Annotated in this window: 102 protein-coding genes and 1 tRNA gene (2 of these 103 cut by a window edge); 51 read left to right on the forward strand and 52 right to left on the reverse strand. The window is 70.8% G+C overall.

Annotated features, from left to right (window positions below; genetic code table 11):
- Together J8N05_RS02935 and J8N05_RS02940 are read right to left on the reverse strand one after the other, a co-directional pair.
- A protein-coding gene (locus tag J8N05_RS02935) for a DeoR/GlpR family DNA-binding transcription regulator (protein WP_210880914.1) crosses the window boundary here: on the reverse strand, positions 1-430 show its 5' portion. Its footprint begins 332 nt before the window's first position; the window shows 430 of its 762 coding nt (coding positions 1-430); its start codon is at positions 428-430; its stop codon lies beyond the left edge, outside the window.
- Between the two features lie 158 nt (positions 431-588).
- The gene (locus J8N05_RS02940; protein ID WP_210880915.1) at positions 589-2151 is read right to left on the reverse strand and encodes an MFS transporter; all 1563 of its coding nucleotides are present in this window, start codon (positions 2149-2151) and stop codon (positions 589-591) included.
- Between the two features lie 218 nt (positions 2152-2369).
- On the opposite strand from J8N05_RS02940, the gene J8N05_RS02945 reads away from it, so the two are divergent.
- Entirely contained in the window at positions 2370-3335 is a 966-nt protein-coding gene (locus tag J8N05_RS02945) for a helix-turn-helix transcriptional regulator (RefSeq protein WP_210880916.1), read from the forward strand.
- Positions 3336-3995: 660 nt separating this feature from the next.
- Here the strand turns inward: J8N05_RS02945 and J8N05_RS02950 are convergent.
- The gene (locus tag J8N05_RS02950; protein WP_210880917.1) at positions 3996-4994 is read right to left on the reverse strand and encodes a sigma-70 family RNA polymerase sigma factor; all 999 of its coding nucleotides are present in this window, start codon (positions 4992-4994) and stop codon (positions 3996-3998) included.
- Positions 4995-5163: 169 nt separating this feature from the next.
- On the opposite strand from J8N05_RS02950, the gene J8N05_RS02955 reads away from it, so the two are divergent.
- Positions 5164-5682, forward strand: coding sequence for a GNAT family N-acetyltransferase (locus J8N05_RS02955; RefSeq protein ID WP_210880918.1), 519 nt, complete (start codon positions 5164-5166; stop codon positions 5680-5682).
- A gap of 20 nt (positions 5683-5702) precedes the next feature.
- Here the strand turns inward: J8N05_RS02955 and J8N05_RS02960 are convergent, their stop codons facing one another.
- Positions 5703-6503 carry a dioxygenase family protein gene (locus tag J8N05_RS02960; protein WP_210880919.1) on the reverse strand — a complete coding sequence of 267 codons (801 nt, stop codon included), beginning with the start codon at positions 6501-6503 and terminating at the stop codon, positions 5703-5705.
- A 153-nt stretch (positions 6504-6656) separates the two neighbouring features.
- Between J8N05_RS02960 and J8N05_RS02965 the strand changes: the two genes are divergently transcribed.
- Positions 6657-7160, forward strand: coding sequence for a MarR family winged helix-turn-helix transcriptional regulator (locus J8N05_RS02965; protein WP_210880920.1), 504 nt, complete (start codon positions 6657-6659; stop codon positions 7158-7160).
- Between the two features lie 804 nt (positions 7161-7964).
- Here the strand turns inward: J8N05_RS02965 and J8N05_RS02970 are convergent.
- Positions 7965-9503 carry an MFS transporter gene (locus tag J8N05_RS02970; RefSeq protein WP_210880921.1) on the reverse strand — a complete coding sequence of 513 codons (1539 nt, stop codon included), beginning with the start codon at positions 9501-9503 and terminating at the stop codon, positions 7965-7967.
- 320 nt (positions 9504-9823) lie between these two features.
- Positions 9824-10468, reverse strand: a complete 645-nt coding sequence (locus J8N05_RS02975; RefSeq protein ID WP_210880922.1) for a TetR/AcrR family transcriptional regulator — start codon at positions 10466-10468, stop codon at positions 9824-9826.
- Positions 10469-10763: 295 nt separating this feature from the next.
- Here J8N05_RS02975 and J8N05_RS02980 point away from each other — a divergent pair, with 295 nt between their 5' ends.
- The 4 genes from J8N05_RS02980 (at position 10764) to J8N05_RS02995 (ending at position 16034) form a co-directional block, all read left to right on the forward strand.
- On the forward strand, positions 10764-12056 hold the full coding sequence (locus tag J8N05_RS02980; protein WP_210880923.1) for a M6 family metalloprotease domain-containing protein: 1293 nt from the start codon (positions 10764-10766) through the stop codon (positions 12054-12056).
- 221 nt (positions 12057-12277) lie between these two features.
- The gene (locus J8N05_RS02985; protein WP_247706123.1) at positions 12278-13945 is read left to right on the forward strand and encodes an IclR family transcriptional regulator domain-containing protein; all 1668 of its coding nucleotides are present in this window, start codon (positions 12278-12280) and stop codon (positions 13943-13945) included.
- Between the two features lie 125 nt (positions 13946-14070).
- Positions 14071-14739, forward strand: coding sequence for a Type 1 glutamine amidotransferase-like domain-containing protein (locus tag J8N05_RS02990; RefSeq protein ID WP_210880924.1), 669 nt, complete (start codon positions 14071-14073; stop codon positions 14737-14739).
- The gene (locus J8N05_RS02995) at positions 14736-16034 is read left to right on the forward strand and encodes a lanthionine synthetase LanC family protein (RefSeq protein WP_308286785.1); all 1299 of its coding nucleotides are present in this window, start codon (positions 14736-14738) and stop codon (positions 16032-16034) included. Before J8N05_RS02990 ends, J8N05_RS02995 begins: the two co-directional genes overlap by 4 nt.
- A 357-nt stretch (positions 16035-16391) precedes the next feature.
- Here J8N05_RS02995 and J8N05_RS03000 read toward each other — a convergent pair whose 3' ends face one another.
- The 3 genes from J8N05_RS03000 to J8N05_RS03010 form a co-directional block, all read right to left on the reverse strand.
- Entirely contained in the window at positions 16392-17093 is a 702-nt protein-coding gene (locus tag J8N05_RS03000; protein ID WP_210880925.1) for a ScbR family autoregulator-binding transcription factor, read from the reverse strand.
- Between the two features lie 79 nt (positions 17094-17172).
- Positions 17173-18459 (reverse strand): cytochrome P450 family protein, encoded by a 1287-nt coding sequence (locus J8N05_RS03005; RefSeq protein WP_210880926.1) that lies wholly within the window; start codon positions 18457-18459, stop codon positions 17173-17175.
- Positions 18460-18549: 90 nt separating this feature from the next.
- A complete protein-coding gene (locus tag J8N05_RS03010; RefSeq protein WP_210880927.1) occupies positions 18550-19356 on the reverse strand; it encodes a ScbR family autoregulator-binding transcription factor in 807 nt (268 codons plus the stop codon).
- Positions 19357-19659: 303 nt separating this feature from the next.
- On the opposite strand from J8N05_RS03010, the gene J8N05_RS03015 reads away from it, so the two are divergent.
- Positions 19660-21516: an acyl-CoA dehydrogenase family protein gene (locus J8N05_RS03015; RefSeq protein WP_210880928.1), complete on the forward strand. Its 1857-nt coding sequence runs from the start codon at positions 19660-19662 to the stop codon at positions 21514-21516.
- Between the two features lie 374 nt (positions 21517-21890).
- On the opposite strand, the gene J8N05_RS03020 is transcribed toward J8N05_RS03015, so the two are convergent.
- The 3 genes from J8N05_RS03020 to J8N05_RS03030 form a co-directional block, all read right to left on the reverse strand.
- Entirely contained in the window at positions 21891-23219 is a 1329-nt protein-coding gene (locus tag J8N05_RS03020; RefSeq protein ID WP_210880929.1) for an enolase C-terminal domain-like protein, read from the reverse strand.
- A gap of 68 nt (positions 23220-23287) precedes the next feature.
- Complete coding sequence (locus J8N05_RS03025) at positions 23288-24625, reverse strand: gluconate:H+ symporter (protein WP_210880930.1); 1338 nt, start codon at positions 24623-24625, stop codon at positions 23288-23290.
- A 60-nt stretch (positions 24626-24685) separates the two neighbouring features.
- Positions 24686-25714, reverse strand: coding sequence for a 5-dehydro-4-deoxyglucarate dehydratase (locus J8N05_RS03030; protein ID WP_210880931.1), 1029 nt, complete (start codon positions 25712-25714; stop codon positions 24686-24688).
- A gap of 111 nt (positions 25715-25825) precedes the next feature.
- Between J8N05_RS03030 and J8N05_RS03035 the strand changes: the two genes are divergently transcribed.
- The gene (locus tag J8N05_RS03035) at positions 25826-26677 is read left to right on the forward strand and encodes an IclR family transcriptional regulator (protein ID WP_210880932.1); all 852 of its coding nucleotides are present in this window, start codon (positions 25826-25828) and stop codon (positions 26675-26677) included.
- Between the two features lie 36 nt (positions 26678-26713).
- Here the strand turns inward: J8N05_RS03035 and J8N05_RS03040 are convergent, their stop codons facing one another.
- Positions 26714-29287 carry an FtsX-like permease family protein gene (locus tag J8N05_RS03040; RefSeq protein ID WP_210889988.1) on the reverse strand — a complete coding sequence of 858 codons (2574 nt, stop codon included), beginning with the start codon at positions 29285-29287 and terminating at the stop codon, positions 26714-26716.
- 38 nt (positions 29288-29325) lie between these two features.
- Positions 29326-30111 (reverse strand): ABC transporter ATP-binding protein, encoded by a 786-nt coding sequence (locus J8N05_RS03045; protein ID WP_210880933.1) that lies wholly within the window; start codon positions 30109-30111, stop codon positions 29326-29328.
- 325 nt (positions 30112-30436) lie between these two features.
- Here J8N05_RS03045 and J8N05_RS03050 point away from each other — a divergent pair, with 325 nt between their 5' ends.
- From J8N05_RS03050 to J8N05_RS03065, 4 genes are all read left to right on the forward strand, one after another.
- Positions 30437-31714, forward strand: a complete 1278-nt coding sequence (locus J8N05_RS03050; RefSeq protein WP_210889989.1) for a sensor histidine kinase — start codon at positions 30437-30439, stop codon at positions 31712-31714.
- The gene (locus J8N05_RS03055; RefSeq protein ID WP_210889990.1) at positions 31714-32346 is read left to right on the forward strand and encodes a response regulator transcription factor; all 633 of its coding nucleotides are present in this window, start codon (positions 31714-31716) and stop codon (positions 32344-32346) included. The genes J8N05_RS03050 and J8N05_RS03055 overlap by 1 nt, the downstream gene beginning before the upstream one ends.
- A gap of 37 nt (positions 32347-32383) precedes the next feature.
- Complete coding sequence (locus tag J8N05_RS03060) at positions 32384-32611, forward strand: hypothetical protein (RefSeq protein WP_210880934.1); 228 nt, start codon at positions 32384-32386, stop codon at positions 32609-32611.
- A gap of 168 nt (positions 32612-32779) precedes the next feature.
- Positions 32780-32855, forward strand: a tRNA-Arg gene (locus tag J8N05_RS03065).
- 55 nt (positions 32856-32910) lie between these two features.
- Here J8N05_RS03065 and J8N05_RS03070 read toward each other — a convergent pair.
- The 11 genes from J8N05_RS03070 to J8N05_RS03120 all read right to left on the reverse strand — a co-directional run bounded on the left by J8N05_RS03070 (position 32911) and on the right by J8N05_RS03120 (position 40175).
- Positions 32911-34074: a tyrosine-type recombinase/integrase gene (locus J8N05_RS03070; protein WP_210880935.1), complete on the reverse strand. Its 1164-nt coding sequence runs from the start codon at positions 34072-34074 to the stop codon at positions 32911-32913.
- Entirely contained in the window at positions 34074-34256 is a 183-nt protein-coding gene (locus J8N05_RS03075; protein WP_055514908.1) for a helix-turn-helix domain-containing protein, read from the reverse strand. The genes J8N05_RS03070 and J8N05_RS03075 overlap by 1 nt, the downstream gene beginning before the upstream one ends.
- The gene (locus J8N05_RS03080; protein WP_210880936.1) at positions 34249-35559 is read right to left on the reverse strand and encodes a replication initiator; all 1311 of its coding nucleotides are present in this window, start codon (positions 35557-35559) and stop codon (positions 34249-34251) included. Before J8N05_RS03080 ends, J8N05_RS03075 begins: the two co-directional genes overlap by 8 nt.
- A gap of 179 nt (positions 35560-35738) precedes the next feature.
- Positions 35739-35984, reverse strand: a complete 246-nt coding sequence (locus J8N05_RS03085; RefSeq protein ID WP_210889991.1) for a SpdD protein — start codon at positions 35982-35984, stop codon at positions 35739-35741.
- Between the two features lie 25 nt (positions 35985-36009).
- Positions 36010-36204, reverse strand: a complete 195-nt coding sequence (locus J8N05_RS03090; protein ID WP_210880937.1) for a hypothetical protein — start codon at positions 36202-36204, stop codon at positions 36010-36012.
- Positions 36205-36219: 15 nt separating this feature from the next.
- Positions 36220-36411, reverse strand: coding sequence for a mobile element transfer protein (locus J8N05_RS03095; RefSeq protein ID WP_210880938.1), 192 nt, complete (start codon positions 36409-36411; stop codon positions 36220-36222).
- A gap of 22 nt (positions 36412-36433) precedes the next feature.
- Positions 36434-37096, reverse strand: coding sequence for a DUF2637 domain-containing protein (locus J8N05_RS03100; RefSeq protein WP_210880939.1), 663 nt, complete (start codon positions 37094-37096; stop codon positions 36434-36436).
- A gap of 89 nt (positions 37097-37185) precedes the next feature.
- Positions 37186-38571 (reverse strand): FtsK/SpoIIIE domain-containing protein, encoded by a 1386-nt coding sequence (locus J8N05_RS03105; RefSeq protein WP_210880940.1) that lies wholly within the window; start codon positions 38569-38571, stop codon positions 37186-37188.
- Entirely contained in the window at positions 38571-38927 is a 357-nt protein-coding gene (locus tag J8N05_RS03110; RefSeq protein ID WP_210880941.1) for an SCO3933 family regulatory protein, read from the reverse strand. The genes J8N05_RS03105 and J8N05_RS03110 overlap by 1 nt, the downstream gene beginning before the upstream one ends.
- A gap of 166 nt (positions 38928-39093) precedes the next feature.
- Positions 39094-39393: a DUF3027 domain-containing protein gene (locus J8N05_RS03115; RefSeq protein WP_210880942.1), complete on the reverse strand. Its 300-nt coding sequence runs from the start codon at positions 39391-39393 to the stop codon at positions 39094-39096.
- Positions 39390-40175, reverse strand: a complete 786-nt coding sequence (locus J8N05_RS03120; protein ID WP_210880943.1) for a GntR family transcriptional regulator — start codon at positions 40173-40175, stop codon at positions 39390-39392. The genes J8N05_RS03115 and J8N05_RS03120 overlap by 4 nt, the downstream gene beginning before the upstream one ends.
- A 107-nt stretch (positions 40176-40282) precedes the next feature.
- Between J8N05_RS03120 and J8N05_RS03125 the strand changes: the two genes are divergently transcribed.
- From J8N05_RS03125 to J8N05_RS03145, 5 genes are all read left to right on the forward strand, one after another.
- Positions 40283-40690 carry an NUDIX hydrolase gene (locus J8N05_RS03125; RefSeq protein WP_210889992.1) on the forward strand — a complete coding sequence of 136 codons (408 nt, stop codon included), beginning with the start codon at positions 40283-40285 and terminating at the stop codon, positions 40688-40690.
- Between the two features lie 46 nt (positions 40691-40736).
- Positions 40737-41165, forward strand: a complete 429-nt coding sequence (locus J8N05_RS03130) for an ATP-binding protein (protein WP_210880944.1) — start codon at positions 40737-40739, stop codon at positions 41163-41165.
- Positions 41159-41542 (forward strand): hypothetical protein, encoded by a 384-nt coding sequence (locus J8N05_RS03135; RefSeq protein WP_210880945.1) that lies wholly within the window; start codon positions 41159-41161, stop codon positions 41540-41542. Before J8N05_RS03130 ends, J8N05_RS03135 begins: the two co-directional genes overlap by 7 nt.
- 91 nt (positions 41543-41633) lie before the next feature.
- Entirely contained in the window at positions 41634-42101 is a 468-nt protein-coding gene (locus J8N05_RS03140) for a hypothetical protein (RefSeq protein WP_210880946.1), read from the forward strand.
- 652 nt (positions 42102-42753) lie between these two features.
- Positions 42754-43347 carry a DUF4145 domain-containing protein gene (locus tag J8N05_RS03145; RefSeq protein WP_210880947.1) on the forward strand — a complete coding sequence of 198 codons (594 nt, stop codon included), beginning with the start codon at positions 42754-42756 and terminating at the stop codon, positions 43345-43347.
- A gap of 536 nt (positions 43348-43883) precedes the next feature.
- Here J8N05_RS03145 and J8N05_RS03150 read toward each other — a convergent pair.
- Positions 43884-44183 (reverse strand): hypothetical protein, encoded by a 300-nt coding sequence (locus J8N05_RS03150; RefSeq protein ID WP_210880948.1) that lies wholly within the window; start codon positions 44181-44183, stop codon positions 43884-43886.
- Positions 44184-44659: 476 nt separating this feature from the next.
- On the opposite strand from J8N05_RS03150, the gene J8N05_RS03155 reads away from it, so the two are divergent.
- Positions 44660-45787, forward strand: coding sequence for a toll/interleukin-1 receptor domain-containing protein (locus tag J8N05_RS03155; protein ID WP_210880949.1), 1128 nt, complete (start codon positions 44660-44662; stop codon positions 45785-45787).
- 169 nt (positions 45788-45956) lie between these two features.
- Here the strand turns inward: J8N05_RS03155 and J8N05_RS03160 are convergent, their stop codons facing one another.
- The gene (locus J8N05_RS03160) at positions 45957-46655 is read right to left on the reverse strand and encodes a hypothetical protein (protein ID WP_210880950.1); all 699 of its coding nucleotides are present in this window, start codon (positions 46653-46655) and stop codon (positions 45957-45959) included.
- Positions 46656-47522: 867 nt separating this feature from the next.
- On the opposite strand from J8N05_RS03160, the gene J8N05_RS03165 reads away from it, so the two are divergent.
- Positions 47523-47864, forward strand: a complete 342-nt coding sequence (locus J8N05_RS03165; protein WP_210880951.1) for a hypothetical protein — start codon at positions 47523-47525, stop codon at positions 47862-47864.
- Between the two features lie 204 nt (positions 47865-48068).
- Positions 48069-48305, forward strand: a complete 237-nt coding sequence (locus J8N05_RS03170; RefSeq protein ID WP_210880952.1) for a hypothetical protein — start codon at positions 48069-48071, stop codon at positions 48303-48305.
- Between the two features lie 200 nt (positions 48306-48505).
- Here J8N05_RS03170 and J8N05_RS03175 read toward each other — a convergent pair whose 3' ends face one another.
- Positions 48506-49168, reverse strand: coding sequence for a formylglycine-generating enzyme family protein (locus tag J8N05_RS03175; protein WP_210880953.1), 663 nt, complete (start codon positions 49166-49168; stop codon positions 48506-48508).
- 395 nt (positions 49169-49563) lie between these two features.
- Here J8N05_RS03175 and J8N05_RS03180 point away from each other — a divergent pair, with 395 nt between their 5' ends.
- From J8N05_RS03180 to J8N05_RS03195, 4 genes are all read left to right on the forward strand, one after another.
- A complete protein-coding gene (locus J8N05_RS03180) occupies positions 49564-50022 on the forward strand; it encodes a hypothetical protein (RefSeq protein ID WP_210880954.1) in 459 nt (152 codons plus the stop codon).
- Between the two features lie 889 nt (positions 50023-50911).
- The gene (locus J8N05_RS03185; protein ID WP_247706124.1) at positions 50912-51289 is read left to right on the forward strand and encodes a hypothetical protein; all 378 of its coding nucleotides are present in this window, start codon (positions 50912-50914) and stop codon (positions 51287-51289) included.
- An 879-nt stretch (positions 51290-52168) separates the two neighbouring features.
- Positions 52169-52753, forward strand: coding sequence for a hypothetical protein (locus J8N05_RS03190; RefSeq protein WP_247706125.1), 585 nt, complete (start codon positions 52169-52171; stop codon positions 52751-52753).
- A gap of 234 nt (positions 52754-52987) precedes the next feature.
- Positions 52988-54415, forward strand: a complete 1428-nt coding sequence (locus tag J8N05_RS03195) for an FG-GAP-like repeat-containing protein (protein ID WP_210880955.1) — start codon at positions 52988-52990, stop codon at positions 54413-54415.
- A 127-nt stretch (positions 54416-54542) separates the two neighbouring features.
- On the opposite strand, the gene J8N05_RS03200 is transcribed toward J8N05_RS03195, so the two are convergent.
- Both J8N05_RS03200 and J8N05_RS03205 read right to left on the reverse strand, forming a co-directional pair.
- Positions 54543-54983, reverse strand: coding sequence for a VOC family protein (locus tag J8N05_RS03200; RefSeq protein WP_210880956.1), 441 nt, complete (start codon positions 54981-54983; stop codon positions 54543-54545).
- A gap of 106 nt (positions 54984-55089) precedes the next feature.
- Positions 55090-55452 (reverse strand): hypothetical protein, encoded by a 363-nt coding sequence (locus J8N05_RS03205; protein WP_210880957.1) that lies wholly within the window; start codon positions 55450-55452, stop codon positions 55090-55092.
- 259 nt (positions 55453-55711) lie between these two features.
- Here J8N05_RS03205 and J8N05_RS03210 point away from each other — a divergent pair, with 259 nt between their 5' ends.
- On the forward strand, positions 55712-56077 hold the full coding sequence (locus tag J8N05_RS03210; RefSeq protein ID WP_189774847.1) for a PH domain-containing protein: 366 nt from the start codon (positions 55712-55714) through the stop codon (positions 56075-56077).
- On the opposite strand, the gene J8N05_RS03215 is transcribed toward J8N05_RS03210, so the two are convergent.
- Complete coding sequence (locus J8N05_RS03215) at positions 56055-57272, reverse strand: MFS transporter (RefSeq protein ID WP_210880958.1); 1218 nt, start codon at positions 57270-57272, stop codon at positions 56055-56057. The two genes, J8N05_RS03210 and J8N05_RS03215, sit on opposite strands and share 23 nt — an antisense overlap.
- A gap of 81 nt (positions 57273-57353) precedes the next feature.
- Here J8N05_RS03215 and J8N05_RS03220 point away from each other — a divergent pair, with 81 nt between their 5' ends.
- Positions 57354-58424, forward strand: a complete 1071-nt coding sequence (locus J8N05_RS03220; RefSeq protein WP_210880959.1) for an ArsR/SmtB family transcription factor — start codon at positions 57354-57356, stop codon at positions 58422-58424.
- Between the two features lie 9 nt (positions 58425-58433).
- Positions 58434-58961 (forward strand): glutathione peroxidase, encoded by a 528-nt coding sequence (locus tag J8N05_RS03225; RefSeq protein ID WP_210880960.1) that lies wholly within the window; start codon positions 58434-58436, stop codon positions 58959-58961.
- Positions 58962-58995: 34 nt separating this feature from the next.
- Here J8N05_RS03225 and J8N05_RS03230 read toward each other — a convergent pair whose 3' ends face one another.
- Together J8N05_RS03230 and J8N05_RS03235 are read right to left on the reverse strand one after the other, a co-directional pair.
- Positions 58996-61179, reverse strand: coding sequence for an MFS transporter (locus tag J8N05_RS03230; RefSeq protein ID WP_210880961.1), 2184 nt, complete (start codon positions 61177-61179; stop codon positions 58996-58998).
- A gap of 202 nt (positions 61180-61381) precedes the next feature.
- The gene (locus J8N05_RS03235; RefSeq protein WP_210880962.1) at positions 61382-64393 is read right to left on the reverse strand and encodes a D-alanyl-D-alanine carboxypeptidase; all 3012 of its coding nucleotides are present in this window, start codon (positions 64391-64393) and stop codon (positions 61382-61384) included.
- Positions 64394-64633: 240 nt separating this feature from the next.
- Here J8N05_RS03235 and J8N05_RS03240 point away from each other — a divergent pair, with 240 nt between their 5' ends.
- The 4 genes from J8N05_RS03240 to J8N05_RS03255 all read left to right on the forward strand — a co-directional run bounded on the left by J8N05_RS03240 (position 64634) and on the right by J8N05_RS03255 (position 68844).
- Positions 64634-65389, forward strand: coding sequence for a GOLPH3/VPS74 family protein (locus J8N05_RS03240; protein ID WP_107015497.1), 756 nt, complete (start codon positions 64634-64636; stop codon positions 65387-65389).
- Positions 65390-65893: 504 nt separating this feature from the next.
- Entirely contained in the window at positions 65894-66751 is an 858-nt protein-coding gene (locus tag J8N05_RS03245) for a helix-turn-helix domain-containing protein (protein ID WP_107015496.1), read from the forward strand.
- A 225-nt stretch (positions 66752-66976) separates the two neighbouring features.
- Complete coding sequence (locus tag J8N05_RS03250; protein ID WP_210880963.1) at positions 66977-67177, forward strand: DUF397 domain-containing protein; 201 nt, start codon at positions 66977-66979, stop codon at positions 67175-67177.
- 491 nt (positions 67178-67668) lie between these two features.
- Positions 67669-68844 carry an ADP-ribosylglycohydrolase family protein gene (locus tag J8N05_RS03255; protein WP_210880964.1) on the forward strand — a complete coding sequence of 392 codons (1176 nt, stop codon included), beginning with the start codon at positions 67669-67671 and terminating at the stop codon, positions 68842-68844.
- Between the two features lie 120 nt (positions 68845-68964).
- On the opposite strand, the gene J8N05_RS03260 is transcribed toward J8N05_RS03255, so the two are convergent.
- Both J8N05_RS03260 and J8N05_RS03265 read right to left on the reverse strand, forming a co-directional pair.
- The gene (locus tag J8N05_RS03260) at positions 68965-70530 is read right to left on the reverse strand and encodes a sodium:solute symporter family protein (RefSeq protein WP_210880965.1); all 1566 of its coding nucleotides are present in this window, start codon (positions 70528-70530) and stop codon (positions 68965-68967) included.
- Between the two features lie 173 nt (positions 70531-70703).
- Positions 70704-71489, reverse strand: coding sequence for an SDR family oxidoreductase (locus tag J8N05_RS03265; protein ID WP_210880966.1), 786 nt, complete (start codon positions 71487-71489; stop codon positions 70704-70706).
- 100 nt (positions 71490-71589) lie between these two features.
- Between J8N05_RS03265 and J8N05_RS03270 the strand changes: the two genes are divergently transcribed.
- Positions 71590-72429, forward strand: coding sequence for a hypothetical protein (locus J8N05_RS03270; RefSeq protein WP_210880967.1), 840 nt, complete (start codon positions 71590-71592; stop codon positions 72427-72429).
- 98 nt (positions 72430-72527) lie between these two features.
- A complete protein-coding gene (locus J8N05_RS03275; protein WP_210880968.1) occupies positions 72528-73028 on the forward strand; it encodes a DUF2165 domain-containing protein in 501 nt (166 codons plus the stop codon).
- Positions 73029-73202: 174 nt separating this feature from the next.
- On the opposite strand, the gene J8N05_RS03280 is transcribed toward J8N05_RS03275, so the two are convergent.
- Positions 73203-76568 carry a tetratricopeptide repeat protein gene (locus J8N05_RS03280; protein WP_210880969.1) on the reverse strand — a complete coding sequence of 1122 codons (3366 nt, stop codon included), beginning with the start codon at positions 76566-76568 and terminating at the stop codon, positions 73203-73205.
- A 241-nt stretch (positions 76569-76809) separates the two neighbouring features.
- Here J8N05_RS03280 and J8N05_RS03285 point away from each other — a divergent pair, with 241 nt between their 5' ends.
- The 4 genes from J8N05_RS03285 to sigJ are packed head-to-tail and all read left to right on the forward strand — an operon-like array spanning position 76810 to position 79484.
- Complete coding sequence (locus J8N05_RS03285; RefSeq protein WP_210880970.1) at positions 76810-77217, forward strand: ATP-binding protein; 408 nt, start codon at positions 76810-76812, stop codon at positions 77215-77217.
- Positions 77218-77275: 58 nt separating this feature from the next.
- A complete protein-coding gene (locus J8N05_RS03290; protein WP_210880971.1) occupies positions 77276-77743 on the forward strand; it encodes a hypothetical protein in 468 nt (155 codons plus the stop codon).
- Positions 77728-78510, forward strand: a complete 783-nt coding sequence (locus J8N05_RS03295) for an SDR family oxidoreductase (protein ID WP_210880972.1) — start codon at positions 77728-77730, stop codon at positions 78508-78510. The genes J8N05_RS03290 and J8N05_RS03295 overlap by 16 nt, the downstream gene beginning before the upstream one ends.
- Complete coding sequence (gene sigJ / locus J8N05_RS03300) at positions 78507-79484, forward strand: RNA polymerase sigma factor SigJ (protein WP_308286786.1); 978 nt, start codon at positions 78507-78509, stop codon at positions 79482-79484. The genes J8N05_RS03295 and sigJ overlap by 4 nt, the downstream gene beginning before the upstream one ends.
- Before the next feature lie 38 nt (positions 79485-79522).
- On the opposite strand, the gene J8N05_RS03305 is transcribed toward sigJ, so the two are convergent.
- The 3 genes from J8N05_RS03305 to J8N05_RS03315 all read right to left on the reverse strand — a co-directional run bounded on the left by J8N05_RS03305 (position 79523) and on the right by J8N05_RS03315 (position 83733).
- Positions 79523-80098 carry a hypothetical protein gene (locus tag J8N05_RS03305; RefSeq protein ID WP_210880973.1) on the reverse strand — a complete coding sequence of 192 codons (576 nt, stop codon included), beginning with the start codon at positions 80096-80098 and terminating at the stop codon, positions 79523-79525.
- Positions 80099-80217: 119 nt separating this feature from the next.
- The gene (locus J8N05_RS03310; protein ID WP_210880974.1) at positions 80218-82803 is read right to left on the reverse strand and encodes a bifunctional FO biosynthesis protein CofGH; all 2586 of its coding nucleotides are present in this window, start codon (positions 82801-82803) and stop codon (positions 80218-80220) included.
- 84 nt (positions 82804-82887) lie between these two features.
- A complete protein-coding gene (locus J8N05_RS03315) occupies positions 82888-83733 on the reverse strand; it encodes an LLM class F420-dependent oxidoreductase (protein ID WP_210880975.1) in 846 nt (281 codons plus the stop codon).
- A 200-nt stretch (positions 83734-83933) separates the two neighbouring features.
- On the opposite strand from J8N05_RS03315, the gene J8N05_RS03320 reads away from it, so the two are divergent.
- The gene (locus J8N05_RS03320; protein WP_210880976.1) at positions 83934-85487 is read left to right on the forward strand and encodes a CehA/McbA family metallohydrolase; all 1554 of its coding nucleotides are present in this window, start codon (positions 83934-83936) and stop codon (positions 85485-85487) included.
- Between the two features lie 120 nt (positions 85488-85607).
- Here J8N05_RS03320 and J8N05_RS03325 read toward each other — a convergent pair whose 3' ends face one another.
- The 3 genes from J8N05_RS03325 to J8N05_RS03335 all read right to left on the reverse strand — a co-directional run bounded on the left by J8N05_RS03325 (position 85608) and on the right by J8N05_RS03335 (position 89584).
- Positions 85608-87392, reverse strand: a complete 1785-nt coding sequence (locus tag J8N05_RS03325; RefSeq protein ID WP_210880977.1) for a protein kinase domain-containing protein — start codon at positions 87390-87392, stop codon at positions 85608-85610.
- A gap of 109 nt (positions 87393-87501) precedes the next feature.
- A complete protein-coding gene (locus tag J8N05_RS03330; RefSeq protein WP_210880978.1) occupies positions 87502-89031 on the reverse strand; it encodes an alpha/beta hydrolase in 1530 nt (509 codons plus the stop codon).
- Positions 89032-89146: 115 nt separating this feature from the next.
- Positions 89147-89584: an ATP-binding protein gene (locus J8N05_RS03335; RefSeq protein WP_210880979.1), complete on the reverse strand. Its 438-nt coding sequence runs from the start codon at positions 89582-89584 to the stop codon at positions 89147-89149.
- A gap of 203 nt (positions 89585-89787) precedes the next feature.
- Between J8N05_RS03335 and J8N05_RS03340 the strand changes: the two genes are divergently transcribed.
- The 6 genes from J8N05_RS03340 to J8N05_RS03365 all read left to right on the forward strand — a co-directional run bounded on the left by J8N05_RS03340 (position 89788) and on the right by J8N05_RS03365 (position 96559).
- Positions 89788-90639: a helix-turn-helix domain-containing protein gene (locus J8N05_RS03340; RefSeq protein ID WP_210880980.1), complete on the forward strand. Its 852-nt coding sequence runs from the start codon at positions 89788-89790 to the stop codon at positions 90637-90639.
- Between the two features lie 10 nt (positions 90640-90649).
- Entirely contained in the window at positions 90650-90850 is a 201-nt protein-coding gene (locus tag J8N05_RS03345; RefSeq protein WP_210880981.1) for a DUF397 domain-containing protein, read from the forward strand.
- Entirely contained in the window at positions 90840-91241 is a 402-nt protein-coding gene (locus tag J8N05_RS03350) for a nitroreductase/quinone reductase family protein (RefSeq protein ID WP_210880982.1), read from the forward strand. The genes J8N05_RS03345 and J8N05_RS03350 overlap by 11 nt, the downstream gene beginning before the upstream one ends.
- Positions 91242-91468: 227 nt before the next feature.
- Positions 91469-95158, forward strand: a complete 3690-nt coding sequence (locus tag J8N05_RS03355) for a CHAT domain-containing protein (RefSeq protein WP_210880983.1) — start codon at positions 91469-91471, stop codon at positions 95156-95158.
- Positions 95145-95861, forward strand: a complete 717-nt coding sequence (locus J8N05_RS03360; RefSeq protein WP_210880984.1) for a hypothetical protein — start codon at positions 95145-95147, stop codon at positions 95859-95861. Before J8N05_RS03355 ends, J8N05_RS03360 begins: the two co-directional genes overlap by 14 nt.
- Positions 95858-96559, forward strand: coding sequence for an RES family NAD+ phosphorylase (locus J8N05_RS03365; protein ID WP_210880985.1), 702 nt, complete (start codon positions 95858-95860; stop codon positions 96557-96559). Before J8N05_RS03360 ends, J8N05_RS03365 begins: the two co-directional genes overlap by 4 nt.
- A 24-nt stretch (positions 96560-96583) precedes the next feature.
- On the opposite strand, the gene J8N05_RS03370 is transcribed toward J8N05_RS03365, so the two are convergent.
- The 4 genes from J8N05_RS03370 to J8N05_RS03385 all read right to left on the reverse strand — a co-directional run bounded on the left by J8N05_RS03370 (position 96584) and on the right by J8N05_RS03385 (position 103486).
- Positions 96584-97168 carry an FHA domain-containing protein gene (locus J8N05_RS03370; protein WP_210880986.1) on the reverse strand — a complete coding sequence of 195 codons (585 nt, stop codon included), beginning with the start codon at positions 97166-97168 and terminating at the stop codon, positions 96584-96586.
- A complete protein-coding gene (locus J8N05_RS03375; RefSeq protein ID WP_282108141.1) occupies positions 97165-99216 on the reverse strand; it encodes an AAA family ATPase in 2052 nt (683 codons plus the stop codon). Before J8N05_RS03375 ends, J8N05_RS03370 begins: the two co-directional genes overlap by 4 nt.
- Before the next feature lie 86 nt (positions 99217-99302).
- Positions 99303-100973: a hypothetical protein gene (locus J8N05_RS03380; protein WP_210880987.1), complete on the reverse strand. Its 1671-nt coding sequence runs from the start codon at positions 100971-100973 to the stop codon at positions 99303-99305.
- On the reverse strand, positions 100970-103486 hold the full coding sequence (locus J8N05_RS03385) for a serine/threonine protein kinase (protein WP_210880988.1): 2517 nt from the start codon (positions 103484-103486) through the stop codon (positions 100970-100972). Before J8N05_RS03385 ends, J8N05_RS03380 begins: the two co-directional genes overlap by 4 nt.
- A gap of 293 nt (positions 103487-103779) precedes the next feature.
- On the opposite strand from J8N05_RS03385, the gene J8N05_RS03390 reads away from it, so the two are divergent.
- On the forward strand, positions 103780-104904 hold the full coding sequence (locus J8N05_RS03390) for a macro domain-containing protein (protein WP_247706127.1): 1125 nt from the start codon (positions 103780-103782) through the stop codon (positions 104902-104904).
- Positions 104905-104978: 74 nt separating this feature from the next.
- Here J8N05_RS03390 and J8N05_RS03395 read toward each other — a convergent pair whose 3' ends face one another.
- Complete coding sequence (locus J8N05_RS03395) at positions 104979-105812, reverse strand: 4Fe-4S cluster-binding domain-containing protein (RefSeq protein ID WP_407699883.1); 834 nt, start codon at positions 105810-105812, stop codon at positions 104979-104981.
- A gap of 372 nt (positions 105813-106184) precedes the next feature.
- Here J8N05_RS03395 and J8N05_RS03400 point away from each other — a divergent pair, with 372 nt between their 5' ends.
- From J8N05_RS03400 to J8N05_RS03410, 3 genes are read left to right on the forward strand one after another with little or no spacing between them, the layout of a single operon-like run.
- Positions 106185-106772, forward strand: a complete 588-nt coding sequence (locus J8N05_RS03400) for a hypothetical protein (protein ID WP_210880989.1) — start codon at positions 106185-106187, stop codon at positions 106770-106772.
- A complete protein-coding gene (locus J8N05_RS03405) occupies positions 106769-107542 on the forward strand; it encodes a hypothetical protein (RefSeq protein ID WP_210880990.1) in 774 nt (257 codons plus the stop codon). The genes J8N05_RS03400 and J8N05_RS03405 overlap by 4 nt, the downstream gene beginning before the upstream one ends.
- Complete coding sequence (locus J8N05_RS03410) at positions 107517-108977, forward strand: hypothetical protein (protein ID WP_210880991.1); 1461 nt, start codon at positions 107517-107519, stop codon at positions 108975-108977. The genes J8N05_RS03405 and J8N05_RS03410 overlap by 26 nt, the downstream gene beginning before the upstream one ends.
- A gap of 24 nt (positions 108978-109001) precedes the next feature.
- Here the strand turns inward: J8N05_RS03410 and J8N05_RS03415 are convergent, their stop codons facing one another.
- Genes J8N05_RS03415 through J8N05_RS03425 form a run of 3 tightly spaced genes read right to left on the reverse strand, consistent with a single transcriptional unit; the run spans position 109002 to position 111504 of the window.
- Positions 109002-109781 (reverse strand): TetR/AcrR family transcriptional regulator, encoded by a 780-nt coding sequence (locus tag J8N05_RS03415; RefSeq protein WP_210880992.1) that lies wholly within the window; start codon positions 109779-109781, stop codon positions 109002-109004.
- On the reverse strand, positions 109778-110707 hold the full coding sequence (locus J8N05_RS03420; protein ID WP_210880993.1) for an SDR family NAD(P)-dependent oxidoreductase: 930 nt from the start codon (positions 110705-110707) through the stop codon (positions 109778-109780). Before J8N05_RS03420 ends, J8N05_RS03415 begins: the two co-directional genes overlap by 4 nt.
- Before the next feature lie 29 nt (positions 110708-110736).
- Positions 110737-111504: an SDR family oxidoreductase gene (locus J8N05_RS03425; protein WP_210880994.1), complete on the reverse strand. Its 768-nt coding sequence runs from the start codon at positions 111502-111504 to the stop codon at positions 110737-110739.
- Positions 111505-111739: 235 nt separating this feature from the next.
- Between J8N05_RS03425 and J8N05_RS03430 the strand changes: the two genes are divergently transcribed.
- Together J8N05_RS03430 and J8N05_RS03435 are read left to right on the forward strand one after the other, a co-directional pair.
- Positions 111740-112759 carry an aldo/keto reductase gene (locus J8N05_RS03430; protein ID WP_210880995.1) on the forward strand — a complete coding sequence of 340 codons (1020 nt, stop codon included), beginning with the start codon at positions 111740-111742 and terminating at the stop codon, positions 112757-112759.
- Between the two features lie 69 nt (positions 112760-112828).
- The gene (locus tag J8N05_RS03435) at positions 112829-113059 is read left to right on the forward strand and encodes a hypothetical protein (protein WP_210880996.1); all 231 of its coding nucleotides are present in this window, start codon (positions 112829-112831) and stop codon (positions 113057-113059) included.
- Between the two features lie 22 nt (positions 113060-113081).
- Here J8N05_RS03435 and J8N05_RS03440 read toward each other — a convergent pair whose 3' ends face one another.
- Positions 113082-113459 carry a hypothetical protein gene (locus J8N05_RS03440; protein ID WP_247706128.1) on the reverse strand — a complete coding sequence of 126 codons (378 nt, stop codon included), beginning with the start codon at positions 113457-113459 and terminating at the stop codon, positions 113082-113084.
- A 146-nt stretch (positions 113460-113605) separates the two neighbouring features.
- On the reverse strand, positions 113606-114279 hold the final stretch of the coding sequence (locus J8N05_RS03445) for an aldehyde dehydrogenase family protein (protein ID WP_210880997.1). Its footprint extends 793 nt past the window's final position; 674 of the gene's 1467 nt are visible here — the last part of the coding sequence; the start codon falls outside the window, past its right edge; the stop codon is at positions 113606-113608.

Here is a 114279-nt window from a genome sequence, read left to right on the forward strand (position 1 = left end):
GGCCCCCGATGAGGTGGAGCTGGACGCCGGGGTGGTCGGCGAGGCGGGCGGCGATGGGGAGGCTGTGCGTCACGACCGTGAGCGAGGCCTCCAGCGGGAGGGCGCCGGCGAGGCGGGCGACGGTCGTGCCCGCGTCGAGGATCATCGTGCCCTCTTCGGGCAGTTCGGCGAGGGCCGCCTTGGCGATGCGGTCCTTCTCGTCCGCGGCGGTGGTCTCGCGCTCGGCGAGGTCGGGCTCGAAGTCGAGCCGCCCGGCCGGTATGGCGCCGCCGTGCACGCGGCGCAGGAGTCCCGCCCGGTCGAGTGCCTTCAGGTCCCGCCGGATGGTCTCGGCCGTGACCTGGAACTCCTCGGCCAGCGATACGACGTCCACGCGTCCACCGTCACGTGCGAGCCGGAGGATCTCCTGCTGCCGCTCAGGTGCGTACATGCCCGTTCGCCTCCACTCTGTGCCCGAACCTGTTGTTTCCCTCGCAGGCTACGCCCGCGTTTCGGGAAAGTAAACAGGTTCGGGCACCGATGTGGGCATGAACGGGCATGAGCGGACATCATTGCTCGGCCGCTGCCAGGCCGCTGCCCGGCCTCTGCTCAGCGGACGAGTTCGGGCTCCTGGTCGTCGGCGGGGGTGGGCGCACTCGCCGCTGCGGGCGCTTCGTCCGTGGCTTCCGCTCCCTCCGTCGCCGCCGACCCCTCCACGTGCTGGGCCGGGCGCTTCGGGAGGGCGGACATCAGCAGGAAGATGACCGTCATCACGACGGCGACCCAGACCATCGCGTGCTGGAAGGCGTCGACGAACGCGGGGCCGACCTCCGGCGGGGCGAGGCGGTCGGAGATCCGGCCGAAGAAGACGACGGAGACCAGGGCGAGGCCGAGGGCGTTGCCCATCTGCTGGACCGTGTTGATCAGGCCGGACGCCGAACCGGCGTGCTCGCGCGGCACCTCGGAGAGGACCGCGTCGGTGAGCGGGGCGACGATCAGACCCATGCCGAGACCCATCACGACCAGCGGGAGGGCCATCTGCCAGGAGGCGATGGACAGGCCGTACCGCTCGGACTCCCAGATGTAGAGCAGGACACCGGCGGCCATGGTGAGCGCGCCCGCCTGCAGCACCTTGCGGCCGAACCGCGGCACCAGCTTCTGCACCGACAGACCCGCCGCCAGCGACACCGCGATCGAGAACGGTACGCCCGTCAGGCCGGCCCGCAGCGGGCTCCAGCCGAGGCCGGTCTGCATGTAGAGCGTCCAGATCAGGAAGAAGATGCCGAGGCCGATCCCGAACACGGTCTGGACGGCGATGCCCGCCGCGAAGCTCTTCACCTTGAACAGGGAGAGTTCGACGAGCGGCGAACCGTCCCGCGCCGTCTTGCGCTTCTCGTACGCCACCAGCGCACCGAGGACGACGAGGGAGCCGCCCATCGACACGTACCCCCAGGTCGGCCAGTCCAGCTCGCGGCCGCGGATCAGCGGGTAGAGCAGCATCAGCAGACCGAGGGTGACCAGGGCGACGCCGACGAGGTCGAGCTTCAGGGCCCGCGGGGCCTTGGACTCGGTGATGAACCTCCGGCCCAGGATCAGGCCCGCGATGCCCACGGGGAGGTTGATGAGGAAGATCGGCCGCCATTCCAGGCCGAACAGGTTCCACTCGGTGAGCAGCGCGCCGAAGAGGGGGCCGGAGACCGCGCCCAGGCCCACGATCGCGCCGAACAGGCCGAAGACCTTGCCGCGTTCGTGCGCCGGGAAGGTGGCGTGCACGATCGACAGGACCTGCGGGACCATCAGCGCGGCCATCGCGCCCTGGAGGATGCGCGAGGCGACGAGCATGTCCGGGTTCACGGCGAAGCCGCAGAGCGCGGACGCGAGGGTGAAGCCGCCGATGCCGATGAGGAAGAGGCGTTTGCGGCCGTGGATGTCGCCCAGGCGTCCGCCGGTGATCAGGCCCGCGGCGAAGGCGAGCGCGTAGCCGGCGGTGATCCACTGGATCTGACTGAACGTGGCGCCCGCGTCCCGCTGGATCGAGGGGATCGCGATGTTGACGATCGTCACGTCGACCAGGTCCATGAAGGCGGCCGTCATGACGATGGCCAGGGCGTACCAGCGGCGGCGGTCCGCCTCCGGCCGGGGGGACGCGGGGGTGGTGCTCGGTGTGGTCATGGTTTGACGGTAGGAGGGATGTAGGTCAGGTCGTGTCCTAGTTGTGGGGGATGCTCGGGGTGTGGGCGGACGGGGTGGGTGCGTTTGGAGGGTGCGGGTGCGTCGTGGCCGGTCGCGCAGTTCCCCGCGCCCCTGAAGGCGAAAGACAAAAGATTGCGCCGTTCCCCGCGCCCCTAGGGGTCCGCGCCCCCGGTCGGTTCTACGAGAGGGAGACATCTATGAGTACGGACACTCCGGCGCGGCTGTTGCAGTTGTTGTCTCTTCTTCAGACTCCTCGGGAGTGGCCCGGTGGGGAGCTCTCGGAGCGGCTCGGGGTATCCCGGCGGACCGTGCGGCGGGATGTCGACCGGCTGCGGGAGCTGGGCTATCCGGTGCAGGCGACCAAGGGCGCGGACGGCGGCTACCGGCTGGTCGCCGGGAAGGCCATGCCTCCGCTGGTTCTCGACGACGAGGAGGCGGTGGCGATCGCGGTGGGCCTGCGAGCCGGTGCGGGGCACGCCGTCGAGGGCGTCGACGAGGCCTCGGTCCGGGCGCTGGCCAAGCTCGAACAGGTCCTGCCGAGCCGGCTGCGCCACCGCGTCTCCACCTTGCAGGCCGCCACCACTCCCCTGACGACGGGCGACGGCGCCAGCATCGCGCCCGAGACGCTGACCACGATGGCCTCGACGATCGCGGGGCAGGAGCAGCTGCGGTTCGCGTACCGCGCGGGGGACGGGGCCGAGAGCCGGCGCCGGACGGAGCCGTACCGGCTCGTGTCGACCGGCCGCCGCTGGTATCTCGTCGCCTACGACCTCGGCCGCGAGGACTGGCGTACGTTCCGGGTCGACCGTGTGTCCGAGCCCTTCGCGACCGGGGCGCGTTTCGCGAGGCGCGAGCTGCCCACGGGGGACGCGGCCGAATATCTGCGGCAGTCGATGTACCGGCGGCAGGAGACGTACGCGTTCGACGTGACGTTCGTGGCGCCGGCGGACTTCGTCACGGCGCGGCTGCCCGCGTGGCTGGGGGCGCCCGAGCCGATCGGCGACGGGCGGTGCCGGTTGCGTGGCGCGTCGGGGGACGCGGTGGAGTGGATGGCCGTGCGGCTCGCGATGGTGGACTGCGAGTTCACCGTGCACGCCCCGGCGGAACTCGTGGCCTGCGTAAGGGACTTGGGGGGACGGCTCAGCCGGGCGGTCGAGGGCTAGGGGGCCGTGCCGGTGGCGGGGTGGCCTCTCCTCGCGAACGCAGGGGATGCCCGTCCTCGCGAACGGTGCGTCCGTCGGCGCGGTTTGCCTCCGTGACACAATGTGCCGCCTGGGTCACCCCGGGGTTCAGGTTCGGGGTGGCCCAGTCGTCGTGTCCGCACGCCGCACGGCCCCGTGGAACGGCCTCACGACCCCACGGATGGAGTCGAGCTCCGGCGCCAGGGGAGGCGCCGGAGCTCGGCTCTGGAAGAGTCCCGGCACCGGGGGGAGTGCGTCGGGACTCGGCTTTTGGGGGGTCCTGGAGTTTGTGCCCCGGGACCGATGTGTTGAAGCGGCTGTAAACGGACTTCTGTGCGACCCGGTGAGAGGCTCTGACCAGCCGTGCCGTGAGGCATGGCCGACACAGATCTGCTCGTCCGTCCCGCGGTAGGCTCGCATGCCCCCGAAACGGGGACCCAATCCCCTCGAAGAGGACGAGTTTTTCTCACGCCGGACCGGGCCCCGGGCAGGGAACCGAACCGCTGCCCGGACCGGGGCGCCGCCGGAGCCCGGAAGCGGTCCTTCCCGCGGGCCGGCGGCGGGCCGGGCCCGGCCCGCCGGAGTGCGTCCCGGTGACCGGACGCCGCCGGACGCCGCCGTAGGAAGCCCGCGCCGGGCGTCCTACGCCGCGGCGTCGAACCCTGTGGAACGGGCCAGCTTCTTCAGTTCCATCAGCGCGTGCTTCTCGATCTGGCGGATGCGCTCGCGGGTGAGGCCGTGCTCCTTGCCGACCTCGGTCAGCGTGCGCTCGCGGCCGTCCTCGATGCCGTACCGCATCTTGATGATCGAGGCGGTGCGCTGGTCGAGGCGGCCTATGAGGTCGTCCAGCTCCTCGCTGCGCAGCAGCGTCAGCACGGACTGCTCGGGCGACACGGCCGAGGTGTCCTCCAGCAGGTCCCCGAACTGGGTGTCGCCCTCGTCGTCCACCGACATGTTCAGCGAAACCGGGTCGCGGGCCCAGTCCAGGACGTCGATGACGCGCTCCGGCTTGGAGTCCAGCTCCGCCGCGATCTCCGTGGGCTCCGGATCGCGGCCGTGCTCGCGGTTGAACTCGCGCTGCACACGGCGGATCCGGCCCAGCTCCTCCACCAGGTGGACGGGGAGGCGGATGGTGCGGGACTGGTCGGCGATGGACCGGGTGATGGCCTGACGGATCCACCAGGTCGCGTACGTCGAGAACTTGAAGCCCTTGCGGTAGTCGAACTTCTCGACCGCGCGCACCAGGCCCGCGTTCCCCTCCTGGATCAGGTCCAGCAGCGGGAGGCCGCTGCGGGGGTAGCGGCGGGCCACCGCGACGACCAGGCGGAGGTTCGACTTGATGAAGACCTCCTTGGCCCGCTCGGCCTCGGCGACCAGCGCTTCGAGCTCCTCGCGGGAGGCCTGCACCTTGCTGTCGGTGGTCTCACCGTCGAGAAGCTGCCGCGCGAAGACGCCGGCCTCGATGGTCTGGGACAGCTCGACCTCCCTGGCGGCGTCGAGCAGCGGTGTGCGCGCTATCTCGTCGAGATACATGCCGACCAGGTCGCGGTCGGCGATCTCGCCGCCTACGGCGCGAACACTGCGTGCCGCGTCGGTCTCGCCGGAGGCGGACTTACGACGGGCGACGGCACGGGTTGCCATGCGTGCTCCCTTGCGATGGTGGGCTTGCGGGTCCTGGTGGTGGCTCGGACACCCTCCCGAGTGCCCTGCTTCCGATGGAAACAACGACTGGAATCCGGACAGAATTCCCAACCCGGCCCTCGATTTTTCTGATCTTGCAGTACCCTGTGCCGCCGTAAAAGGAGGCGTGGTGGTGTCGGAACATACAGAGGTCCAGGTCAGACCCGGAGTCGAAGCCGACCTCGGCGCTCTCACGGACATCTACAACCACTACGTCCGTGAGACGCCCATCACCTTCGACACGGCGGTCTTCACCCCGGAGGAGCGACGCCCTTGGCTGCTCTCTCACCCTGAAGACGGCCCGCATCGGCTGATGGTTGCCGTGGACGCGGACTCACAGCGGATTCTGGGGTACGCCACATCGAGCGCGTTCCGGCCGAAGCCCGCGTACGAGACGTCCGTGGAGGTGACGGTCTACCTCGCTCCCGGCGCGGGCGGCCGGGGTGTCGGCACGCGGCTCTACAAGGCTCTCTTCGACGCGCTCGTGGGCGAGGACCTCCACCGGGCGTACGCGGGGATCGTGCAGCCCAACGAGGCGTCCGTGCGGCTGCACGAACGGTTCGGGTTCCGGTACCTCGGCACGTACCGGGAGGCGGGCCGGAAGCTCGGCCGGTACTGGGATGTGGCGCGGTACGAGAAGGATCTCTGAGACCCGGCCGGCCCCCGCTGTCAGCCGAACTGGACCGAGCGCTTGGCCAGGCCCAGCCAGAAGCCGTCGATCACGGACCGCTGGGACGCCAGGTCGCCGGCGGCGTCCGCCGCTCCCATGGTCACGAACAGCGGGGCGAAGTGCTCCGTGCGCGGGTGGGCCAGCTGTCCGGCCGGGGACTTGTGGAGGAAGTCGAGGAGGCCGTCCACGTCCGCGGAGTCGAGCGCCTGGTGGCCCCAGGCGTCGAACTCGGCCGACCAGCCGGGGATGCCTCCCTGACGGAGGGCGGCGAGGTTGTGGGTGAAGAAGCCGGAGCCGACGATCAGGACGCCCTCGTCGCGCAGGGGGGCCAGCTTGCGGCCTATCTCCATCAGGCGGACGGGGTCCAGCGTGGGCATGGAGACCTGAAGGACCGGAATGTCGGCCTCGGGGAACATCTCCACGAGCGGGACGTACGCGCCGTGGTCCAGGCCGCGGTCCGGGATGTCCTGGACCGGTGTGCCGGGGGCGCGCAGCAGCTTGCGGACGGACTCGGCGAGGGCGGGGGCGCCCGGGGCGTCGTACCGCACCTTGTAGTAGTGCTCGGGGAAGCCCCAGAAGTCGTAGACCAGCGGGACGGGTGCGATGGCGCCGAGGGCCAGCGGGGCCTCCTCCCAGTGCGCCGAGACCATCAGGATCGCCTTGGGGCGCGGGAGGTCGGCGGACCAGGCGGCGAGCTGGCCGGGCCAGATCGGGTCGTCGGCGAGGGGCGGGGCGCCGTGCGAGAGGTAGAGGGCGGGCATGCGCTCCACGGCGGGGTGTTCCTCGGTGGCTGCGGACATGACTGCGGCTCCCTCTCGTGCTGCTAGAAGCGGTGCTCGAATAGCTGCTCGAATCGCTGCTCCGAGCGAGGTTGCTTGAAGTATCAAGCTCTGTTAGGCGGAGCCTACTCCCTACTTGTTTAAGATTCAAGAAGGGGCTCGTACAGTAGGTGTATGAACACGGCATCCGCTGACGAGCCGCGCTGGCTCAGTGACGAGGAACAGCGCACCTGGCGTGCGTTCATGCACGCGACCACGCTTCTTGAGGACCATCTCGACCGCCAGCTGCAGCGTGACGCGGGCATGCCGCACATCTACTACGGGCTGCTCGTGCAGCTGGTCGAGGCGCCGCGGCGGCGGTTGCGGATGACCGAGCTGGCGATGAGAGCGAAGATCACGCGGTCGCGTCTCTCGCATGCGATCGCTCGGCTGGAGAAGAACGGGTGGGTGCGGCGGGAGGACTGTCCGTCCGACAAGCGGGGGCAGTTCGCGGTCCTGACGGACGAGGGGTACGCCGTTCTCGAACGGGTCGCTCCCGGGCATGTGGCCGCGGTGCGGCAGGCGCTGTTCGATCGGCTCTCGCCCGAGCAGCAGAAGGCGCTCGGGGAGGCGATGCTGCTCATCGCGGAGGGGCTTCAGCCGGAGGGGGCGGGGGCGGACCTGCCCTGGCTGCGCTAGCCGACTCGGGACTTTCGGCACGGCCGGGGTCTGCTGCGGCCGTCGTCGGGTGCGGGCGGGTGGGGGCTGAGCGCGCAGTTCCCCGCGCCCCTTCGTCGGCGGAGGCCGCTGCTCGGGTGCGGGTACGTGGGGGCTGAGCGCGCCGTTCCCCGCGCCCCTTCGTGGGCGGAGGTCGCTGCTCGGGTGCGGGTGCGTGGGGGCTGAGCGCGCCGTTCCCCGCGCCCCTTCGTGGGCGGAGGTCGCTGCTCGGGTGCGGGTGCGTGGGGGCTGAGCGCGCCGTTCCCCGCGCCCCTTCGTGGGCGGAGGTCGCTGCTCGGGTGCGGGTGCGTGGGTGCTGAGCGCGCCGTTCCCCGCGCCCCTTTGCGGGCGGAGGTCGCTGCTCGGGTGCGGGTACGTGGGGGCTCAGCGCGCCGTTCCCCGCGCCCCTTAAAAGCGGCCCCGCAAGGGGTACGGGGAACGACGCGGGCAACCCCCGCCAAAGGGGCGCGGGGAACTGCGCGGCCAGCCCCCACCGGCCCGCAGAATCACGACAACCGGCCGGCCTCTCAAGGGGCGCGGGGAACTGCGCGGGCAACCCCCACCGGGTCGCAGGTACACGACGCCCGGCCGCCCCCCACCCCCACCAGACCCCCAGGTCGAATACAGCCCCCGTCGAGGAGCCGAGCGCAGCGATCTGCCCCGGCTCCGTCGTAACAGGAGCCGGGGCAGATCGGGGTTCGCGCGTACGAAGGCGTCCCCACCCCTGCGTACGCACGAGGTCAGTGGGTGACCCAGTCGGTTCCGGGCCCGCTCACCGCGAAGCGGCTAGTGGGCGATGACCGGCACCTTCACGTCGTCCTCGGCCCCGTCGACGGACTCGGAGGACGCGTTCATGTCCACACTGCCCGCGTTGACGAAGGTGAAGACGATCGCCGCGGCCACCACGAGGATGCCCACCGCGAACCAGATCGCGTTCGTGTACCCGTGCACCTGCGCCTGCAGCTGCACGAGCTGCTGCTGGGACTGCGTGGCCGCACCGCCGATGTGGTCCTTGACGTACGCGGTCGTGGCCGAAGCCGCGATCGTGTTCAGCAGGGCCGTACCGATCGCGCCACCCACCTGCTGCGAGGTGTTGACCATCGCGGAGGCGACACCGGAGTCACGCGGCTCGACACCGAGCGTGGCCAGGGACATGGCCGGCATGAACGCCGTACCCATACCGAGGCCGAGCAGCAGCATCGCCGGCAGGAGCAGCGTCGCGTACGACGAGCCGATCTCCATCCGGGTCAGGAGCAGCATGCCGAGCGCCGCGACCAGGAAGCCGGGACCCATCAGCAGCCGCGCCGGAACGCGGTTCATCAGCCGGGCGCCGATCTGCGTGGAGCCCGTGATCATGCCCGCGATCATCGGAAGGAAGGCGAAACCGGTCTTGACCGGCGTGTAACCCTTCACGATCTGCAGGTAGTAGGTCAGGAAGAGGAACAGACCGAACATCGCGATGATCGCGAGGCCGAGCGAGAGGTAGATACCGCCACGGTTGCGCTCGGTGATGACGCGCAGGGGCAGCAGCGGGGCCTTGACCTTGGACTCGACGAAGACGAAGGCCGCGAGGAGCAGCGCCGACGCGATGAACAGGCCGATCGTGGTGGTGTCGCTCCAGCCCTCGGACTCGGCACGCGTGAAGCCGTAGACGAGCGAGACCAGACCGAGGGTGGACAGGACGACACCCGGGATGTCGAGCGGCGAGCGGTTGCGGCTGCCGACCGGCTCACGGATGACGAAGTACGCACCGGCCGCGGCGACGACCGCGAACGGGATGTTGACGAAGAAGGTCCAGCGCCAGTTCAGGTACTCGGTGAGGAAACCGCCGAGGATGAGGCCGACGGCGCCACCGCCACCGGCGATCGCCCCGTAGATGCCGAACGCCTTGGCGCGCTCCTTGGAGTCGGTGAACATCACCGCGAGGAGCGAGAGCGCGGCGGGGGCGAGCAGTGCGCCGAACGCGCCCTGCAGAGCACGGGAGCCGAGCAGCATCGCCTCGTTGGTCGCGGCGCCACCGAGCGCGGACGCGCCGGCGAAGCCGATCAGACCGGCGACGAAGGTGCGCTTGCGGCCCCACAGGTCGGCTATGCGGCCACCGAACAGGAGGAGTCCGCCGAAGGCGAGGGCGTAGGCCGTGATGACCCACTGCCGGTTGCCGTCGGAGATCCCGAGGTCCTGCTGGGCCGAGGGAAGGGCGATGTTCACGATGGTCGCGTCGAGCACGACCATCAGCTGGGCGAGCGCGATGAAGACCAGCGCTTTCCAGCGGTTGGAATCGGGAGCCGGCGCCTTGGCGGCGTTGGCCTGGACTGTTTCAGACATGGGAGTACCCACTTCAGGACTTCGTGGCGAAAAAACGTGACGGAAGGGACGGCTCGTCACCGGTGACGTCTTCGTCGACTGCTTCGTCGACGCCCTCCTCGACGTCCTTGTCGATGACGACCGGTGGCTTGTGGTGTGAGTGGTGCGGTGTGAGTGGTGCGGTGCGAGTCGTGCGCTGTGAGTCGTGCTGTATGAATCGCGCGGTGTGAGTCGCGCGGTCATGAGTCGCGCGGTCATGAGTGGTGACTCGCGAAGTACGCGGATCTGATCGGTCGGCCGGACTGTCGGTCAAAGACCCGTTGAGCCGGTCGCTCGATCGGTCAGGCTCGTCGCAGGTCCTCCATGGTCGCGGCCGCACCGGGCAGTTCGGAGCGGGCGGGCGCCCGTAGCCCGTCCAGGAACAGCTGCAGGTGGCGGTGGACGAAGCGGTCCATGTTCGGGCACGCGGTACCGGGCAGGGGCCGGGTGAGCTGGCTGATGGCGATCATGAGGTCCGCGACGGCGACGTCGGGACGGAGCTGGCCCGCGGTCCGGGCCCGCCCCATGAGCGTCTCGATCAGCTCCTCGATCCGCTCGCGCGAGGCGACCAGGTCCGGGTGGTTCTCGTCGAAGGCTTCCGAGAGCATCGGGCACAGGGCGCCGATCCGCTCGTCGGCCGAGGCGTGCACGAACCGCGAGAGCGCCTCGAAGGCGTCACCGGTCTCGGCGAGCATCTGCTCGACCTGTTCCGAGACACGGTCCATGACCGAGCAGACCACCTCGCGCTGGAGGGCGGCCCGGTCCGGGAAGTTGCGGTACAGCGTGGCGTTGCCGATACCCGCCCGGCGGGCGATCTCGTCGAGCGGCACCTCGGCACCGAACTCGACGAACATCTCTCGTCCGGCGGCGACGATCCGCTCCCGGTTGCGCAGAGCATCGGCCCTCGGGCGGGGCACCTTGCGCTGGGCGACGGTTGCGGTCTCCACGGCGTACTCCTTCGAAGTCTTCTCAGTCGGTCTCGGCTGTTCGCGCTGCCCGTGCGATCCGGGGAACGTCTCCCCGGTTCGTGCGGACACAGGTCTAAACGGGGAAACGATCCCCGGTTATTTCCCGATCCTGAAGAGATTTCATGTGACCTGGGTCACAGATCATCTTCAGGGGGTTTGCCGCCCACTTCCCACGATCGGTCTCCTCCAGCGCGCGCCCCCGCATCCGGCGGCACAGGGTGATCGGACAGGGTGCAGCCATCAACGGCCGGCTGCCCGGAGCGAAGGGCTTCGCATGCAGCCGACCAGCCGCCGGATACGCCCGCGCCGCCGCACCGCAGCCCTCGTCTCGGTCACCGCGCTCACCCTGGCGGTCAGCACCTCCGCCGGAACCGGACATCTGACGGGCGGCTCGACCTCGGCGGCGGGCCCCGTGGCACCGGCGGCCGGCACCTCCCCGCTCGGCCCCTGCATGATCAGCGGCTCGACGGGCGTGCAGATGTCGGAGGGCATCCCCACCCCCTCGGGCTACGCCCGCTCCACCGGCACCGTCCGCGCCCTCAACCTGATGGTCGACTTCTCCGACGCGCCCGGACAGGGCAAGGCGCTCGACCGCTTCGGTGAGTTCTTCCCGCAGACCACCGACTGGTTCCGCACCAGTTCGTACGGCCGTCTCGACTACCGTCCGCAGGCCCCGATAGGCGACTGGCTGCGGATGCCCAAGCCCTTCAAGGAGTACGGGATAGAACGCGGCGCCCCCTTCGACCCCGGGTACCGCGACCTGGTCCAGGACATCGTGAGCACCGCCGACCCGAAGGTGAACTTCCAGGACTACGACCTGCTGAACGTCCTGATCACGCCGAACGCAGGCCCCTCCGCCCTGGACACCGTCCTCTCCGTCACCTTCGCGGGCAACACCGAGGCGCCGGTCGCGGACGGGGTGCCCGTCGCCAACGCGTCCTTCGTCTACAGCCGCCAGGACGACGGGTCCGGCACGTACGCCGAGACCGGCTACCGCGTACTCCCCCACGAGAACGGCCATGTCTTCGGGCTGCCCGACCTCTACACCCAGGACGGCGGCGGCGCGGTCGGGCACTGGGACATCATGAGCGAGGACTGGGGGGCCGACAACGACCTGCTGGGCTGGCACAAGTGGAAGCTCGGCTGGCTCGACGACTCCCAGGTCGGCTGCGCGGCCTCGCCCGGCACGACCGAGCATGTACTGACCCCGCTGACCGAGCCCGGCGACGGCGGCAAACTGGTCTTCGTGCCCGTCGACGCGAAGACGGGGTACGCGGCCGAACTGCGCACGCAGGCGGGCAACGACGAGTCGGTCTGCAAGACGGGCGTACTGATCTACAAGGTGAACGCGGACGTCGACACCGGCCACGGCCCGATCTCGGTGATCGACTCCACGAAGGACAGCGGCGGCTGCACCCGCAGCCCGAACGTCCACGCCGAACTCTCCGACGCCCCCTTCTCTCCCGGCCAGTACTTCAAGGACCTGCGATCCGGCATCCGCATCACGGTCGCGGGCAAGGACCCCCAGGGCAACCACCGCGTGTACGTGACCCGCGGCCCCCACTGAAGGGACGGGCGGGGATCTTTAGGGGCGCAGCCCCTGAAGGGGCGCGGGGAACTGCGCGACCAGCCCCCACCGGGCCCGCACCCGACTCCCGACCCCGACCTCGGCCCCGGCCGATCAGGGGCGCGGGGAACGGCGCAATCCTTCAGGGGCACGGGGAACGGCGCGACCGCCCCCACCCCCTCCCATTCATTACCGTGGTCGGCACACCGTTATGGGGAGCCATGCCACCGACCCACCTCACCCCGCCCAGGCCCGACGCAGTCGAACCCGCCGAGGCCGTGGCCCCGCTGATGCGCGGCCTCACCGTGCTGCACCGCCTCACCGAGGCGGGCGGCACGCAGAGCCTCAGCGGCCTGGAGAAGACCACCGGACTCGCCAGATCCACGGTGGACCGCATCGCCGCGACCCTCGCCCGGATGGGCTACCTGCGCCTGGACGGCCGCGACGCCGTCCTCACCCCCCGGCTGATGGAGCTGGGCAACGCCTACCTCGCCGCGCTCCGGCTCCCCCGCCTGCTGGACACCCGCGCCGACGCCCTCGCGGACGAGCTGGACGAGTCGGTCTCCCTCGCGGTCGCCGACCGGGACGGCATCCGCTTCATCCACCAGGCCACGCGCCGGCGCGCGATGTCCCTGAGCTTCCGTATCGGCGACCTGCTCCCCGCCGAACGGACCGCGCCGGGCCCGCTGTTCGCCACCGAGTGGACGCTGGAGGACTGGGCGCGGTGGCGGGACAGACGGGCGGCGGACCCGCAGGACCGGGGCTTCCCGGCGGTTCCTCCACGCGAACGCCCCACCCGGGACGCGGAGTTCGAGGAACGGGCGCATCAGGCGGGCACCCGGGGCTGGGCCCTCGACGACCAGCTGATCGAGCCGGGCCTGGTCGCCGTCTCGGTGCCCGTACGGGACCGGGACGGCCGTGTCGCCTGTGTGGTCAGCGTGGTGAGCCACACCAGCCGGCACAGCGCGGAGTCCCTGCGGGAGACCATGCTGCCGAGGCTGCGGGCGACCGTACATGCCATGGAACGGGATCTGCGCGAGGCGCCCGCCCGGCCGCCCGCCGCGCCGGCCGGGCTCGCCACCTGGACCGGCGCCTCGAAACAGGAACTGGGCCGGGAGTTCGTCGAGTCGCTGGCCCGCGGGCTGACCGTGATCACGGCGTTCGGCGAGGGACGGGCCGAACTGACGCTCACCGAGGTGGCGCAGGCGACGGGGCTCGCGCGGGCGACGGCACGGCGGGCGCTGATCACGCTGGAGCACCTGGGCCATGTCACTTCCCACGGACGGCACTTCACACTGACGCCCCGCGTCCTGTCGCTCGGCTTCCCGCCCCTCTCCCGTACGACGCTGCCGCAGATCGCGGCCCCGCACCTCGCCGATCTGGCGGGCCGGCTGCACGACTCGGCGTCCCTCGCGGTCCTGGCGGGCGACGAGATCCAGTACACGGCCCGTGTCGCCACCAGCCGCATCATGAGCGTCAACATCACGGTCGGCACACGACTGCCGGCGTACGCGACCTCGCTGGGGCGGGTGATGATGGCGGACCTCTCCCCCGCCGGGCGGGACCCGTTCCTGACCGGCCGCCTCGACGCGCTGACCCCGCACACGGTCACGGACCCGGCGGCCCTCGCGGCCGTCCTGGACCACGTACGGTCGGCCGGGTACGCGCTGGTGGACGGGGAGTTGGAGGAGGGGCTGCGGTCGATCGCCGCTCCGGTCCGGGACCGTACGGGAGCCGTCGTCGCCGCCGTGAACGTGGCCATGCACAGCTCTCGGCGGACGGTCGAGCGGTGTGTGTCCGAGGTGCTTCCGGAGCTGTCGGCGACGGCCGGGCTGATCGAAGCGGATCTGCGGGTCGCGGGGCGCTTCACCCGCGTACCTGTCGCCTAGCCGACGGGTCCGTCCGGGCGCGGGGTTCCGGGTGGGGTGAGGGCCGACCGTGCAGTCGCCCCCGCGCCCCTGTGTGCGGCACGAGCTTCATTGCGCGTGCGCGTCGGCCGTGCTTGGCTCTGGCGATGAACTTTTTGTTGACGGCCGCCGGCCTGCGCAACGGCACTCAGCGGGACGCGCTGCGGGACATGCTGGGGAAGCCGTTCGGCTCGGCGAACGTCGTGTACGTTCCCACGGCGTCGCTCGCCGAGCCCGGGGACCACGGATGGTTCGTCGACGACCTGAACCGCCTGCGCGGCCTCGGCTGGCGGGAGTTCGACGTCCTGGAACTGAACGGCCTGCCCCGGCAGCTGGTGCTCGACCGGCTGCTGCACGCCGACGCCATCTACGTCGGGGGCGGCAACCACTACCACCTCGCGCGCAGCATCACCGGCAACGGCCTGGCCGACGGCTTCCTTGAAGCGCTGGAGAGCCGGGTGTACGTGGGATTCAGCGCCGGCTCGATGATCTTCAGCCGCCACCTCACCGCACACTCCGCCGACGTCATCGGGGACACCGCGGACCTCCACGTCCTCGGCGCGACGACCGTGGAACCGCCGTTCGGCCTCTTCGACTGGTACCTCAAGCCCCACCTGTACTCACCGGACTTCCCCGAGCGGGACGACGTCTGGGCCGATCGCATCGCCGCGCGGGCGGACTTCCCGCTCTACTTCATCGACGACGAGACGGCCGTCCGCGTCAGGGACGGCAAGGTGGACGTCGTCTCCGAAGGCCGCTGGCAACTCCACCCGTGACACGACCACCGCACGACGAGCCACTGCCCACCGGCACACCGGCTGACGCGGAGTCGCTCGCCCTCGGGGCCCTCGACTGGCTGATGACGGCCGCACGCGACACCGACAGCAGCACCAGCACCAGCACCGACAGCGGCAGCGGCGTGGCCTGGCCGAACACCCTCGCCGACGACCAGGTCACGCCACGGCTGTACGACGGAACCTCGGGGGTGCTGCCGGCTCTCCTCGACGGATGGCGGCATTTCGGCGACCACCGGTACGCGGACATGGCCGTACGCGGTGCCCACAGCGTCGCTGCCGCGGTCGACCACTGGGAGGACAGCGGCCTCTACTCGGGAGTGGCCGGCATGGCCGTCGCCCTACGGGGCGTGCACCGCGTGCTCGGTGACACGGCGGCGGGGACGGCCGCCGACCGTGCTCTGGACGCCCTGCGGGCCCGCTTCGACGGCGCGGCGTGGAACGACTGGTTCGAGCTGATATCCGGCAACGCCGGCATCGCGCTCGCCGCGCTGGAGTGCGGCGACGACGGCCTCGCGCTGCTGGCCGTGGACCGCTACGCGCGGACGGCCGAGCCCACCGGGGCCGGCGTCCGGTGGCGGCTCGCGGCCGGTGCGTTCCCCCGCATGCACCACATGTCGCACGGCACCCTCGGCATCGTCCACGCGCTCGCCGCCGTCGGCCGGGCCGCGGGCCGCTCCGACCTCGTCGACCTCGCGGTGGCGGGAGCCGCGGACGTCGTCTCCCGGAACGAAGCCGGACCGGACGGCTTCCTCGTCGGGCACTCCGACCCGCAACAGCAGCACGAGAGGGTCGACCGTCACAACTACGGCTGGTGCCACGGGCCGGCCGGTGACGCCCAGGCGTTCCGTCTGCTGAGCCAGGTCCTGCCCGACGATCCGGCCTGGCCCGCCCTTGTCGACCGCTGCTGGCACACCCTCGTCAACTCCGGCATACCCCGGCGGATCCGGCCGGGCTTCTGGGACAACAACGGCCGCTGCTGCGGCACCGCCGGTGTGCTCGCCCTCGCCTGCGACCGGCGGGTCGAACGCGGTGACGGCCGTGACTTCGCCGACGTCCTCGTCGCCGACCTCGCGGCGCGTGCGACGGTCGATGCCTGTGGTGTCCGCTGGTCCAATGTCGAGCACCGGGACACGCCCAGCGTCCTGGCCCCCGCCGGCGGCTGGGCCATGGGTAACGCGGGCATCGTCCGTGAGGTGCTGCGCCACGCCCGCATCACCGCGGGCCGCGACCCGCACTACGCGATCCCCTTCCCGGACCACCCACCCACCACCTGACCGCCGGGCACCCCCCGGGGTCGACGGTCGGGCGCGGGCGGGTGGGGGTCGGCCGCGCAGTTCCTCGCGCCCCTTAAAAACCGGGGTCGACGGTCGGGTGCGGCCCGGTGGGGGCCGGTCGCGCAGTTCCCCGCGCCCCAAAAACCGGGGGTCGACGGTCGGGTGCGGCCCGGTGGGGGCTGGCCGCGCAGTTCCTCGCGCCCCTAAAAACCGGGGTCGACAGTCGGGTGCGGCCCGGCGGGGGCCGGTCGCGCAGTTCCTCGCGCCCCTGAAAGAAGGGGGTCGGTCGCGCAGTTCGTCGTGCCCCTAGGTGCCCAGGGGCGCGGGGAACTGCGCAGTCTTTGAACGGTGCCGATGTCACGCGCTCTGGCGGGAGATCGGTCGGTGCAGTGGCGAAGGCGAAGGCGCCTCCGGCGCCACGGCCTCGCGGCGGCGGCCCGAGGCGATCAGTTCCTTCAGGGTCGGCTCCGCCGCGAGGCGTGGCAGCAGCAGGGTCCAGAAGCGGGTCAGCATCGACTGGGACAGCCACTGCGCGTTGCGGCTGCCCAGCGCTCCGAACCCGACCGTCGCCGCGACCACCGCGTGGGCGGCGTCCTGCGGCGCCACGTCCCGCGCCAACGCGCCCTCCCTGGCCGCCTGGGCCAGCAGGCTCTCGACCCACGCCTGCCAGCGTCGCCGCAGATCCGCCCCGGGCGCCACCGGCACGGGACTCTCGCTCAGGTCGAACCCGGCCCGCAGGATCACATCGTGCCGCAGCCCCCGCAGCAGGGCGTGCGTCGTGTCGACCAGCACCTGCAGCGGGCCCCCGCTCCCGACGGCCTGCCCGCGTGCCGCACCCTCGTGGGTGATCTGGCGCAGCCGCAGCGCCGCCGCCTCCCACACCGCCGCGGTCAGCGCCGCCTTGCTGGCGAAGTGGAAGTGCAGCGCTCCGTTGCTGACGCCGGCCCGGGCACTGATCGTGGACAAGGACACGACGTCGAAGCCGTCCTTGCTGAAGAGTTCGGCCGCCGACTCGATCAACGCGTTGCGCGTACGCACCGCTCGCTCCTGCTGGGCCATCAGAACGCTCCGTTGCTGCGAGGGCATGCCGGAAAGGCAGAACCACGATAACAAACCGCATGCGCGGTTTCTATAGGCACTAAGGGGTCGGCGCGAGCAGCACCGGCAGTGAGCCGTAGCCGTTGACGATGAAGGACTCCACGGGCTCGATCCCGTCGACCGGTACCGCCAGGGCCAGTTGGGGAAAGCGCTCGAACAGCGCGGCCACCGCCACGCCCGCCTCGATCCGCGCGAGCGGGGCCCCCAGGCACCGGTGCACCCCGTGCCCGAAGGCCAGGTCCTCACGCCGTCCCTGCCGCAGCACGTCGAAGACGGCGACATCGTCCCCGTACGCCTCGGGGTCGCTCGAAGCCGCGGCGAAGGAGACGAGGATGGGGTCTCCCCGACGGATCGTCACCGTGTCGTCGGCGGCGTCCGGCCCGGAGTCGTCGGCGTCCGGCCCGGAACCGCCGTCCCCCAGCGTGATGTCGTCGACCGCGAACCGCATCGGCGAGTACGCCGCCGGGCTGTGCACCCGCAGTGTCTCGTCCACGACGTCCGCCCAGGTCGCCCGTCCCTCGCGTACGTGGGCCAGTTGACCGGGGTGGACGAGGAGCGCGCCGACGGCGTTGGTGATGAGGGTGCAGGTCGTCTCCTGGCCCGCGGCGATCATGAGGTAGAGGGTGCCGAGGAGTTCCTGCTCGCTGAGCCCGCCGTCCTGGTCGCGGGCCTCGATCAGCGCGGACGTCAGATCCCCGCCGGGACGCTCCCGCTTCTCGGCGACGAGCCGCGCCAGCATGCCGAAGACCTCGACCTGCGCGGCGGCCATCTCCGAGGCCGGCACCGCCGTGCCGAACACCAACTCCAGCGCGGTGCACAGAGGTTCGCGCGCCTCCTCCGCCACCCCGAACAGCTCGCAGATCACCCGCATCGGCAGGAGCTTGGCGAACTCGGCCCGCAGGTCGATCCGTTCACCGGCCGGGTGGGCGGCCAGCTCGTCCAGCAGCCCGGCCGTGAGTTCCTCGACACGCGGGCGCAGTGCCTCGCTCCGGCGTGCGGTGAACGCGCCCGCGACCAGCCGTCGCAGCCGGGCGTGGTGCTCTCCGTAGGCGAACAGCATGTTCTCGTTGGCGACCCACGGGTACAGCGGCCATTCGGCGTCTATCCGCCCGTCGACGAAGGCGGGCCAGTGCTGCCGGGCGTCCTTGGACACGCGCGGGTCGAGGAGGAGCTGCTTGACGTACTTCTGCCGTACGACCGCCCAGGCGGCCACCCCGCCCGGCAGTTCCACCGCGGCCACCGGCCCTCGCGAGCGCAGTTTCTCGGCCTCCGAGGCGAGGTCGCGTCCCGTCACGTCCAACGCGTACGGGCAAGCGGGCATGTCCATGCGTGCACTCCGTTCGGTAGGTCGTTCACACGCCCCGCCGACACGGGGAGGCGTCTTACCGGGGCGCCCGGCCGGGGCGTCTCGCTGCTCTCACTGGACGGCGGTCACGGCCTCCGCCGCCGGCACGGCCCGCGACGCCCTCCCGCCCCCGCCCCCGCCCGCGGCCTCGCTCTCCGAGCCGACGTCACCCCCGGCTTCCGCTTCCGCTTCCGCTTCCGCCTCAGCCTCTGCCTCCGTCTCACGCAGCCGCATGGCATCCGCATGGACGCGGGCCGCCCGCTCCGGCGAGAAGTCCAGCCGTACGAGGATGCCGGGCACCGCGATCGACGGCATCAGATGCCGGTAGAGGTCGGCCACCCGCTCCGCGAGGTCCGCGCGGCCCGTCATGATCCGCGACAGCACCTGGACGCCGGTGAAGGCGCCGACGAACAGCTTGGCCAGCGCGTCCACGTCGGCGTGCGGCAGTACCTCGCCCTTGGCCTTGGCCTCCCGGAAGAGGGCGTGGGTGTGTTCCTGCCAGGCCTGCATGGGCACCCGGCGGTTGAGATGGTCCTTGGGAGAGCCCTGGTCCACGGTCAGCCGCACGCTGCCCTGGACGATCGGGTCCCCGGTGTCCTGCTTGAGCAGATACGCGAGCAGCAGCGCCTCGTCCAGCGACTGCTGCAGCTTCAGCTCCTGATCGGGCACCCGCGGCAGGGAGTCGACCTGGCCGGCGAGGACCGCCTGGGCGAGCTCCTCCTTGGAGGTGAAGTGGAAGTAGAGGGCGCCCTTGGTCATGCCGGACTTCTTGAGGACGTCCGAGATGGTCGCCGCCTCGTATCCGACCTCGTCGAAGACCTGGGCCGCCGCGACGAGGATCGCGCGTCGCGTCCGAATGGCTCGCTCTTGCCGCGCCACGGGGAACCTCCGTACCATCCCGCTCACCGGGAAAAAGAGACCAAGAGGTCTGTACCGTACGCCCACGACCTCGCGGCTCAGAATAAAACCAGCCGAACGGTTTCTCAAGGATTCCGTTCGGCCCGAACTGACCGCGCCTCACTGAGCTGCGATGATGGTGAGATATCGTCCTCGACGCCTCCCGGTCCTCCCCGATCGAGCCCCGCCACCTCTCTCCGGGCACCTTGAAAAGAAAACCGGTTGGTACGTATCTTCGTGGGGCAGTGGTCCGCATCCGACCGGTCCCACACCCTGGGGAGTTCGATGTCCGTGCCCGCACACACGAAGACCCACCCCGTCGCCGACGAACTGGCCCGGCTCCTCTTCGAGGGCGCCGACCGCGAGCGCGTCCACGGGGCCTGGCGCCGGCTCGTCCGCGGCAGGGAGTTCGCCTACCGGGCGGAACTGTCGCCGCAGGAGCGGACGGCTCTCTCGTACGAGCGGCTGCGGCTGCTGAACGAGGCGGTGGGCGACCCGGTGGAGCTGGCGGGCGACCCGTACCGCCTCGCGGGTCTGCACGAGTGGACGGGTCCGGTGGACGGCGGGCTGACCACGCTCGCGAGCATCCACTACAACCTCTTCCTCGGCAGCCTCCTCGACCATGACGGCGGCCGCCAGAGAGACCTCTCCCGCTTTACGTCCCTGCAGAGCACAGGAACGTTTCTCTGCACGGAGTTGGAGCACGGCAACGACGTGGCGTCGATGGAGACGGTCGCCGTGTTCGACCGGGCGACGGGCGGCTTCCGGCTGACCACGCCCACCGAGGGCGCGCAGAAGTTCATGCCCAACACCAGCCTGGCCGGCGGCCCCAAGACGGCCGTGGTCGCGGCGCGCCTCCTCGTCGACGGCGAGGACCGGGGAACGTTCCTCTTCCTGACCCCGCTCAGCGACGAGAGCGGCCACCTTCCCGGCGTACGGGTCCGTCCGCTGCCCCGGCGCACCGGGACCCCGGTGGACCACTGCCTCACCGCGTTCGACCAGGTGTGGCTGCCGCGCGAGGCCCTGCTGGAGGCCAAGCACGGGCGGCTGTCCGCCGACGGGACGCTGAGCAGCAGCCTCGGCAACAGACGCAAGCGGCTGCTGCGTTCCATCAACCGCGTCACCATGGGCAAGCTCTGCATGAGCGCCGGCACCCTGGGCATGTCCCGGGCGGCGCTGACGATCGCGGTGCGGTACGCCCACAGCCGCCTCCTGTCCGGCCCCAGGGCGGGCGAGCGCATCCCGCTGGCCGCCCACCGCAGCCATCACGGCCGGCTGTTGCACGCGCTGGCGACGGCGTACGCGATGACGTTCCTGCACCGGTCGACGGTGAGCCTGTTCGCCGCGCACGCCGAGGAGGAGCGGGCGGAGGTGGAGCGCGAGGTGGCCGTGGCCAAGGGGTGGATCACCTGGCAGGCGCGGGCGATCACGACCGAGTGCCGTGAACGCTGCGGCGCGCAGGGGCTGTTCCCGGCCAACGGGCTGGCCGACCTTCCCTTGAACATCGAGGGCGGCATCACCGCCGAGGGCGACAACCTGGTGATCTGGGTGAAGGCCGCGTCCGAGATGGTCTTCGGGCACCAGGTGGCGCGGGCCGACGACGCCCCCGTCCCTCCCGCCGACCGGGAGATCACCGAACTCCCCTTCCTGCGCGACCTGCTGGCCGACGTCGAACGCATCTGGCAGGACCGGGCGCGGGCCGCCCTGCGCGAAGGTCCCTCGGGGGATCCGGTCGGCCGCTGGAACGCGACCTCGGACGCGGCGCTGGAGATGGTCTCCGCGCATGCGCGGCTCCGGGCGGCGGACGCGTTCCTGGCGGCGATCGCGCGGACCGCGGATGCGCGGGCGGGGCATCTGATGCGCAACCTGTGCCGGCTGTTCCTGCTGCGACAGGTCGGCGCGCACACGGGTGACCTGCTGGCCGAGGGGCGTCTCACCGCCGACCACGTACGGGGTCTGCCGAAGGCCGTCGACACGGTCGTGGGGGATCTGGCGCCGCACCTGATGACACTGGTCGACGCGTTCGACCTGCCGGCGGAGGTGCTGTCGAGCATCCCGATCGCGAGCGGGGGGTATGTCGGCGGGGCCGACGTGGGTGGGGACCTGGTGGGGGCGGGGGGTGTCCTGTCCGCGACACCTTGACCCGACCGGTGACGCCTGATCGCGCGGTTCCCCGCGCCCCTCTAAGGGCGCTGCCCCTTTGTTCCTCGTCCGCAGGCACGTCGTGGCTGAGCGCGCAGTTCCCCGCGCCCCTCAAAAGCGGGGCTGCGCCCCTGCTTTTGCCCCTGCGAGGCCACGTCTTTCAGGGGCGCGAGGAACGGCGCGACCAGCCACAGACCACCCGCACATGCAAGCGCACACGAGCCCCCGCCCCCTAAGGGGCGCGGGGAACTGCGCGACCAGCCACGACGCACCCGCAGACAAAAACCAACGGGCCAGGCCCCCTGAAGGGGCGCGGGGAACGGCGCGGCCAGTCACGACGCGCCCGCAGGCGGACGGCGGTCCGGGGGCGTGGCCTAACGGACCAGGCACGGACGCTTCGCGTCGAACTGCCAGTCAGGGACCAGGTACCGCATACCCACCGCATCGTCCCGCGCCCCCAGCGCCTTCTTCAGATACAGCTCGTGCGCCGCGAGCAACCGCTCCATGTCCAGCTCGACGCCCAGCCCGCCGCCGTCCGGCACGGCGATCTCCCCGTCGACGATGCGCGGCGGATCGACGGTGAGCCGTTCCAGCCCTTCCTGCCAGATCCAGTGCGTGTCCAGCGCGTTGTACTCCCCCGGCGCCGCCGCCCCGCAGTGCGTGACCATCGCGAGCGAGATGTCGAAGTGGTTGTTGGAGTGGCACCCCCAGGTCAGCCCCATCGCGTTGCACAGCTGAGCCACCCGCACAGACCCCTGCATGGTCCAGAAGTGCGGGTCGGCCAGCGGAATGGACACGGACTGGAGCGCCAGCGCGTGCGTCATCTGCCGCCAGTCCGTGGCGATCATGTTCGTGGCCGTCGGAAGTCCGGTCGCCCGCCGGAACTCCGCCAGGATCTCCCGCCCGGAGTAGCCGTCCTCGGCCCCGCACGGGTCCTCGGCGTACGCGAGCGTGCCCACGAGCGGCTTGCACAGTTCGACGGCCTCGCTCAGCGACCACGCCCCGTTGGGGTCCAGGGTGACCCGCGCCCCGGGGAAACGGCCCTTGAGCGCCCGTACGGCCTCGACCTCCTCCGCACCGGCCAGTACACCGCCCTTGAGTTTGAAGTCCCGGAAACCGTAAAGGTCGTACGCCGTCTCGGCCTGCCGCACGATCGCCTCCGGCGTGAGCGCCTCCTCGTGCCGGACGCGGTACCAGTCGACGTCCGAGTCGGGCTCACGCACGTACTCCAGATCGGTCCGGCCGGGATCACCGACGTAGAAGAGGTAGCCCAGGACCCGTACGGACGAGCGCTGTTGGCCGTCGCCGAGCAGCGCGGCGACCGGTACGTCCAGGTGCTGGCCCAGGAGGTCGAGCAGCCCGGACTCGACGGCCGTCACGGCGTGCACGGTGGTGCGCAGGTCGAAGGTCTGGGCTCCACGGCCGCCCGAGTCACGGTCGGCGAAGCGGTCCCCGATCGCCCGCAGGACGCGCTTGTAGTCGCCCACCTTCGCGCCGACGACCAGGGATTCGGCGTCCCGCAGGGTCCGGGTGATCTTCTCGCCGCCGGGCACCTCCCCCAGTCCCGTACGGCCCTCGGAGTCCTTGAGGACCACGATGTTGCGGGTGAAGTAGGGACCGTGCGCGCCGGAGAGGTTCAGCTCCATGCTGTCGCGGCCGGCGACGGGGTAGACGGCGAACTCGGTGACGGTCGGCTGACTCATGCGGATCGATGACCTTTCTGAGTGGAGGAGGGGTCCTTCGGGGTGAAGGAGGGGCCCTTCGGGTCGGGTCACAGGCTGAGGACGTCCAGGGCCCACTCCATCGCCAGGACGCCGCCCAGGCCGAGGACCGCGAGGACCGTCGTATAGGTGGTACGCACCTTGATCGCCTCGATGACCGAGAGGTTGAAGTACTCCTTGAAGAGCCAGAATCCCGGGTCGTTGACGTGGGAGAAGGCGATCGAGCCGCAGGACACGGCGAGCACCATGATCTCGGGGTGGATGCCGCTGCCCGCGAGGAGCGGCAGCACCACACCGGAGGCGGTGACGACGGCGACGGTCGCCGAACCGAGCGCGACGCGGAGGATGACCGCGATGAGCCACGCCAGGACGATCGGCGAGATGGACCAGCTGTCGGTGGCGTCCTTGATGTAGTCGGAGATGCCGCCTTCGACGAGGACGTTCTTGAACGCGCCGCCCGCGCCGATGACGAGGAGGATCATCGCCATCGACTGGGCGGCGGAGGTACAGGACGTGTTGACGTCGGCGAGGCTGCGGCCGATGCGCGGGCCGAACGCCCAGATCGCCAGGATCAGGGTCATCATGAGCGCGATCGGCGCCGAGCCGATGAAGGCGACGAAGTGCAGGACGGGCCCGTCCCCCGGGACCGCCATGTCGACGACGGCGGCGCCCGCGATGAGTACGACGGGGAAGAGTGCGACGGACAGCGACCAGCCGAGGCCGGGCATCTCGCCGTCCTCGAACTCGCGGTCGCTGACCAGGCCCTTGGGGATGGAGGGGTCCATGGCCTTGATGAACGGCAGTCGCGGCCACAGCAGCGCGATGAACGCGCCCACGGGGACGGCGATGAACAGGCCGTAGAACAGGGTGTGTCCGACGGAGGCGTGGAAGGTCGCGGCCACGGCGGTGGGGCCGGGGTGCGGCGGCAGGAAGCTGTGCATCGTGGACAGGGCGATCGACATCGGCAGGCCGACCCACAGCAGCTTCGCCCCGGTGACCCTGACCAGCGTGAACGCGATCGGCACGATGATGATGAACGCGACCTCGTAGAACATGGTCACGCCGATGAGCATGGACGTGACCACCATGGCCACCTGGACCCAGCGCGGCCCGAACGCGTCCAGCAGCCGGCCGGCTATCCGCTGGGCGGCGCCGGAGTCCCCCATCACCCGGCCGACCATGGCGCCGAGCCCGATGGTGAGCATCGTGTCGCCGATCTGGCCGCCGATGCCCTCCGAGAGGACGTCCGGGATGTCGGCCACCGGTATGCCCTGGACCAGGGCGACGCCCACCGCGACGAGCAGCAGCGCGGCGAAGCCGTTGAGTTTCATCCGGGTCATCAGGAACAGCAGCACCAGGACGCTGATCCCGACTACGAGCAGAGGCATGCAGTTCCCCTTTGAACTGGCCGTGTGTCAAGCGGTGGATCGGGCGGAACGTGGGGTGGATCAGGCGGTGGCGCGGCGGAGCGGCGCTCCGACGAGGGCGAGGCCGGTGTCGAGGATCGCCTCCAGTGCGGCGAGGTCGGCGGCGCCGGGATCGGTGAGCGGAGCCCGTACGGGTCCCACCGGCAGACCGCGCAGCCGGGCGGCGGCCTTGACGAGGGACACGGCGTATCCCGGCACGCGGTCGCGCAGCTCGACGAGCGGGACGTAGAAGTCGCGCAGGAGCTTGGTGAGCGTGGCCTCGTCGTTGCCGCGCAGGGCGGTGAAGAAGGCGCTCGCGATCTCGGGGGCGAAGGCGTGGACGGCCGAGGAGTAGGCGGGGACGCCGACGGTCGCGTAGGCGCGGGCCTGGATCTCGGCGGTGGAGGCGCCGTTGAAGAAGAGGAAGCCGTCGGGGGCGGCGAGGGTGAGCCGCTGCAGCCGGTCGAGGTCGCTGTGCCCGTCCTTGAGGCCGACGACGGTGGGGATCTCCGCGACGCGGCGCAGCGTGTCCGCGGTGAAGGCGACCTGCCCGCGCTGGTACGCGATCAGCGGCAGCCGGGTGCCGGCGGCGATCCGGCGCAGTTGCCCGACCAGTCCGTCCTGCGGGGCGCCGACCAGGTAGTGGGGCATCACGAGCAGGGCGTCGGCGCCGGCCTCCTCCGCGATCCGGGCGAAGCGCAGGGCCTGCGCCCAGCCGTAGCCGATGCCGGCGACCACCGGCAGGCGGCCGTCGGCGATCTCGACCGTGGCCTCGACGACCGCGCGGTACTCGTCCTCGTCCAGCGAGAAGAACTCGCCGGTCCCGCAGGCGGGGAAGACGGCGCCGGGGGCGGCGGCGTCGGGCCCGGGGGCCAACTGGGCCGTCAGGTAGGCCCGGTAGGACTCCAGGTCGAGTTCGCCGCCGCTGCCGCCACTGCCGTGGTTCTCTCCGCCCTCTCCACCTTCTCCTCCCTCGGCCCGGAAGCTGGTGAGGGGAAACGACAGCACCCCGTCCGCCATACCGTCGCGCAGCCGCTGGACCACGGCCTCGATCTCCGCGCTGTACCGCATCCCTGATCTCTCATCTCTATATGCAGATGACGTACACGTATGAGAACGGAGGTTAGGTCGGTGAACCGGACACGGTCAATGGGTGCGGCAGCGCGGATTTACGATGAGGCCATGCCGGAGAGCAGCGGGGGCCGCGGGGGCCGCGGGGCACAGGAAACCCAGGGGGCACAGGAATCACGGGGAGCGCGGGGCGTACGCGGGGTGAAGTCGGCGAGCCGCACGGTCGCGCTGCTCGAACTGCTCGCCGCACGCGGTGACCGCCCCGCCCGCCTGGACGAACTGGCCGAGGAGCTGGACGTACCGCGCAGCAGCATGTACCAGCTGCTCCAGACCCTCATCGACTGCGGCTGGGTGCGCTCCGACACGACCGGGTCCCTCTACGGCATCGGGATCCGCGCCCTGTTCACGGGCACGAGCTACCTCGACAGCGACCCGCACGTCCGCCTGGTGCGCCCCTACCTCGACCAGGCCTCGGACGCGCTCGGCGAGACGATCCACCTGGCCCGGCTCGACGGCCCGGACGTCGTCTACCTCGCGACCCGCGAGTCCCACGAGTACCTGCGGACCATCAGCAGGGTCGGCCGCCGTATCCCGGCACACGCGGGCGCGCTCGGCAAGGCTCTGCTCGCCGAGCGCCCCGACACCGGACTCCCGCTCCCCGAGGGCCCGTTGCGTGCCCTCACCGAGAACACGCACACCACCAGGACCACCCTGCTCACCGACCTCGCGGGGGTCCGCGCGCGCGGCCACTCCATCGACCGCGAGGAGACGGTGCCCGGTATCGCGGGCTTCGGCTTCGCCCTGCGGTACGACTCCCCGGCCACGGACGCCATCAGCTGCTCGGTGCCGGTGGCCCGCCTCAGCGAGGCCCACGAGGCCCGGGTGATCGCGGTCATGCGGGAGACCCGCACGAAGATCGAGGGCGCGCTCCCTTCGGCTTCGGGGGCGCCGGACTGGCGGTGACCCGGGGCCGCCCCACTCCACCGCTCACTCCACCGCTCACTCCACCGCCCTGCGGCGCATGACGAGGGCGGCGGCCATCACGGACGAGGCCACGGCGAGCAGCGCGCAGGCGCCCGCGGTCGCCCCGAGCGCCGCCCACGGCATTTCGACCGACGTCCGTACGGAGAGCAGCCGCAGCGCGCTCCACATGCCCAGCAGATTGAAAGCGGCGACGAGCAGCCCCAGCACCCCGCCGACCACGACCACCGTCAGCGCCTCCGCGCCCACCATCCGCAGCACCTGCCACCGGGTGGCCCCGGCCAGCCGTAGCACGGCCAGGTCGCGGACCCGGCCGGAGGCCGCCATGGCGACGGTGTTGACCAGCGAGATCCCGGTGTACAGCAGGGCGATGCCGAGGACCAGGACGAAGCCCGTCCGGGTCGTCCGGTCGGACTCGGGGTACGTCGCCCGCACCCACTGCCCGGCGGTGAACACCTTCCCGCCGGACTCCCGTACGGCGTCGCGCAGTTCGACGGGCGCAGCAGTCACGGCGCCAGCGCCGACATCGGCATCGGCGTGGGCGTGGGCATCGGCGCTCGTGAGGTGGACGTCGACGCGGTCGGCGTACGCCTTCGGAGCGTTGCGCGGGGTGACGTACACGCCGTTGTCGCCCGTGCCGGTCGGCATGACCGCGGCGATCCTCAGGGACTTCCTCGTGCCGTCGCCGAGCCATACGTCCACGCGCTGTCCCACGGTGTGCCGTTCCCACTCCTCGTTGACGATGATCGAGTCGTCGTCCAGGTCCCTCGCGTCCCCCGCGACGAGCGGCAGACGGGCGGTGCGGGTGAGCGGGCCGGGTTCGGCGGCACGGGCCTCGGACCCGACGAGCGCCACGCCGTCCTCCAGTACGTACACGGCGCTCGACGAGGTCACGGAGACCTCGGTGCCCGGCACGTCCCGCAGTCTGCGCAACGTGCCCTCGTCGAAGCCCGCGCCGCGCGGCGCGGTGACCACGAAGTCGGCGGTGGTCCGCGCCCGGACCTCGGCCGCCTTCGCCTCGTGGAGGGTGGCGACGGCACCCGACAGCGAGCCCGTCAGCGCGACCATGACCAGCACGGGCGCCGCGACGGCGGCCGTACGCCGGACGCCCGCGACGGCGTTCTCCCGCACCAGCATCCCGGTGGCGCCGGGCAGCCGGGCCGGCGCCCAGGCGATCAGCCGGGCCATCGGGCGGACCAGCACCGGCGCGAGCAGCGCCACCGCGGTGATCAGCAGCATGGGCCTGCTGATGTAGGTCTTGCGGTGCAGCAGGTCGCCGGGGTCGTCCACGAGGGCCAGGACCGGCAGGACGACGGCGGTCAGCAGCAGGCCGCCGCCGAACAGCCGGCGGCCCCACGTCATCGTCCCGCTGTCGACGGCCGCCTCGCGCAGCGCCTCGACGGGGCCGGTGCGCCCCGCACGCCAGGACGCGGCCAGCGCCCCGGACAGCGCCACGAGCAGGCCCGTCCAGAAAGCCGTCCAGTACGGCCAGGTGTGGTCGCCGAGGGTGAACCAGCGGGGCGCGAGGCGTTCGTCGACCGCCCACGCGGCGAGCCGCGGCGCCCCGTACGAGCCGAGCACGCAGCCGGCCGCCGAGGCGAGCACACCGATGAGGAGTGCCTCGGAGACGACCATGCGGCGGAGCTGTCCCGGGGTCGCCCCGGCCGTGCGCAGCAGCCCGAACTCCCGGCGGCGCCGGGCCACCGCGAACGCGAAGGTCGACGCCACCACGAACACCGACACGAACCCGGTGACCCCGCCCGCCGTGCCGAACAGGGCGTTCATCGCGGTGATCGCCTCCCTGTCCCGGTCGGGATCGGCGTCGGCGTACCGGCGCGCGTCACCGGTGAGGACCTGGACGCCGTCGCTCGCGGGCGCGGTCTCGCGCACGGCCTCGCGCACGGCCTCGCGCACGGCCTCACGCACGGCTGCCGTGTCCGCGCCGGTGACGACGAGCTGGACGCTGCGTGGCGATAGCTCGGCGGCGCGGGCGTCCGTGTGGAAGACGGCGTTCTCGAAGGCGGGGCTGGGGTCGGGCGCAGCGCCCGCATGCTGTTCGGCGCCACCCGCTTTCACAACACCGACGACTCGTACGGTGCCGTCGTAGGTCCGTATCCGCGTGCCGGGACGGGCCCAGTCGCCGCTGACGGCGACCTCGTCCGCGGCCTTCGGCGCGCGTCCCGCGACCAGCTCGTACGGGGCGAACGCGGCGGTGGACCAGGGGTGGCCGACCAGATCGTCGGGGCCGTCCCCGCCACGGCCGCCGCCCCGGACCCGTACCGGGAACGACCGGTCCTCGACGACGGTCCCGAGGGTTCGCAGCCTGGCGACCAACTCCTCGGGGACGGTGCGCGGCTGGGCGAGTGCGCGGGTGCGGACACCGTTCGGCGTGCTCACCCGCAGCGTGTCCATGCCCTTGACGACGACGGGCGCCGCGGCGAACCGCTCGGGCCCGCGGTCGGGCGCGTCCGCCGAGGACGCGAGGACCAGTCCCATGACGGCGATCAGCGCCACGCCCGTCGACAGGGCGACGAAGCTGCCGACGAAGGTCACCCAGCGGGCGCGCAGCGTACGCAGGGCGGTGCTCAGCACGGCGGTTCTCAGCAGGTCGGTGCTCAGCACGGCGGTCCTCAGCACGACGCGGCCTCCAGTTCGGTCACCCGCGCGGCGATGTCCTCGGCGCCGACGCCAGGGCCGGCGCCGATCAGCTCGCCGTTGACGCGGCCGTCGACGAGTACGACCACGCGGTCGGCGTACGAGGCGGCGACCGGGTCGTGGGTGACCATGACGACCGTCCGGCCCTCCCCGTCGACCATGCCGCGCAGCAGGGTGAGCACTTCCCGGCCGCTGCGCGAGTCGAGCGCGCCGGTGGGTTCGTCGGCGAACAGCACCTCGGGGCGCGTGATCAGGGCGCGGGCCAGGGCGACGCGCTGCTGCTGGCCGCCGGACATCTCGGTCGGCCGGTGCCGGGCGCGCCCGCCGAGTCCGACCTGTTCCAGTACCTCGCGGACCCGGGCCTTCGGGGGACGGCGGCCGGCCAGCCGCAGGGGCAGGGCCACGTTCTGCTCGGCGGTCAGGGAGGAGAGGAGGTTGAACGCCTGGAACACGAAGCCGATGCGCTCGCGGCGCAGGAGGGTCAGCCCGGTCTCGCTCAGCCCGGTCAGCTCGGTCCCGCCGACGACGACCGAACCGGAGGTGGGCCGGTCGAGACCCGCGGCGCATTGCAGCAGGGTCGACTTGCCCGAACCGGACGGCCCCATCACGGCGGTGAACGTCCCCTTCGGGAAGCCGAGCGACACCTGGTCGAGGGCGGTGACGGAGGTATCGCCGGAGCCGTGACGCCGGGTCACGGACCGCAGTCGGATCGCGGTGTCGGGTGCGTGGTCGGTCCCGTCCTGGGCCACGTCGTGGGTCATGCGTCCCCGCTCATGTCGGTGTCGGTGCTGCCCGTCGGTGCTGTCCGTCAGCGCCGTCCGTCAACGCTGTCCGTCAACGCTGACCGTCAGCGCTTCCAGAGTCGGTCGGCGCACCCTCATGGCGCGCTACGGCAGGGACGAGACTTGAGGTAGGGCAGTGACGAGACTCGGGGTAGGGCCAGGCCTACCCTCGATCCACGCCCTGGCCCGATGGCGCCGGGCGCCCCCGCGCTCGTACGGTCCTACGGTGATCCCCATACAGCCGGTGATCCCCATGACCCCGGTGATGGCGATCCCCATACGCCCGCGGAACGTGTGGCAGGCCATGTCCCGCCCCGGCTTCCTGCTGTCGGCCTGGCCCTGGCGCGCTGCCGCGTACCTGCTCACGGGCGCGGTGACCGGCGCCGTCACCCTGCTGGTGATCGTGGCGGTGACGGCGGTCTGCGGCGCGCTCGCCCTCCTCCTGGTGGGACTCCCCTTACTGGTCATGGTCGCCCTCAGCGGGCTTCCCGTGGCGAGCGCGGAGCGGCGCAGGCTGCGTCTGATCGACGACGATCCGGCGTCCGGCCGGCACCGCGAGCCGGCCGCGCCGGGCCTGCGGGCCTGGCTGACCACCCGGCTGCGCGAGCGGGCGACCTGGCGGGAACTCGGGTACGCGCTGCTGTTCGCCGTGCTGTTGTGGCCGGTCGACGCCCTGGCGGTCACGGTCGCCCTGCTCCTCCCGCTGTCCGTGGTCGCCACGCCGCTGCTGCTGGCCACGGTCGGCGGCGGCGAGGAGACGAAGGTGCTCAAGCTGTGGACGGTGAGCACGTGGCCGACCGCGTGCGGCGTCGCCGTACTGGGCCTGCTCCTCATGGCCCTGTGCTGCTACGCGCTCGGTGTCGCGGCGGGCGCCCGCGCCGAGCTGACCCGCGTGCTCATCGCCTCCCGCGAGGACGAACTCGACGCCAGGGTCGTCGAACTCACCAGCTCCCGCGTGCGGTTGGTGGACGCCTTCGAGGCGGAGCGCCGCCGGATCGAGCGCGATCTGCACGACGGCGCCCAACAACGCCTGGTGGCCCTGAGCATGACCCTCGGTCTGGCCCGGCTGGACGCACCGCCGGGACCGCTCGCCGACCAGCTCGCCAGGGCCCACGAGCAGGCGGCGCAAGCCCTCACGGAACTGCGCGAACTGATCCACGACATCCACCCCAAGGTCCTCACGGACTACGGTCTGCAGGCCGCGGTCGCCGACGCCGCGGACCGTTCGGCGGTCCCCGTCGACGTCGACGTCGAACTACCGGGCCGACTGCCCGGCCCGGTGGAGTCGGCGGCGTACTTCGTGGTCTGCGAGGCGTTGGCGAACGTCGCCCGGCACAGCGGAGCGACACGCGCGCGGGTGAGCGGCGGCCACCGTGACGGCCGCCTGTTCCTCCAGGTGTGCGACGACGGCCGGGGCGGGGCCGACGCCGCGGTCGGCAGCGGACTCACCGGCCTCGCGGACCGGGTGTCGGTGCTGGATGGCAGACTCGCCCTGTCCAGTCCGCCGGGCGGCCCGACGCTGTTGCTTGTGGAGGTTCCTTGCGAGTCGGTTCCGGCCGGGACGGCCGATCACTGCGGGTAGTGCTGGCCGAGGACAGCGTCCTGCTGCGGGAAGGACTCATCGGCCTGCTCGCCCGCTTCGGCCACGAGGTGGTGGCGGCCGTCGGGGACGCGCCGGCCCTGCTCACGGCGGTCGAGGAGCACACCCCCGACATCGTGGTGACGGACGTACGCATGCCGCCCGGCTTCCAGGACGAGGGCCTGCACGCGGCGGTACGGCTGCGCGAGAGGCGGCCCACGCTGCCGGTCCTGGTCCTCAGCCAGTACGTACAACGGACGTACGCCTCCGAGCTCCTGGACTCCGGCGACGGATCCGGCGTCGGCTACCTGCTGAAGGACCGCGTGGGCCAGGTCGAGGAGTTCGTCGACGCCCTGCACGAGGTCGCGACCGGCGGAACGGTCCTCGACCCCGAGGTGGTCCGCCGCCTGCTGCGCCGCCGCCACGACCCCCTGCAACACCTCACACCACGCGAGCGCGAGGTACTGGCCCTGATGGCGGAGGGCAGATCCAACGGCGCGATCGCGAGAACCCTGGTGGTCTCCGAGGCCGCGATCGGCAAACACATCAACGGAATCCTCACGAAACTGAACCTCCCGCTGGAGGAGGGAACGCATCGGAGGGTTGCGGCGGTGCTGGCCTATTTGAGGGGGTGAGAGGGGCGAGTTCAAGGGGGTGAGAGGGGCGAGGGGCGTGAGGGCTCTCGGCCCACTGGGACTGGGGCACAGGGCCGCCATCGCCGTACCGGGTCCGGACCTGCTGGACCACGCCGGGGTCGCCGGAACGCCGAGGCGCTGCTCGCTGGTCGCTGGTCGCTGGTCGCTGGTCGCCGACACGGTGGGCCACCCGGCCCCCCTGGCCTCCTGGCCTCCTGGCCCGCGCCGGGTAACGGCGGCGGTCTTCGACCCATCACCCGCCTGAGCCCCTATCCGGTACCCTGTGGTGCGAGCGTCCCTGGCAGGCGCTGCGGCATGTGGCGCGGTTCCCGCACCTCATCACCGCGGCAACGACCCAGATCGCTCAGGGCTTGACCGGGAGACCTGGCCAAGACTCGTCACCGAGTCCGACGCAAGACCTCACACAAGCCCCGCCTTCGTAGCTCAGGGGATAGAGCACCGCTCTCCTAAAGCGGGTGTCGCAGGTTCGAATCCTGCCGGGGGCACCAGCCAAAAGGCCCCGGACCGATCATGGTCCGGGGCCTTTGACATCCACTTCTGACATCAACGAGGACGGTCACCGGCAACCGGCCGCCGCTTGAGCAGCCGGTCCATGTGGCTGATGGCCTCGCGCTGGGTGTCCTGCACGACGTGCGTGTAGACGTCCATGGTGATGCTGATCTGTGAGTGCCCCAGGATCTCCATCACGACGCGGGGCGCGACTCCGGCCGCAGTGAGGAGAGTCGCCGTGCCGTGCCGAGCGTCATGCAGCCGGATGACGCGAAGGCCGGCGGACTCGGCGACGCGGGTGAAGGAGCGGTAGACGTTGCGCGGCTCGACCTGGTGGCCGGTGCGGGTGGTGAAGACGTACTCCGATTCCTGCCACCGCTCCCCCGCCTTGGCGCGAGCGGCGGACTGCCGCATCCGGTGCCAGCGCAGAGGGGCGATGCAGAGCGCGGGCAGCGGGACGACGCGGCGGCGACGGCTCTTGGGATCGTCGTCGTACAGAACGCCGCGCCGACGCTGAGTCTGCTGACGGACGTAGAGGACGCGGTTTTCGAGGTCGAGGTCAGACCAGCGGAGACCGATGATCTCGCCCCGCCGGAGCCCCATGGCGATGGCGAGCACGAAGGCCGCGTAGAGGGGATCTCTGCGGGATGCCGCAAGGAAGTCCAACGTCTCGTCCAGGTTCCAGGGACTCAGCTCCTTGTTGTCCGTGCGCGGAGGCTCGACGAGCTTGGCCACGTTGCGCGCGATCAGCTCCTCACGGCAGGCCGAGGACAGCGCGGACCGCAGAACCCGATGCGATTCCTTGGCCGTTGCAGCGGTGGTCTCCCGCTCCAGTCGGACGAGGAACCGTCGCACGTCCGCGACGCCGAGGGATTCGAGCCGCTTCGCACCGAGAAGCGGCACCAGGTAAAGCCGTACGTGCGCTTCGTACTTGTCGTACGTGCTGAGCTTTCGCCGAGGCTTGATCACGTTGTCCAGCCAGTAGGGCAGCCACTCGGAGAGCTTGGCCGAACGGGTCGGCACGGGTACGCCCTGATCGACCTTGGCCAGCAGCTCCCGGCGCTTGGTGTCGCACTCCGCCCAGGTCTTACCGTAAGCGAACTTCCGGGCCCGGGTGCCGTCCGGCTGAAGCACGTAGACGGCAGCCTGAAAGCGGCCGTCCTTGCGCTTGGTGATGGTGCCCGCCCCGTTCGGGTTGCGCTTGCGCTGGCCGGCCATCAGGCAGCCGCCTCCATTTCGTGGGAGATGTAGTCGCTGAGGGCCCGCGCCGGAATGCGGCGGCATCGGCCGATGGTGATCGAAGGGAGCCGACGAGAGCGGATCAGGTCGTAGACGGTCGACCGCCCGAGCTTGAGTCGCGCCATGACCTCGGCCACGGTCAGCAGCTCGTCATCACGCATGCGTCGGTTCTCCTTCGGTTCCGGGGGCAGGTGCGAGGGATTCGGCAAGCCACGCTTCGGCGTCGGTGAGGCCGCTTCCTGCGTAGACCCAGTGCGCGAGAACGAGGGTCGTGCTCTCGTCGGTCGCGCCCTCGATGTCGGTCGTGGCCTCCGCGACCTGTGCGCGGCGCCACTCGGCACGGGCCTCACGGAGGGCGCCGAGGGTGGTGGAGTACCGGCGGGACTTGGTGGAGAAGTGGCCGCGGAAGCCGAGCATGTGGGCCCAGGCCCGGAGCCGGAGTTCTTCGAGGTCCTTGCGGGCGCCGAGGGTCCAGGCGGTACGCACCAGCCGCCGGGCGTGTTCGCTGATGTCGAGCTGGGCCAGTTCGGCGAGGAACTTCAGCGGGCGGTCGAGAGCTCCCGTGGCGGTCTCGGCGCCCTTGGTGGCGTACTTGGCGATGTACGCGGCGACGGCCCGGTCGGTCAGTTCCTGGCCGCCGTTGAAGTCGGCGCCGCGGATGATGCGTACGTCGAGTTGACGGCCGAAGGCGAAGACGTGAGCGCGGCCGTCGATGACCGGACCGTCCACGCGAGCAGCGGTCGCGGCGGACCGTATGGCATCGGTCAGCAGCTCGGCGGTGGCCCAGGCAGGAGGCGGGGTGTCGCCGCCCTCTGGACCGTCGATGCGGATGACGGCGTGGAAGTGGACGGCCCCGCGCTTCTGGTACTCGGCGACTTTGGCGAAGGACACCCGGGCGTGCTGGCGGAACTCCCGCTGTGAGAGTCCGGCCCGCTTGGCGACCTCCCGCCGCAGGTAGGTCGAGAAGCGGCGCCACAGCGGACCGGCGTGCGCGTTCCAGAGCACGGCCGCTTCGTAGTCGTACGTGTCCGGGTCGAGCGGAGTGCCGAGTACGTCGTCGTCCTGGTCGTGCAGGACGCCGCACCGGCAGCGGCGGACCGAACCGGCCGGACCGGTGGGACGGTTGTGGACGGGGCCGAAGCCCGGGGCGGTGAAGGTGGCGAAGACGCGAGGGTGCGCGGCGACCTGTTCGGGGACGCCCTTGCCGCCGCGCAGGCCGGAGGTGATCAGGTGGAAGGTGTCGCGCCGGTAGACCTCCGAGCAAGCGGCACAGCGGGTCGTGCGGCGGTTGTTGCAGCGGACCAAGAGGTAACCGGCCGGGAGGCCAGTGGAGTCGAGGTGGTGGAGGAGGTTGCCGATCTCGCCGGTGCGGGTGTTCACGTCGTACTCGGCGCGATGGCCGTCGAGGCGGATCGGCTGGGTGCAGCCGCCGAGGCCGGAGAGCTGACGCAGGAGGCCGGGCATGGTGCCGAGGGAGGCCAGCTCGCTGAGTTCGGCCAGCGGGGGCGGGGTGGCGCGGGTGATGATGGCTTTCTCCTTCTGGCTTCGGTCAGGAGGGGTAGGGCCCCCGGGGCGGCGGATGCTTGGCGGTGTCGGTCCGCCCCGGGGGGTCTGGTGTCGATGGCTGGTGCGGTTGGCCGCCGTCAGCGGTGGCGCTGGTCGCGGAGCATCGAGCGCAGGACCACGGCGGCGACGGCGACGGAGATGGCCGTGACGGCGACGGCGGCCAGGAGCGCGGTCAGCACGACTCCGCCGACGAGAACGGCCGCGACCGCTCCGGCGCTGACGGATATCTGCGGAGCCGGACGGCGCACGGGAGCCGGATCGGTCGGCGCGTGCGTGTGTGCGGGCGGGGGTGTCGGGTTGTCCGGGTACTTGGGCAGGAACACGGCGAAGCTCTCCTTACCTACTCGTCTAGTCATGTGAGCCGTTGATGACATCCACGCCGGAACGCGAGCCGGATTCGATGGCTGGGGCCATGAAGGTGTCGGAGAGCCAGAACCCGAACAGGGCGATCAGGACGACGATCCAGATGCGGACGCCGAGGAACTTGACCGCTCCCCAGGCGAAGAAGCCGAGGACGGCGACGAGCGGCAGGCTGACGGTCACGGGTACGGAGTCCTTTCAGCGGACGGGGCAGCGGTGGGTGCGGGCGGCGAGTTCGGCGGCGGCGCGGCTGTCGTAGTCGGCGGAGAAGCCGCAGCGCGGGGCGGTGCACGCGGCGGTGTGCTTCTCGCGCCCCCGGCCGTCGTAGAAGGTGCCGACCTGGACGGGGCCGATGCGGGTGACGGAGCGGAAGCGACGGTTGGCGGTCATCCGGATCTCCTTTCAGAGCTGGTCAGATCTGTGCGGCGATGGCTTCGGCCATGGGTGCGGGGACGCCGAGGCGAGCGCGCAGCGTCGGGGTGTCGATGGCCGCTCCGGTGCGGGTCCGATGCTCGGCAGCGACCTTGCGGGCGTGCTCGACCAGGGCGGCCGGGACGGATACCGCAGGAGCAGGAGCAGGTGGAGTGAGCGCAGCCGTCGGCACGGGCGCCGGATCTGCGGCCGGTAGTGCGGGCGGTTCGGGGACGGGTTCGGCGCGCTCCTCCTGGTCCACGTCGTCCGCAGAGGTCTCCCCCACGTCCTCCGCCACTTTCGGCACCGAGTGCGCGAGGAGCGTTCCGCCGAGGAAGGCGACCGCGGGCCAGCCCGCGACGAGGATGCGCAGCCAGGCCGGCCCATGGTCGAGGTCGAGCAGTCCGGCGGTGGCGATGTTCGCCCCCAGGGAGGCGGTAAGGGCGATGACGAACCAGCACCAGCCGGACGCTTTGGCGTCGCCGGTTCGCAGTTGGCGCCAGGCGGCGACGAGCAGAAGGTCGACCGAGACGGGATACGCCCATGCCTTCCACCCGTCCTGACCGGCCGCAAGGGCGATGTCGTGCAGGTGGGCGAAGGACAGCGCGGCAGCGATGACCGCTTGGACGAGTACCGCATCGACGCGGGCCAGTAGGGCGCGCATGCTGGGGGGCTCCTTCCTGTTCGAGGCATGGGAGGGGTAGGGACGTGGCGCGAGACGGTCACGCCGACTGTGGTGGAGCGAGGTAGTGCCTAGCGGCTCAGCCGGAAGCGGCGCACGGCTGCACGACTCGGAGCGGGTGCCTTGACCGGCCGCACCGGCACAGCGGGCCGGAAGGGCTTGAGCGCGGGCAGGTCGGGGACCAGGTGGGCCGACTCGTGGCAGATCTCGGCGGCCTCGCCGAGGGAGAGATACGGAGTGCGGATGCGGGACCAGCCGCCGGAGGTGTCACCGGCCACGGCGAGGCCGGGCAGTTCCGGGGCGATGGCGCAGGCGGCGGAGACCGCTTCGGGGGCGATGTCGCCGAGCGCCATCTTGGCGGAGGCTTCGTCGTTGACGCGGTGGCAGACCCGGCCGGAGAGCTGAGCCCGCAGCATGGTCGCCCCCTTGCCCAGCTCGGCGCCGAAGCGCTGCCCGCAGACCTCCAGGTAGATTCCGGCGGCGCGGCCGAGCTGGGCGAGGCGGATGAGCTGGGTGACCATCTCGTCCCGCCGATCCTCATCCTTCCGCGTGGCGACGAGGAAGAGTTCCGCGACCTCGTCCACGAACAGCACGACGGGCACGGGCCGTTCGTGCTCCGGCAGGCCCCAGATGTCAGAGGTGATCTCCTCATCCGGCGTCCCCGACGCGATGCCCTGCCGAGCCTTGATCAGGTCGTAACGGTCCTCCATCTCCGCGATGAGCACGGGCAGCAGTTGAGCAGCCTGCCCAGGGTCGGTGGCCAGGGCCGACAGCCGGGCGGCGAAGGGCGCCAGCTCCACACCACGCTTGCAGTCGATGCCGACCAGGGCGACAGGCTGCCGGGCGAGTCCGGCGACGAGGTGGCGCAGGTACATGGACTTGCCCGACAGCGTCGCACCGAGGGTCAGTTGGTGAGGAACGGTCCGGTAGTCGCGTACGAACGGCGTGGCGTCCTCCCGCAGAGCCACCGATATCTTCAGCGACCCGGCCGGAGACTTGCGCGCCATACGGACCTTGCGCAGCACGTCGAAGCCGACGAGCCGCAGTTCGACGACACCGGGCTTGACCGTCGTCACGTACACGGCGTGAACGCCCCAGGCGTGCCGCAGCCGTTCGGCCGAGGCGGCGACGTCGGCGGGTTCCTGCCCGGGAGCGAGCCGCAGACGGAGCCGTAGCCCGGTCGAGGTGGGCCGGATGATCCCGCGACGCGGCGGAACGGGCCGCACTTCACGCCGACTCGTGGCCTTGACCGCCAGGACCCGCAGCCGGGACGGAGCCACGGTCAGACCGCAGGCTTCCATGACCGAGCCGTACGAGCTGAGCAGCCGAGCCGTGGACAACGGCAGGCCGACCGTGGACCAGTAGACGCCGGGGTGTTGGGCCCGGGCGTAGGCGGCCCCACCGCCGAGTGCTGCGACGGGACCACCCACCTCCAGAAGCGTTGCCAGATCGGTCATCAGGCCGAGGCCCCCATGACTGCGGGGAAGGCGGCCGGGGTGACGGCGGCGGCGCGGTAGGCGATGCCGTGACGCTGCTGCCCGTTGAACACGCTCTCCCACGGCCGGGCCACCAGGCCGGGCAGCGAGATCGGAGCACCGAGCGCCAACCCCTCGGAGACTCCGCTCTCCGGAATGGTGACCTTGATCAGAGCCGACTCCCCCTCCTCGATGTAGACGACGCCGATCGTCATCAGTGCCTCGCCGCTGTTGACGTCCTTGGCGATCTCGCCGGTCTGTCGGTCGCGAACCTTGGGTTCGGGTGCCTCGGTCAGCAGGATCGTCGCGGCCGAGGTCTCCACACGGATGGTGCGCAAGACTTCTTCCTATCTACTCGTCTAGATGAGTGCCATTCTGCGACCCGGTGGATCCGGGAACGTCGGCCACTCTGACACACAACTTGCCCACTCGTCTATACGAGTATGCATGTTGGAGTAGACGAGTTCGAAGAAGAGACATGGCCCGCCGCCCGACCGCGCGACGTCACCCGAAGGAACCGTCCTCACGGATGGCGAAGAGCTCGCAGCCGTCGTGCTCGAAGCGGGCACGACCATCGAACGGCGAGTCAGGCTGAGTGCAGACTCCCCAGTCCCGCCCCAGCTCTCCACGCAGCGCGACCCAGAAAAGACAGCCTCCGCACTGCTCGTCGAACCACTCATCCCGGTAAGTCGGTTGGTCAGTAGTCCGGTTCAGCGCCGGCAACCAGCGCTCGTGGCAATCGTCGTTGTGTTCACGGTCATCACCTGTCCAAGCTCTGTCAGGCGTCGAGCGATCCGCGTTCACGTCGCCGGAAGCTGATACGACAGCACGTACGCGTCCGCCGCCATGACGGTGTCGCAGACCTCCACGGGCCGCTTCTCGGTGTCGTACGCGGTACGGATCAGATGAATTACAGGGACGCCGGAGGCGAGATGCAGCGTCTTGACCTCGGACGGCGAGGGCATCCGGGCCCGGATCTCTTCCTCGAAGTGGTCGAGGTGGTGGCCGAGTTCTTCGAGCCGGGCGTAGATGCCGCCGGGGCCGGGATTGGGTTCGGCGATCTGCGTACCGCGGGCGATGTCGAGGGGGAGGTAAGAGGTAGCGAACTCGACCGGACGACCGTCGAGCAGATACCGGCGCCGCCGAGCGAGCACACGCCGTACGGACCCGAGCCGGGCGGAGATGTCCTGCGTGGCCTTCTCTTCCTTGACCTCCAGGCTGTCCACCTTCGGGTGACTGCCGGCAGCGTCCGCTTCCACGATGAACGCGGACTTCCCCTGCTCGCGGTGGCGCCGGGCGAACCGGTCGGAGGCGAGCCGCCGCACAGGTGGTCGCGGCCGGACGAACACACCCTTGCCGTGCTCGGCGTGCACCAGGCCCTCGCCCTGGAGTACCGAGAAGGAATTCCGGACGGTCATCCGGGATACGCCGTAGTGCTCGACAAGCTCAGCTTCCGAAGGCAGCTTCTCCCCTTCCTTGAAGCGCCCACGGTCGATGGCCTCGCGCAGCTGGTCGGCGATCTGCCGGAAGACCGCACGATCGCTCGTGGGATTCAGGCCACCGAGCAGGGACGGAAGAGAGGTCACGAGTACTCCTTTAGGTATCTAGACGAGTGGGCGAGTGTTGTTGCTACGGTTGAGAGCCTAGCCATCTGAGAGGGCCGAGGAACGTGACCACTGACCGTCCGCACTCCGTGAGCGTTGCCGGAGTCATCGTCGACGACCAGGGCCGGGCCCTCTTGATCAAGCGCCGCGACAACGGCCACTGGGAACCCCCGGGTGGCATCGTCGAGCGGGAGGAAACCCTCCCCGAGGCGCTTCAGCGCGAAGTCCTCGAAGAGACCGGCATCAAGATCGCGCTTCCCGCGACCCTCACCGGCGTCTACAAGAACATGACGGGCCTGATCGTCTCCCTGGTCTTCCGCTGCGAGGCCGCCGACGGCACGCCAACCACCGGGGACGAGACCCGCGCTCTGCGGTGGGCCACCCGTGAAGAAGTCACCGACCTTGCCGACGAGGCGTACGCGATCCGTGTCCTGGACGCTCTGGACGCGTTGTCTCCACCGGTCGTCCGCGCACACGACGGCGTGAAACTCGTCTAGTCCGAACCCGCTGTACATGGCGGCCTACCAGCATAAAGGAACTTGTATGCACGAGTATACGAGCACCGCGCGGGTCTGGGGACTCACTTGCCCAGGTTTCCCGGAAGAGGTGAGCAGGGCCCGCCGCTGGACCCGGGACATCCTCAGAGGCTCGCCACTGGCCGACGACGCCGAACTGATCGTGAGCGAGCTGAGCGCGAACGCGATTCTGCACACTGCCAGCGGCCGGCAGTCGGGCAGCTTCCATCTGGCTCTCGCGATCTCACCGCAGATGGTCGCCCTGTCGGTCACGGATGCCGGAGGCACCGGCCGGGCCCCGAAGGTCGAGCACCAGGACCAGGAGGCGGAGCACGGCCGGGGACTGAGCATGGTCAGCGCGATCGCCCACCGGGTCGTGGTCCACGACAGCGACGGAGGCCACACGGTCACCGCGGAACTCTTCACAGGGGTCCGTCCAGGAGGCCACCCATGCTGAAGAACGAACCGCAGTGGGGCTACTGGTGCGAGTGCTGGACGGAAGACCTCGCGGAGGGAGGGGCGCCGGAGCTCCGAGCATCCTTCGACGCGCACTCAGCACCGCAGGCGGATCGGTGGGTAGCGGTGGCACTCCGCACGATCTCACCGGCACTCGATGCCGACGCTTCCGACGAAGCTTGGGAGTGGCTGTACGAGGGCCGCGCAGAGACCCGACGAGCCCTCTTACGCATGCAGCCCTGCACAGTCTCAGTGACGCACGCCAGCACCCGCATCACCTGGACCATCCGCCCGGTCGTCTTCCTGCCACTCGCACACCAACAGGGCATCGAACTTCCGGCCTGCGCATACGACTTCAAACCCAGAAACATCCACTGACAACGAAGCAGCTGGTTCCGTCTCGCACCGTACGAGGCCCTCTTGGCTGACGCCGCCTCACAGGCTTTCCTGGTGCCAGGGGGAGGCATCTATGGCGGACGAGAACGACGTTCTACTTGAGCTCTGGAAAGGGCAACGCGAGGAGGCCCGCCAGATGGAGAATCAGCGGGCAGCCCTGACCAACATCGTGATCATCGTGACGGCAGCAGCACTGGGGTTCCTGACCCAACATGGCCGCCTCGGGCTTCCATCTCTCGGTGTGACATTGCCTCTGAGTGTCTTGGGGACCTTTGGCGCCGTCGCCAGCGCCAAGTACGGAGAACGCTGGGCAGTCCATTCGGGCCTGGCTGACCGCATGAGAGCCGAGCTTGGGACACGCCATCCTGGGTTGAACCTGCCGAGCCTAATAGCGGCGAACGAAGTAGAGCACCGGGAAGAGTTTCCTCGGTCCGCCAAGATGCGCATCTGGATCCTCTGGGTGACGCTTCACACCGCGATAGCCACAGCCGGACTGCTCCTCAGCCTGTGGATCGCGGTAGACCAGCTGTGGCTAGCCTGAGCCGCACAGAACCCTCCAGGGCCGGTGAGTTACAACTTTCTCTACTGGTTCAAGGCCCGGCTGCGCTCCGCTCCGCCGGGCGCGCTTACGGCTCCGCCGCCCTGCGCGCTCATGCCTTCGGCCCGCGCTCCGGGCGCTGCGCCGACGCGCGCCCACGGGTAGACAAGCCGGGCTGATAAGTGGCGATCGCCGCACGAGCGCGGCCGCGGTCACAGAGATGCCTCCGGTGGGGGCGCTCCAACTCCGGTATGGAGAGGCGCCGTTCGCGGGTGCCGGCCGATTGGTGTGTGGGGAGCTTCCATCCTGCCTGCCGTCGACCCGGGCATAGCCAAGGGGCGCGCTCCACCTTAACGCCCTGGACAGGCATCTACGGGGGGGGGTGGGTCGACGACAGCCGGGATGGCAGCAGAGATGAACGACTTTCGTCGGAAAATTCGTGCAACCTATACCCGGTTCTACCAGGCGTAGTTAGCATCAGTGGTTAACGTACGAGCCACCTAAGGCGGACGGGCATGGTCGGACGCCATGGGGCTACTGCGACCAGCCCAGCTCGGCGGTACCTACGGCAGATTCACATCAATTTCTGCATTCAGGGGGAATTATGGCAGAGAATTCAAGAATTATTCAGTGTCACGCCTGCGATAGAGCGACCATGGCAACCGTCCGCGGTCGCTATGATGTGGATTTCAACAAATCCCCCAAGGATGAAATTAATGCAAGTTACCTCCTTGTCTCTTGCGAGAGGTGTGGATCGGCTCAACTTCTCGGTGTGGATATATTCGACGCCGAGGATGATTTATTGCAAGTAGTTTGGCCAAAGAGTTCGACTGGTGATCTTAATGCGGCAATACCGGGGCCGTTGATTCGCGAGATGCGGCAGGCACATTCCTGCTTTAAAACGAAGGCGTACACGGCGGCGGCGGTGATGGTACGTCGCACACTTGAAGGCCTGTGCGCGGAGCAAGGGACGACACCGAAAAAGCCGCTATTTAACGGACTCAAAGAACTCCGCGACTCTGGAAAGATCGAAGGCCGACTCTTCGATTGGGCGCAAGCGCTTAGGGTCATTGGCAACCAAGGAGCCCATTTCAGTACTACGGCTGTGACGCGAGAAGATGCTGCGGACGCTTTGGCTTTGGCTGAAGCTCTGTTGGATTACGTATACGTTTTCACTGCCAGATATGCGGAGTTCGAGCAACGTCGCGCATCTAAGTCGGCGAATACTTCCCCTAACGCGGATACATAGGAATTTTCGCTGCGGGCGATTACGAAGTCGGCCCCCAGCTTTCCGTGCTGAGAGCTCCGGCCGTCGTCACGGGCCGGCCGTAGCCGCTTGCTCTGGTTGGCGAAAAACCCCAATAGCGTGGCTGGGGCCGGTAGGGGTGCGGCGAGGCACACGCGTGCGTGCTAGGTCGGCGCACCCGCCGTCGTGGCTGACTGTCGTCGGCTTAGCTTCGTGCCACTGCCGTGCCAGATGCAGAGGGCAGCCATGGTCAACAGGGGTGTCTGACGGTCGAGTTCCCAGCAGCCTGACGAGGTATCTAAGCCCCAGCCCAGCGGCACGATGCCCCCGCCTCTCTCCTAAAGCGCGTGTCGCAGGTTCGAAGCCTGCCGGGGGCACAAGGGAAAAGGCCCCGGACCGATCATGGTCCGGGGCCGCTCCACCTTGACGCCCTGAACCACGCCCGCTCCACGGTGTGTGGGTCGACGGCGGACGGGATGGAAGATGGGGTGAGTGGTGGGCAGAAGAAGAGATCTCAGTACAGGTGCGCCCACCTAGGCCTACTCCACCATCGGCCTTCCACGCTCATCACGGGTACGTTTGGTGGCGTCCTGTGCCAGGCCGGCAATGCCAAAGATGCCAGTCACGGCGCCGGGGACAGTAAGCCACCAGTACCAGCCTCCGTTCAGGACGCTCGCGGCGACGAGGCCCCCAGCAATCAAGATGAAGACGATCGCAAGCGCGATACCGAACGGATCCCGCCGCTTCTCATCCTCGACCTGGATCATTGAGCGGATACTGTCTTCGATGTGCGCGCGGAGTTCAGGAACCAACTCACTGTCTGCCGGCAAGAGGCTCATGAGTTCAAGGTCTGACCTGATCCGCTCCCGCCCACGGGGCTCTCTCCTCGACGCTCGACCATCACGCCCCCGACACCCACAACAGCTACAGCCACGCTCGCAAGAGGTCCCCAATCCATGTGAACGAAGTTAGATCAGCCAAGTCACGAACGTCAGGAGGACGACGCAACGGGAGTGACAACCGTGCCCGACCGAGCAGGAAACCACAGGGAACACCGGGCAGTCACGGCAGCCGGAGACGAGAACGGCCCCCGACCAAACACCCAGGTCGGGGACCGTTTTGCTGCTCATCGCGCGGTGGGGGCAGGATTCGAACCTACGGCCACATCGCTGCGACGACCGTCTTCAAGGTCGTCAACTGTTCAACTGGGCCATTGAGGCGTGCCAACTTCGCCGTCAAGCTACTACGCAGCTCCAATCTCCACCAAGCCCGACTTTCCCACACAAGTAGCTCAGCGTGTGGCTAGCATGTGCTCATGCAGACGAACAACACCGGGCCAGCTGGCTTCTGGAGCTACACGCACCGCGATGATGAGATCGACGAGGGTCGCATCAAGCGCTTGGCCAAGAAGATCGCAAACGAATTCGAAGGAATCACGGCAGAAGAACTGCATGTATTCCTCGATAAGAACGATATCAAATGGGGAGACGAATGGAGAAACAGGATCGATACCGCACTAACTGGATCAACTTTCTTCATGCCTATCGTCACTCCAAGATTCTTCAAGAGCGAGGAATGCCGCAGGGAGATCCTCACTTTCGCCGGGCATGCCAAAAGCTTGGGACTGGAAGAGCTACTTCTTCCAATTCTTTACTTTGATGTACCGAAACTCCGCGAACCGAATCCGAGCGATGAAGTCATGGCTCTCGTTGCGCAGCGCCAGTACGAAAATTGGACCGACCTCCGCTTGATGGATGAGGAGTCTCCAGAGTATCGCCAAGCGGTACATCGCTTGGCTAAACGACTGGTAGAAATCCTCGAACGCGCCGCCGAGGTGGATTCGCCGCCTATCAATTCTCCCGAAGGCACTGAGGCAGACGAAGAGCCTGGAATGCTTGAGTTGATGGCGGACACTGAATCTGCACTCCCTCGATGGGCTGAAGTAATGCAGGAGTTCATCGAGACGATCACCGAGATCGGCGAAAGCGTCAGGTCCGCAAATGAAGAGATGGAACGGTCGGACGCTCGCGGCAGCGGATTCGCTGGCCGCCTCCGGATCACTCAGGATTTGGCGAAAAAAATTACGACACCGGTTGACAGAATGGGGGATCTCGGAAATCAGTACTCTACTGAGCTGGTAAAGATTGATCCTGGTGTCCTGCGAGCAATTCGCCTAGTTGAGCTTGAAGGAATTTCACCAGGTCAGGAGGAGAAAACAAAAGAGTTTTTTGACACCATCAAGAACACTGCATACCAGATGCGCCTTATGGTCGGAGGGGCACGAGAGTTTGCTGACTCACTAGAGGGAGCTTCGGGGTTGAGTAAGTCTATGCGCCCCCTCATTCACAAGATGCGCGGAGCCTTGCAACAAATCGTGGACGGACAGGCAGTTCTCGATGAATGGGAGCGTCGAATCGAGGAAGTGCAAGAAAGCAGCAATTGAAGGACCCTGCCCAACTGAGGGTTCCGAACCCGTCGCAATGTTAGCCCCCGCTTGGCCCGACGCGAACAGGCTGACCCTTTTCACGACGGGCCGGTGGTGCTGGCCTACGGCGCACCAGCCGACGCTAGCGGACTGATCGTAGGTCAACACCCAAACCAGCCCTTAGCGGTCAGCTGTCCTCTGGACTGCCAGAGTTCGCTTCGGTAGGGGAGCCGGTGACGCGGTCGTGCGCCTTCTCTGCAGCGACCATCACGAGCGCCACCAATCCACTTAGCTCCAGGAACTTGCCAATGATGCCATCCGCGGTCTCGCTGGAGAATGTCACCGTCATCAAGGACGTCATGAGGACGGCGCCGATGTACAGGGCAAGCTGACGGCGGCTCACCTTGACCGGGAGATACTCAATGACCTGCAAGGCGGCGAAGTCACGGACGATGTCCTCCAACTCAGCCACCAACTCATCGGGTACATCGTCCTCAAACGTGGTCGCGTAAGCATCTTCCACTGCGGCTGCGGCGGTCGCGAGTTGAGCCTGCCCGAGGGTACGGAGCCCTTCCATCGTGCTAATCAGCTGGGACAGGCCGGTGGCGCCGCTCATGTTGAGGCTGGCCTGCATCTGCCGCTGAGCTTCAGCAAACGAGAGCAGGTTCCTGGACAGGCCACTCATGTCGAGGCTGGCCTGCATCTCCCGCTGGACTTCAGCAAACGAGAGCAAGTTCCTGGACAGGCCACTCATGTCGAGGCTGGCCTGCATCTGCCGCAGGCTTTCAGCAAACGAGAGCAAGTTCCTGGACAGGCTGGCCAGGGCCGGCGAGTCGGCGCGAAGGAGTTGCAGCGACGTCTCAGGCATCTCGGGTGTGGTCACCATGTCAGCCACCTTGCCACAATGAGGGCGATCTGAGATGCGGGGTCTGCAATGCACGAGCGATGAGGCAACAGGCGTGCTCGCAGCCTTGCACGGGCCTCTGTTCGCACAGCATCCGCATGACGGTCGCCGAGGGATGAGGGGTGCGGGGTGCGGGCCGCGGTCTCCCGCAGGCTGTTCTCTTGCCCGCGCAGGTGTAGGGCCGCGGTAAGCATGGCCTAGTCGGTGACGCTCGCCCCGCCGGTCGACTCGGAAGCGGAACCCCGAGTGGTTTTGTGATGTGGTACCGCAGTGGCAGCAACGGCCAGCACCCAACATGCCGTCACGGCCTTCCCCGCAGCCTGCATGACCTTCAATGACCGATCTTCCCAAACCTAAGTATCAGAAGGCTTCTGACATCCACAGCTGACATCAACGACGCTATCCAGTTGCTTGGATGCGGCTGGTCGGTAATGACCACGAGAGTCATGCCCGGAGTGTCCGCATGCTCGACCGCGTACGTGCACGGCGACCAGGCCAGTCCCTGGGAGTACGTTGGCCTGCCTCGTAAGCGCCAGCGGTAGGCCGTGCCATCAACAACGATCCGTCGTGAGCCCTTGCGGACCAGTGCCATGACTCCCCCTTCAACAGCAAAGGATGCTAGCGAACCGGGTGCCGCCCTCCGTCTCAATTTCCGTCTCATTCAGCGCCGTTCACGGCCGTTCAGAGCAGACCGAAGCCGGTACCCGCTCCAGCGGCAGACCGTCCATGAACGCAGGTGAACGGCCCCATCCGCGGCACCGCGAAGCGCCACCACAGTTGGGAAGCGTGTTGGTCTGCGTGGAAACTCGGGCCCAGGACGTCGCCAGTCGCGGCAGCTAGGTTGAGGACGTGGACGAGGAAGCGATCACCATCAGGCTCACGCGCGATCAAGCCTTCGTGCTGTCGGACTGGCTCTACCAAGTCATGTTCCAGTCCGACGACCTCGAAGGGATCGTGCACGACCGAGCCGTCTGGTCACCGATCTACGCGATCTCCGGCACGCTCGACAAGACGCTGAGCGAGATCGTCATGCCCGACTACGGCCCGCGCCTTGAGGCGGCCAAGGAACGCCTCCGCGCCGATCTGTACGGCAGAGCCGAGGAGCCGACGGCATCAGGTCAGGACACTACTGGCGCACCAGATAGAGGGGGAACAGCAGGGAACCACTGTGAAAGCGACCACAGGCAGTGAGACCTGACGTCAGCCGAACGCCCAGTTAAGCAGCCTCACCCACACCCAATGCCCCGCAGCTTCCCAACCTGATGGCGAGGCAGGACAGTTCAAGGACGCGGCCCCCTTGCTGGATTCCCGCCTCCTACGCTCGAAGCATCGTGCCCTCAGCCGCCAGCCCTCGCTACCGTTGAGCCGTTGCCCGCACGCCCTTCAGGAGCTCTCATGCCCATCGTGAAGCACACCTATGACGCGAAGTTGCATCGCGAGGGCACGGTGGGAAGGCGGGGCAGCTGTTCATGGCATGGCGAGAAGGCTTGCTCGGAACAGCCGACCAGCAGCTACGAGACGCCAAACGGAATGATGGCTGCATGCCCTCGCGCCGAGCGCCAGATCGAAGATCTGTACAGCACAAGCGCCAGCGGGCGAACGCGGGTGGCTCGGTCTGACATCCACGAGTGACATCAACGACGACGGACGTTGGCACCCCTGGGCAGTCTTATATGGCCGGCGCGGCCGGGAGGTGACTCGGCAGCACCGAGAAGCGATCGAACTCCTAAAGCGGGTGTCGCAGGTTCGAATCCTGCCGGGGGCACCGGTTCAGTAGGGGGTCCCCTCCGAAATTTCGGAGGGGACCCCCTACTGACATCCAGATCTTGCCCCTAGCTGATTGGTATGGACGTGACCGGCCGGACTGCGGTGAAGTCCTGGACCTCATCGCGAGTGGCGGAGAGCAACAACAGCCACTCGTCGCAACCCTGCCACGGGTAAAGGTCGCCGGCCCCTCCACGCACCACGCGCGGTCCGTCTCCGGCGCGAGGGCGTGCGTCTGTCGGCGCGTCCGTGAAATGCGGGATCCACACATCGGCGCAGATCTCGTTCGCCGACCCCATCGCCGTCAGTCCGAAGGAGTTCTCAGCCGCGGCGGTGCGCTCCTCGTCGGCGAAGTCGTCCAGCACCTGGTCCTCGTCCGGTCTCCCGTCCCCGCTGAAGGTCAGCGTGGTCGTGCCGGCCCGGGCCGCGTACTCCCACTCCGCCTCGCTGGGCAGCCGGAACGGCAACGCTCCGAGCAGGTCGTCCAAGTCGTCCTCGAACCGGGCCGTGCTCGATGCCGATTCGGTGAAGCTGTCCTCGTACTCGGGCAACCAGTGCCGTACTTGCGCCACCGTGAGCGGATGCCGGGCGAGCAGGAACGGCTCTACTCGTACTTCTCGCACCGGGCGGGCCCGGTCGGCACCGGCGAAGAACGCTTCGAGATCGTCATCGGCGTCGCCCGCCCGCTCGATGGCGCGAACGGCGTCCAGTTCCGCGTCGGACAAGCCCATCCGGAACGTCCCACCGGGAACAACCCGGAAGACCACTCCGGAAGGGGAGTGCCGCCAAGCCGGCCGACCGTTCACAATCTCCTGAACCCACATGATGCCGGACGCTAGCAGCCGAACATCCCAGACGATGCCCGGGAAGGAACGGTGGTCAGCTGATCACCTCTTGGACGCCACAGCCCCGCACCGCTACCGCACCAGATCGAGCAGGGAACAGCGGGGAACCACGGTGAACGCAGCAGGCCCCAGCAAGGCCCCAACTTGGCCGTTCACCCAGTTCAGCTCCAGAATCAGCCGCAAACGCTCGCAGCTTCCCAAGCTGAGGTAACAGCCAAGTCACCGGCGGCAACCGACTTCAAGTCCTGCCACCGGAGCGTACGAGTGTCTACGATCGCGCAGTGAGCTACGACATCTACTTCCTGAGCCGACGCGACGGGCAGTCCTGGGATGACGCCCTGGAGGCCATGGAGAACGCAGCCGGGGGAAGCAAGCCGATCCCTGCCCGCCTCCTGGAGGCTTGGGACCGAATCGAGCCGCAGGCCCGGACCCTGCTGGGCGAAGTAGAGATCACGGAAGATGGACAGGAGTCGCGGGACCTGAGCCACTCGGGCACCGGCATCGACCTGTCCGTCTTCGGCGACGAGGTGAGCATTACTGTGCCCTACTGGCATGCGGGGGACGACGCTGCGGTCGTGCTCGACAAGGTCTTCGCCCTTGCGGCCATCGTTGAGAAGGAGACTGGGCTGGCTGCCTACGATCCTCAGGTGGAGCGTCCACTTCGCGAGACACCTTTGCAGGGCGCTGCCGGGCTGATGTCGCGCATCACCGAGGATTTGCGCAGCCGCTACAGCGGTTGATCACCAGGCAAGGCGACACCGGGCCAGATTTCCGAGCCATCTACGCGTCGCGTGCCACAGTCGTGCCAGGTACAGGGGTCAGCCGCGGTCAACAGGGGTGACTGGAAGCACCATCGTGCCGACCGGCTTGGTCGGGGTATCCGCAGGTCACCTGCCTTTCCACCCACCCTCTCGCCTTCAGCGGGTGTCGCAGGTTCGAATCCTGCCGGGGGGGGCACAGCAGTAAGGGCCGGCTCGGGAGGGGTTTCCTCCCGAGCCGGCCCTTTGCCGTTTCAGAGGATGTGCCACTAATGCCACAGCCTCCAGCCGGATGTCCCGCCCCCGCTCTCCAGGCAGCACGACCCGGAAATGACGGGCCGTCGCACTGCTCACCGAACCGCTCATCCCGGTAAGTCGGCTGATTGGTAGGCCGGTTACACGCCGACCGCCAGCGCTCACGACGCTCATCGTTGTGCTCGCCATCGTCTCCTGCCCAAGCTCCGCCAGCGATCAGGCGATCCGCGTTCACATCGCCGGAAGCCGGCAGGCGAGGACGTGCGCGTCCGCCGCCATGGCGGTGTCACAGACCTCCACGGGCCGCAACTGATCACCCTGTCGGTCACGGACAACGGAGTCACCGGCCACGCCTCAAACGTCGAACTCCCAGCCTCCGCATACGCCTTCAAGCCCCAGCAGCCCGACTGAGTTGAACCTTTCTCTACTGCGCGAGCACGGGCTGGCCCTCAGGACGCGGCAAGCAACGGCCAACGAGTAGAGACCCGGACACGGAATGGCCCGCTCCAGGGTGTGTGGGCCAACGGCAGACGGGATGGGAGCTGGGGTGAGTGGTGGGTACGGGGGATAGCCTCGGCACCTGATTTCAAGGATTCGCGGGTTCGGGGTGGGGTGGATGAACGCGAGTGTGGAGCGTGAGCGCTGGGAGCTGCGGGCCGGAGTCGGCGTGGGACCACTGCGGTTCGGGATGTCCCCGGAAGAGGTCGCCGAGGCAATGCTGGTCTCCGAGCCGGCGGCACGGGTCGGCGGCCCATACGGGCAAGAGGACTTCCCGGGCGGCTTGAAGGCGTTCTACGACGAGGGCAAGCTGGCATGCGTCGCGCTGGACGCAGTGGCCGGCCCGCAAGTCTTTCTGGCGGACTTTCCGCTGGCAGGCAGCACTCCAGCGCAGGGCCACGAGTTCCTCCTGGACCACGCCACCGAGCATGGGAACTGGGTGCTACACCCCCGACGCATCCCTCTCCTTGACCGATCTCGGGATCCTCCTGCGTGAGCAGCGGGTCGGGGAAGCCCTCCTGACCCGTCCGCTCTTCGTGAAGGAGGAGTGGTTGGAGTCGGAGTACTACCGCGACCACCTTCCGTTGGAAGGTGTCCCAGGCTAAGCAAGGGGCCGAAGGGCGGCCATGCCACATCCGTGCCAGAACGGGCGGGGACTCGCGGGAAATCGGCCTGCGCGAAGTTGCAGTCACCAGGCTCTGTCCACAAAAGGGAACCCGCAGGTCAGGTCCGTGACAGCGCAGCCTCGCTCCTAGTCGGTGGATCCTGCTGTACAGCCGCGAGGTACAGCAACCATCGCGACTGGTCACGGCCGGAGGACGCGCCACACCGATCACCGTCGACGCCCACGGACACGTGGACGACGCTGAAAGCGCCGATCGTCTCATCCCACCCGGGGAGGAATGAGGGAGCATCCCCGGCACCGCCCCGTTCGGTGGAGGTGCCAACCGCTGGCCTCATGGAGGATGAGGGGGGTGGGGATCTACGGCCTGCAACATAGTCCCGAGGTGGCTCCCGGGGACCCTTATGCCCACCCCCCTTGACCGCGGACCTCGAAGGTTCTCTGACCGGTCTCACTCCGCCAGGCAAACTAGCAAGTGGCACTGACAACGGTCCGGGCTCCGGAGGAGTGACGGTGCCTCGCCGCTGTGGAGCGGCGAAGTACAGCCGCCCCAGGCCGCTTCTGACATCCACGGCTGACATCGACGACGCCGGTCGGAGGCGTACACCAGCGCTTCTGTCCGGCCGCCACACCGGTCGACGACACCAGCCATGAGCGGACTTGGATCGAGCTCCCAGGACGTCATCTCAATGGGCCTGGCCGCACGCTTGAATGCGGGTGGCATTGGAGCGGGCTCTGCCGCATGATCACGCCATGCCGAGTCCTGCTGCCTTCCGGGACCAGACCAACTGGTCCGATGGCTACTACGAGCTGGCCATCGAGATCGGATCGAGTGATGACGCCCGGCTTCAGGCCGTCCTCGGTGCTCTGTGGTCCGCCGCAGACGTTCACGGATGCTTCGGACAGGGAGACCGTGAACCCGAGGAGCAGGATCCCGTGCCGTGCACGGTCGGCTCACTGACCGAGTTCGGCCACCTGCACGGTCAGGTCCGTCTGCCGACGGGCCAACTCGTCGTGTGCGGTTGTGTGGCGATCCGCGGCGGCGACGAAAGCGGCGACTGGCTGGACTTCTATGTCCCCGTCGGTGCGCTGGATCACGCGGGTCTTGCGTACTGGGACGGTCGGCCGTTCTTCAGATCTGACGTGATGGACGAATGGCTGGCCGCCATCGGGACCGAAACCTTCCAGAGCGCCTCCTTCAGCCTGGGGGTCATCGGCTTCGAGGTCTCTGGTTGCACCGATGCATCGACGCTGGCAGGAAGGTTGCCGCGGATGCGGGACATCGGATATCTGCTTCCACAAGGCAACGTCCTGCACTACGGCGCCGCCAACACCTGAGCCTTGCTGCTCCGGGCGGGCACGAACGAGCCTGCGACAGCAGATGAGAGTGCGGGCAACGGCTGTGAAGGCCAGGAGGTGGTCGGCTCTGCGCTCGCGGCAGCGCTGCATCTGCTGGCGGGCGCGCCAGTTGTGATTGTGCGGGCCCACCCCCCGTCCCGTACAACCCTTCCGTCTCCGCAGTCGTCTACGGCACGGCATCGCCGCCCGGCACTGTTCCAGGAGGAAATCCTTATGGCCGTCCTGCCCTTCCGTACCGTTGTCGCCGTCGCGGCCGTGACCTCGTTGGCCGGTGGGCTGGTCGCCGTTGCCGGTGCGGCGCCGGTGTCCGCCGCTCCCGCCAAGTACGCCGACGACTTCAATGGCGACGGGCACCGGGATCTTGCGATCGGTGCGCCGTACAAGGCCGTGAACGGTGCCGAAGCCGCGGGTTCCGTCGTCGTGTCCTTCGGGTCTGCCGCCGGGCTGACCACGCGGAAGGTCGAGCTCACCCAGAGTTCCGCCGGGGTGCCGGGCACGCCGGAGGACAGCGACCACTTCGGTATGTCGATCGCCGGCGGAGACCTGGACTCCGACGGTTACGCGGACCTGGTCGTCGGCGCCGACGGGGAGGACGTGGGCGCGTACGAGGGCCAGGGCAGCGTGACCATCCTCTGGGGTGGCGCCGAGCCGTTCACCACCAGCACCACGACCACGGTGGACAATCCCCACCAGTGGCAGGGGCACGGTCTGGATGTGGCCGTGGGGGACTTCACCGGTGACAGCGCCGCGGACCTCGCCGTCATCGAGCCGAACGCGGTCGCCGTCTACAAGGGCGGCTCCTCCCGGGTGACCCAGCCGGCCTCCGCCTACACCCTTACCGTCCCCGGCGCGCAGCTCCTCAACTGGGAGGCAGCCGTGGGCGATGTCAACGGAGACGGCAGGGACGACCTGGCCGTGACCGGCGATCCCGGCACCGGACGACCGGGCACCGACATCTACACGGGCCAGGAAGGCCGTCCGAACCGGATACAGCGGGTGCAGGACGGCGACACCGCGGTCGCCCTCGGCGACATCGACGGCGACGGCTTCGCCGACATGGCCACCTCCCTCACCTGGCCGGATACGTTCTCCATCGCCGATCCCAGCAACGGCGCCGGGTACGTGACCGTCCGCTACGGCAGCCTGACGGGCTTCGGCGACCCTGTGACCCTGCACCAGGACAGCACCGGCGTGCCCGGCGCCAACGAGGACGGCGACGGCTGGGGATCCTCGGTTGCCATCGGCGACATCACCGGCGACGGCAGGGCCGAACTGGTCGTCGGCGCCAACGGCGAATGGCTCGGCGACCTGGAGAACGCCGGCGACGTGACCGTGTTCCGCGGCTCCGCCGCCGGTGTCTCGCAGTCCGGCGTCGTACGCATCTCCCAGGACACCGCCGGCGTTCCGGGCGCCGCCGAGACCGATGACCTGTTCGGCGCGCAGGTCCGGATCGCCGACTACGACAACAACGGCAAGGGCGACCTGGCGGTGACCGCCTCCTTCGAGAACGACCGCAGCGGAGGCCTGTGGACCCTGCCGGGGACGGCGTCCGGTCTCACCGGTACCGGTTCCGCGTCCCTCAGCTCCGCCGACTTCGGTCTCGCGAGCGGATCACGGTTCGGGGAGTCCCTGCTCGACTGAGACGGACGACTGAGACGGACGGCTGAGACGGACGGCTGAGACGGGCGGCTGAGACGGGCGGCTGAGACGGACGGAGGCCTCCGCCTTGCTCGACTGAGACGGGCGTAGGCCTCCGCTCGGGTCCTTGTCAGCCCAGTTGTTCCGCCAGTCCGACGATGATGCCCTCCGGGCCGCGGACGTAGCAGAGCAGGTAGCTGTCCTCGAACTGGGCGATCTCGCCGAGGAGTTCGGCGCCGTGCGGGCGCAGGCGGGCGACCGTGTCCTTGATGTCGTCGACGGCGAACATCACGCGGTGCGTGCCCAGGATGTTGTGCGGCTGGTTGCGCGGCCCGGCGCCGGTCGCCGCCGGGCTGCGGTACTTCGCCAGTTCGAGGCGGCTGTGGCCGTCCGGGGTCCGGACCATCGCGATGTCGCAGCTGACGCCGTCGAGTCCGGTGCACTGGTCGGCGACGAGTCCCTCGACCCGCGCCCTGCCCTCCAGCTCCATACCGAGTTCCACGAAGTACGCGATGGCGGCATCCAAGTCCTCGACGACGATGCCGACGTTGTCCATCCGCTGAATCGCCATGACGATCTCTCCTTCTACGTCGTGCGGCCGGTGATGGCCGCTGTCGTCTCCGGGACGGGGACGGAGCCGGTGCCGCGTCCTCGACATCCGCGGACCGTCGGACCGCTCACAGATGCCGACCGCGGTACCGGGTCGACGTGGGCGAGCCGTTCCCCGTGCGGCGGCGCTGCCTCGCGTGACGACGTAGACGCACGACGAGGTACGCCACCACCGACGCCGGTACGAGCCGGCCGGCCAGCCAGACGAAACGGTCCTCCGTGTACGACCAGGTCGTCGCCGCCTGCCAGCCGTGGGGCAGGCCCATCAGGAGAACTGAGGCGGCCAGGCACAGAGCCGTCGAGGCCAGTACCCCGAGGGCCAGGTACGCGGCGAGCTCGGTCCACCATGTCCTGCCGATGGCCCTGCCCATGGCCTTGCTGATGGCCTCGCTGACGGTCGTGCTGATCGTCCTGCCGGTGCGCTCTCTCATCCCACCCAGTCCCCCGCCGCCGCCACGTTGCCGACCCCGTCCCGTCCGAGGCCGCCTCAGCACCTCGCTTGCCAGGCACGGTATCGGCATGAAACCGCAGACGGCGGACATCGGGCCCCGCCGCCCACCCCGATCCGCGGCACAGGCGGTCGCGTTCCCAGGCTGTCGCGCCCTTGCGACAGCCTGGAAACAGAGCATTGCCCCGCATGGGTCCCGGTGCGAGGATCTTGGGACTTCACGCATCCCATGGGGGTTTGTCATGGCGCTGTTCGGAAACGCGCACACCGTCGATCCGGCGAAGGCCCAGAACGACTACGCGCGACTGCTGGGGCAGAACGAGCAGGTGTACGCCGCCTTCCAGCTGATCCGCGACACCATCCTCTTCACCGACCGCCGTCTCATCCTGGTCGACAAGCAGGGCATCACCGGCAAGAAGACGGAGTACCACTCCGTTCCGTACCGCAGCATCACGCACTTCGCCGTCGAGACCGCCGGGACCTTCGACCTCGACGCCGAGCTGAAGATCTGGATCTCCGGTACGCCCACGCCCATCGAGAAGACCTTCACCAAGGGCGTCGACATCTACGAAGTCCAGGCGATCCTCACCCAGTTCGTCGCCCGATAGGCGCACTGGAAAGAGCCGGGGACGGCGGCCGTACGGGCTTCAGGCCCCGGGCCAGCAGCAGCGTGACCGTGATCGACGCGGCCGCCGTCGCCGCCATCGCCGTCGCCGGTGACGTCAGTTGGGCCGCCGTGCCCGCCAGTGCCGCGCCCACGCCCTGCGTCGCCAGCATCCCGGACGAGTGCAACCCCAGCGCGTGGCCCGCCAGTTCGGGCGGGGTCACGGCCATGAGGCGTTCCTGCTGGAGGAGGCTCGCGCCGAAGCCGACGGATGCCAGCGCGGCGAGCGCCGCGGCCAGGGACGGGCGCGGGTGCAGGGCGAAGAGGAGATACGGGGCCGCCAGCAGCAGGAGCAGCGGTACGCCCAGGCGGCGGCGCAGGGCCGGTCCGGCGAGGCGGGCCACCGTCACGTCCCCGACCAGCATGCCCAGCGCCGCGCACGCGAAGAGCAGGCCCGCGTGCCCGGGAGCGTACGGGACGTAGAGGGACTCGCAGCCGACGATCAGGCCGTTGGGGATCCACAGGGCCAGGTAGAGGTGGCGGCGGGGGGACGGGGCGAGCAGCGTTCTGTTCGTGTGCCAGGTCGTGCGGATCGACGGGCGGCCCGTCGCTCTCGGCGGGCGGGGGGTCAGGGCGCAGCGGGCCACCGCCGCGGCCGTCGCGTACAGGGCCGCCGCCGTGAGCAGGGTGCCGCGCGGGGACAGGAGCGTGATGAGGACGCCTCCGGTGGCGTAACCCGTGATCTGGGTGATCCCGTTCGCCATGTTGAAGACCGAACGCCCCACGATGTACGCGTCCTTGGGCAGGATCTCGTTCAGCAGGCCCCAGCGGACACCTCCGCCGAGTGAGGCCACCAGGCCGAGGGCGAGGATCAGTGCGAAGACCGTCCAGAGCCTCCAGAAGGGGGCGGGGAGCGCCAGGAGTGCCGTACCCGCCGCGAACGCCAGCGCCGTGCCCGTCATCGTGGCGCGCGGTGGCAGCCGGTCGGCCGCCGACAGGAGCGTGGTCGCGCCCAGGACCTGGGCGAGCGAGGGCCCGAACATGCTCAGGGCCGACAGGAGGGGTGAGTCCGTGGCCCGGTAGACCAGCGTGCCGAGCGCGAGTCCGCTCATCGTCTGCGCCGCCACCTGCGCCGAGGAGGCCAGGAAGAGGGGTGTGAACTCCGGGGTGCGGAAGAGGGACCGGTACGTCGTTGGCATGCGCCGGAGTTTCGGGCCCCCGCCGGGGCGACCGTTAGTGTTTCGCGTCTGTGCGAAACGACCACGAACCGGGAGGCGGAAATGGGCTGGTGGCAGGTCAGTGCCGACACCCTCGCCGGCAGCCGTTTCGTGCTCTCGCCGCTCGCCGAGACCTTCGCCTGTCTGAAGGCCCTGCACACCCGCGGCGCCGCGCATCCCGGCGAGCGCGACTGGCTGAACGCCCATCTGCCCGTCTATGAGGGGTGGTTGGCGTCCGATCCCGTCACCGCCGCTCTCGTCCGGGCCGGGTTCGGACGGGAGTGGATCGCCGACTTCCTCACGCCCACCCCGCGTGGCGACGAGGACTTCGCCACGGAGGTCGCCCGGGTGCGCGGGGCCTCCCCGGAAGCCGCCCGCGCCCATCTCGCCGTCGCCCTGCGCGGTCCGCTCCCCGCGATCCTCCGGGACCGCGACGACCTTCCCGAACGCGCCGCGGACCTGCTCACCCAGGTCTGGACCGAGGCCGTACGCCCCGACTGGCACCGCCGCCGGCTCGTGCTCGAAGCGGATGTCGTGGCCCGCACCGCCCGGCTGAGCCAGGAGGGCTGGGCGTCCGCGCTCGGGACCATGCGGCCGGGGATGCGCTGGCTCGGCGAGAACCGGCTGCAGGTCAATCTGCACGAGTACCCGCCCCGCGAGATCTCCGGCGCCCGGATCGTCTTCGTACCGGTGACTCCGCAGCGGCACGGGTGGGTGTCGTGGGAGGAGTCGCACCCGGACTCGGCCCCGGGCCGGTACGGGGTCGTGTACCCCTGCTCGGGTGTGCTGGCACAGACCGGCCGGCAAGGGTCCGCGTCCTCGCACGGGGCCGCGCCCTCCCCCGTCGCCGTTCCGGACAGTCTCGCCCGGCTGCTCGGTGGCGCTCGGGCCCGTGTGCTCGTCCTGCTCGGCTCCCCCATGAGTACGAGCCAGCTGGTCGCCGTCACCGGGCAGGGGCTCGGCTCCGTCGGCCGTCATCTGAGACTGCTGCTCGACGCGCGTCTGGTGGGGCGGCGGCGCTCGGGGCGGTCGGTCCTCTACTACCGGACGGCCGAAGGCGATGTGCTCGTCGGGGCCCAGAACTCAGGGCGTGGGGCGCAGGGTGCCGAACCGGTCTCCGCGCAGCGGAGTTAGCATCCGCTCATGACTACTGACAACGCCTCCGCCTCCTCCGCCGCTTCCGGCGCCTCCGCTCTCGACGTCGACATCGATGCGCTGCAGGGCGGTTCCGCGGATCTCGGCCAGTACAAGGGCCGGGCCGTGCTCATCGTCAACGTGGCGTCCAAGTGCGGCCTCACCCCGCAGTACGCGGGTCTGGAGCGGCTGCAGGAGCGGTACGCGGCGCAGGGCTTCACCGTGCTCGGGGTGCCGTGCAACCAGTTCATGGGCCAGGAGCCCGGCTCGTCCGAGGAGATCGCGGAGTTCTGCTCGGCGACGTACGGCGTGACCTTCCCGATGACCGAGAAGGTCGACGTCAACGGGGACGCCCGGCACACCCTCTACCAGCGGCTCACCGGCTTCGCGGACGGCGAGGGGCACAGCGGCGACATCCGCTGGAACTTCGAGAAGTTCCTGATCGGCCGGGACGGCGCGGTCGTCGCCCGCTTCTCGCCGCAGACCGAGCCGGAGTCCGCGGAGGTCGTGTCCGCGGTCGAGGCCCACATCGGCTGAGCGCCGGTCCACCTCGGCGCCCCGGCGGCGCGCGCTACTCCTCGCTGCCGCGGACCTCTTCCCGCAGCTCCTCGGGGCATCCCGTGCCCCGGGGCAGCTGGTAGGGCGCCGCGAGACGGTACGTGCCGGCCCTGGGCGCCAGCAGTTCCGTCCACTGATCGCCCTGGGCGTCCTCCTCGGTCTCCATCAGGCAGCCGTTGACGTTGTCGTACGTCTTCGGCGCCCCGTCCTCCCGCTGCTTGGACTCCTCGGTCTCCTGCGGGGGCTTCACGCTCTTGCCCTCCGCGTCGACGAGTCCGAGCCACGGCGAGTACGGGATCCGGATGAGCACGCGGCCCGCCCGTTTCACCTCCAGGGTCAGCTCCCCCTGCTCGGCACGGTCGACGACCGCGGGCGGGTCGGCCATCGGCATGGGGTCGGTGACCTCGAAGAGCTGCCAGTTGGCGTCGCCCCAGACCTGCTTCAGGTACGGCATCCCGCGCTGGACCAGTTCGCGCTCGCGCTCGCCGCCGTCGCCGTCGGGCTCGCCCTTGGGGAGGACGACGTAGTGGACGGCCCAGCGCTGCAGCCACTCGTGGTAGTTCGCGGAGTTGAGGGTGTCGTCGTAGAAGAGGGGGTTGCGCTCCATGTCCGCCTGCCGGTTCCAGCCGCGGGCGAGGTTGACGTACGGGGCGAGGGCGGACGCCTCGCGGTGCGAGCGGGCCGGTACGACCTCGACACGGCCCTTCTCGGCGCCGGCCACCTGGAGCTGGTTGACGAGGGGGGCCAGTTCGCGGGCCCAGGACGCGGCGGGCGTGGTGTGCACGATGTCGTCGACGGCCTTGAAGGCGATCCAGCCGTTCACCGTCACGAAGGCCAGCAGGATCGCGTACCACTTGCGTGAGCGCGGCACCGTGAAGGGCAGCGCGGCGATCAGCGTGACCCCGCCCAGCAGCATCGGCAGCCGGCTGATGTTGGAGCCGATCTGCGAGTTGATCAGCCAGACGAGGACGACGGCCAGGCCGTACACCGCCGACGTGATCCGGACCGTCTTCCACTCCTTGGGGACGAGGAGGAAGGCGCAGGCCGCGGTCGCGAACGGCAGCAGGACCGACCCGAACATCATCGGCTGCGTACCGGAGAACGGGAACATCCAGGCCGAGACGCCCACGACCGCGGCGGGCGCGAGGCCCAGCGCCCACGCTCCCGGGCGTCGCTTCTGGAGGAACAGCGCGACGGCGACGAAGCCGACGAAGAGGCCGGCCACCGGGGACGCGGCGGTCGCCGCCGCGGCGAGCGGGGCGGCGCACAGGGCCTTGGCCCAGCGCTTGTAGCGCCAGCGGTACGGCCAGCAGAAGACGACGGCGGCGGCGCCGAGCGCGAAGACCATGCCGAGGCCGAAGGTCACGCGGCCCGAGATCGCGTTGCACAGGAGCGCGAACACTCCGGCCGCCGCCGCGGCCACGGGGTTGCGGACGGCCCGGCTGCGCATCAGCACCAGCATGAGCAGTCCGGCGGAGAGCGTCCCCGCGACCATCATCGTCGTCCGCACACCGAGCACGGCCATCAGATACGGGGACACCACGCTGTACGACACGGGGTGCATGCCGCCGTACCAGGCGAGGTTGTACGCGGACCCGGGGTTCCGCCCCACGAACTCCGCCCACGCGTCCTGCGCCGCGAGGTCGCCCCCACTGTTCGCGAACGTGAAGAACCAGATGATGTGGAGCACACCGGAGAGGGCCGTGGCGAGGATCGCGGGGTGCCGGAGGAAGCGGTGCAGTCGGGTGTCTTCGCGGCCACGGGGGCCCGCGTCGGCGCCGTCGGCCGGGCTCGTGTCGGTGTCGTCGGCCGGGTCGGCGCCGGGGGCCGGCTTGAGGTCCGGCTTGAGGTCCGGTTTGGGGTCGGCTTCGGGGGTCGGATCGGCGGCAGGAGCGGGTCCGGGGGCGCTGTCACGCCCGGGGTCGGTGGGGCTCGCCGCCGTGTCGGGGACGTCCTCCGCGCCGGGGGTCTCCGTCGCGCCGGAGCTCTCCGTCGCGTCAGGTGACGGTTCGGTCGCGCCGCCGGGGCTCCCGGCCGTTTCGGGGCTCTCCGTCATGCCGGGGATCTCCACCGTGCCCGGTGGCGGTCCTGCCACGTTGTCGGGGGGCTCGACGTGCCGCGTGCGCACGCTTATTCGCGGGCCGGCCTCTCGGCCCGGCTCGGCGTCGTCGGCATGCGTCGGCTCCGCTGTCGCCACGTGCTGGCACTCCCGTGTCCCGTTGTTCCGCTCTCGGCGGGGCCCCGCGGCGGGCGGCCTTGCCCCATCCTGGCGACGCTAGCACGCACCCCGCCGCGGAGCTCCTGGGTGGTGCTCCGTCGGGCGGGGTGCGGTCGGTTCTTCTGTTTGTCGGGTCTTCCGCTCTTTGCGGGCGTACGTCCCCGTGAGGACGTACGTTCCGTCAGGCGACCCGGGTCAGCTTGGCGCCGAATCCCGGTTCGCTGAGATCCGACTGGAGCGCGACCGGAACCTCGACCGCGTCGCCCGTACCGTCACCGACGCTGAGCGAGCCGACCTTGGTTCCCGCCTTCGCCTCGTGCGGGATGTCTCCCTCGTCCAGCTTCAGCTTGACCGTCTGTCCGGCCCAGCCCACCGCGGAGACGTCCTTCGTGGCGACGACCGGCGTCCGACCACCGAGCCCGTCGTCCACGTACCCGACGACGTCACCCTTCTTGAGGATCTTCTGCGAGGTCAGCGCCTCCTGGGCGGCGATCATCGCCTCCTTGCTGACCGCGTTGACCGTGTCGATGATCGGCGGCGTGTGCTGGCCGAGGACCGCGCCGACGACGATGACGTTCTCACCGCCGACCTCCTGGGTGGCGGCGAAGAGCAGGTTGCCGCCGGCCTTGGTGGTGGAGCCGGTCTTGATGCCGATGGCGTTGTTGTACGGCACGAGGCGGTTGTAGTTGTCCCACTTCTTGCCGGACGGGTCCACCCAGGTCGGCAGCTTGGTGATGTCGACCAGGGCCTTGATGTCCACCAGCTCGTTGCCGAGCTTCACCTGGTCCTCGGCGGTGGAGACGGTGGTCTCCTTCAGGCCCGAGGGGTCGGTGTACTTCGTGTTCTTCATCCCCAGGTCCTTGGCGGCGGCGTTCATCTTCTCGACGAACTTCGCCTCGGAACCCGCGTCCCAACGCGCCAGCAACCGCGCGATGTTGTTCGCGGAGGGGATCATGATGGCCGCGATGGCGTCCTTCTCGGTGAGGGTGTCGCCCTTCTTGACGGTGTTGAGCGTCGACTCGCCCTGCGCGTCGAAGCCGCCCTCCGTCTCCGCTTTCTTGTCGACGGGGATCTTCGCGCCGTCCGCGCCGGCCTTCAGCGGGTGCTCCTTGAGGATCACGTACGCCGTCATGGCCTTGGCGACCGAGCCGATCGCGACGGGCTTCTGCTCCCCGAACGAGTCGACCGTGCCGATGCCGTTGACGTCCATCCAGCCCTGGCCCTCCTCGGGCCACGGCAGGGAGACCTTGTTGCCCTCGAAGGCGTAGGTCTCGTCCGCGGTCAGCGCGAGGGTGGGGGACGGCAGCGGGCGTACGGCCTGTACGACTGCAAACACCACGGCCAGCAGGAGCACCAGCGGTGTCCAGATCTTGACCCGGCGCACGATGGTCCGGACCGGGGTCTGGCGGGGCGGCGGGGTGTTCGTCAGCTCCGCCAGCAGGTCCAGCGGGGGCCTCGGCGGGAGGGGCTGCTGGGTCGTCCGCTCGGGGCCGGCCTGCGGGGCGGCCCCGGCCGGGGCCGACGAGGGCGAGACGGACGGTCCCGGCGGCGGGACGGCGGGCCTCGCCTTCGGCGGGGCGGGCTCGTCGAGCGGCTTGAGCGCGACGAACTTGCTGGTGCGCTCGGGCGGGGCCTCGGCCTTGGACGCCGCCGCCGCTTCGGCCCCGGACTCGGCGGCCGACTTGCCATCGGTCTTCGGGGCGGCGCCCTTGTCCGACTCGGCACCCTTGCCGGGCTCGGCATCCTTGCCCATCTCGGTCGCCTTGCCCGGTCCGGCGTCCGGCTTGCCGCCGCCCAGCTTGAGCATGGTCGTGGGCTGATCCACCGCCGGAGGCCGCTTGAAGATCGCGGTGGCCTGGTCGACCGCGGGCTCGGGCTTGCCCTCGTCGGACGTGGAGTCCGGCTTCGCGCTGGGAGCAGCGGGACCCGCGTCGGTGGCGGAGTCCGACTTCGCCGCGGGGCCCGGCTTCCCGACGGAGTCCGGCTTCGCCGGGGTATCCGGCTTCGCGCCGGACTCCGGCTTCGCCGCGGAGTCCGCGTCGGGACCGGAGTCAGACTCCGACGCGGAGCCCGCGTCCGCGGCGGGAGCCGCACCCAGGGGCGGCTTCGCCGCGGGGGCTTCCGCCTCCGGGCCGTCCGCCATGCGCTGCACATCGGCCTTCGCATCGGCCTTCGCATCGGCCTTGGCATCGGCCTTGGCATCGGCTTTCGAGCCGACCGTCGGGGCGGCCTTCGCATCCGCCTTCGTACCGTCGGCGCTCCCGTCGGCCGCGGCGCTCCCCGCGCTCTCACCGGAGGCAGAGGTTCCGCCGCTCGGCGAGGCGTCGGCCTGCGGCACAGCGCGCTCGGCCGGTGCGTCCGCCTGAGCGGCGCCCTCCGACCCGCTCTTCGCCTCGCCAGCGGCCTCGGCCGCGCTCTCGTCCGCGCCCTTCGGCTGCGGCTTCGCCGCGTCCCGCGCGGCGCTGTCGGCAGCAGCACCGGCTGCCACGGCCGGTGCATCCTCAGTCGCGGAATCCTCCAGCCCGGAGTCCGAGTCCGAGCCCGCTGCCGCATCCGCACCGGCGTCCGAGCCCGCTGCCCCAGAGTCGGCGTCGGAGCCGACAGCGGAGTCGGAGTCGGCATCCTGGCCGGAGCCAGAGCCGGCGCCCGAGCCCACTTCGCCAGAGCCGACACCGGTGTCGACGTCACCGTCGGCGCGGGCGTCGGCGTCACCGCCACCCGCGCGCCGCCCCGCGCCCCCTTCCGCGCCCGGCGCAGCCGATCCCGCGCCCGGCGCAGCCGATCCCGCGCCCGGCGCAGCCGAATCCGCAGGAGCGCCCTCAGGCGCCTCCTCGTCCGCCGTGGCGGCCCAGGCCGCCACGGCGGACCGGAGGCGCGCGTCGCCGCCTCCGGCGCCCTTCCCGGCGCCCTCCGCGGAACTCTCCGGCTCCGCAGAACCGTCACTCCCCAGGGAACTCCCGGCAGCCGGCTCCGCAGCCTCCTCCGCGTCCGCGGAACCCGCGGACGCCGAGCGCGCCGCCTCCGCGGCGCGCTTCGTCGAGAACACCGCCGTCGCCGTGTCCACCCGGGCAGCCGCCGTCACGGCCTCCCGCGCGACCGCCAGCCGCGGATCCGGAACCGGAACCTTGCTCCCCGACGTCGGTTCTGCCGACGACTCGTGCTGCTTCGACCTGTCGGGGGACTCGCCCGCCACCGATGCCTCCTCCGTGCGCCACACACCGTGCGCCCAACCGAACCATGAACCCGTTAAACAGTGCACACGCGGCCCGGACACTCGTGTCCGAACCATCTACCAGTGTCCTGTGTGAGGGATTGACCCCTGCGGTAGACGAGAACGACATATCTACTGGTTCCACTACGAACCGGTCACGTGCTCTCGACAGACCAATGTGAGAGGGGTCACCCTGTCATTCATCCACGCGGGGAGGCATGGATGGGCAGGAGCCGCAGAACACTTCCGGAGGAGCTTCTGCTGCTGGCGTTGGACCCGACCACGGGTACCACCGCACAGCCGCAGTCGCTCGACCTCGGTCTGGCCGGAGCACAGCTAGTGGAGCTGGCGCTGGCCGGACGGATAGCCCCAGACGGGGATCGTATCGCCGTGGTGGCACCACGGCCGACCGGAGATCCGACCTTGGACTGTGCGCTGGAACTACTCCGCAGGCGGGGTGCTCCAGTACGCGCTGTGAACTGGATCGGCGGGCCCCGACTGGGGTTGCGCCAGACATATCTCTCGCATCTGGAGCGATGCGGCATGGTTCATGCCGTGGCGGGCCAGATGTGCGGGGTGCTTCCGACGACTCGCTACCAAGCGACGGACACGGAGATCAGCCGGGAGATCAGGGCCCGGCTGGACAGCGCGATCCGCACCGGCGTCCCGCCGGACCCGCGGACCGCCGCTCTGGCCGCACTGGCGCATGCCGTGGGCCTGGGCAAGCACCTCTACCCGGGGAACGAAGGGCGTTCGTCGCGCTCCCGACTCCGGGATCTGATCAGGCACGACCCCATGGGCGGACTCGTGGCGCACGCCGTGATGGACGTCCAGAACGGAGTGGCCGCACAGCCACGCCGCAGCCCGGCACCGACCGGCCGTCAGGCCGCCCCCGGAGCCAGGCCCGCACCGGAGCCCGCCAGGGGCGTCCCGATGCAACCGCACCGCAGTTCGATGGCACGCGCCGTGGCCCACTGATCCACTGGTCACCGGTCCACGGCACGGATCCACCGACACGTCGGAGCACCGCACGACCGCAGTCCCCGAAGTACCGCTTTATCCGCCGTATCCGCAGCACCCACCGTGCACCACGCCTCGCGCGTCACGCACGTCAGCGCCGCACCGCAGTCCCCATGAGCCGGTTCGGGAGCCGCTGGGCCGCGCGGGGCGACGGGCCGTACGTCCGGACGACGACACGGCCCGCCGCCCCGCGCGTCCGCATGTCCCGCCACAGATCACGTCCCGCACGTCATGTCCCCCTGTACGTACGCCCCCTGTACGCATGTCCGTGGATGCGTACGACCATGGTCGCTTGTCGTCATATCCGCCACCAGGTGGCGGCAGGTGGCGCGAGGTGGCGACAAGTGGCGCGTACGCACTGCATATCCGCTGTTTCCCAGCGGTAGCAAGCACCTTGGTGGCAATCTGCTCAACAGCAGATACGCAAAGTACAGGCAGTCCGCAGCCGGAGGTGCACGTCCCGTGGCGTCCAACGTCAATCCCACCGTCAGGCGTCGCCGGTTGGGCCAGGAGCTGCGAAGGCTCCGGGAGCTCAAGGGCATGACGGCCGAAGAGGTGGCCGAGCGGCTGCTCGTCTCGCAGTCGAAGATCAGCCGTCTGGAGAACGGGCGGCGCAGTATCAGCCAGCGCGATGTCCGCGACCTGTGCGGGGTGTACGAGGTCGAGGACGTCCGGATCGTCGATTCGCTGATGCAGATGGCCAAGGACTCGCGCCAGCAGGGCTGGTGGCACTCCTTCGGCGACATCCCGTACAGCGTCTACATCGGCCTGGAGACCGACGCGGCGAGCCTGCGCGTGTACGACCCGCTGGTCGTACCGGGGTTGCTGCAGACCCGTCCGTACGCCGAGGCGCTGATCCAGGGCGCGCTCCCGGAGGCGGCGGCCGGCGACATCGACAAGCGCGTACAGGTGCGGCTGCGGCGACAGGAACGTATCTCCGACCTGGAGAACCCGCTGCGGCTGTGGGCCGTCCTCGACGAGGCGGCGCTGCGCAGGACCGTCGGCAACAAGCAGGTGATGATCGAGCAGTTGGAGCATCTCGTCGAGATGTCGCACGTGCCGCACGTGACGGTCCAGGTCATCCCGTTCGCGATGGGGGCCCATCCAGGGGTCAGCGGCCAGTACGCCATCCTCGAATTCCCCGACGCGGCCGACTCCAGCGTGGTCTACATCGAGGGCGTCACGAGCGATCTGTACCTGGAGAAGGCGAACGACGTCCAGAAGTACAGCGTCATGTACGAGCATCTGCGGGCGCAGGCGCTCAACGCCGACCAGTCGCGGGAGTTCATCGCGGACGTCGCGAAGGACTACGCACACTGAGGCAGGCCGGATGGCGGCGGAAAGATACACCCTCCTCCTATCCCGGCGGAAGACTCAGCTGGCATATGTCACCCGGTCGAGTGAATAGTCGCTTCGTACGCCGATGTTGGCGAGTAGCGTCGATCACGCCAAGAGGGAACAAGCTTGGCGCAATCCGAACCGTGGGTTCCGGAAGGAACCCGCAACTCGGTGACAGCTGATCAGCAACTCGCCACCGGAGTGAACATGGCAATCAAGCAAGGCGTCACGCACACGTGGACGAAGTCCTCGTACTCGCAGGGAAACGGCGCGTGCGTCGAGGTCAAGTCCCCCGTCACGGCGGCGATGGCCGTCCGCGACTCGAAGGTCGTCGAAGGGCCCGCGCTGGCCTTCCCGGCGGAGTCCTGGAACGCGTTCGTGGCAGAAGTGAGCCGGGGCACCGTCTGACCTCGACGGAGGCCTCGCACAGCACGACCACATCCGCACCATCCGCGACATCCGCGTCATCCACGCCCGAAGAAACAACTTCATCGACAACTTCATCAACAACCGCATGCACAACCGGATCAACAACTCCATCACCAACTGCATACGCACCGTGAAAGAGCCCTCTCGACTGGCCCGCCGTCCTGGCCGAGGGGGCTCGGCCCTGTCCGCACCCGCCTCGAAGATCCTCCCGCAATTGTGCGCATGCTGCGCAGGTATTGCGCATGAAAGTCGTCGTCGTTCGTATGGATCTTCATTTATCGCGGGCTCCGCGGGGGCCGCCCGGCGAGAATGCGTACCGATCGCTGACAAACACGCTCAGTCGCCTCACTGTTCGCATACCGATCCGACTCTCAACCGACCGTTCCCGTTCGATTACAGTGCTGAGTTGTCGGCCGTACGGACGGAATCGGCGTACGGACGGAATCGGATCGGGAACTCGGGAGGCCTCGGTGGGTGCGACAGCCGGTGCCGTCTGGGGCCGCGCCGAACAGCAGGATTTCCGCAGCCGGGTGCGCGGCACGCTCCTCGGCACGGCCGTGGGCGACACGCTCGGCTCCCCCGTGGGCGGCCTCTCGCTGGAACGGATCCGGGCGGCGCACGGCGCCGAGGGCCTGACCGATCTGACCCACGGGTACGGCAGACGCGGGGCCGTCTCCCATCTCACGCAGCTGACCCTGTTCTCCATCGACGGGCTGATAAGGGCCCAGGTCCGCCGGGACACCGGTGCCTGGCATCCGCCGACGGATCTGCACCGGGCGTATCTGCGCTGGGCCGCCACCCAGCGCGACTGGGGCCCGGACGAGCGGCGCAAGGAGGACGGCTGGCTGGCCCGCGAGGAGTGGCTGTACGCCCGCCGTGATCCCGCGCGCGCCAATCTGCTGGGCCTCGGCGACGAGACGATGGGCACCCTGGACGCGCCCAAGAACCCCGACCAGCGGGGCGTCGAGGCCGCGACCCGCTCCGCGCCCTTCGGGCTGCTCGTCGGCTGGGAGCCGCAGCTCGTCATGCAGCTCGCGGTGGAGTGCGCGGCGCAGACCCACGGCCATCCGCTCTCCTACCTGTCGGCGGGCGCGTACGCCGTCGTCGTGCACGGTCTCGCGCGCGGCGAGAGCCTCGACACGGCCGTCCAGCGGGCGTTGCAGCTGCTGGCGCCCCGCCCGGGGCAGCAGAAGGTGGCCGAGGCGCTGCAGCGGGCCCTGGGGGCCGTACGGCAGGGCATGCCGTCGCCGCAGCGGGTCGAGGATCTGGCCGGGGAGGGCACGGCCGAGGGGCTGCTCTCGGTGGCGGTGTACTGCGCGCTGGTCGGCGAGGACACCCGGCACGGGCTGTGCCTCTCGGTGAACCACGGCGGCCCCTCGGGTGCCACCGGCGCGCTGACCGGCGGGCTGCTCGGCGCCCTGCACGGCGAGACGGCCCTGCCGCCGTCCTGGCTGGCCGAGCTGGAGGGCCGCCCCACCATGCTCGTCCTCGCCGACGACTTCGCGATGGAGATGACCCAGGGCCCGGCCCTGCACGGCCCGGCGGGCTCGTCCCCGGGCTGGCTGGCCCGCTATCCCCGCGCCTACGCGGCCCTCTCCGGCACGGGCGCCACCCCGGTCCCGGCCGGCCTGACCGCCCGCGCCTGACGCACCCCCGGCCCTGGGGGGAAGCCCCTTTTTTCCCGCCACGCACGAGTGAAGGTGGCCGCTCGTCAGGAAGCGGCCACCCTCACAGTCGTACGTACGCGCCGTGCGCCCGGTTCAGCGTCAGTCCTTGGCCGGTGCGCCCACCACGTCGTCCGCCGGGCCGGCCGGGGCCGGTACCGCCGCGGCGGTGGATCCGCCGTCGTCGCTGTTGATCTTCGCGATGAGCGCGTCCCGTTCCGGGGTGTCCTCGGGCTTCACGAATCCGATGAGGACGTAGAGGACGAGCGACACCGCGAGCGGGATCGACACCTGGTACTGGAGCGGGACCCCGCCGTCGACGTTCCAGCTGATCGGGTAGTTGACCAGCCAGAAGGTGACGAGGCCGACGGCCCAGCTGATCAGGGCGGCGGTCGGGCCGCTCTTGCGGAACCACGGGAGCAGGCCCAGCATCAGCGGGATCGCGATCGGGCCCATCAGGCCGGCCACCCACTTGATGACGACGGTGATGATGTCGCCGAAGAAGGCGGAGTTGACCTGGGTGGCGATGGCCATCGACAGACCGAGGAAGAGCAGCGTGGCCCAGCGCGCGGCCAGCAGCCCCATCCGGGTGTCCCACTCGCGGGCCTTGCGGGAGACCGCGGGCATGATGTCGCGGGTGACGACGGCCGCGATGGCGTTGGCGTCCGAGGAGCACATCGCCATCGTGTGGGAGAAGAACCCGACGATGACCAGCCCCAACAGGCCGTGGGGCAGCAGGTGTTCGGCCATCAGCGCGTACGAATCGGCCGGTACGTCGGTCTTGATGATCAGCGGCGCGACCCACATGGGGAAGAACAGCACCAGCGGCCAGATCAGCCAGAGCGAGGCGGACAGGATGCCCGAGCGGGTGGCGGACCGCGCGGAGTCCGTGGCCATGTAGCGCTGGGCCTGGTTCCACATGCCGCCGTTGTACTCGAAGGTCTTGATGAACAGATACGCGATCAGGAAGACCATCATGTACGGGCCGGCCAGCGGCTTGGTGTGGCCGTCGAGGGCGGGCTCGTCCCAGACGCTCCACAGGGTGCTGAAGCCGTTCAGCTCGGCCATGACGGCGACGAGCATCGCGACACCGGCGATGAACTGGATGACGAACTGGCCGAGTTCGGTCAGCGCGTCCGCCCAGAGGCCGCCGACCGTGCAGTAGATCGCGGTCACCGCGCCGGTGATCATGATGCCGGTGTTGAGCGAGACGCCGGTGAAGACGGACAGCAGGGTCGCGATGGCGGCCCACTTGGCGCCCACGTCCACGATCTTCAGCAGGACGCCGGACCAGGCGAGCGCCTGCTGGGTGGGCAGGTTGTAGCGGTTCTTCAGGTATTCCAGGGGCGAGGACACGTGCAGTCGTGAGCGCACCCGGTTGAGCCGGGGCGCGAACAGCTTCGCGCCGATCGCGATGCCGATGGCGATCGGGAAGGACCAGGTGACATAGGAAGTGACGCCGTACGTGTAGGCGATGGCCGCGTACCCCGTGAACATGACCGCGCTGTAGCCGGACATGTGGTGCGAGATGCCCGACAGCCACCACGGCATCTTGCCGCCGGCCGTGAAGAAGTCGCTGACGTTGTCGACCCGTTTGTGGGACCAGACACCGATCGCGACCATCACGCCGAAGTAGCCGATGAGCACGGCCCAGTCGAGACCGTTCATATGCCCTCTCCCAGGATCGTCAGGGTCGTGAAGCGCCCGCTCATCGTGGGTTCGATGGCATGACTGCGACAACTGCCTGTACGGTCAAAGGGGAGTAAAATAGTTCTGCTTACTGACCTCGGTTCATGTCCCTGAACATTTTCGATCGCCGGGACGAACGGGACATCCGCGCGCTACCGCATCAACTCCCCGGCGTTGACCAGCAACGACTGCCCCGTGATCGCCCGCGCCCGGTCCGAGGCCAGAAACACCGCGGCGTCCGCCACGTCCGCGTCCGTGGCCAGCTCCGGCAGCGCCATCCGCGAGGTCAGCCGCTCCAGCACCTCCGCCTCCGGCACGCCCTCGGTGTACGCCGTGAACTGCACGTACGCCTCCACCGGCGGGCCCCACATCCAGCCCGGCAGCACGGTGTTCACCCGGATCCGGTCCGGGCCGAGCTCCCGCGCCAGCGAGTACATCGCGCTCGTCAGCGCGCCCTTCGAGGCCGCGTACGCCGCCTGGCGCACCTGGGAGGGGGCGGCGACGGACGACTGCGTGCCGATGACGACCACGGAGCCGCCGCGCTCCTTCAGCGCGGGCAGACAGGCGCGGGTCATCCGCAGCGTGCCGAGCAGGTTCACGTCGAGGACGGCCTGCCAGGTGGTGAAGTCCGCGTCCTGGAGGCCGCCGAAGTAGCTGTCCCAGGCGGCCACGTGGACGACCGCGTCGAGCCGCCCGAACCGCTCCCGGGCCAGCGCCGCGAGCGCGTCGCACTGGCCCTCGTCGGTGATGTCCGTGGCGCGGTACGCCGTGTGCGCGCCGTCCGGGTCGAGTTCGGCGGCGGCCTTGGCGAGGTTCGCCCCGGTGCGCGCCCCGAGCACGGCGTTCCCGCCGTCCCGCACGACGGCCGCCGCGACCTGGTGACCGAGCCCGGCCCCGACCCCCGACACGACGACGGTCTTGCCCTGGAGCAGTGACATTGCGGTCCTCCCGGCTCTGGCGGTCGATCTGACGGTCCGTCAGAGTAGGGGCGTCCGGCAGATGACGGAAGAGAACGCGAAGCGCTGGAAGGGGAGCGTCATGCCCGAAGACACGCGCAGCGAGGTGTACGGGGAACTGGCCGCCGTCGGCCCGTACGGGGTGCGTCCCGGCCATGCCCTGATCACGATGGTGGAGCCGCATCCGGGCCACGAGTACGCGTACAACCGGTGGTACGAGGACGACCACTACTACGCGGGCGCGATGGCGATGCCGTGGATGTACGCGGGGCGGCGGTGGGTGGCGACCCGGGATCTGCAGCTGCTGCGCCGGCCCGAGAAGTCGGCGGTCGCGCAGCCGGTCACCGCCGGGTGCTACCTCTCGACGTACTGGGTCACGGACGGCCGCCACGACGACCACATGAAGTGGACCGTCGGCATCAACAAGCGGCTGAACAGGGACGGGCGGGTCTACCAGGACCGTACGCACGTCTTCACGGCGTTCCAGGACCACGAGGCGACGGTGTACCGGGACGGGGCCGCGGGGCCGCGCGACTTCCACGCGCTGGACCATCCGTACCAGGGGCTGGTCCTTCAGGTCGTCGACGCCGAATCCGCCGTCGGACGGGCCGAGTTGCTGGAGTGGCTGCGCTCCCGGCACCTTCCGAAGCGGCTTGCCGGGTCCCCCGCCGCCATGGTCACGGTCTTCCGGCCGACGCCGCTGCCCGGCGACCGCATGACGTACGTGAAGCAGGTCGAGGGGGTCGATACGCGGCTGACGCTGCTGTGGTTCCTGGAGGCGGATCCGCGGGAGTGCTGGGAGGAGTACTTCACCGGGCTGGAGGCGCCCGTGGCCGAGACGGGGCTGGGGCGGGTGGAGCTGGTGGCGCCGTTCATTCCCACGGTGCCGGGGACCGACCGGTACGTCGACCGGTTGCGGTGAGACGGGTGAGCCGAAAATCGGTGGTCCGTGGGGCGTGGATGGTGTCTGGTGTCAGGTGTTCCGTTCCGTAACACACCTGACAGCTAGGGGACTTGAGGATGGCGGCAGCACGGGCCCTACCGATCACCGCGACTCTGCTCACCGGCACGGTCGCGCTCTACATCACGCTCGTGGCGTTCGGGAACATCACCGACTTCGGCACCAACCAGCAGTTCGTGCAGCATGTTCTGGCCATGGACACCACGTTCAAGGACGACGACCTGATGTGGCGGGCCGTCGAGTCCGAGGGGATTCAGAACGCGGTGTACGTCGCGATCATCGCGTGGGAGACGGTGGCGGCGCTCGTGCTGATCCTGGGCACGGTCCAGTGGGTGCGGCGGGATGTCGCGCGGGCCCGGCGGACGTCCACGGTGGGGTTGTTGATGTTGATGCTGCTCTTCGGGGCGGGGTTTCTCGCGGTGGGGGGTGAGTGGTTCGCCATGTGGCAGTCGGAGGACTGGAACGGGCTGGATGCGGCTGTGCGGGTGTTTTTGCTGAGTTCGGTCGTGCTGATCGCCATTCACCTGCCGGTGGATCGGGTGGCGGGGGTGGATGGCTAGTCCCTACCAGGAGGGGTGGTCGGGGTGAGCGGGGGGCTGCGGGCCGGTGGGGGCTTGTCGCGCAGTTCCCCGCGCCCCTGAAGGATGAAAAGCAGGGGCGCAGCCCCGCTTTTCAGGGGCGCGGGGAACTGCGCGGCCAGCCCCCACCGGAGCCGCACCCGACGAGAGTCCCCCTCACGGGGCCTGGTGGGAGCTGATGTCCTCGGCGGCCCTTGTTGCCGCTGTCAGCAAGGGGGCCATGCGGAGGGCGTCGGCCTGCGGGGACGTGTGGAGGTCCCGCAGGATCAGGGTCAGCGTGGCCAGGTCGTCCCAGTCGGGAGGCCCGGACAGGAGCTCCGTCAGGGCCTCCTGCGCCGCGGGCCAGTCCGACAGCGCGCAGGCCAGGAAGCAGCGGGCCTGCGTGCGTTCCAGGTCGCCCAGGGTGCTCTCCGGGGCGGGCAGCGCGGCGTCGGAGGCCACCAAGGCCGCCAGCTCCCGCCACAGGGGTTCCGCCGCCGGCAGGCCCTGCGACTGGCTCGCCGTCATCGCCAGTTGGAAGGTGCCCGGGATCGGGGCCGTCGCGCGCAGCCGTTCCGCCGTACGCAGGGCCTGCGGCCACTGTCCCGCGTGGCGGTGCACGTCGCAGCGCAGGTCGTCCAGGTCGTCGGCCCCGTCCGCCGCCGACAGCCGTGCCGACGCCTCCTCCCACCGGTCGCACTGTGTGAGGAGTTCGATGGCCGTGCGGCGCGCCCAGGCCGCCCGGGACGCCGGTTCCAGCGTGGCGCAGCGGTCCAGGTCGGCCAGCGCCTGATCGGTCCGGCCGGTCGCCAGGCAGACCCGCGCGCGCGTGGCGTACAGCCATCCGTCGTCCGGGGTCGACGTCAGAGCGCGGTCCAGGTGCCACAGGGCCTGTCCGTGGTCCTTCGTGAGGAGGTGGACTCCGATGAGCCCGGTCCGCGCGGCCTTGTCGTCCGGGCTCCGGTCCAGTACGCGGCGGAAGACGGCGACCGCCTCCTCGTACCGGCCCTCCTCGCAGTACTCGGCGCCCAGTTCGTCGCTGATCCAGTCGCTGTCCGGGGCCGTCTCGACGGCTCGCTCCAGGTACGTGAACATGGCGGCCCGGTCGCCGAGTTCGTCCTGCACGCGGGCCGTCGTCACCAGCGCCCACGCGTAGTCGGGCCGCAGTTCGACGGCTCGGGCGAGGTCGGCCAGGCCCTCCTCGTGGCGGCCCAGGTCGGACAGGGCCGCGCCGCGGCTCGCCAGGGCGGAGGCGTAGTCGGCCCGCAGGGTGAGCGCGCGGGTCAGTTCGGCGACGGCCTCCTCCGGGCGGTCGGCCAGCCGGTAGGCGTCCCCGCGCTCCGAGGCGACCCAGGCCGCGTCGGGCGCGACGCGGACGGCCCGGTCGAAGTCGGCGAAGGCCTCGTCCGGTTCGCCCCTGGTGCGGCGCAGACGGGCCCTGCGCACCAGCGCCCAGGCGTTGTCCGGCTCGATGCCGAGCGCCCGGTCGAAGTCGGCGAGCGCCTCGTCGTACCGCCCCAGTGCGGTCCGGCACACGGCCCGGCCGGTCAGCGGGTCGGCGTCGGCCGGGGCGAGGGCGACGGCGCGGTCGAAGTCGGCGACGGCCTCCTCGAAGCGGCCCGCCAGCCGGTAGGTCTCCGCGCGCGCGGAAATGATCCACTCGGTGCCGGGGGCCAGTTCGTCCGCCCGGTCGAGTGCGGCCAGTGCCGCCGGGAAGTCGTCCAGCAGCTGGTGGGTGTAGCCGCGGCCGTAGTGGGCCCAGGCGAGCCGCGGATCGAGCTCCAGGGCCCTGCCGTACTCCTCCAGGGCTTCGCGGTGTCGGCCGCCGTAGCGCAGTTCCCGGCCCCGCAGGGTGTGCGCGAGGGCCCGGCCGGCCGGGTCGGGGCCGGGGCGGGCCAGGAGCAGGGCCATCGCGCCGGCGATCCCGGCCGTGTCGTCGTCGAGCGCCTCCCCGAGTCGTACGCCCCACTCGGCGAGGTCGGTGTGGTCGGTGTCGCGGCCCGCGTCCTCCAGCATCCGCGCCCAGCCGCGGCCGAGGACGGCGTCCTCGCGGCAGGCCTCGACCAGCGCGCGCAGGGCCGCGCCGAGCGCCGCGGGCGGGCGCGCGCAGAGCAGGTGGTACGTCTCCTCCAGGCGCAGCTCGCGCCACTCCTCGTCGGCCCACAGGTCCTCGGTCGCCCGGCCGGCCGCGGCCTCGGTCCGCCAGCGGGCGAAGGTCTCCGCGAGACGCCGGTGGCGGCCGGCCCACTCCCGCCGGGAGCGGCGTCGCTCCAGCCGCAGCATCGGGGCCCGTACGACGTCGTGGTAGCGCACACGGGCCCCGCGCTCGCCGACGAACGGCAGGCCGGTCAACCAGTCGTACAGCGCGTCCGGATCGTCCGGCACGGCCAGGCCGTCGTCGGGGTGGCCGATGAGGGCCCGGAAGACGTCCGCGTCCAGTTGCCGGGGCAGCGCGCAGACGCGGGCGACCTGGCGGCGGGTGTCGTCGGGCTCCCACTGCAGGAAGCGTTTGACGGCTCCGGCGCTCGGGTCGCCCACGTCGTCCGGGTCGCCGGGGCGGGTCTCCGCGAGCGTCGACACGAGGACGGGCAGGCCACCGGTGAGGCGCAGCACCTCCTTGACGACCGGTTCGGCGACGACCCCCTTCCCGGCGAGGAGCCCGCGGGACTCGGACTCGGTGAACGGCGCCAGCGACACGTCCGCCACGGAGCCCGTGCCGCTCCAGCGGGCGGTGTCCAGGGGGCGCTGTCCCGCGGTGACCACCAGGAGGGTCGCGGGCAGCCTGCTGTCCGCCTCCTGGCGCGTGACCAGGTCGTACAGCCACGGGTCGAGGAACGGGCCGGTCCGTTCGTACGTGTCGAAGAACAGGACGATCCAGGGGGTGGCGGAGGCCGCCGCGCGCAGTTCGCGGAGCAGGACCGGGGTGAGGACCTTCTCCGGGGACATCACCAGTTCGATGTCGTCGGGGTCGCGGAAGCGGGCGCTCAGGCCCGTGCGCAGCCGGTCCGCGCCCTGGGCGAGCAGGTCGGCGGGCAGGGCGCCCGTGAAGAGACCGGCGCCCGGCACGGCGGCCTCCACGGCCGCCAGACCGAGTCCGACGGCGGTCCTGCTCCCGGCGGACGCCGACCGGGGCTGCCCCTGCTGCCCCTGCTCCGGGGCCAGGGCGGCGAGGGCGGCGGCCTCCGCCTCGTGCCGCCGGTCCCGGTACACGGCGAGCCGCCGCTCCAGGTCCTTCAACCGCCGTCCCTGGTCGGCGAACTGGACGCACATCTCGCCCATCGCCTCCGGCACGCTGCCGACCCGCTCGTCGATGTACGCGGTCAGCGCCCCGCGTTCGCGTGCGAGCTGCCGCAACTCCTGCACCAGGAAGGTCTTTCCGACGCCCGCGGTGCCGTGCACATGGAAGCGGAAGCGGTGCCGGGCGTCTCCCGCGGGCAGGTCGAAGTTCGCGAGGAACGCGGCCCGTTCGGCGTCCCGTCCCACGAATCCGGCGCGGTTGCCCTGCCGGATCAGCTCCTGCCACGACGGCCCTGCCTGTGCCACCGGTCCGCCTCCTCGCCCCGCCGGGTCACCTGAGGGTCCCAGTGTGGATCAACTCGGCTCCGGCTGAACAGGAGTCGACGGACGACGTGCCGTCTCGACCGGTCGGCCCGCGACTGCCAGAGTCATAGGAAGCGGACCGTGTCAGAAACCGGGCCAGCACAGGTGAAGGTGAAGGCGGGCCGAGGTCGTGCAGTCAGTCGACGGTGAGAACGGATCGGGCGCACCCTTCATATCCACTGCCATGCAGCTGAGCGGAGACACCTCGTGCATCGCCGCGGCACGCCGTCTCGCGGCCGATTTCCTCACCCGCGCGAGCACCGAGCAGCACGTGGTCGTCTCCGCCCACGCGCTGGGCCTCACCCAGCTGGTCGTCAGCGAACTCGTCACCAACGCCCGCAGGCACGCCCCCGGCCCCGCGCTGATGGAACTGCGCATCGCGGACTCCACGGTGGAGGTGACCGTGCAGGACAGCGTCCCCGTACGGCCCACCATCCATGCCTCCGACCCGCAGCGCATCGGCCGGCACGGCCTGGAGATCGTCGCGGCCGTCGCCGAGGACTTCTACGTCCGTCTCGAAGAGACCGGCAAACGCGTCACCGCCCACATCGCCCTGACCGACGGTCCCGTCCCCCGGCCGCAGGAGCCCTGAGCGGCCGGGGCGGACAGGACCCACCTCACACTTTCGCGGGCCGTCTCGTCATAGAGGCATGAACACGAAGATCCGGTACGCCACCCTCGGGTTCCTGGGCGTGACCGCGCTGTACACCGGGGCCTGGGCCTACTTCGCGCCGAGGGAGTGGCACGCCGGCTTTCCCGGGTTCGGGATGAGCTGGCTGCCCCAGCTGGGCCCCTACAACGAACACCTCGCCAAGGATGCCGGGGCCATGTTCCTCGCGCTGGCCGTGCTCACGGCGATCGCGCTGCGGTCCGTGCGGAACAACCGGCTCGTACAGACGGCCGGTGCGGTGTGGCTCGTCTTCAACGTGCTGCACCTCGGCTATCACATGCAGCATCTGGGGATGTACGGCACGCGTGACCAGGTCCTCAACGTCGTCGCGCTGACGGCCCTGGTGCTCGCGTCGGCCGTCCTGCTCGTACCGGTGAAGTCCGTGAACTCAGTGAAGTCCGTCAAGTCCGTAACGGCCGAGGGAGAATCGTCATGCGCGTCGCGGTAGCCGGTGGGACCGGGCTCGTCGGCGGTCACGTCGTCCGGGAGCTGACGGCGGCCGGGCACGAGCCGGTGGTGCTGGCCAGGTCACGGGGTGTCGACCTGGTGACCGGTGCCGGGCTCGACCCCGCCATGGCGGGCGTCGAGGCGGTCGTCGACGTCAGCAATCTGGACACCACCCGCGCCAGGACGGCGATCGCGTTCTTCGAGAGCGCCGGGCGCCGTCTGCTGGACGCCGGCGCCCGGGTCGGCGTACGGCACCATGTCGTCCTGTCGATCGTCGGTCTCGAACGCGTCGGCCTCGGCTACTACCAGGGGAAACTGCGGCAGGAGGAGATCGTCGCGCAGGGCGGGGGCGGGGCAGTTCCGTGGACCGTGCTGCGGGCCACGCAGTTCCACGAGTTTCCGCTCCAGGTCCTCGACCGGGTGCCCGGACCGCTCGCCGTGGTCCCCCGCATGCGTACGCAGCCGGTGGCGGCCCGCGAGGTCGCCCGGCACCTCGTGGAACTCGTCCTCGGACCGCCGCGGGGCATGGCGCCCGAGCTGGCCGGGCCGCGCGTCGAGGAGCTGGTCGACATGACACGGCGGCTGCTGCGGGCCCGCGGGCAGCGCCGGCTGCTGCTGCCGGTGAAGATGCCCGGCAGGGCGGGCACTGCCATGGTCGAAGGGGGCAACCTGCCCACCGGGTCCGCCGGACCCCGCGGCCACCAGACCTTCGACGCGTGGCTGGCCGAGTATGCCGGGCAGGGAGAGAAAGGGGTGCGGGGAGAGTGAGCGGTGGCGGCGGCCCCGGCCTCGGGGACCTGATGGCCGAGCGGCGGCGGCTGCTCGGGCTCGGCTACCGCATGCTCGGCTCGGTGCAGGACGCCGAGGACGTCGTCCAGGAGACGTACGCCCGCTGGTACGCCCTGTCCGAGGCCGAGCAGGAGGCGATCGTCGCCCCGCTGGCCTGGCTGACCCGGGTCGCCTCGCGGATCTGCCTGGACCAGCTGGCGTCGGCGCGCGTCCGCCGGGAGCGCTACACCGGTGAGTGGCTGCCCGAGCCCGTCAGGGGCGGCGCCGCCACCTGGACCAGCGCGGGCGGCGGGGAGGGCGCGGGCAGCGGCGACCCCGCGGACCGCGTCACGCTCGACGAGTCGGTGAGCATGGGCATGCTCGTGGTGCTGGACTCGGTCACCCCCGCCGAGCGCGTGGCCTTCGTCCTGCACGACGTCTTCGGGGTGCCGTTCGCCGAGATCGCCGAGACCGTCGGCCGCTCCCCCGCGGCCTGCCGCCAGCTCGCCTCCTCGGCCCGGCGGCGCCTCGCCGAGCGGCGGCCCGTGGGCGCCACGACGACGGAGCACCGGCGGGTCGTCTCCGCGTTCCTCGACGCGTGCGGGACCGGCGATCTCGCCACGCTGGTCGCCCTCCTCGACCCCGCGGTCGAGGCGCGCAGCGACGGCGGCGGCAAGGTCCGCGCGGCCCTGCGGCCGGTCGTCGGCGCGGACAAGGTGGCCCGGTTCCTGCTCGGGCTGCTGCGCAAGGACCCGGGGCTCGATGTCACGCAGGACGACGTCAACGGTTTCCCGGGGGTCGTCGTCCGGATCGCCGGGACGACCGTCGCCGTGGTCGGCGTGGGCGTCCGCGCGGGCCGGATCGGTGATCTGTGGCTCGTGGTCAACCCGGACAAACTGCACGCGTGGACGGACGCCGAACCGGCGGAACCAGCGGTCGAACCGGCGGAACCGGTAGTCGAACCGGGCGGCTGAGACCCCCTCCGGAAGCCCGTCCGGAACCCCTCCCGGGCCTACTTCACGACCGCGACCGTCGTCCCCGCCGTGCCGAACTTCCACACCGCGTCCCCGTCCGCCGCCTTCGTCCGGACGCCGCCCGTCGTCGCACCCGACGCGGGCGGCGGCGGGGAGGAACCGTCGAGGGCGTTGGAGAAGGCGACGTTGACGCCGGACGCCACGGCGAAGTAGACGATGTTCTCGATCTCCACGCCGTCGCTGCCGGTCGCGGTCTCGCGCCGGGTGCCGACCGTGTACGTGCCGGGGTCCGGGCTCACCGTCCCCTGCCACACCTTGAACGTGCGCCGGGGCGCGTCGCTCGCGTCGACCAGCCACACCCGCTTCTGGCCCAGGGAGTAGACGATCCGCCGTCCCGTGCCGGAGCCGTCCGGTACGGCGACCGGCTCGGACTCGTCGGGCGAGGCGGAGGGCTTGGCGCTCGCGGAGGGGCTGTTCGTCTTCTTGCTCGCCGACGCGGTCGGCTGGGGCCCGTCCCCGGCCTTGACGGCCAGCACGGCCACCAGCACCAGGGCGGCCGCGGTCAGACCGGTGACCCAGGCCCACGAGGGAAGCCGTCGGGCAGGCACGGGCACGCATCTCCTCAGCTGTGGCTCACCCCGTCGGAGACACCCCGTCGGAGGTCCGATCATCCTACTCCGACGGGGAACTCCCTCCGGAACCGGAGGCCTGTCCTCTGCCTGGACCAGCCGGTCTATTCCAGGACCGGCAGCAGCTCCGGCAGGTGCCCGTCGGAGACCGCCGCGGCCTGCTGCCGCTCCTCGGGCACCTCCCCGTACAGCGTGGTCCGCGGCCTGGCCGGGCGGCCCGCCGCCTCCGCCACCGCGATCAGGTCCTTCACCGACTTGTACGAGCCGTAACTCGACCCGGCCATACGGGAGATGGTCTCCTCCATCAGCGTGCCGCCGAGGTCGTTGGCGCCGGAGCGCAGCATCTCGGCCGCGCCCTCGGTGCCCAGTTTCACCCAGCTGGTCTGGATGTTGGGGATGTGGGGGTGCAGGAGGAGCCGGGCCATGGCGATCACCGCGCGGTTGTCGCGGGTCGTGGGGCCGGGCCGGGCGATCCCCGCCAGGTACACGGGCGCGTTGGTGTGGATGAAGGGCAGGGTCACGAACTCCGTGAAGCCGCCGGTCCGTTGCTGGATACGGGAGAGCGTGCGGAAGTGGCCGAGCCAGTGGCGGGGCTGGTCCACATGCCCGTACATCATCGTCGAGGACGAGCGGATGCCGAGTTCGTGGGCCGTGGTGACGACCTCGATCCAGGTCGCCGTCGGGAGCTTGCCCTTGGTGAGGACCCAGCGGACCTCGTCGTCGAGGATCTCGGCGGCGGTGCCGGGGATGGAGTCGAGGCCCGCCTCCTTCGCGGCCGTCAGCCACTCCCGGATGGACATACCCGTACGGGTGGCGCCGTTCACGACCTCCATCGGGGAGAACGCGTGGACGTGCATGCCGGGGACGCGTTCCTTCACCGCCCGCGCGATGTCGAAGTAGGCGGTGCCCGGCAGGTCGGGGTGGATGCCGCCCTGCATGCAGACCTCGACCGCGCCGACGTCCCAGGCCTGCGCGGCCCGGTCGGCGACCTGGTCCAGGGAGAGCGTGTAGGCGTCGGCGTCGGTGCGGCGCTGGGCGAAGGCGCAGAAACGGCAGCCGGTGTAGCAGACGTTGGTGAAGTTGATGTTCCGCGTGACGATGTAGGTGACGTCGTCGCCGACCGCCGACTTGCGGACGTCGTCCGCGATCCGGCAGAGCGCGTCGAGCGCGGGCCCGTCCGCGTGCAGCAGGGCGAGGGCCTCGTCGTCGGTGAGGCGGGTCGGGTCGTCGGCCGCGGTGGCGAGGGCCGCCCTCACGTCGGTGTCGATGCGCGACGGGACCATTCCGGGCGCCGCCGCCTCCCGCAGCGACTCCCAGTCGCCGTACACGTGGTCGTAGTCCTCGCGCCGGTCGGAGGTGCGGCCCTCGGTGTCGATGGACGCGTGCAGATCCGTACGCCCCGAGGACGTGAACGCCTCCTCGGGCTCCTGCCACGGGTGGCCCTCCACGACCGCGTCCGGCAGGGCGAGCCCGGTCTCCGGGTCGGCCAGCGCCCGTACGTGCGGGAGCAGGCGCGGGTCCAGCCACGGCTCGCCGCGCTGGACGAACTCCGGGTAGACGCAGAGGCGTTCGCGCAAGTCGAAGCCCGCCTCGGCGGACTGTTCGCGCAGCAGGTCGATCTGCGGCCAGGGACGTTCGGGGTTGACGTGGTCGATGGTCAGCGGCGAGACCCCGCCCCAGTCGTCGATCCCGGCGCCGATGAGCCGTGCGTACTCGGAGTCGACGAGGTTGGGCGGTGCCTGGAGGCAGGCGGCGGGGCCCATGATGTGCCGGGCCACGGCGACCGTCGCGATCAGTTCGTCCAGTTCGGCGTCCGGCATGCCGCGCATCGCCGTATCCGGCTTGGCGCGGAAGTTCTGGATGATCAGCTCCTGGATGCCGTGGTAGGCCCGCGACACCCGCCGCAGCGCGAAGAGCGAGTCCGCGCGCTCCTCGTACGTCTCGCCGATGCCGATCAGCAGTCCGCTGGTGAAGGGGACGGAGGAGCGGCCGGCGTCTTCGAGGACGCGCAGCCGGACCGCCGGTTCCTTGTCGGGCGAGCCGTAGTGGGGGCCGCCGGGCTCGCTCCACAGACGGGTCGCGGTCGTCTCCAGCATCATGCCCATGCTCGGCGCGACGGGCTTGAGCCGCTGGAAGTCGGTCCACGACATCACACCCGGGTTGAGGTGGGGCAGCAGGCCCGTCTCCTCCAGGATCCGGATGGAGATGGCCCGTACGTACGCGATCGTGTCGTCGTAGCCGTGCGCGTCGAGCCATTCGCGGGCCTCGGGCCAGCGGTCCTCGGGCTTGTCGCCGAGGGTGATCAGGGCTTCCTTGCAGCCGGCCGCGGCGCCCTTGCGCGCGATGTCCAGCACCTCGTCCGGGGACATGAACATGCCGTGCCCGGCCCGGCGCAGCTTGCCCGGGACGGTGACGAACGTGCAGTAGTGGCACTTGTCCCGGCACAGCCGGGTCAGCGGGATGAAGACGCTCTTCGAGTACGTGATCACGCCGGGGCGGTTCGCAGCCGCCAGGCCCGCGTCACGCACCCGGGCGGCGGACGCGGTGAGGTCGTCCAGGTCGGCGCCGCGCGCCTGGAGCAGCACGGCGGCCTCGGTGACGTCGAGGGCGACGCCGTCGCGGGCGCGTTTGAGGGCGCGGCGCATGGCGTTCTCGGTGGGCCCGGTTCCGGAGGTCGCGGAAGTCGTCATCCTTCGAGCATACGATCGCAGTGATCAGGCATAACCGGTGTGCCGCGTCACAAACGACACACCGGCGGCGCCTCCCGCACGTTCCTACAAGTAGGGCGTGAACTCGTCCAGCACGCGCAGTACCTCGCCCTCGCCGGCCGGCGGCAGTTGCAGCACGACCTCCTCGATGCCGAGGTCCGCGTAGTGCGCGAGCTTCCCGGCGCCGGGCAGGACGGCGTACGGCACGATCTGGAGGGACTCCGGGTCGCGGCCCGCCTCGGCCCAGGCGGTCCGCAGCACGGGCAGCGACTCGGTGAGGCCCCGGCCGCCGATCGGCAGCCAGCCGTCCGCGTACTCGGCGATGTGCGCGAAGAGCTTGGGCCCGGCCGCTCCCCCGATGAGGGTGCGCGGCCCGACGACCGGCCCGCGCGGCTTCTGCACGGGCTTGGGGTGGACGTGGCTGGCCCGTACGGAGCCGAACACGCCCTCGTACGCTGTCGGTTCGGAGGCCCACAGGGCCCGCATCAGCGCCATCCGGTCCCGGCCCAGCTCCCGGCGCGTACGCCACTCGACGCCGTGGTCGGCTGCTTCCTCGACGTTCCAGCCGAAGCCGATGCCCAGGGTGAAGCGGCCCCCCGAGAGGTGGTCGAGGGTCGCGACCTGCTTGGCGAGGTCGATCGGGTCGTGCTGGGTGACGAGCGTGATGCCGGTGCCGAGCGCGAGGGCCTCGGTGACGGCCGCCGCCTGGCCGAGGGCGACGAAGGGGTCGAGGGTGCGGCCGTACTCGGGCGGCAGTTCGCCGCCCACCGGGTACGGGGTGGTCCGTTCCACGGGGATGTGGGTGTGTTCGGGCAGATAGAGCCCGGCGAAGCCGCGTTGCTCCAGCTCACAGGCGAGCCGGGTCGGAGTGATCGTCTCATCGGTGAGGAAGATCGTCACGGAGATGCGCATGCCCCATCTCTACCGGTCGGCGGTACAAGTGTCCATACCGACCGGTCGGCATTCACAGGAGAGGGTATTCACAGAAAGCTGCCGATTCCCTTCCCTTGCCCCGCGGTTCACGGCTGAATACGAGGATTGCCGGTACCACTCCTGCACCGCCATGCACCCCATGCACCGCCCATGACCCACGAGAACCGGGAGCAGCAGACATGTGCGAGGACGAACACCACGGCGTCGGCAGACGCGCCCTGTTCGTGACGGGGGCCGCCGCCGCGCTTACGTTGGGAAGCGTGAGCTTTCCGAGCGAGGCGGCCGACGCGGCCGACGGCCCTTCCGGTCCGGGCGGACCCGTGACCCGGACCGTGCGCGGCACCCTGCCCACCGGCTCGCCGGACTTCGTGTACCTGCCCGTCGAAGTCCCGTCCGGGGTACGGGAGATCAAGGTCGCGTACACCTACGAGCGGCCGACCGTCCCGGCGGGCACGGCGGGCAACGCGCTCGACATCGGGATCTTCGACCAGCACGGCACCGAACTGGGCGGGCGGGGCTTCCGGGGCTGGTCGGGCGGCGCGCGCGCGGAGTTCTTCATCCGCGCCGACGACGCGACGCCCGGCTACGTCCCGGGCCCGGTCCGTGAGGGCACCTGGCACATCGCGCTGGGCCCCTACACGGTCGCCCCGCAGGGCCTCGCGTACGAGGTCACCGTCACGCTGACGTACGGGGAACCGAGCGAGGCGGTGAAGCCGGTGTACCCGCCGTCGCGGGCCAAGGGGCGCGGCCGGGCCTGGTACCGGGGCGACTGCCATCTGCACTCCTGGTACTCCGACGGCCGCCGCACCCCGGCCGAGATCGCGGCGCTCGCGCGGGCGGCGGGCCTCGACTTCATCAACTCGTCCGACCACAACACGCACTCCGCGCACGCCCACTGGGCCGACCAGGCGGGCCCCCACCCGGACGGCGAGCTGCTGATCCTGCTGGGCGAGGAGGTGACGACGAGGAACGGTCACGTCGTCGCGCTCGGCACGGACCCGGGCACGTTCGTCGACTGGCGCTACCGGGCCCGCGACAACCGCTTCGGCAAGTACGCGCGCCGCATCCGCCAGGCGGGCGGTCTGGTCGTCCCCGCCCATCCGCACGCGACCTGCGTCGGCTGCAACTGGAAGTTCGGCTTCGGCGAGGCGGACGCGGTCGAGGTGTGGAACGGCGCGTACGGGCCCGACGACGAGGTGTCGCTGGCCGACTGGGACAGCATGCTCGTGGCCTCCGTACGGGAGGGCCGCGGGAGCCGGGACTGGATCCCGGCGATGGGCAACAGCGACGCCCACCGCGACCCCGACCCGGTCGGCACCCCGCAGACGGTCGTCCTCGCCGACGAACTGTCCCGCGAGGCGATCCAGGAGGGCATCCGCGCGGGCCGGTCGTACGTGGCCGAGTCGAAGGCGGTGTCGCTGTCGTTCTCGGCGACCGGCCCGAAGGGCGAACACGCGGGCATCGGCGGCCGGTTGAAGGTGGACGGTGACGATCCGGTCACCGTCCGCCTGGAGGTCTCGGGCGCACCCCGCTGCACGGTCCGCTTCGTCACGGACCAAGGCGTCCTGCACACGAGCGCCGTCCTGCCGGTGGCGGGCTCCGGCACGGTGGAGTGGCGTACGACGGCCCAGTACGCGGCGTACGTACGCGCGGAGGTGCGGCACGAGGCGGCGGCGGGGCCGTTGCCGGGCGCGCTGGCGGCGTTCACGAACCCGATCTTCCTGGGCCGGTAGACCGACGGTAGACCCGCCGTACGCCACCTGGGCGGGCCCTGGTCCGGCCGGTCACCGCGGGTCTTCGCGGTGACCGACCGGGCCGGGGCTTTCGCTTGGGCCTCCAGGCGCGGGACTGCTCTAGGCGCGGGACTGCTCGATGCGGGCCTGCTGCATCGCGGTGAGCCGCCGGACGAAGAAGAAGGCCAGCACGGTGCTCACGAGCCCGACGACGATCGACATCTCCGCGGTGATGATGTCCTCCTGCGCGCCGGAGACGGTGTCGTTCGAGTACCAGGTGCTGAACGCCGCGTTCACCTCCGCCAGCATGTAGGCGACCCAGCACCACCACCAGGTGTGCATCAGCCACCGCGTGGCGCCCCGGGCCTGGCCGGCCGTCGCCGTCCAGATGTCGTTGGTCATCTGCTTGGGCATGAAGAGGTTGACGAGCGGGATGAACCAGGCGCCGGCCGCCATCCCGGGCGCGAAGCGCAGACGGACGGGCGCGAAGGCGTCCGCGTTGTTGCGCATCCGCTGGAACCACAGCGGCCACACCAGGAGCAGTCCGACGCCCACCAGCATCTCAAGGGCTTCGACGCCGTCCGTCGCGAACTGCAGCAGGTCGTAGTCCGGGATGGTGCTGGGGTTGACGCCCGAATCCTGCCCGTCGAGCACGAGGAAGGCGTACGCGAGGACGGCGCCCCGGATCAGCAGGGGCAGCGTGTAGATACCGAGCAGGACGCTCAGCCCGGTGGCGAGTCCGCGGGCCGAGCGGGCCGGCGGGCGCGGCGAGAAGTAGTGCGGCGCGGGTTGCAGGCTGCCGGGCGGCGGGCTGCCCGCGTGGAGGCTGCCCGGTGGCGGGCTCTGCTGCCAGGGGGGCGGGGACGGGCTGCGGGACGGGTCGTACGAGACGGGCGGTCCGAACCCCTGGATCGGGGCGGGTGCCGGGGCCTGCGCGGCTCCGGCCACCGGGGCCTGTCCGGCGAGCGCGTGGCTCTGCAGGCGCTGGGGGCTCTGCGGGTCCTCGCTGTTGAGGAGCTGCACGGCGTGGCGGCCCAGCTCGGCCAGCACCTCGCCCGGCAGCCAGGCGCCGCCGGTGTCCTCCATGCCCTCGATCCGCGCCAACAGCGTCTCCAGAGAGGGCCGTTGGGAGGGATCCTTCGCGAGACACCAGCCGATCAGCTGGTCCCACGGAGCGGGAACGCCGGTGAGGTCCGGTTCCTCGCTGGCGATCCGGTAGAGCAGCGAGTGGATCCCGCCCTCGCCGGTGCCGAACGGCAGCTTGCCCGTCGCGGTGTACGCGAGCACGGCGCCGAGGCAGAAGACGTCGCTCGCGAACGTCACGCGCTCGCCGCGCACCTGCTCGGGCGACATGAAGCCGGGCGAGCCGACGACGGCGCCCGTCATCGTCAGCCCGTCGGTGGACTGCATGGCGGGGTCGAGGGCGCGGGCGATGCCGAAGTCGATGACGCGGGGGCCGTCGATCGTCACCAGGACGTTGGACGGCTTGAGGTCGCGGTGCACGAGCCCGGCGCCGTGGATGGCCTGGAGCGCGCGGACGAGCCCGATGCCAAGGGCCCGTACGGAGTTCGCCGGCAGCGGGCCGTACTGCTTGTCCACCACCTCGGCGAGGGAGGGCCCGGCGACGTAGCCGGTGGCCACCCACGGGGTGGCCGCCTCCGTGTCGGCGTCCAGGACGGGCGCCGTCCACTCGCCGCCGACCCGCTGGGCGGCCTTGACCTCCTGCGCGAACCGCCGCCTGAAGTCGGGCTTGCGGGCCAGTTGCTCCTGGACGACCTTGACCGCGACCGTACGGCCGCGGTCGGAGCGGGCCAGATACACCCGCCCCATGCCGCCCTCGCCGAGTCTGCCGAGCAGTCGGTAATTGCCTATCCAGCCCGGATCGTCCGGGCTCAACCCGTCCATGTGTACTTCCTCTATCCCCGACACCCGCCGAATCGCCGCCGCATCGCCGCCGACGCCTTCGCAGCGAGGATAGGAGATGTGACGGCGGTGGCGCGCGTGAACCCTGGGTCTATCGACAGTACTTGTCCCCCGCGGGCCGGTGTCCGGTGACCAGGTAGCGGGTGACGGCGCGGTCTCCGCAGGCGTTGCCGTTGCCGAGGTAGGCGTCGTGGCCGGTCGCGTCGACGGTCACCATGACGGCCCGCTGCCCCAGCGCGGCCCGGACGGCGCGGGCGCCGGCGAGGGGGGTGGCGGGGTCGCGCTCGTTCTGCACGAGCAGCACGGTGGACGGCCCGCGGTCGGTGATCCGTACGGGTTTCCGCTCGGGGTCTTTCGCGTCCTCGGGCCAGGCGGCGCAGGCGGTGGCGTTGCGGGGCATCCCGGCGGTGAGCGGGTACGCGGTGCGGCTGCGCGCGACCTCGGCCTGGTACACGGCTGTCTCGGTCGGCCAGTTGCCGTCGTTGCAGAAGGTGGCGACGGCGACGGCAATGCCGTTCTGGAGGAGGGGTTCGGGGACGGGCTCGGGCGCGGGCGGCACGTCCCCCTTCCCGGCGGCCCGGATCAGCTGGGCCAGCCCGGCGAACTCATCGGGCTCGTACAACGCGTAGACCATCGCCTGCCGCAGGACATTGCCGTTCAGCTCGGGCGGGTTGGCGCCGGGCCACGGGACGGGCTCACGGTCGAGCCGCGCGGCGAGCCGCAGGAAGAGGGACCGCACGTCGTCGGCGCTGTCGGCGAGCCGATACGGATTCCCTTCCTGCGAAGCCCACTTGGCGAACTCCGGAAACGCATCCTCAACCCCGTTCTCGAACGCGGCCCAGGCGCCCCGAGCGAACTGACCGCCGCTGCGCGCTCCGGTGGCATCCGGATTGCTGTCCAGCACGAGCCGGTCGGTGCGGTGCGGGAACAGTTCGTTGTAGACAGCGCCGGCGTAGGCCCCGTACGAGACGCCCCACGCGGACAGTTTCCGCTCGCCGAGGGCCGCGCGGACGCGGTCGATGTCGCGGGCGTTGTCCGCGGTGCTGATGTGACGGACGAGGTCGCCGCCGTTGCGGTCGCAGGCGGCGGCCGTGCGGCGGGCGGTCGCCATGTTCGCGTCGACGGACCCGTCGGCGGCGGGCCAGGGCCAGAACCTGGTCAGGGCGAGGTCGTCCCGGTCGAGCCCGCAACTGACGGGCGAGGACCGCCCGACGCCCCGCGGATCGAACCCGACCAGGTCGTACGCGTCCCGCACCGCCTGGGGCAGCCGCTGCCCCTTCCCGGAGACCTCGTCGAGACTGCCGCCACCGGGACCGCCGGCGATCATCAGCAGTGACCCGCGCCGGACACCCGGCTTCTCGGCAGGAATCCGGGAGACAGCGATCCCGATCCGGGCACCTCCGGGATCGAAGTGGTCGAGGGGCACGTCGACGGTGGCGCACTGCTGCCGGGGGTCGAGGCCGGTGCCCTCGCACTTACCCCAGGTGAGGGGATTGCTGTGGCCTCCGGCCGGGGCGGCGGTGGCGGCCGTCGCGGCAACGGGCAGGGTGAGCCCGAGGACCACGCCGGAGGCGGTGAGGAGGGCGGTGTTCCGCTTGGACCTTCGCATGGACTTCGTCATGCGGACGAGCTTCACGGACGGGGCCTGCAGGGCCTATCCGGCCAACTGGCCTGTCGGAGGGGCGGTTTCCCGAACCGGACGGCTCACGCGTCACGCCGGTGAGGAGTCGGCGCCCTCACCGCTCCACCGGCTCGTGGCCGCACTCCGCCCACAGGAGTTTGCCGCCCCGGGCGGAACCCAGGACGTGTGCGCCCCAGCTGTCCGCGCACGCCTGTACGAGGTGGAGGCCGCGGCCGGTCTCGGCCGTTTCGGGTCTCGGGCGGGCGGGGGCGCCCCCGGTGGTGAAGGCCAAGGGGATCTCGCGGTCGGAGTCCCACACCGCGATCCGCAGCCGGTTCGGCTCCGCCGAGCGGACCCTGAGGGCGTACGGGCCCGTCGTGTGCAGGTGGGCGTTGGTGAGCAGTTCGGAGGCGAGCAGCTCCGCGGTGGGGGTGAGACCGGCGAGGTCGTGCGCGGCGAGCACGGTTCGAAGAGTTGCGCGGGCGATACCCGGTGCGCGTGGATCGTGCGGGAGTTGGAGGGTGTACGCCCAGGGCGGCGATACGGTGGCCATGGGAGTCTCCGATCACGAGTGGGGGTTGGGTACGGGGCCCAGTGACCGTGTCGCTCCGTCGAGCGGGGTGCTTCTGGGTGGTGGCGCCTGCACTCAGTAAGCTAGCGGTCCACCACTTAATACATTTCCCATTTCGGCAATCGCGTGAGGTTTTCCCTCGTGTGGGTGACTCCAACGTGCGGTTGATCGAGGAAAGTTGAGCCATGGCGCCCAGGACCGCCACCACCGCCCGCCGAATCCGTCTCGGTACCGAACTCCGGCGGCTGCGCGAACGAGCGGGGCTCACCGTCACCGAAGGCGCCCGCCAACTAGGCGTCAGCCAGGCGCAGCTCAGCAATATCGAGGCCAGCCGATTCGGCGTCAGCCCGGAGCGGCTGCGCGCCCTCGCGCGCATCTACCGCTGCTCCGACACCGACTACGTCTCGGGGCTGATCGAGTTGGCCGGCGAACGGAAGGGCGGCTGGTGGGAGACCTTCCGAGAGGTGCTGCCCACCACACTCCTGGATATCGCCGAGTTGGAGCATCACTCCACGCGACTGTGGTCCGCCAACACCGCGCACGTGCCGGGGCTGCTCCAGATCACGGACCACGCCCGCGAAATCTTTCGGCAGGTCGTGCCTGAGTTCTCCCGCACGGACATCGAGCATCGCGTGAGCCACCGTCTCCAGCGCCAAGCACTGCTGGACGGACCAGACCCGACCCCGTACCGGGCGATCATTCACGAAGCCGCGCTTCGCGTGCCGGTCGGCGGCGACGCAATCGCCCGACGCCAGCTCGGACACCTGGTCGAACAGAGCGAACGCGAGCACATCACGGTCCAGGTGATCCCGTTCGCGATCGGCGCCTATCCCGGATCGGGTCAGACCATCCTGTACATGTACGGCCCCGTGCCTCCGCTGGATACCGTCTCACTGGACCAGTCCCACGGCCCCGCACTTGTGGACGCCGAAGCTCAACTGCACATGTATCGCGTTCTCCTCGACCGTATGGAGTCCGTGGCTCTCCCTCCCGAGAAGTCGCGCGATTTCATCCACACCATCGCCCAGGATCTGTGAAGGGACCGAGATGCTTGACCACTCCTGGCAGAAGTCGTCCTACTGCGGGCAGGGCGAATCCTGCCTGCACGTCGCCGCCTCCGCCCCCGCAAAAACGATCCACCTCACCGAGAGCGGCGACCCCCGCGGGGCGATACTCGGGGCTTCCCCCGATGCCTTCGGGGCGTTGCTCGGGGCGATCAAGGGCGGACGGAGCCGGCATGGCGCATGAGCGTGATCTGCGGTTTCGGGTGGTCACCCGGGTTCAGCGGTATCTGGTGAACCCCGTGACCCGGCGGCTGCCGTTCCACACGCTCGTGGAGACCACCGGGCGGACCTCCGGGCTGCCCCGGCGGACGCCGGTCGGGGGGCGGCGGGTCGGGCGGGAGTTCTGGTTCGTGTCCGAGTACGGGGTGAAGTCGCAGTACGTGCGGAACATCCAGGCCGACCCGCGGGTCCGCGTCCGCGTCGGCGGGCGGTGGCACCACGGCACCGCCCAGTTGTTGCCGAGCGACGACCCCCGCGCCCGGCTGAGAACCCTGCCCCGCATGAACAGCACGGCCGTCCGTCTCTTCGGGTCGGACCTGCTGACCGTGCGGGTCGATCTGACCGACAGGCCCTAGGACAGGGCCCGTTGGGAGGGGGCGGCCGCGGGCCCTGGGCCTCCCCCGGTCCGTAACCCCGGCAGCCGCGGACGCCCCCGCCCTCGATAGTGGTCCCACCCATGTCGTCACGCTGCCCCCCAGTCCGGTTGTTTACCGGCTGGGACGGCTGAAATACGGCTGAAAGCACCTCACGGACCCCCGGCCGACGCCAGTATGTGGGGCGAACGGGATCCGGGGAGGCGCGCGTGACGGTGAGCGGGACGCAGGGGAGTACCGGAGAGGGAACAGGGGGAGCCGAGGGAGGCCTGTTCGGCCGGGCCGTCGCGCTCAGTCAGGAGTGGGCCGCCGTCGCCAGAGGGCCAGGCACGGAGTCCGAGACCACAGGCATCCCACCCCGACCCGACCCCGTCGCGACCGACCGCATGCTGCGGGAGCTGGCCGAGGCCGAGCCGGCCGTCGGGGAACGGGACCGCGAAGCCCTGCGGATGGCACGCGGGAGCCTGCTGGGGTTGCGCTATCTGGCAGGCGGGGCCGCGGAACCCGCCGAGGAGCGGGCCGAGGCGATCTCACTGCTTCAGGAGGCCCGGGCGGCGGTGCCCGTCACGGAGCGGGAGATCCGCTCACATGAAGCCGTACTCCGTTTGCTGGTAAGGCTGTTGATGCCGAACCTTCCGGCCCTCGGGGGGCCCGGGCAGGTCCGGCAGGACTACACCGAGATGATGAAGGTCGGGGCCGCCTACTTCACGCCCGGCGGGCACATGCGGGACGACCTCGCCGAGGTCGGGACGCTGCTGGAGGAACTCGCCGAGACGGCCGACCCCGCGACCCGCCCGGAGCTTGAGCGCTGGACCGAGCACATGCGGCAGCTGAACGGCACGACCGGCGACCGGGCCTCGATGCTCGAACTGGCAGCCCGGATAGAGACGTTCGGGACGATGCCACCCCACCTCGCGCCGCTCATGGGCGCCGTCATGGAGCTCCTCAAGACGGTGCCCGAGGACCACGCCACCACCACGCCCGCTTCCACGCCCACCTCCTCGTCCCCGTCCGAACCCGCCACCGCACCTGCCGCCCCCGACCTCGTCGCGCAGGACTCGGACGAGTTGCTGCCCGTCATGGAGCTGATGGCGCCCGGACTCCTCGACCGGGACGAGTTCGAGCAGGCGGCCTCGGACCTGCCGCGCGACACCTGGCAGGATCAGATCACCGCCGGTCTGATCAGCATGAGCATCGGCCTGCGCGACGGCGACGCGGAACGTCTGGTCGAGGCGGGCGAGCCGCTGCTGGAGGCGTTCCGCGACGAGGACGTCCCCTCCGGGGTGTCCCCCGTCCTGCTCGCCGGCCTGCTGTCGGGCTCCGCCCTGATCGGCGGCAACCGCGAGGACACGGCGGGCATGTACCAGCTGCTCTCCGAGAACTTCGGCCGCGGAGACGTCGTACGGAACGTGCCGCCGGGGCCGATGGGCAAGGAACTCGCGGACGCCGGACGGGTCCTGCTGCTGCATCAGCGCGTGAGCGAGGCGGACGACGACGACCTCGACACGTTCGACGACATCGCCGAACTCCTGCTGGACATGCGCCGGGAGCTGACCGACAACGACAGTTCGGCGGCGCTCGTCCTGTTCACCCTGGGGGCGCTGCAACTGCGCCGGGCCACGGCCATCGGGCGTGCGGGCAGGGCGGTGGGGCCGCCGATGCGGCGGGCCCTGATGTATCTGCGGGAGGCACAGGAACATCCCGGGACGCCGATCGCCCTGCGCGGCTTCATGACGTCCGCCGGAACCATGATCAGCGCGTTGGAACAGTACGTGGACCCGTCCTCCAGGACCATCCTGGCGGAGATCGAACGGGTCCGCGGCTCCCTCGGCGGTCCGGCCGTCTTCGCCGACCAGGACATCAGGACCCGGCTCGGCATGGCCGTCGCCCTCAGCGTCGAGCACGAGCGCCACCACGACCCGGCCGCACTCGACTCGGCGCTGCGCGAACTGGAGGCCGCCCGCGCCGCGATCACCGAGCGCACCGGCTGCGGCACCGCTCAGGAGGTGTACCGGCACCTGGCCCAGGTCCTTCGGCTGCGCGGCGCGCCCGGCGACACCCTGCGGGCGCTGGAGGCGACCGAACGGCTGCTGGAGAAGGTCGCCGAGGACGTGCTGTTGCAGGTCGGCGCCGAGGACGGGCTCACGGCGGCCCGGGTCGCCGCCGACTGGGGTGTCGCGGCGGCCCGCTGGGCGGCGGAGGCGGGCGACGCCGCCACCGCGCTGCGGGTCCTGGAGGCCGGGCGCGCGCTGGTGCTCCGGGCGGTCGCGGCCTCCGCCGGGGTGCCGGAACAGTTGGCGGCGCACGGCCACGACGAACTCGCCGCGCAGTGGCGCGAGGCGGCACGCTCCGGCGAGTCCCGCCGTGCCGCCCCCGGCGGCCCCGGCCAGACCGCGGACACGCTCATCCCCAGCACGCTGCGCCGCCGTGCCCTGAGCGCCCTGCGCCGGCGGACGGCATCGGACGGAACACCGAACGGACCGGACACAGCAGACGCACCGCACGAACCCTCTGAACCGGAGTGGAGTCACGTCGCCGACACTGCCCGGCGCGTCGGCGTGGACGCGGTCGTGCACCTTCTCGTGGGGGACGGCGACGGGCCGGGGTGGGCGCTGGTCGTACGGCCCGGCGCGGCACCCCTTCCGCTGGCGCTGCCCGGGTTGGCCTCGGCGGAACGCGGCCCGCTGGAGCGGTACCTCGACGCGGCCCGCGACCGTTCCCTGCTCACCTCGCCCGGTGTCTCCGTCGCGACGGCGGGGCGCGCCGAAGCGGTCGCGGCCTGGGAGACGGCGTTGGAGGAGCTGTGCGACTGGGCGGGAGCGGCCGTGATGGGGCCGGTCCTCGACGTCGTACGGCCGGGGCGGTCCGCGCGGCCCGAGGACCCGGCCCGGCTGGTGCTGCTGCCCGCCGGGAACCTCGGATCCGTGCCCTGGCACGCGGCGCGGCTCGGCGGGCCCGCCGGATCCGTGCGGGAGCGGCCCGTGTACGCGGTCGACCACGCCGTCATCAGCTATGCGGCGTCGGGGGCCGAGTTCCTGCGGGCGGCCGCGCGCCCTCGGCTGCCCGTGTCCGCCGACCCCGTCCTGGTGGCGGACCCCCGGGCCACCCTGCCGTACGCGGAACACGAGATCGACGGGCTGCGGACGTCCTTCTACCCGGACGCCCGCTGCTACGGCTACTTCGTGCGCAACCTGTGGGACGTCGACGGCACCCCCGACGAACTGCTGCCGCTGCTGCCCGGTGGTACGGCCGACCGGCCCGCCGGGCTCGTCCAGCTCAGCGTGCACGGGTTCGCCGGGGGCCGGCCCACCGTCTCGGGGCTCCTGCTGTACGCGCCCCGCCGCCGTACGGAGCACGACGCGACCGACGCGGACGACGGGACCGACGGGACCGGGAAGAGGGCGAGGGACGGGGACGATCCGGGGGTCCTCACCGTACGGCGGCTGCTCGGGGCGTACGGCCGCGACGACCCGGGCGCGGCCGGGCCGCTGGTGGTGCTCAGCGCCTGTGAGACGGACCTCAGCTCCCGCGACCACGACGAGGCACTCACCCTCACCACCGCCTTCGTGTCGCGCGGGGCCGCGGACGTGATCGGCTCCAAGTGGGGTCTGGACGACGCCAGCGCGGCCGTGCTGATGTACGTCGTCCACCACTTCCTCGCCGAGGGTGCGGACCCCGCGCAGGCGCTGCGCAGTACCCAGTTGTGGGCGCTCGATCCCGCCACCCGCCCCCTGCTTCCCGGCCTCCCCGGACCACTGGCCGCCCGTGTCAGCCACGGCTCGCGGCTGCCCGTGGCGGCCTGGGCCCCCTTCATCCACCAAGGCAATCCCGCACCCGCCCAGGGCCACGCCCCCACCCGGGCCGGCCGACCCGGAGGGAACACCGTTGAACACCGATGAGCTGCTGGCTCTGCTCGTCCGCCACCGCGAGGAACTCAGGCAGTGGCTCGACGACGACCAGTACCGCACCTTCCTGACCATGCTGGAGCGGCTGCGCGAGGCCGGCGCCGACCCCGAGCGGGTCGGCATGGCCGCCATGGCCGTCGTCCGCTCGCTGTGGCCCGTGCCCGACGAGGCGGGCGATCTGGCCCGGGCGCTGCACAAGTACGGGCGTTCGGTCGCCGTGACCGCCGCCGTGCCGTCCCGGGAGGCGGTGCTCGCGGCCCTGGAGGCGCTGTACGCGGCACCTTCGTCGGCACCGCCCGAACCGCGACATGAACCGGACCCCGTACCCGAACCGGACCTCGTGGCCGCCGTCGTCGCGGCCGCGAAGCAGCGGTTGCTCGCCGAGCCCTCGCGTGCCGCGGCGCCCGTCGGAAGCCCGGCAGCCGGGTCGGGCCCTGCCGACGTCATCGTGCTGACCGACCCCGAGGCCGGTCCCCGCAGCCCCGAGTTCCAGTTCGATCCGGGCACCGGACGACCGCGGGACATCGTCGTACGCGTCAACCGGATCCTCCTCGCCGACCGCGACCCGTGGGGCGCCGCCGACTGGTGGCTGGGCGGCAACTCCTGGCTGGGCGACCGCCCCGCCGCGCTGATCGGACAGGTGCCGGACGACCGGCTGGCGGACGCCGCCCAGGCACTCGTGGAGGAAGGCCGATGACGCGGCAGCTTCCCCCGGAGGTCGCCATGGCGCCCCGGGCCACGGTCCTTCCGGCCGGCACCACGCTGTGGCGCTGTCACCACAGCGGCTACCCGGCGACCGGCTTCAAGGAGGTCGAGGCGCACACCCTGTTCGGCGGCAGCCGCTTCGACTGCACGGCCGAGGACCCCTACCCCTACCTGTACGCCACCCTCGAACCCACCACCGCCCTGGCGGAAGTGCTGCTGAGGTCCATGGACTTCGACCCGGTGCTGGGCAGCAGGATCGTGCCGTGGGCACAGGCGAGCCGCTACACGCTGACGCGGATCGTCACCACGGCCGACCTCACGCTCGTCTCGCTGCGGGTCGAGGAGGACCTGGCAGCCGTGTGCCAGGACAGCTGGCTGCTCGACTCCGAACCCGACGCCTACCCCCAGACCCGCTACTGGGCCCAGGAGCTGCGGCGGCAGGCGAAGGACGCGCAGGGGCTGCTCTGGCAGTCGCGGCGGCACCGGCCGCGCGCGGCGGTGGTGCTGTTCGGGGACCGGTGCGGCGACGAGCCGTTCGCCGACGGTACGGCGGATGCGGTGGACTCGGTCGACGCGGTGGATGCGGTGGACACGGTGGCCTGTTACGACCTCTCCACGCCCGTCGGCCTGGCCGAGGCGAACCGGCTGCTGGCTCCGCTGCGCGCCGTGATCATGCCGCGGCAGGACTGAGTCAGCAGGACCGAGGAGGACGGGTCACGTGTCGGGCTCGACCGTCAGCAGCGTGAACGCGAAATGCCGGCCGAGCCCCACGACGTCCCCGTCGCGCAGGGGGACGCGGGCGCCCCGCCCGATCCGCTCGCCGTTGACGTACGTGCCGTTCGTCGTGCCGCCGGAGTGCTCCGTCAGCCACACCGAGCCGTCGGACTCCAGCTCGACGATCGCGTGGCGGCGGGAGACTCCCCTGCCCTTGTCGCCGGAGAGGTCGACCGCCAGAGCCTGACCCCAGACCGGATGGCGGCCCAACTGAAGCGGGGGTCCCGCGCCGAAGCGGCGGTCGATCGACGCCCCCGGGCTGATCAGCCGCATGTGCCGGGTCGACTCCTGGCACTCCGGGCAGGCCGCCGACCCGGCGGGCACGTCCTCCTTGCAGGACCAGCAGGGGCGGGACGGGGGTACGGGTGGCGGAGGGGCCGGGGGCGGAGGAGCGGGCGGCGCGGGGGCCCACTCCTCCCTCTCCTCCGTCTCCTCCATGTCGTCGAACTCGGGCAGGTCCCCGTCGTCCGCGAGCCCCTTGTCCACATGGCGCGGCGTACCGCCCGGGGCACCGTCGGGGCTCACGGGGCGGACCCCTTCCGCAGGGGCACCGCCCCGTCCGCCGACGCGTACAGTTCCAGTTCGACCCCGCCGTCCTCGTGGACCGTGACCTTCGAGACGGTGACCGTCGTGCCCTCGTCCAGGGTTCCGAGGTCGAACACGCCACGTGCCAGCGGGTTGATGAGGTGGGTCTCCAGTTTCATGCCGATGCCCCGGCCGCCGTTGCGCAGGTTCTCGGTACAGGCGTCGGCGAGGACCTTCTCGGCCTCGGGCAGCACACGCAGCCGCAGACCGCCCTGGCGTTCCATATGGGCGACGATGTTGCGCAGCTGCCCCTTGAAGATGAGCTGGGCGGTCGCCTCCCCGATGTACTGGAAGACCACGACGTTGCCGCCGAGCCGGTTCAGCAGCTCCGGCCGCTGCAGGGTGTGCTCGAAATGGTGGCGTACGTTGCCGAGGATCTCCTGCTCGAACGCCGCACGCTCCTCGGGCGTCTCGGGCAGGCGGCCGTCCCGGGGCAGCGCGGACGGCCGGTCGCTCCCCGCCGGCGGGGCCACCGGGCGGCCGTCCGGGCCGGACGGGCCGTGGACGCCCAGGTTGGAGGTGAAGATGAGGACGCACTCGCTGAAGTACGTCGTGACACCCTGGCCGTCCGTCAGCCGGCCGTCCTCCAGGACCTGGAGGAACTTGTCGAGGACACCCCGGTCGGCCTTCTCGATCTCGTCGAAGAGCACGACCCGGAACGGGTCCTCCCGCACCGCGCGGGTCAGCTCGCCGCCCGCCTCGTAGCCGACGTAGCCGGGTGGCGCGCCCACCAGCCGGTCCGCCGAGTGCGGTGCCGAGAACTCGCTCATGTCGAAGCGCAGACAGGCGTCCTCCGAGCCGAACAAGGTGGTGGCCACGGCCTTCGCCAGCTCCGTCTTGCCGGTGCCGGTCGGCCCCGCGAAGAACAGCACACCGCGCGGCCGGTGCACGCTGGCCGCGGACGCCTGCGCGCCGGACAGCCCGAGCGCGGCCCGCTTCAGCACGTCCAGGGTCTGGGTCACCGCCTTCTCCTGGCCCAGTACCCGCTCGCCGATGGCGGCCTCACCGTCCCTGATGCTGTCGGCGACCGCGCCGCCCGTCCACGGGTTGCGGCTGACGCCCAACTCGTAGATCCGCACGGCCTGTTCCATCCGGTCGAACGTGATCTTCGAGGCGCGGGCCAGCCGCATGCTCTCCCGCATGGCCCGCAGGGTGAGCCCGGTGGCCGCTCGCGCGAACCGCTCGACCTCCTCCCCCGTCGGATCCTCCCGGACGTCCCGGCACACCAGAGGACCCACGTCCAGCCCGGTGACCGTCTCGGGCACGCCGGCCTGCTCGGCGAGCAGCCCCGCCATCCGGCGGCGCTGGCCGAGGTCCGGCGCGGGAACACCGATGCTGCGTACCCGTACACCGCTCGTGACCAGCCATGCGGGCAGGTCCCGTTCGCCGTCCGCGAGCCAGATGACCGGGTTGAACAGGGCGCGGCCCGACTTGGGGCGGACGAAGGGCCGCGCCTCCTCAGCGATCTTCAGGCACCGCAGGAAGAACGTCCGCTCCTCGTCGCTGAGCTGGTTGACCTGGGTGGGGATCCGCGAGGCGTAGTCGACGATCAGTGCGGCGTGCAGCGGCTGCTGGTAGTCCTCGTAGCGCGGGTTGTCCTGCCCCGGTCCTGGCCGCTCGCCGGCCCAGCCCCGCGTGAACGACTCCAGGACCTTGGCCATCCGCTCGGTGTCCGGTTCCTCGGGACGGCCCGGCAACTTGCGGGTGTTGTGCTGCAGCAGCGTGTTCATGCTGTCCGCGTCGCTGCTGTGGACGACGCTGAATCCCTCCACCGCGTCGTACCGCAGCAGGCTGTTGTACCCGGCGCGCCGCAGCGGATCCCACAGCAGGTCCTCCAGGCGCAGGGCCCGGAAGCGGCGGCTGCCGTCGGTGAGGTCGTCGGCGACCACGTAGTCGTCACGGATGTTGCCGTGCAGCACGTACTGGGAGTGGACGCTGAGGGTGTGGACCAGCTCCGCCGCGAAGGGCGGCTGGGTGGTCCGGGCCACGCGCAGCGAATCGAGTGGGGAGCCAAGGGGAGAGCTATGGGACAAGGGTCGGTCCTCCGGAGATGCGGGAAGAGTCTGTCGGGCGGTCAGTTGCCGTCACGCTGCCGGTACTTGGGCTCCCGGCCCGGGCGGCGGCGGGCCCGGCCCGCCTGTCCGGCCCTTGCCGCGGGGCGCGTCCCCTCCCCGGTCGCGCCGGTGCGGAAGGCGTCGGTCAGGCCCGGCGCGGGCTCGCCCGTCAGGACCCCGCTCTCGCTCCAGGAGAACTCCGCCCGTACGCCCTCCGCCTCACTCAGCGGGCCGAGGTCGTCGACGTACCGGGAGCTCTCCGCGCACCGCTCGGCGTCCCGTGCCTGCTGCTGCCGTACGACGTCGGGGTCGGCGGCCTCCTCGGGGGTGAGCGGGCGGCGCATGGTGAGCACCCGGGCCTGGCCGGAGGCGTTGAGCCGCACCCGTAGCCAGTACTCGCCGCCCCAGGCCGCGGGCGCGAAGTCCCAGTGCTCGGTGTCGGCCCTGGCGTGCACCGACCCCTCCCCCCACTGCTCGCTCGCCCGGCGGAGCGCCGCCACCAGGTACGCCCGGTGCAGCACGGCGGAACGGACCGCGAGGGCCTGCTCGACGAGCCGCCCGTCCGCCGTCGACGCGGGCACCCCGTCCCGCAGGACACGCTCCAGTACGTCGACGGCGGCGGGCGCCTGCGGCAGGGGGTCGACGCCCTCCGGCGCGGGTGCCTGGAGTGCCGCCAGGCGCAGCGCGGCGTCCCGGCGGGCCTCCTCGGAGCGGCGGGCGCGGACCGACTCGTTGTGCGCGATGATCGCGGCCTCGTCGAGGTAGCGCCGTACCGCCGTGGGCCGTCCGGTCACCGCGCGCCGGGCCTCCAGTAGGCAGTCGTCGATCAGTTCCCGGCTCTCGGAGGTGAACGACAGCGGCAGACCGGCCAGTAGCCGGGCGCCCTCGTCCAGGACGTCCTCCTCGGTGAGAGCGGCGGCCGGGGGCGTGTCCGGGGCGGCCTCGGATCCAGGAGCCTCGGTTCCAGGGGCCGCGCCGCCCTCGGCGTACTCCCTCAGCACCCGGCGGCGCTCCTCGCGCAGCCGGTCGTACCAGTCGGCGCGCTCCGGGTCCTCCGTGTGCTGGAAGGGCAGCCGCGCGGTGGCCCGGGAGGCGCGCTGGGCCTCCACCCTGCGCACCGCCCGCTCGGTTTCGGCCAGCCGCTTCCACAGCAGGTCGAGCGGGACGCCGACCGGCTGCACCGGGGCGGGCGGCGGCCCGTCGCCGGGGCCCGCGGGGCCGAGGCCCAGCACGGTGATCCGGGCGTTCAGCCCGGCCGCCGCCTCCGCGGCCCGCCGCCAGCACTCGCTGCCCTCCTCCAACGACATCTGACGGTGCGCGAGGGCCTCCTGGTCGGCGGCGACCTTGTTGTTGAAGGCGGCGAGCGCCACGGTGCCGCGCACCGCCAGCCGGGCGACCAGCAGTGCCCCGCTGAGGTCGGCGAGGCCGAGGAGCGCGGGCACGACCATGTCGTGCACCTGGTCGGCGGCGGCCTGTACCGCGTGGTCGACGGTGTGTCCGAGGGCGTCGCCGGCGTGGGTGGCCGCGTCGGTCACATGACCGGACGCCGCGTCCGTCAGATCCTGGACGCCGGTGGTGTCCGGCATGGTCAGGCTCGCCACGTCGGGCTGGGCCGCCGCCGGCCCGAACCCGGACGCCGAGACGTCCGGGACCACGGCGTACAGATCGGTGCCGGCGTACGCAGTGCTCACGCCACTCCTCCAGAACGGGAATCAGATCGGGAATCAGGCCCGGAACCGGCTCGGGAACCGGACGGGGACAGGGCTGCGGCGTTCGCCCGGGCGGGCCTGCGCGCTCCGGGTACGCCGGTGAGGGGGTCGGCGGGCGGCGCCGCGAGCGGGTTGTTACGGCGGGCCTGAGCCCGGTAGCGGTGCCACGCCCTCGTCCGCAGGACCGCCGAGACCAGCAGCCCCAGCACGGTCGCCAGCGGCCAGATCCACACCGCGAGGACGAACGTGCCGACCACCACGCCCACGGCGACCGTCGCGGCCAGGAGCGCCCGCAGCCACTGCCGCCACCCCCGTACCGTGATCCGCGACGTCACCGGCAGTGCCCGGCGGGTGAGCTGGCCCATCACCGAATACCGCGGGTGGTACAGGTGACCGATGTACCACGCGGTCCAGCACTCGATGGCCAGCAGGGCCGCCAGCGACGGGACGCTCAGCAGCCAGGCCACGAGCACGGTGGTCTGCGGAGCCCTGGAGTACACGTCCGCCACGCCCACGACGAAGGCGTGCGGGAAGAACAGCAGGAGCGCGCCGCCGGCCGCCCGGCCCAGCATCACGGGCAGCTCCATCTGCCGCCGTACCAGCCGGTTGTGCAGCGAGTGGGTGTCCATGGCCACGAGCTGCCGGGCGTTCTCCAGGTCCAGCCGGATCCGCCGGGCCTGCTCCTGCGCCAGCGGCAGCAGCCGCAGCGTGAGCAGCAGCGGTACGGGATCGTCGGTGTCCTCGGCCAGGCGCAGGAACCAGGGCACCTGCGCGGGCAGGGCGCGCACTGCGTCCCGCAGTTCGATGCGCAGCGGCCTGGTGACCGCGGCCGGGTCGACGGCCAGTTGCAGGAGCTGGGCGAAGAGGGGCGGGTCCTCGGCGGTCGCGGCGCGCAGGCCCCCGCGGTCCTCGGAGAGTTCGGGTATCTCCGACAGCCGGGCGACGGCCACCCTCCACCTCTCGCCGTAGCGGTTCCACCGGTCGTCGACGTGTGCCAGCTCCGCTCCACCGCGCCAGGTGGCCAGCCGGGTCAGCAGCCGGTCGTCGCGGAGGTCCTTGAGGACGGAGACGCACTCCCGGTCCCCGGCCGCCGCCCGCCGTGCGAAGAGCAGCAGGTCGCCCATGCCCAGCGGGAGGTCGCGGTAGCGCGGCTCCTGCCGTGGAGCCAGCCAGTGGACCAGGTCGACCAGGGTCTCCGGCTTCGGCTTGCGCTTCAGTGCCTCCAGCAGGACGTCGAGGGCCTCGGCACGGTCGTCGTCCGCCGTGGGACGGAAGTGGCCGATCCACTCGCACAGCCGCTCGCGTTCCTTGCCCTTGGCCAGTCGGCGGACCATGGCCGCCCAGTCGGCGGCGAACTCCGCGCCCAGCTCCGACGGATGGGTGAAGGCCCGGCCCGCGTGCTCGAACCGCGGCGCGTCGGGAGGTGGCGCCGCCGGCTCCTCCCCCGTCGTACCGGAGCGCCGCCCGGGCCCTTCGCGTACGACCCGTGGGCTGAGGTCCGCCAGCCACTCCCCGACCTCCTTCGTTCCCCAGCGGTCCTCGTGACGGCGGGTCAGCAGGCCCTCGCACAGCAGGCGCAGGCGCCGGTCGCCGACGCCGGTGAGGTCGATGTCGCCGTCCTGGACCGCGTCCATGACCGAGGCCACCGCGCGATGCCGGACCGGATGCCGGCCCAGCGCGGCCTCGGCGACGACGATCCCGAGCGACCACCAGTCGTCCGCAGGTCGCACCGTCTGCACCTGCAGCTGCGCCTGCGGCGACACGTATCCGGGCGTTCCCGCCCAGCCGCCCCCCGCCTCACGCGGGAAACCGGTCAGGGAGATGCCGAAGTCGATCAGCACGACGCTGCCGGGCCGCCCGTACTCGGTGAGGACGAGGTTGGAGGGTTTCACGTCCCGGTGCACCACGCCCGCCTCGTGCAGCGTGGTCAGCGCACCGTGCAGCCGCACCACCAGCGCCCGGACGGCGTCGGAGGGCAGGGGCCCGCCGTGGCCGCGCAGATGGGTGGCGAGATCGGTGTTGCCGTGCGAGGGCAGCACATGGAACGGCGCCCCACGGTCCGTGCCCTCCTCCAGGACGTACGACAGCCCGGGGTGCAGGGACCGACGGGGCAGCCCGTCGTGAGGGGGCAGGGACAGGCGCCGGGTGACCTCCGGGTCGGGGGCCGCGTCGGGGTGGAACCACTTCACGATCCGCTCGGGTTCCGTCGCACCGGGATCCCGGCCCCGCACCCGGAACACGGCGGCCCGCAGTTCGGCGGACCGGCCCTCCTCCGCGACCCGGTGCACCGTCCGCTCCTCCTGCCGCGGCAACCGCTCACAGATCCGGAAACGGCCGGTCAGCGAGGGCGGGAGTTCGATCCGGGCGCCCCGCGGGTCGGGCGCGGCCATACCGCCGACGGAAGGATCGGGCTCGAAATAGGTGGGCGGAACGAAATCTCCGCCGTCGTCATCACACGGATCGACGGGATCGACCGGACCTACGGGAAAGGCCATGGAATTCACCTGCGCACGGAAAGGAAGGACCCGGTGATACCGGAGTGGGCGTACCGAAGGGAAGGCAGAGGTAAGGAAAAGCACCCTGCGATGAATTCGGGGAACCGGAAAAGATCACCCTGAAAGCGTGGCCCGGCACAGAAAGAGGCCTGAACCGGAAGAGTACCGGGATCCGCACATCGTGTACCGGGAAACGAGAAAATTCGTGGACCACATCGAAATCCCGGCACCATCCGCCCTGTGCTTGCCGAAGGCCGGGTGGCTGTGGTGCGGGCGCGGCTATGTTGACCGGCATGGATGGCATGAACCCTGATGGTCTGCCCGATCGCGCCGCCCTCGTACGCGAGTTGCGGCAGCTTCGCCGCGGGGGCCTGCCCGCGCTCCAGTCGCTGGTGCCCGAGGCGCTGCGCGCGGCCACGCTGCACGCCCGGTACGCAAGCGGCGAGGACGACCTGGCCGACGGAGCGGAGCGGCTGCTGCGCGCGGCGGCCGAACGGCTCGGCGCCGACGACCTGATAGGCCGCGCCGCCCAGCGCACGTTCGGACTGCTGCCCGGCCGCCGGGGCGACCCGGCGGCGGTCCGGCGCCGGGCGGCCGCCCAGGTGTACGGGGTGACCGACGAACGCTTCCGGCACAGCCAGGAACGCCAGGTCGTCGAGCAGCTCGCCGGGGCCGTGCTCGCCGAGGCCCGCGCGCCGGCCGCCGCCGACGCGCCGCGGGCGACGGCGCACGGCCCTCGGCCGGAGCGGGCCGCCGGGACACGGCCCGCCGTCGTACCGCACACCGGGCTGCCCGGACGGGCCGGGACCAGGCGGGTCACCGTCCACATCTCACCCATCGAACTGTTACGGGACATCGACGTCCTCGTCTCCTCCGAGAACGTCCATCTGGAGATGTCGAAGTCGTTCAGGCCCACCGTCTCCGGGGCGCTGCGCCGATCGGCCGTCACGGGCTGCGGTTCGGACGGGCCGGCCGCCGACGTCCTCGCCGACGAACTCGCCGCCTGGGTGCGGGCCCGACCCGGTGCGCTGCCCCTGCGGCCCGGCACGATCGTGCCCACCGGCCCGGGGGCCCTCGCCGAGCGCGGGGTGCGGCGCGTCTACCACGCGGCCCTGGCCGTCCCCGACGGCCTCGCCTACCACGTCGACCCCCAGCACATCGCCACCGCCGTGGCGGGCTGCTTCGCCCGGGGCCGCCAGGACCGCGCCGACGGACTGCCCGGCCTGCGCTCGATCTGCTTCCCCCTGCTGGGTGCGGGCCGTGGGGGCCTGAGCCGCCGGACCAGCGCGGAGTGGCTGCGCTGGGCCATCGAGGACGCCCTCACCGCGGACCCCGACTGGTCCGTCCACGTCGTCACCCGCTACCCGGAGGCGGCCGGCCTGTTCGAGGCGGTCCCGCCGGAGACCGCGCGGGAGTAGCGGGAGCAGGAGGCACGGGGCGCGCTCTCCGCTCCGTGCGGAAACTCTTCGTGCGGAGGCTCTTCGTGCGGTGGTCATGGACGCCAGCTCGGGTCCGTCAGGCGGATTCCGCCCGCCGCCAGACCCCGCTCCAGTCGGCGCAGCTCCCCCCGTGCCGGTACACCGTAGAAGCGCGCCCCGGCACCCGCGTCGTCCGCCCGCAGGCTCACACGGGGTCCCGGCGGGTAGGCGCGGGCGAGGTGCGGGGCGTAACGGCGGACGCCGAGGGGGGTGCGCGGCACGAGCCGTTGGTTGGCGGATCCCCGCCAGACCAGGTCCGTCGGTTCGGCGACGCGGAAGCGGCCCGTCACGACCGCGTCCGCGCCGTCCAGCGCCGCCCACGTCTCTTCCGGCAGCCGGCCGGGCACCTCGTCCGGCTCATGACCGGTGTAGACGAGAAGGTCGGGGAGGTCGGACAGATCGGGGAGATCGGGGAGATCGGGGAGATCGGGCAGGTCTGCGGGGGCCGCCGGGGGCCCTTCCCCCGCATCGCGACCGTCCCGTGCGTCACTCACATCCCACGCGTCACGTACGTCCCGTGTGTCGCTGCGCCGGTACCCGCGCGGCCACCGCGCTCGGCGGAGCCGGTCCGCGCCGAACAGCAGCGCGGCCAGTGCGGTGGGCTGGGCGAGCGGTTCGCCGCCGCTGACCGTCAGCCCGGCCGCTCCGAGGTCCAGCGCCCTCCCCCACAGCTCCAGCAGTTCACCCACGGTGGCGGTCCGACCGCCTGCCGCGTCCCAGGTGTGCCGGGACATACAGCCGGGACAGGCGAGCTCGCACCCCTGGAACCACACCCCCAGCCGCCGCCCGGGCCCGAGCGTCTCGACGGGGAAGTACCCGTCGGCGACCCGCACCGGCACGTCGGCCACTTCAGTCACTTTGACCATCTCGGCCACTTCGGCCACACGTCTCACTTCAGCCATACGCCCCCCAGTCATATGCCCACCCGCCAATTCCCGGCCCCGCCACGGAGATTCGAATATCCATTCGGACTCGCCCCAGGACAGGACGGAAGGGCAGCCTATTCCGCGTCGCGTCGAACTGGATCGGGTTCGAGAATTTTTCCAGGAACTCCTCACAAACCGTGACGGGATTCTGGTCGTTCACCGGTCGATCTCCGGCTGATTTCCGGATGCCGTAATCCGTTGACGTAAATCCCTCCCTCTCGGGTTCGCTTTTCCCCTAGGCTGCGCAAATCCCGGACCAGGGGGTTGGTCGGGGATTCCGACAAGGGGGATGCGATGAGCGAGGTGAAGTCCGTCCCGGCGCACTACGGCCGTAGCCGTCTCACCGGGCGCACCCGCTGGCGGGCCACCCGCCGCGGGCGCCGGGACGGTCACGCCGGCATCGGGGCCGGGCACTACGCCCAGGAGTTGGCCGGCGGGCTGGACATGGCGCTGGACGAGCTGCGGTCCGGCTTCGTCCTCCGCCACGCGGCTCTCATCGACCGCGTGAAGGAGGAGTCCGCGCGGATCGTGACGGAGTACGACCGGCTCAACGAGGACGTGCCCGCGGCGCTGGCCCGCTTCGGTGGCTGGGTGTCGCAGTGGCGCACGGAGGTGACGGCCTGCCAGCGGCGCGGCCTGGCCCTCGCCGCCTGCGCCGATCAGGAACTCGCCCACTACCAGGCCTCGTACGCGCGCGCCGCCCGCCAGGAGGAGCCGCCGGACGCGCCGAGCCCGAGGGCCGCGGCCCTCGACGAGTCCTGGACGGGAGCACCGGAGTGGATGCTCGACGACGTCCTGGTCCGCAGAGCACTGCAGATTCTGGAGCAGAGGTTGGGACCGGCGGCCGGACAGGCCGACCGGGGGGAACGGGGGACACGATGACAAGAGCGACGACGACGAGGAGGCGGGGCCGAGCCACGGGGGGCACCGCGGCCCTGGGCACCGCCGCCCTCCTGCTGACCCTGACGACGGCGTGCGACAGCGGTCCGTTCGCCGGGCCGGAGCACCTCTCCGCCGACTGTGCCGTCGTGCTGGACGGCTCGGGATCCGGCGTCGACAGCGACACCGGCTTCCGGGCGAAGGAGAAGCTCAAGGCGACGCTGCCGACCTTCCTGGCCGACAAGAAGTGCAAGTACCTGTCCTACGCGCCCATCACCGCCGCCTCCGTCGCCTCCTCCTGCCATGTGCCGCGGATCGACATCGACCCGGACTCCGACAAGCGGTCCGAGCGTGAGGGGCTGTGGAAGCAGACGCGCGTTCTCGCCGGAGCGGGCGCCGACAAGATGCTGGAGTGCGCCCGGGACCGCCAGCCGGGATCGGACGTCCTGGGCGGCCTGGACCGTGCGGCCAAGGTGCCCCGCGCAGACGGCACCTTCCATGTCCTGGTGATCAGCGACTTCGACCAGTCCGACCCCGACTTCAGGCTGTCCAAGTACGAGCTCGGCACCCAGCCCGAGCGGGACACCGCCGTCGAGGAACTGGTCAGCGAGCGTGGGTTGCCCAAACTGCCGGACACCACCGTCTACCGCGTCGGCTTCGCCATGCGCGGCGGAAGGACCAACCCCGAACGCGTCGACCAGATGCAGCAGTTCTGGCAGCAGCTTCTGGAGAAGGAGGTGAAGGTCGATGTCGACGACGGATACGGCGCCTGAGGAGCCCCGCCCGCTCAGGGACGATCTGCGTGAGCGGTTCCGCCGCGGCCGCGGCCGCGCACCCGGCCTCGGGCGCACGAACCCCGCCGCGCCGCGCGGCCAGGTCCCGCCGACCGACACGCGCGAGGCCAGACGCCTGCTGGGCGAGGCCGAGTCGGCCGGACGCCGCGCCGCCAGGAACGGCACGCTGAACCCGTACGTCCTCGGTTCGCTGCACCGACTGCCCTACTTCGGCCGGCTCAGGGGGCTGCGCGACCATGCGCGCGACCGCATCGTGGCCCGTCACCACGGGCGCGAGGAGCAGGAACTGCAGTCCTCGGCCGCGTTGTTCGCCGCCACCGAGGCCCGGGAGAACGAGGCCCGCCGGTCCAGAGAGGCACAGCAGGAGGAGACGCTTCGCCAGCAGGCCGCGGTCGCGCGGCTGGACCGGGCGGCGACCCGCACCGTCGCCCGCGAGGACCGCCGCGAACGGCTGCTGCCCTGGGCCGTGGACCGGTTCGGGGCGGGCCGTGCCGACGGTACGGATCCGGACGCCGGAACGCGCGAGGACCCGGACGGACCGGCCGACTGGGACGACGACTCCGAGAAGCAGAGCCGGACCGTGTCGCGCCCGGCCGCCGCTCCTTGGGAGGGCCTCACGGAGACCGCGGCCATGGCCCGCTGGCCCCGCCGGTTCCTGACCCTGCTGCTGATCCTGGTCGAACTCCCGGTCTATCTGACCCTGTTCCTCGCGATACACGACGGCACTCCGCAGGGCCGGGCCAGCGCCTATCTGCTGACCGCGGCGGTGGGTGTCGCCATGACGCTCGGCCCCTTCCAGGCCGGTCGCCAGTGGCGTCGCCGGGGCGCCACGGCCTCGCTGCGGGTGGTCCTGCCGATCGCGGCGGCGATCGCGTCCCTCTGGGCGGTGGCGGCCTGGTACCTGGGCGATCTGCGCGCCCGTATCGTCTTCCGCGACCCCGACACGGGGGGCATGGAGGAGCTCGCCCGGCAGCTGGACGTCGATCTGCCGCCCGCGCCGACCCTGCTCCAGGAGCTGCAGCTGGACCCGCACACGGTCAGCGTCACCTTCATCTCGCTGCTCCTGCTGTCGGGCGGGATCGCCTTCCTGCTGGCCCTGTCCGAGGAACATCCCTTCGTCGCCGCCTACCGTCACCACCAGAAGCGGCTGGCGGCGGCCGAGGCAACCCTGGCGCAGGCGGCGGGAGCGGCCGCGGCGGCCCGCCGTCAGCAGGACACCCTGGACGACCGGCGCGCCGAGCGCCGCGAGGCACTGGCCGCCGAACTGACCGCGGTGGACTCCGTGTTCGAGGCGGCGGCCCACGCCTATCTCGACGGCGTCCAGGCCGCCTCGCACGACCCGGCGGTCACCGAGGGCGCCATGCGCCTCTCGGCCCGCTACCCCCTCCTGCACGACGATCCGGTACGCCGATGAGGCGTGGGTACGGGTGCGGCGGTTTCAGAACCCGTTCGAAAGCCGGTCCAGCCACTCCTTGAGCAGGACACCCTCGGCCCGGGTGAGGGCCGGGGGCGGGGACTGGCCCAGGAGGGCGTTCAGGCGGGCGGCCGTGGAGGGGATGCGGGGCTCGTCCGGTTCGGCCGGGGCGGAGGCCGCCTCGGCCGTCACCGGTGATGCCGTCCCGGGTGACGTCGTCCCGGGTGTCGCCGTCACCTCCGGCGTGAACACCGTCGCGTGGATCGCGTCGCGGACCCGGCGTGACACCGACTCGTCCGTGAACGTCGCCGGGCGGGAGACCAGCATCAGCGCCACGCCGACGTTCGCCGACATGATCATCTGGGCCGCCAGTTCGGGGGCCAGGCGCAACTTGCCCTGTGCCGCGGCCCGTTGCAGGTCGGCCGTGAGGATGCGGTGGGCCTCCAGCGCCGCCGCCGGGGGCGTACGCATCGCGGGCGAGTGCATCAGGCGGAACAGGTTCGGGTTGGCCCGCGCGAACTCGACGTGGGTGGTCCAGCCGTCCCGCAGATCCTCGACCGGGTCCGTACCGGGCGGCCGGTCCCGCTTGGTCGCGAGGTACTTGTCCCAGCCGTGGTCGACGACCGCCGACAGGAGGCCCTCCTTGTCCCCGAAGTGGCGGTAGAGGGCGGGGGCGCCGACCCCGGCACCCTCGCACACGGCCCTGGTCGACACGTCCCCGTCGGGGGACTGGGCGACCAGGGCCGCCGCCACTTCGAGAATGCGCGCTTTCGTACTCACGGCCGTGACGCTATCCGAGGTCATACGGCGGACCGCGGAGAGGCCGCCGGAGATGTCCGGGAGGTCCGCGGGGTGAGCAGGTCGGCCAGGCCTATGCGGGCCAGGAACTCCGCGCGGATACGGTCCGCGACCCCGCTGACCTCCTCCGACCCGTCGTTCGAGGGGTCGACGTGGACGCGGAAGGGCCGCTTGCCGTGCGGGGCGTCGACGACCTCGACGATCGCGTCGGCCACCAGGGACGCGGAGGTGCCGGCCGGTTCGAGGGCGGCGAGGCGCTCGGCGACCTGCTCCATCAGGCCCGCGTACCGCTCCTCGTAGGCCGGGAGCACCGTCCGCTCGGACGGGTGGCCGCCGGTCGCGAAGTGCTCCGTACCCGACGTGAACGCGCCCGGCACCACGATCGTCGTCTCGATGCCGAACCGGGCCAGCTCACCGGCGTACGACACCGCGAGCGCGTCCATCGCGGCCTTCGCGGCGAAGTACGGGGCGAGGTAGGGCGGGGTGCCGCCCCTGGTCGAGGACGAGCCGACCCAGAGCACCAGGCCGTGCTCCTGGGCGCGCAGGTGCGGGAGTGCGGCGCGGTTCACGCGCTGGGTGCCGAGCACGTTCGTGTCGTACACCGCGGCCAGTTCGGCGGGGGTGAAGGCCTCGGCGGGTCCTGTGACCATGTGGCCCGCGTTGTGGACGACCACGTCCAGCGCGCCGGCCCCGGCCAGGACCGTGGCGACGGCGGCGTCCGCGGACTCCTGCGACAGGACGTCCAACTCGACCGTACGCAGGTCGACTTCGTGCTCGGCGGCGTACGACTCGGCCTCGGCGACCCGGTGGGCGTTGCGTCCGCCCGTGTCGCGCATCGCCGCGTACACCGTGTGCCCGGCGTCGGCCAGCGCCCGCGCGGCGAGCGCGCCGAACCCGGAACCCGCCCCGGTGATGACGATCGTCCTGCTCATGACGGAACTCCTGAGGGCTGAGGGGGTATTCACGCGATGCCGCCGTTGGCGCGGACCACCTGGCCGTTGACCCAGCGGCCGGCCGGGCCCGCCAGGAAGGACACGACCCCGGCGATGTCCTCGGGCGTGCCGAGGCGCTCCAGCGGCGGCTGGGCGGCCATCCGCGCGATGGTCTCCTCGTCCTTGCCGTCCAGGAACAGGGAGGTGGCGGTCGGGCCGGGGGCCACGGCGTTGACGGTGACGTCCCGGCCGCGCAGTTCGCGGGCCAGGATCAGGGTCATGGCCTCGACGGCGCCCTTCGTGGCCGCGTACCCCGCGTAGCCGGGGAGGGCGAGTGCCAGCACGCTGGTGGAGAAGTTGAGGATCGCGCCGCCCTTGCGCAGCCGGCGTGCGGCCTGCTGGTCGACGACGAAGGTGCCGCGGATGTTGGTGCGGTGCATGCGGTCCAGGGCGTCGAGGTCGGTGTCGACGAGCGGGGCGAGCGTCATGACGCCAGCCGCGTGCACGACGACGTCGATCCCGCCGTACGTCGACTCGGCGGCGTCGAAGAGCGCCGAGACCTCGGTCTCCTCGGCCACGTCGGCCCGGAAGGCGAACGCCTGGCCGCCCGCCTCGGTGATCGCGCCGACGGCCTTGTCGGCCTCGGTCTGGTTGCCCGCGTAGTTGACGACGACGGCGAATCCGTCGGCGGCCAGGCGCTCCGCGGTCTCGCGGCCGATGCCGCGGGAACCGCCGGTGACGATGGCGACGCGGGTGGTGGTGTCGGTACCTGCACCGGTGCCGGTCTGCTCGGTCATGGCGATGCTCCTCGTCTCGGCGGGTAGCGCTGCTCGCTTCCCGACCAGAGCAACGCTAACACCGAAACCGTATCGACGCTACCGTTCGACCGTAGCGTCGTTATTGCGTCGCTATCGAAAGCGGAAGTGCCGGCCGGCCTTGCGAAGCGGAACATCGCTCCGTATATTTAACGGAACAGCGCTCCGCTTACCGCCGTGGTGGCGGTGAGGGTGCGACACCTGGAGGAACACAGCCATGCAGTACCGCACCTTGGGCCGCACCGGTGTGCAGGTCAGCTCCCTCGCGCTCGGCGCGATGAACTTCGGCAGGATCGGGCGCACCACCCAGGAGGAGGCCACCGCGATCGTCGACGCCGCCCTTGAGGGCGGGGTCAACGTCATCGACACCGCCGACGCGTACAGCGCCGGGGAGTCCGAGGAGATGGTCGGCAAGGCCATCGCGGGCCGCCGCGACGACATCGTGCTGGCCACGAAGGCGTACCTGCCGATGGGCGACGAGCGCAACCACCGGGGCGGTTCGCGGCGCTGGCTGGTCACCGCGCTGGACGACAGCCTGCGGCGCCTCGGCGTCGACCACGTCGACCTCTACCAGGTCCACCGGTGGGACCCGGCCACCAGCGACGAGGAGACCCTGTCGGCCCTGACCGATCTGCAACGCGCGGGCAAGATCCGCTACTTCGGCTCCTCGACCTTCCCGGCGTACCGGATCGTGCAGGCGCAATGGGCCGCACGCGAGCACCACCTGGGCCGTTACGTCACCGAGCAGCCCGCCTACTCGATCCTGCAGCGCGGCATCGAGACGCACGTCCTGCCGGTGACCGAGGAGTACGGGCTCGGGGTGCTGGCCTGGAGCCCGCTGGCCTCGGGCTGGCTGTCGGGGGCGATCCGGGAGGGCCGGAAGGTCGCCACGAACCGCTCGGCGTTCATGCCGCAGCGCTTCGACACCGCCGTCCCGTCCAACCGGGCCAAGCTCGACGCCGTCGAACGGCTGGCCCGGGTCGCCGACGAGGCCGGCCTGACCCTGATCCAGCTCGCCCTCGGCTTCGTGACCGCGCACCCCGCGGTGACGAGCGCGCTGATCGGCCCCCGCACGCCGGACCACCTGCACGCGCAGCTGGCGGCGGCGGACACGGTGCTCCCGCCCGACGTCCTGGACGCGATAGACACAATCGTCCCTCCCGGCACGGACCTGGCCCCGGACGAGAAGAACGACACCCCACCGGCACTGCTGGACCCGACTCTGCGGCGCCGCTGACCGCCGAGCGCGTGGGTACGGGCCACGCGGCCTCGTTCACGCAGTGTTCGCGCGCCCTACGCTGACCGCATGACGGTCGAAATGACGCTGAGCCTGCCTGCCGACGTGGCCGCCTACCTGACGGCCAAGGGAAACGCCTCCGCCTTCACCGCCCGGGTACTGCGCCGCCAGATGCTCACCGAGGACCTGGAGAAGTCCGCGCGAGTACGGGCCGAGGCGGGCCTGGCGACCACAGCGGCGGAGCCCGCCGAGAGCGAGGACGCCACCCTGGAGCGCTGGGCGCGGGTCGCCGGGCGGTGAGGGACGGGACGCCCGGGCCCGGTCAGTCGGCCGTCAGGACGTCGGCGAGGCTCACCGCGGGGCGGCCGAGCAGCCTCGGCAGCACGTGGCGTTGGCGTTCGGTCAGGGGCGTCAGGAAGACCGCCGCGTCGGCCTCGGTCCGTGCGCAGAGTTCAGCCGTCTCGCGGACCTTTCCGTAGCTCAGGAGAGTCCGCGAGGAGTAGGGGAGGGTCATCTTCCCGACCCCGCCGGCCGAGACCCCGCGCCGCTGCACGATACGGCCCACGACCCGCGCCCCGCGCTCCGTCAGCGCCCGCGCCGCCGCGTCCATCGACGCGGCGAAGTCCTTCTGCCTGCCGGAGAAATAGCCGACGAGCACGACATCGGCACCCTCGACCGCGAAGGCCGCCGAGGCCGCCAAGACCGGAACCTGATGCCGGTCCCGCACCGGTCCCGCCCGGTGATCCGGTCGCCGGTCCCGCCTCCGAGCCTGCTGCATACCGCACAGGCTAGACGCCCGGGCAGGGGAAGAGCAGCGTCCCCAGGGGCGTCGATGCCGGGCGGCGTTCAGCCCGGCCACACCATCGACTGGAGTTCCGCGTACGCGTGCAGGGCGTACGAGCCCACGTCTCTGCCTACTCCGCTCTGTTTGAAGCCGCCGAACGGGGCCTCCATGTTGCGGCCCACCGTGTTGATGCCCACGCCTCCGGTGCGGAGGCGGGACGCCACGCGGAAGGCTCGGGACACGTCGCCGGACCAGACGTAGTCGATCAGGCCGTAGTCGGTGTCGTCGGCCAGGGCGACGGCCTCCTCCTCGTCGTCGAAGGGGACGACCACGACGACCGGGCCGAAGATCTCCTCGCGGACCACCCGCATGTCGGGCGTGCAGTCCGCCAGGAGGGTCGGGGCCACGTAGAAGCCCCTTTCGAGCGGCGGGCGTTCGCCGCCCGCGACCACCCGCGCGCCCTCCTTGCGGCCCAGTTCGACGTACGACTCGACGCGGTCCCGGTGCGCGGACGAGATCAGCGGGCCGACGACCGTGGACGGGGAGCGGGGGTCGCCCACCGGCAAACGGCGAGCGTGGACGGACAGTACGGACACCAGGCGGTCGTAGATCGGGCGCTGCGCCAGCACCCGGGTCGGAGCCGTGCAGATCTGGCCGCTGTAGAACGAGAACGTCGTTCCGATGCCCCGGACCGCCGACTCCAGGTCCGCGTCCTCGAAGACGATCGCCGCGCCCT

Source organism: Streptomyces liliiviolaceus (genome assembly GCF_018070025.1).
GTDB classification, from domain to species: Bacteria; Actinomycetota; Actinomycetes; order Streptomycetales; family Streptomycetaceae; genus Streptomyces; species Streptomyces liliiviolaceus.

Excerpts from the sequence above, each read along its gene's own strand:
- J8N05_RS02970 (WP_210880921.1), bottom strand. The coding sequence starts at position 9,503 with ATGTCTGAAACAGTCCAGGCCAACGCCGCCAAGGCGCCGGCTCCCGAT.
- J8N05_RS03345 (WP_210880981.1), top strand. The coding sequence starts at position 90,650 with ATGCTTGACCACTCCTGGCAGAAGTCGTCCTACTGCGGGCAGGGCGAA.
- J8N05_RS03210 (WP_189774847.1), top strand. The coding sequence starts at position 55,712 with ATGGCGCTGTTCGGAAACGCGCACACCGTCGATCCGGCGAAGGCCCAG.
- J8N05_RS03075 (WP_055514908.1), bottom strand. The coding sequence starts at position 34,256 with ATGCGTGATGACGAGCTGCTGACCGTGGCCGAGGTCATGGCGCGACTC.
- J8N05_RS03385 (WP_210880988.1), bottom strand. The coding sequence starts at position 103,486 with ATGGCCTTTCCCGTAGGTCCGGTCGATCCCGTCGATCCGTGTGATGAC.
- J8N05_RS03295 (WP_210880972.1), top strand. The coding sequence starts at position 77,728 with ATGCGCGTCGCGGTAGCCGGTGGGACCGGGCTCGTCGGCGGTCACGTC.
- J8N05_RS03420 (WP_210880993.1), bottom strand. The coding sequence starts at position 110,707 with ATGAGCAGGACGATCGTCATCACCGGGGCGGGTTCCGGGTTCGGCGCG.
- J8N05_RS03215 (WP_210880958.1), bottom strand. The coding sequence starts at position 57,272 with ATGCCAACGACGTACCGGTCCCTCTTCCGCACCCCGGAGTTCACACCC.
- J8N05_RS03410 (WP_210880991.1), top strand. The coding sequence starts at position 107,517 with ATGTCGACGACGGATACGGCGCCTGAGGAGCCCCGCCCGCTCAGGGAC.
- J8N05_RS02965 (WP_210880920.1), top strand. The coding sequence starts at position 6,657 with ATGAACACGGCATCCGCTGACGAGCCGCGCTGGCTCAGTGACGAGGAA.
- J8N05_RS03425 (WP_210880994.1), bottom strand. The coding sequence starts at position 111,504 with ATGACCGAGCAGACCGGCACCGGTGCAGGTACCGACACCACCACCCGC.
- J8N05_RS03080 (WP_210880936.1), bottom strand. The coding sequence starts at position 35,559 with ATGCCCGGCCTCCTGCGTCAGCTCTCCGGCCTCGGCGGCTGCACCCAG.
- J8N05_RS03095 (WP_210880938.1), bottom strand. The coding sequence starts at position 36,411 with ATGACCGCCAACCGTCGCTTCCGCTCCGTCACCCGCATCGGCCCCGTC.
- J8N05_RS02950 (WP_210880917.1), bottom strand. The coding sequence starts at position 4,994 with ATGGCAACCCGTGCCGTCGCCCGTCGTAAGTCCGCCTCCGGCGAGACC.
- J8N05_RS03335 (WP_210880979.1), bottom strand. The coding sequence starts at position 89,584 with ATGGCCACCGTATCGCCGCCCTGGGCGTACACCCTCCAACTCCCGCAC.
- J8N05_RS03390 (WP_247706127.1), top strand. The coding sequence starts at position 103,780 with ATGGATGGCATGAACCCTGATGGTCTGCCCGATCGCGCCGCCCTCGTA.
- J8N05_RS03170 (WP_210880952.1), top strand. The coding sequence starts at position 48,069 with ATGCCCATCGTGAAGCACACCTATGACGCGAAGTTGCATCGCGAGGGC.
- J8N05_RS03000 (WP_210880925.1), bottom strand. The coding sequence starts at position 17,093 with ATGGCCCAGCAGGAGCGAGCGGTGCGTACGCGCAACGCGTTGATCGAG.
- J8N05_RS03135 (WP_210880945.1), top strand. The coding sequence starts at position 41,159 with ATGCTGAAGAACGAACCGCAGTGGGGCTACTGGTGCGAGTGCTGGACG.
- J8N05_RS03045 (WP_210880933.1), bottom strand. The coding sequence starts at position 30,111 with ATGACCCACGACGTGGCCCAGGACGGGACCGACCACGCACCCGACACC.
- J8N05_RS03365 (WP_210880985.1), top strand. The coding sequence starts at position 95,858 with ATGACGCGGCAGCTTCCCCCGGAGGTCGCCATGGCGCCCCGGGCCACG.
- J8N05_RS03430 (WP_210880995.1), top strand. The coding sequence starts at position 111,740 with ATGCAGTACCGCACCTTGGGCCGCACCGGTGTGCAGGTCAGCTCCCTC.
- J8N05_RS02940 (WP_210880915.1), bottom strand. The coding sequence starts at position 2,151 with ATGACCACACCGAGCACCACCCCCGCGTCCCCCCGGCCGGAGGCGGAC.
- J8N05_RS03265 (WP_210880966.1), bottom strand. The coding sequence starts at position 71,489 with ATGTCACTGCTCCAGGGCAAGACCGTCGTCGTGTCGGGGGTCGGGGCC.
- J8N05_RS03035 (WP_210880932.1), top strand. The coding sequence starts at position 25,826 with ATGCCGGAGAGCAGCGGGGGCCGCGGGGGCCGCGGGGCACAGGAAACC.
- J8N05_RS03195 (WP_210880955.1), top strand. The coding sequence starts at position 52,988 with ATGGCCGTCCTGCCCTTCCGTACCGTTGTCGCCGTCGCGGCCGTGACC.
- J8N05_RS03200 (WP_210880956.1), bottom strand. The coding sequence starts at position 54,983 with ATGGCGATTCAGCGGATGGACAACGTCGGCATCGTCGTCGAGGACTTG.
- J8N05_RS02985 (WP_247706123.1), top strand. The coding sequence starts at position 12,278 with ATGCCACCGACCCACCTCACCCCGCCCAGGCCCGACGCAGTCGAACCC.
- J8N05_RS02990 (WP_210880924.1), top strand. The coding sequence starts at position 14,071 with ATGAACTTTTTGTTGACGGCCGCCGGCCTGCGCAACGGCACTCAGCGG.
- J8N05_RS03150 (WP_210880948.1), bottom strand. The coding sequence starts at position 44,183 with ATGAGCCTCTTGCCGGCAGACAGTGAGTTGGTTCCTGAACTCCGCGCG.
- J8N05_RS03435 (WP_210880996.1), top strand. The coding sequence starts at position 112,829 with ATGACGGTCGAAATGACGCTGAGCCTGCCTGCCGACGTGGCCGCCTAC.
- J8N05_RS03050 (WP_210889989.1), top strand. The coding sequence starts at position 30,437 with ATGTCCCGCCCCGGCTTCCTGCTGTCGGCCTGGCCCTGGCGCGCTGCC.
- J8N05_RS03155 (WP_210880949.1), top strand. The coding sequence starts at position 44,660 with ATGCAGACGAACAACACCGGGCCAGCTGGCTTCTGGAGCTACACGCAC.
- J8N05_RS03325 (WP_210880977.1), bottom strand. The coding sequence starts at position 87,392 with ATGGACGGGTTGAGCCCGGACGATCCGGGCTGGATAGGCAATTACCGA.
- J8N05_RS03315 (WP_210880975.1), bottom strand. The coding sequence starts at position 83,733 with ATGCGCATCTCCGTGACGATCTTCCTCACCGATGAGACGATCACTCCG.
- J8N05_RS02960 (WP_210880919.1), bottom strand. The coding sequence starts at position 6,503 with ATGTCCGCAGCCACCGAGGAACACCCCGCCGTGGAGCGCATGCCCGCC.
- J8N05_RS03145 (WP_210880947.1), top strand. The coding sequence starts at position 42,754 with ATGGCAACCGTCCGCGGTCGCTATGATGTGGATTTCAACAAATCCCCC.
- J8N05_RS03285 (WP_210880970.1), top strand. The coding sequence starts at position 76,810 with ATGCAGCTGAGCGGAGACACCTCGTGCATCGCCGCGGCACGCCGTCTC.
- J8N05_RS03320 (WP_210880976.1), top strand. The coding sequence starts at position 83,934 with ATGTGCGAGGACGAACACCACGGCGTCGGCAGACGCGCCCTGTTCGTG.
- J8N05_RS03330 (WP_210880978.1), bottom strand. The coding sequence starts at position 89,031 with ATGACGAAGTCCATGCGAAGGTCCAAGCGGAACACCGCCCTCCTCACC.
- J8N05_RS03015 (WP_210880928.1), top strand. The coding sequence starts at position 19,660 with ATGTCCGTGCCCGCACACACGAAGACCCACCCCGTCGCCGACGAACTG.
- J8N05_RS03350 (WP_210880982.1), top strand. The coding sequence starts at position 90,840 with ATGGCGCATGAGCGTGATCTGCGGTTTCGGGTGGTCACCCGGGTTCAG.
- J8N05_RS03105 (WP_210880940.1), bottom strand. The coding sequence starts at position 38,571 with ATGACCGATCTGGCAACGCTTCTGGAGGTGGGTGGTCCCGTCGCAGCA.
- J8N05_RS03190 (WP_247706125.1), top strand. The coding sequence starts at position 52,169 with ATGCCGAGTCCTGCTGCCTTCCGGGACCAGACCAACTGGTCCGATGGC.
- J8N05_RS02980 (WP_210880923.1), top strand. The coding sequence starts at position 10,764 with ATGCAGCCGACCAGCCGCCGGATACGCCCGCGCCGCCGCACCGCAGCC.
- J8N05_RS03250 (WP_210880963.1), top strand. The coding sequence starts at position 66,977 with ATGGCAATCAAGCAAGGCGTCACGCACACGTGGACGAAGTCCTCGTAC.
- J8N05_RS02945 (WP_210880916.1), top strand. The coding sequence starts at position 2,370 with ATGAGTACGGACACTCCGGCGCGGCTGTTGCAGTTGTTGTCTCTTCTT.
- J8N05_RS03160 (WP_210880950.1), bottom strand. The coding sequence starts at position 46,655 with ATGGTGACCACACCCGAGATGCCTGAGACGTCGCTGCAACTCCTTCGC.
- J8N05_RS03025 (WP_210880930.1), bottom strand. The coding sequence starts at position 24,625 with ATGCCTCTGCTCGTAGTCGGGATCAGCGTCCTGGTGCTGCTGTTCCTG.
- J8N05_RS03400 (WP_210880989.1), top strand. The coding sequence starts at position 106,185 with ATGAGCGAGGTGAAGTCCGTCCCGGCGCACTACGGCCGTAGCCGTCTC.
- J8N05_RS03175 (WP_210880953.1), bottom strand. The coding sequence starts at position 49,168 with ATGGGCTTGTCCGACGCGGAACTGGACGCCGTTCGCGCCATCGAGCGG.
- J8N05_RS03005 (WP_210880926.1), bottom strand. The coding sequence starts at position 18,459 with ATGGACATGCCCGCTTGCCCGTACGCGTTGGACGTGACGGGACGCGAC.
- J8N05_RS03130 (WP_210880944.1), top strand. The coding sequence starts at position 40,737 with ATGCACGAGTATACGAGCACCGCGCGGGTCTGGGGACTCACTTGCCCA.
- J8N05_RS03240 (WP_107015497.1), top strand. The coding sequence starts at position 64,634 with ATGGGCAGGAGCCGCAGAACACTTCCGGAGGAGCTTCTGCTGCTGGCG.
- J8N05_RS03070 (WP_210880935.1), bottom strand. The coding sequence starts at position 34,074 with ATGGCCGGCCAGCGCAAGCGCAACCCGAACGGGGCGGGCACCATCACC.
- J8N05_RS03205 (WP_210880957.1), bottom strand. The coding sequence starts at position 55,452 with ATGAGAGAGCGCACCGGCAGGACGATCAGCACGACCGTCAGCGAGGCC.
- J8N05_RS03140 (WP_210880946.1), top strand. The coding sequence starts at position 41,634 with ATGGCGGACGAGAACGACGTTCTACTTGAGCTCTGGAAAGGGCAACGC.
- J8N05_RS03405 (WP_210880990.1), top strand. The coding sequence starts at position 106,769 with ATGACAAGAGCGACGACGACGAGGAGGCGGGGCCGAGCCACGGGGGGC.
- J8N05_RS03340 (WP_210880980.1), top strand. The coding sequence starts at position 89,788 with ATGGCGCCCAGGACCGCCACCACCGCCCGCCGAATCCGTCTCGGTACC.
- J8N05_RS03225 (WP_210880960.1), top strand. The coding sequence starts at position 58,434 with ATGACTACTGACAACGCCTCCGCCTCCTCCGCCGCTTCCGGCGCCTCC.
- J8N05_RS03290 (WP_210880971.1), top strand. The coding sequence starts at position 77,276 with ATGAACACGAAGATCCGGTACGCCACCCTCGGGTTCCTGGGCGTGACC.
- J8N05_RS03415 (WP_210880992.1), bottom strand. The coding sequence starts at position 109,781 with ATGACCTCGGATAGCGTCACGGCCGTGAGTACGAAAGCGCGCATTCTC.
- J8N05_RS03275 (WP_210880968.1), top strand. The coding sequence starts at position 72,528 with ATGGCGGCAGCACGGGCCCTACCGATCACCGCGACTCTGCTCACCGGC.
- J8N05_RS03185 (WP_247706124.1), top strand. The coding sequence starts at position 50,912 with ATGAACGCGAGTGTGGAGCGTGAGCGCTGGGAGCTGCGGGCCGGAGTC.
- J8N05_RS03220 (WP_210880959.1), top strand. The coding sequence starts at position 57,354 with ATGGGCTGGTGGCAGGTCAGTGCCGACACCCTCGCCGGCAGCCGTTTC.
- J8N05_RS03260 (WP_210880965.1), bottom strand. The coding sequence starts at position 70,530 with ATGAACGGTCTCGACTGGGCCGTGCTCATCGGCTACTTCGGCGTGATG.
- J8N05_RS03270 (WP_210880967.1), top strand. The coding sequence starts at position 71,590 with ATGCCCGAAGACACGCGCAGCGAGGTGTACGGGGAACTGGCCGCCGTC.
- J8N05_RS03030 (WP_210880931.1), bottom strand. The coding sequence starts at position 25,714 with ATGCGGTACAGCGCGGAGATCGAGGCCGTGGTCCAGCGGCTGCGCGAC.
- J8N05_RS03100 (WP_210880939.1), bottom strand. The coding sequence starts at position 37,096 with ATGCGCGCCCTACTGGCCCGCGTCGATGCGGTACTCGTCCAAGCGGTC.
- J8N05_RS03310 (WP_210880974.1), bottom strand. The coding sequence starts at position 82,803 with ATGACGACTTCCGCGACCTCCGGAACCGGGCCCACCGAGAACGCCATG.
- J8N05_RS03020 (WP_210880929.1), bottom strand. The coding sequence starts at position 23,219 with ATGAGTCAGCCGACCGTCACCGAGTTCGCCGTCTACCCCGTCGCCGGC.